79 protein-coding genes and 1 pseudogene (1 of these 80 only partly in view) are annotated in these 94,636 nt (G+C 73.2%); 41 read left to right on the plus strand and 39 right to left on the minus strand.

Annotated elements, in window-relative coordinates:
* The 6 genes and pseudogenes from FH715_RS13040 to FH715_RS28900 form a co-directional block, all read left to right on the plus strand.
* A protein-coding gene (locus tag FH715_RS13040) for an FAD-dependent monooxygenase (RefSeq protein WP_139644674.1) crosses the window boundary here: on the plus strand, positions 1-318 show its final stretch. It extends 927 nt beyond the left edge of the window; only the last 318 of its 1,245 coding nucleotides appear in the window; the start codon falls outside the window, past its left edge; its stop codon occupies positions 316-318.
* Between the two features lie 11 nt (positions 319-329).
* Complete coding sequence (locus FH715_RS13045) at positions 330-782, plus strand: VOC family protein (protein ID WP_139644676.1); 453 nt, start codon at positions 330-332, stop codon at positions 780-782.
* A gap of 21 nt (positions 783-803) precedes the next feature.
* Positions 804-1,862 carry a hypothetical protein gene (locus FH715_RS13050; protein WP_211367600.1) on the plus strand — a complete coding sequence of 353 codons (1,059 nt, stop codon included), beginning with the start codon at positions 804-806 and terminating at the stop codon, positions 1,860-1,862.
* A gap of 237 nt (positions 1,863-2,099) precedes the next feature.
* Positions 2,100-2,936 (plus strand): AraC family transcriptional regulator, encoded by an 837-nt coding sequence (locus FH715_RS13055; protein WP_139644677.1) that lies wholly within the window; start codon positions 2,100-2,102, stop codon positions 2,934-2,936.
* Between the two features lie 84 nt (positions 2,937-3,020).
* Positions 3,021-3,488, plus strand: a complete 468-nt coding sequence (locus tag FH715_RS13060; RefSeq protein ID WP_139644679.1) for a cupin domain-containing protein — start codon at positions 3,021-3,023, stop codon at positions 3,486-3,488.
* Between the two features lie 96 nt (positions 3,489-3,584).
* Positions 3,585-3,806 (plus strand): annotated as a pseudogene (locus FH715_RS28900) (SGNH/GDSL hydrolase family protein); the annotation flags it as partial.
* 75 nt (positions 3,807-3,881) lie between these two features.
* Here FH715_RS28900 and FH715_RS13070 read toward each other — a convergent pair.
* Positions 3,882-4,646 carry an SDR family NAD(P)-dependent oxidoreductase gene (locus FH715_RS13070; RefSeq protein WP_139644829.1) on the minus strand — a complete coding sequence of 255 codons (765 nt, stop codon included), beginning with the start codon at positions 4,644-4,646 and terminating at the stop codon, positions 3,882-3,884.
* A 51-nt stretch (positions 4,647-4,697) separates the two neighbouring features.
* Between FH715_RS13070 and FH715_RS13075 the strand changes: the two genes are divergently transcribed.
* The gene (locus tag FH715_RS13075) at positions 4,698-5,324 is read left to right on the plus strand and encodes a TetR family transcriptional regulator (RefSeq protein WP_139644681.1); all 627 of its coding nucleotides are present in this window, start codon (positions 4,698-4,700) and stop codon (positions 5,322-5,324) included.
* A 197-nt stretch (positions 5,325-5,521) separates the two neighbouring features.
* On the opposite strand, the gene FH715_RS13080 is transcribed toward FH715_RS13075, so the two are convergent.
* The 5 genes from FH715_RS13080 to FH715_RS13100 all read right to left on the minus strand — a co-directional run bounded on the left by FH715_RS13080 (position 5,522) and on the right by FH715_RS13100 (position 12,206).
* A complete protein-coding gene (locus tag FH715_RS13080; RefSeq protein WP_139644683.1) occupies positions 5,522-6,058 on the minus strand; it encodes a flavoprotein in 537 nt (178 codons plus the stop codon).
* A 178-nt stretch (positions 6,059-6,236) separates the two neighbouring features.
* Complete coding sequence (locus FH715_RS13085; protein ID WP_139644685.1) at positions 6,237-6,446, minus strand: DUF397 domain-containing protein; 210 nt, start codon at positions 6,444-6,446, stop codon at positions 6,237-6,239.
* Positions 6,433-6,759: a Scr1 family TA system antitoxin-like transcriptional regulator gene (locus FH715_RS13090; RefSeq protein WP_139644687.1), complete on the minus strand. Its 327-nt coding sequence runs from the start codon at positions 6,757-6,759 to the stop codon at positions 6,433-6,435. Before FH715_RS13090 ends, FH715_RS13085 begins: the two co-directional genes overlap by 14 nt.
* A 279-nt stretch (positions 6,760-7,038) precedes the next feature.
* The gene (locus FH715_RS13095; protein WP_170184718.1) at positions 7,039-7,557 is read right to left on the minus strand and encodes an SMI1/KNR4 family protein; all 519 of its coding nucleotides are present in this window, start codon (positions 7,555-7,557) and stop codon (positions 7,039-7,041) included.
* On the minus strand, positions 7,554-12,206 hold the full coding sequence (locus FH715_RS13100) for an RHS repeat-associated core domain-containing protein (RefSeq protein ID WP_139644691.1): 4,653 nt from the start codon (positions 12,204-12,206) through the stop codon (positions 7,554-7,556). The genes FH715_RS13095 and FH715_RS13100 overlap by 4 nt, the downstream gene beginning before the upstream one ends.
* Positions 12,207-12,397: 191 nt before the next feature.
* Here FH715_RS13100 and FH715_RS28905 point away from each other — a divergent pair, with 191 nt between their 5' ends.
* The 5 genes from FH715_RS28905 (at position 12,398) to FH715_RS13125 (ending at position 16,552) form a co-directional block, all read left to right on the plus strand.
* Positions 12,398-13,066, plus strand: a complete 669-nt coding sequence (locus FH715_RS28905; RefSeq protein WP_246108720.1) for a hypothetical protein — start codon at positions 12,398-12,400, stop codon at positions 13,064-13,066.
* A gap of 84 nt (positions 13,067-13,150) precedes the next feature.
* The gene (locus FH715_RS13110) at positions 13,151-14,176 is read left to right on the plus strand and encodes a thymidylate synthase (protein ID WP_139644693.1); all 1,026 of its coding nucleotides are present in this window, start codon (positions 13,151-13,153) and stop codon (positions 14,174-14,176) included.
* Entirely contained in the window at positions 14,173-14,754 is a 582-nt protein-coding gene (locus FH715_RS13115) for a nucleoside-diphosphate kinase (RefSeq protein WP_246108721.1), read from the plus strand. The genes FH715_RS13110 and FH715_RS13115 overlap by 4 nt, the downstream gene beginning before the upstream one ends.
* Positions 14,751-15,947 (plus strand): radical SAM protein, encoded by a 1,197-nt coding sequence (locus FH715_RS13120; RefSeq protein ID WP_139644697.1) that lies wholly within the window; start codon positions 14,751-14,753, stop codon positions 15,945-15,947. The genes FH715_RS13115 and FH715_RS13120 overlap by 4 nt, the downstream gene beginning before the upstream one ends.
* On the plus strand, positions 15,944-16,552 hold the full coding sequence (locus FH715_RS13125) for a 3'-5' exonuclease (protein WP_139644699.1): 609 nt from the start codon (positions 15,944-15,946) through the stop codon (positions 16,550-16,552). The genes FH715_RS13120 and FH715_RS13125 overlap by 4 nt, the downstream gene beginning before the upstream one ends.
* Positions 16,553-16,799: 247 nt before the next feature.
* On the opposite strand, the gene FH715_RS13130 is transcribed toward FH715_RS13125, so the two are convergent.
* Positions 16,800-17,777: a pirin family protein gene (locus FH715_RS13130; protein ID WP_139644701.1), complete on the minus strand. Its 978-nt coding sequence runs from the start codon at positions 17,775-17,777 to the stop codon at positions 16,800-16,802.
* A gap of 108 nt (positions 17,778-17,885) precedes the next feature.
* A complete protein-coding gene (locus FH715_RS13135) occupies positions 17,886-18,440 on the minus strand; it encodes an SseB family protein (protein ID WP_139644703.1) in 555 nt (184 codons plus the stop codon).
* A gap of 115 nt (positions 18,441-18,555) precedes the next feature.
* Between FH715_RS13135 and FH715_RS13140 the strand changes: the two genes are divergently transcribed.
* The 3 genes from FH715_RS13140 to FH715_RS13150 all read left to right on the plus strand — a co-directional run bounded on the left by FH715_RS13140 (position 18,556) and on the right by FH715_RS13150 (position 22,868).
* Positions 18,556-20,382, plus strand: a complete 1,827-nt coding sequence (locus FH715_RS13140; protein WP_139644704.1) for an acyl-CoA dehydrogenase — start codon at positions 18,556-18,558, stop codon at positions 20,380-20,382.
* A 132-nt stretch (positions 20,383-20,514) separates the two neighbouring features.
* Positions 20,515-21,822 carry a M18 family aminopeptidase gene (locus FH715_RS13145; protein ID WP_139644707.1) on the plus strand — a complete coding sequence of 436 codons (1,308 nt, stop codon included), beginning with the start codon at positions 20,515-20,517 and terminating at the stop codon, positions 21,820-21,822.
* Positions 21,823-22,049: 227 nt separating this feature from the next.
* Positions 22,050-22,868: a maleylpyruvate isomerase family mycothiol-dependent enzyme gene (locus FH715_RS13150; protein ID WP_139644709.1), complete on the plus strand. Its 819-nt coding sequence runs from the start codon at positions 22,050-22,052 to the stop codon at positions 22,866-22,868.
* 110 nt (positions 22,869-22,978) lie between these two features.
* Here the strand turns inward: FH715_RS13150 and FH715_RS13155 are convergent, their stop codons facing one another.
* Complete coding sequence (locus FH715_RS13155; RefSeq protein WP_139644711.1) at positions 22,979-24,643, minus strand: protein kinase domain-containing protein; 1,665 nt, start codon at positions 24,641-24,643, stop codon at positions 22,979-22,981.
* A 232-nt stretch (positions 24,644-24,875) separates the two neighbouring features.
* Between FH715_RS13155 and FH715_RS13160 the strand changes: the two genes are divergently transcribed.
* The 3 genes from FH715_RS13160 to FH715_RS13170 all read left to right on the plus strand — a co-directional run bounded on the left by FH715_RS13160 (position 24,876) and on the right by FH715_RS13170 (position 28,138).
* Complete coding sequence (locus FH715_RS13160) at positions 24,876-26,519, plus strand: protein kinase domain-containing protein (protein WP_139644712.1); 1,644 nt, start codon at positions 24,876-24,878, stop codon at positions 26,517-26,519.
* Position 26,520: 1 nt separating this feature from the next.
* Positions 26,521-27,570 (plus strand): phosphotransferase, encoded by a 1,050-nt coding sequence (locus FH715_RS13165; RefSeq protein ID WP_170184719.1) that lies wholly within the window; start codon positions 26,521-26,523, stop codon positions 27,568-27,570.
* A 103-nt stretch (positions 27,571-27,673) separates the two neighbouring features.
* Positions 27,674-28,138 carry a pyridoxamine 5'-phosphate oxidase family protein gene (locus FH715_RS13170; protein ID WP_139644714.1) on the plus strand — a complete coding sequence of 155 codons (465 nt, stop codon included), beginning with the start codon at positions 27,674-27,676 and terminating at the stop codon, positions 28,136-28,138.
* 27 nt (positions 28,139-28,165) lie between these two features.
* Here the strand turns inward: FH715_RS13170 and FH715_RS13175 are convergent, their stop codons facing one another.
* The gene (locus tag FH715_RS13175; RefSeq protein WP_097231726.1) at positions 28,166-28,834 is read right to left on the minus strand and encodes a response regulator; all 669 of its coding nucleotides are present in this window, start codon (positions 28,832-28,834) and stop codon (positions 28,166-28,168) included.
* 416 nt (positions 28,835-29,250) lie between these two features.
* On the opposite strand from FH715_RS13175, the gene pdhA reads away from it, so the two are divergent.
* Genes pdhA through FH715_RS13190 form a run of 3 tightly spaced genes read left to right on the plus strand, consistent with a single transcriptional unit; the run spans position 29,251 to position 33,063 of the window.
* Positions 29,251-30,612, plus strand: a complete 1,362-nt coding sequence (gene pdhA, locus FH715_RS13180; RefSeq protein ID WP_139644833.1) for a pyruvate dehydrogenase (acetyl-transferring) E1 component subunit alpha — start codon at positions 29,251-29,253, stop codon at positions 30,610-30,612.
* A 1-nt stretch (position 30,613) separates the two neighbouring features.
* A complete protein-coding gene (locus FH715_RS13185; RefSeq protein ID WP_139644718.1) occupies positions 30,614-31,594 on the plus strand; it encodes an alpha-ketoacid dehydrogenase subunit beta in 981 nt (326 codons plus the stop codon).
* Positions 31,595-31,620: 26 nt separating this feature from the next.
* Positions 31,621-33,063, plus strand: a complete 1,443-nt coding sequence (locus FH715_RS13190) for a dihydrolipoamide acetyltransferase family protein (RefSeq protein WP_139644720.1) — start codon at positions 31,621-31,623, stop codon at positions 33,061-33,063.
* A 473-nt stretch (positions 33,064-33,536) separates the two neighbouring features.
* On the opposite strand, the gene FH715_RS13195 is transcribed toward FH715_RS13190, so the two are convergent.
* The 10 genes from FH715_RS13195 to FH715_RS28225 form a co-directional block, all read right to left on the minus strand.
* Positions 33,537-34,097 carry a bacterial proteasome activator family protein gene (locus FH715_RS13195; protein ID WP_139644722.1) on the minus strand — a complete coding sequence of 187 codons (561 nt, stop codon included), beginning with the start codon at positions 34,095-34,097 and terminating at the stop codon, positions 33,537-33,539.
* A 21-nt stretch (positions 34,098-34,118) separates the two neighbouring features.
* Positions 34,119-36,968, minus strand: a complete 2,850-nt coding sequence (locus tag FH715_RS13200; RefSeq protein ID WP_139644724.1) for an FtsX-like permease family protein — start codon at positions 36,966-36,968, stop codon at positions 34,119-34,121.
* The gene (locus FH715_RS13205; protein WP_139644836.1) at positions 36,965-37,723 is read right to left on the minus strand and encodes an ABC transporter ATP-binding protein; all 759 of its coding nucleotides are present in this window, start codon (positions 37,721-37,723) and stop codon (positions 36,965-36,967) included. Before FH715_RS13205 ends, FH715_RS13200 begins: the two co-directional genes overlap by 4 nt.
* 23 nt (positions 37,724-37,746) lie before the next feature.
* A complete protein-coding gene (locus tag FH715_RS13210) occupies positions 37,747-38,376 on the minus strand; it encodes a PadR family transcriptional regulator (protein ID WP_139644725.1) in 630 nt (209 codons plus the stop codon).
* A gap of 155 nt (positions 38,377-38,531) precedes the next feature.
* Positions 38,532-38,939, minus strand: a complete 408-nt coding sequence (locus FH715_RS13215; protein ID WP_139644727.1) for a hypothetical protein — start codon at positions 38,937-38,939, stop codon at positions 38,532-38,534.
* A 337-nt stretch (positions 38,940-39,276) separates the two neighbouring features.
* The gene (locus tag FH715_RS13220) at positions 39,277-40,284 is read right to left on the minus strand and encodes an NAD(P)H-quinone oxidoreductase (protein ID WP_139644730.1); all 1,008 of its coding nucleotides are present in this window, start codon (positions 40,282-40,284) and stop codon (positions 39,277-39,279) included.
* Between the two features lie 10 nt (positions 40,285-40,294).
* Entirely contained in the window at positions 40,295-40,666 is a 372-nt protein-coding gene (locus FH715_RS13225; protein WP_139644732.1) for a hypothetical protein, read from the minus strand.
* A 293-nt stretch (positions 40,667-40,959) separates the two neighbouring features.
* Positions 40,960-41,277: a TFIIB-type zinc ribbon-containing protein gene (locus tag FH715_RS13230; RefSeq protein ID WP_139644838.1), complete on the minus strand. Its 318-nt coding sequence runs from the start codon at positions 41,275-41,277 to the stop codon at positions 40,960-40,962.
* A gap of 36 nt (positions 41,278-41,313) precedes the next feature.
* Positions 41,314-42,084 carry a phosphotransferase family protein gene (locus FH715_RS28220; RefSeq protein WP_170184720.1) on the minus strand — a complete coding sequence of 257 codons (771 nt, stop codon included), beginning with the start codon at positions 42,082-42,084 and terminating at the stop codon, positions 41,314-41,316.
* A gap of 19 nt (positions 42,085-42,103) precedes the next feature.
* Positions 42,104-45,706 (minus strand): hypothetical protein, encoded by a 3,603-nt coding sequence (locus FH715_RS28225; protein ID WP_170184721.1) that lies wholly within the window; start codon positions 45,704-45,706, stop codon positions 42,104-42,106.
* 173 nt (positions 45,707-45,879) lie between these two features.
* Here FH715_RS28225 and FH715_RS28230 point away from each other — a divergent pair, with 173 nt between their 5' ends.
* The 8 genes from FH715_RS28230 to FH715_RS13270 all read left to right on the plus strand — a co-directional run bounded on the left by FH715_RS28230 (position 45,880) and on the right by FH715_RS13270 (position 52,687).
* Complete coding sequence (locus tag FH715_RS28230; RefSeq protein WP_170184722.1) at positions 45,880-46,056, plus strand: hypothetical protein; 177 nt, start codon at positions 45,880-45,882, stop codon at positions 46,054-46,056.
* A gap of 190 nt (positions 46,057-46,246) precedes the next feature.
* Entirely contained in the window at positions 46,247-47,776 is a 1,530-nt protein-coding gene (locus FH715_RS13240) for a type I-E CRISPR-associated protein Cse1/CasA (protein ID WP_139644736.1), read from the plus strand.
* A complete protein-coding gene (casB, locus tag FH715_RS13245) occupies positions 47,766-48,311 on the plus strand; it encodes a type I-E CRISPR-associated protein Cse2/CasB (RefSeq protein WP_139644738.1) in 546 nt (181 codons plus the stop codon). Before FH715_RS13240 ends, casB begins: the two co-directional genes overlap by 11 nt.
* Positions 48,308-49,681, plus strand: coding sequence for a type I-E CRISPR-associated protein Cas7/Cse4/CasC (locus FH715_RS13250; RefSeq protein WP_139644740.1), 1,374 nt, complete (start codon positions 48,308-48,310; stop codon positions 49,679-49,681). The genes casB and FH715_RS13250 overlap by 4 nt, the downstream gene beginning before the upstream one ends.
* A complete protein-coding gene (gene cas5e, locus FH715_RS13255) occupies positions 49,678-50,550 on the plus strand; it encodes a type I-E CRISPR-associated protein Cas5/CasD (RefSeq protein ID WP_139644742.1) in 873 nt (290 codons plus the stop codon). Before FH715_RS13250 ends, cas5e begins: the two co-directional genes overlap by 4 nt.
* Positions 50,547-51,269, plus strand: coding sequence for a type I-E CRISPR-associated protein Cas6/Cse3/CasE (gene cas6e, locus FH715_RS13260; RefSeq protein WP_246108723.1), 723 nt, complete (start codon positions 50,547-50,549; stop codon positions 51,267-51,269). Before cas5e ends, cas6e begins: the two co-directional genes overlap by 4 nt.
* A gap of 14 nt (positions 51,270-51,283) precedes the next feature.
* Positions 51,284-52,024: a Crp/Fnr family transcriptional regulator gene (locus FH715_RS13265; RefSeq protein WP_139644747.1), complete on the plus strand. Its 741-nt coding sequence runs from the start codon at positions 51,284-51,286 to the stop codon at positions 52,022-52,024.
* Between the two features lie 153 nt (positions 52,025-52,177).
* On the plus strand, positions 52,178-52,687 hold the full coding sequence (locus FH715_RS13270; protein ID WP_139644749.1) for a Pycsar system effector family protein: 510 nt from the start codon (positions 52,178-52,180) through the stop codon (positions 52,685-52,687).
* 55 nt (positions 52,688-52,742) lie between these two features.
* On the opposite strand, the gene FH715_RS13275 is transcribed toward FH715_RS13270, so the two are convergent.
* The 9 genes from FH715_RS13275 to FH715_RS13315 all read right to left on the minus strand — a co-directional run bounded on the left by FH715_RS13275 (position 52,743) and on the right by FH715_RS13315 (position 70,352).
* Positions 52,743-54,485 carry a hypothetical protein gene (locus FH715_RS13275; RefSeq protein WP_139644751.1) on the minus strand — a complete coding sequence of 581 codons (1,743 nt, stop codon included), beginning with the start codon at positions 54,483-54,485 and terminating at the stop codon, positions 52,743-52,745.
* Complete coding sequence (locus FH715_RS13280) at positions 54,482-56,479, minus strand: protein kinase family protein (protein ID WP_139644753.1); 1,998 nt, start codon at positions 56,477-56,479, stop codon at positions 54,482-54,484. Before FH715_RS13280 ends, FH715_RS13275 begins: the two co-directional genes overlap by 4 nt.
* Entirely contained in the window at positions 56,476-58,998 is a 2,523-nt protein-coding gene (locus FH715_RS13285) for a hypothetical protein (RefSeq protein ID WP_139644755.1), read from the minus strand. Before FH715_RS13285 ends, FH715_RS13280 begins: the two co-directional genes overlap by 4 nt.
* The gene (locus tag FH715_RS13290; protein ID WP_139644757.1) at positions 58,995-62,558 is read right to left on the minus strand and encodes a tubulin-like doman-containing protein; all 3,564 of its coding nucleotides are present in this window, start codon (positions 62,556-62,558) and stop codon (positions 58,995-58,997) included. The genes FH715_RS13285 and FH715_RS13290 overlap by 4 nt, the downstream gene beginning before the upstream one ends.
* A gap of 15 nt (positions 62,559-62,573) precedes the next feature.
* Positions 62,574-64,895, minus strand: coding sequence for a vWA domain-containing protein (locus FH715_RS13295; protein WP_139644759.1), 2,322 nt, complete (start codon positions 64,893-64,895; stop codon positions 62,574-62,576).
* Positions 64,892-66,142: a hypothetical protein gene (locus FH715_RS13300; RefSeq protein ID WP_139644761.1), complete on the minus strand. Its 1,251-nt coding sequence runs from the start codon at positions 66,140-66,142 to the stop codon at positions 64,892-64,894. The genes FH715_RS13295 and FH715_RS13300 overlap by 4 nt, the downstream gene beginning before the upstream one ends.
* On the minus strand, positions 66,139-68,574 hold the full coding sequence (locus FH715_RS13305; protein ID WP_139644764.1) for a hypothetical protein: 2,436 nt from the start codon (positions 68,572-68,574) through the stop codon (positions 66,139-66,141). Before FH715_RS13305 ends, FH715_RS13300 begins: the two co-directional genes overlap by 4 nt.
* Positions 68,567-69,280, minus strand: a complete 714-nt coding sequence (locus FH715_RS13310) for a hypothetical protein (RefSeq protein WP_139644766.1) — start codon at positions 69,278-69,280, stop codon at positions 68,567-68,569. The genes FH715_RS13305 and FH715_RS13310 overlap by 8 nt, the downstream gene beginning before the upstream one ends.
* 382 nt (positions 69,281-69,662) lie before the next feature.
* Positions 69,663-70,352, minus strand: coding sequence for a Crp/Fnr family transcriptional regulator (locus FH715_RS13315; RefSeq protein ID WP_139644768.1), 690 nt, complete (start codon positions 70,350-70,352; stop codon positions 69,663-69,665).
* Positions 70,353-70,741: 389 nt separating this feature from the next.
* Between FH715_RS13315 and FH715_RS13320 the strand changes: the two genes are divergently transcribed.
* Positions 70,742-71,563, plus strand: a complete 822-nt coding sequence (locus tag FH715_RS13320) for a GntR family transcriptional regulator (RefSeq protein ID WP_139644770.1) — start codon at positions 70,742-70,744, stop codon at positions 71,561-71,563.
* Between the two features lie 227 nt (positions 71,564-71,790).
* On the opposite strand, the gene FH715_RS13325 is transcribed toward FH715_RS13320, so the two are convergent.
* The 3 genes from FH715_RS13325 to FH715_RS13335 form a co-directional block, all read right to left on the minus strand.
* Positions 71,791-72,936, minus strand: a complete 1,146-nt coding sequence (locus FH715_RS13325) for a DUF4185 domain-containing protein (RefSeq protein WP_139644772.1) — start codon at positions 72,934-72,936, stop codon at positions 71,791-71,793.
* A gap of 393 nt (positions 72,937-73,329) precedes the next feature.
* Positions 73,330-74,931: a hypothetical protein gene (locus FH715_RS13330; RefSeq protein ID WP_139644774.1), complete on the minus strand. Its 1,602-nt coding sequence runs from the start codon at positions 74,929-74,931 to the stop codon at positions 73,330-73,332.
* 130 nt (positions 74,932-75,061) lie between these two features.
* A complete protein-coding gene (locus FH715_RS13335) occupies positions 75,062-75,700 on the minus strand; it encodes an FMN-dependent NADH-azoreductase (protein WP_139644775.1) in 639 nt (212 codons plus the stop codon).
* Between the two features lie 114 nt (positions 75,701-75,814).
* Here FH715_RS13335 and FH715_RS13340 point away from each other — a divergent pair, with 114 nt between their 5' ends.
* The 3 genes from FH715_RS13340 (at position 75,815) to FH715_RS13350 (ending at position 77,620) form a co-directional block, all read left to right on the plus strand.
* Positions 75,815-76,207: a winged helix-turn-helix transcriptional regulator gene (locus FH715_RS13340; RefSeq protein ID WP_139644776.1), complete on the plus strand. Its 393-nt coding sequence runs from the start codon at positions 75,815-75,817 to the stop codon at positions 76,205-76,207.
* An 80-nt stretch (positions 76,208-76,287) separates the two neighbouring features.
* Positions 76,288-77,250, plus strand: a complete 963-nt coding sequence (locus FH715_RS13345) for a J domain-containing protein (RefSeq protein ID WP_139644777.1) — start codon at positions 76,288-76,290, stop codon at positions 77,248-77,250.
* Between the two features lie 31 nt (positions 77,251-77,281).
* On the plus strand, positions 77,282-77,620 hold the full coding sequence (locus FH715_RS13350; protein ID WP_139644779.1) for a rhodanese-like domain-containing protein: 339 nt from the start codon (positions 77,282-77,284) through the stop codon (positions 77,618-77,620).
* Positions 77,621-77,756: 136 nt separating this feature from the next.
* Here FH715_RS13350 and FH715_RS13355 read toward each other — a convergent pair whose 3' ends face one another.
* A complete protein-coding gene (locus FH715_RS13355; protein ID WP_139644781.1) occupies positions 77,757-78,908 on the minus strand; it encodes an aminotransferase class I/II-fold pyridoxal phosphate-dependent enzyme in 1,152 nt (383 codons plus the stop codon).
* Between the two features lie 168 nt (positions 78,909-79,076).
* On the opposite strand from FH715_RS13355, the gene FH715_RS28575 reads away from it, so the two are divergent.
* From FH715_RS28575 to FH715_RS13370, 3 genes are read left to right on the plus strand one after another with little or no spacing between them, the layout of a single operon-like run.
* Positions 79,077-80,012: a DUF5819 family protein gene (locus tag FH715_RS28575; protein WP_211367602.1), complete on the plus strand. Its 936-nt coding sequence runs from the start codon at positions 79,077-79,079 to the stop codon at positions 80,010-80,012.
* Positions 80,009-81,355: an HTTM domain-containing protein gene (locus FH715_RS13365; RefSeq protein WP_211367604.1), complete on the plus strand. Its 1,347-nt coding sequence runs from the start codon at positions 80,009-80,011 to the stop codon at positions 81,353-81,355. The genes FH715_RS28575 and FH715_RS13365 overlap by 4 nt, the downstream gene beginning before the upstream one ends.
* Positions 81,352-82,095: a TrmH family RNA methyltransferase gene (locus FH715_RS13370; RefSeq protein WP_139644783.1), complete on the plus strand. Its 744-nt coding sequence runs from the start codon at positions 81,352-81,354 to the stop codon at positions 82,093-82,095. The genes FH715_RS13365 and FH715_RS13370 overlap by 4 nt, the downstream gene beginning before the upstream one ends.
* A 121-nt stretch (positions 82,096-82,216) precedes the next feature.
* Here FH715_RS13370 and FH715_RS13375 read toward each other — a convergent pair whose 3' ends face one another.
* Positions 82,217-82,990, minus strand: coding sequence for a DUF4232 domain-containing protein (locus FH715_RS13375; RefSeq protein WP_139644786.1), 774 nt, complete (start codon positions 82,988-82,990; stop codon positions 82,217-82,219).
* 199 nt (positions 82,991-83,189) lie between these two features.
* On the opposite strand from FH715_RS13375, the gene FH715_RS29310 reads away from it, so the two are divergent.
* Positions 83,190-84,329: a helix-turn-helix domain-containing protein gene (locus FH715_RS29310; RefSeq protein WP_281290740.1), complete on the plus strand. Its 1,140-nt coding sequence runs from the start codon at positions 83,190-83,192 to the stop codon at positions 84,327-84,329.
* 500 nt (positions 84,330-84,829) lie between these two features.
* On the opposite strand, the gene FH715_RS13385 is transcribed toward FH715_RS29310, so the two are convergent.
* Entirely contained in the window at positions 84,830-85,516 is a 687-nt protein-coding gene (locus FH715_RS13385; protein WP_139644790.1) for an HAD family hydrolase, read from the minus strand.
* 406 nt (positions 85,517-85,922) lie between these two features.
* Between FH715_RS13385 and FH715_RS13390 the strand changes: the two genes are divergently transcribed.
* On the plus strand, positions 85,923-86,135 hold the full coding sequence (locus tag FH715_RS13390; RefSeq protein ID WP_097231696.1) for a hypothetical protein: 213 nt from the start codon (positions 85,923-85,925) through the stop codon (positions 86,133-86,135).
* 85 nt (positions 86,136-86,220) lie between these two features.
* Here the strand turns inward: FH715_RS13390 and paaN are convergent, their stop codons facing one another.
* The 4 genes from paaN to FH715_RS13410 all read right to left on the minus strand — a co-directional run bounded on the left by paaN (position 86,221) and on the right by FH715_RS13410 (position 90,435).
* Positions 86,221-87,894 carry a phenylacetic acid degradation protein PaaN gene (gene paaN, locus FH715_RS13395; protein ID WP_139644792.1) on the minus strand — a complete coding sequence of 558 codons (1,674 nt, stop codon included), beginning with the start codon at positions 87,892-87,894 and terminating at the stop codon, positions 86,221-86,223.
* A gap of 394 nt (positions 87,895-88,288) precedes the next feature.
* Entirely contained in the window at positions 88,289-88,903 is a 615-nt protein-coding gene (locus FH715_RS13400) for a dihydrofolate reductase family protein (RefSeq protein WP_139644794.1), read from the minus strand.
* Between the two features lie 167 nt (positions 88,904-89,070).
* Positions 89,071-89,928: an ATP-grasp domain-containing protein gene (locus tag FH715_RS13405; RefSeq protein WP_139644796.1), complete on the minus strand. Its 858-nt coding sequence runs from the start codon at positions 89,926-89,928 to the stop codon at positions 89,071-89,073.
* Between the two features lie 30 nt (positions 89,929-89,958).
* Positions 89,959-90,435: an Lrp/AsnC family transcriptional regulator gene (locus tag FH715_RS13410; RefSeq protein WP_097231691.1), complete on the minus strand. Its 477-nt coding sequence runs from the start codon at positions 90,433-90,435 to the stop codon at positions 89,959-89,961.
* 388 nt (positions 90,436-90,823) lie between these two features.
* Between FH715_RS13410 and FH715_RS28925 the strand changes: the two genes are divergently transcribed.
* From FH715_RS28925 to FH715_RS13425, 3 genes are read left to right on the plus strand one after another with little or no spacing between them, the layout of a single operon-like run.
* Positions 90,824-91,723 (plus strand): NTP transferase domain-containing protein, encoded by a 900-nt coding sequence (locus FH715_RS28925; RefSeq protein WP_139644798.1) that lies wholly within the window; start codon positions 90,824-90,826, stop codon positions 91,721-91,723.
* Positions 91,720-93,147 carry a molybdopterin molybdotransferase MoeA gene (locus FH715_RS13420; protein WP_246108725.1) on the plus strand — a complete coding sequence of 476 codons (1,428 nt, stop codon included), beginning with the start codon at positions 91,720-91,722 and terminating at the stop codon, positions 93,145-93,147. Before FH715_RS28925 ends, FH715_RS13420 begins: the two co-directional genes overlap by 4 nt.
* Positions 93,144-94,262: a potassium channel family protein gene (locus FH715_RS13425; protein ID WP_139644799.1), complete on the plus strand. Its 1,119-nt coding sequence runs from the start codon at positions 93,144-93,146 to the stop codon at positions 94,260-94,262. The genes FH715_RS13420 and FH715_RS13425 overlap by 4 nt, the downstream gene beginning before the upstream one ends.
* The last annotated feature ends 374 nt before the right edge of the window (positions 94,263-94,636 follow it).

Raw genomic sequence — 94,636 nt, forward strand, 5'->3', positions numbered from 1 at the left:
ACCTCCCTCGCCCTGGTCGGCGCCTACGTGCTGGCCGGCCAACTCGCCCGCGCCGGCGGCGACCACCACGCGGGCGCCGCCGGATACGAGGCGGGGATGCGCGAGTTCGTCGACCGGGCGCAGGAGTTCGCCCAGACCTCGGGCGACGGCGGCCTGATGCCCGACTCGCCCGGCCGCATGTGGCTGCGGAACCAGTCGGTGCGGATGGTGCGGCACCTGCCCCGGCGACTCGTCGCCCGCGGCCTGGAGAAGGTCGCCGACACCGTCACGCTCGACGACCACACCGGCCCCCACACCCCATCCACCACCCACAAGTAAGGAAAAACACCATGCAGCTCAGCAGCTTCCTGTGGTTCGACGGCCAGGCCGAGGCCGTCGCGACCTACTACACCTCGCTCTTCGCCGACTCCGACATCCGGGACGTCCAGCGGGACCCGGAAGGCCGCGTCACCACGGTCGACTTCACCGTGGACGGCCAGCGCCTGATCGCGCACAACGGCCAGCCGCGCTACCCCCACAGCCGCGCCTTCTCCCTCTACGTCGAGGTCGAGACCCAGGAGGAGCTGGACGCGCTCTGGGCGAAGCTCGTCGACGGCGGCGAGGAGGGGCCCGGCGGTTCGCTCGTCGACCGGTTCGGGGTGACCTGGCAGGTCATGCCCACCTGCCTGCGGGAACTCCTCCGCGACGCCGACGCGGAGGTCGCCGACCGCGTTCTCAACACCCTGCACGCCATGACCAGGATCGACATCAAGTCCCTGGTCGACGCCCACGCCCAGCGATGACTGTCTGAGGGAAGTACCACCATGCACACCCGTCCCCCCACCGCCCCGCACGCCCGACCACCCACCACCCGGCCGGAACGCCGGCGCACGCACGCCGCGTTGACCCTGGCCTGTCTGACGACGCTGTGCGCGGAACTGACGTTCACGGCGGTCGCCGTCCCGGCGACCTGGCTGCTGCTGCCGCTGCTGGTGGTGATGTACGGGGCGGGCGTGCTGGTGATCCGCGAGGCGGTGGTCAGGGTCGGCGCCGGCTGGCCGGGGCTCGTGCTGCTCGGCCTGGCGTACCAGGTGACCGAGGACGGTCTCGGCCTCCAGGCGCTCACCAGCCCCGACATGTACGACGTCACCGACTGGAGCGTGCGCTCCCTCGGCGCCAACTGGTCCTACTGGGAGTCCCAGATCGGCGTGCACGTCGCGCTCAGCGTGCTGCTGCCGGTGATGCTCGCGAACCTGCTCTTCCCCGAGCTGCGCGAGCGCGCCTATCTCGACGGACGCGGCCTCGCCGTCGCCGGCACGCTGGCGGTCGTCGGAGTGCTGGGCCTGCGCGGCCTCGTCTCGGCGACGGAGGACCCCGGCTACCGCACCCCCTGGGGATGGACCCTGACGTATCTCCTGCTCATCGCGGTGCTGTCCTGGCTGGCCCTGCGAGTCGTGCCGCGGTACCGGGGACCGGAGAAGGCCCACGACCGTCGGCGGGCGCCGAAGCCCGTGGTGGTCGGCCTGGTCTCGGGCTATCTGACGATGGCCTTCCTGACCACGCTGATGCCGCTCGGCCTCGGCGAGGACATGCTGATGGGCGACCTGATGTCGACGGAGTCCCGGCTGTTCATCGGGGCCATGACCGCGGTCCCGTTCGCCTGGGTGGTCGCGCGCTGGCGGGGATCGGCCAACTGGTCCGACGCCCACCGCCTGTGGCTGGCCGGCGGCATCCTCGTCTCGCACACCGCGTTCATGATGCCGGCGTCGCTCGCCAGCGTCTTCCTGGGGCTGGGCACCCTCGTCCTGGAGGTCGTGTTCCTGGCGGCGCTCGCCCGGCGGGTGCGGCGGCGCTCAGCCGTGCCGGAGCCCCGGCACGCGTGAGACGTGGTCGGCCACGGTCCCCCGCACTCGGGACCGCGGCCGACCACCCCCACCCGGCCGGAGCCCCACCCGGGGCCCCGGCCGGGCCGCGGTCGTCCCGCGGCCCGGCGCCGCCGAGGCGCCGGGGGTAACCGCCCCGGGGGCGAACGCCGTTGGAGCGCCGTCCGCGATCGGCGCGGCGGCTGCCGAAGGCGGCTCCCGAAGGCGGTTCGTGAGGCGGTTCGTACACTGACGAGAATGGGGGACCACGCGGTCACCGGGATCGGCGCACGTCCGGCGCCCGTCCTGCGGGAGTACATCGACTCGTATGTCGGCTTCGACCTCCGAGGCTTCCCGGCGGGGGTGCACCGCGGCCCGCCGGGCCGCGCGCTCACCGCGGTGATCAGCCTTGCGGAGCCCCTGGAAGTGGCGGCAGGCGTCGACGACTTGGCACCGGTCACCCGGTTCGGCGGCGTGGCCGGCGGCCTGATGTGCCGGTCCGTCGCGATCCACCACGACGGACGCCAGCGGGGCGTGCAGGTGTCGCTGACACCGCTCGGGGCCCGGGCCGTCTACGGCGTGCCCGCCGCCGCGCTGGCCCATCAACTCGTCCCACTCGACGAGCTTCTCGGAGCGCTCGGCGTCGAGCTGGCCGACCGGCTCCGGTCGGCGACGACGTGGGCGGCGCGGTTCGCCGCGCTGGACGACGCGTTCCTCCGCGCTGTCGGCCGCGGCACCGGCGGTGACCAGGTGCGCTGGGCCCGCCCCGAGGTGGCCGAGGCCTGGCGTCGCCTCGTCGCCGCGCGGGGCCGCGTCCAGATCGGGGCGGTCGCCGCGGAACTGGGCTGGAGCCGCCGGTATCTGACCGCACGCTTCCGCGGCGAGGTGGGCCTGTCGCCGAAGACCTTCGCCCGGGTTCTCCGCTTCGAGCACGCGCACGAGCTGGCGACGGCGCGCGACCCGCTCCCGTGGGCCGAGGTGGCGACCGTCTCCGGCTATGCCGACCAGGCCCATCTCGTCCGGGACTGGGGCGAGCTCACCGGCCGATCGCCGACGGCCTGGCGTCGCGGCGAAGTCCTCCTCGGGACCGGGTAGTTCGCCGACCAGCCGCCCGTCGCCTCGGTCTCCGTTCCCTTTTCTTCAAGACCACCCGAACGTCGGCCCGCGACGATCGTCGGCATGAGACTCCTCAACCACGCACGTGACGCCGTCAACCTCAGGACCACCCCCGTGCACCTCGGGCTGGGGTCGAGGGCGAAACCCGTCGAGGGCTTCGCCTGGGACCCGGAGGTGCTCCAGGCCTACAGCGCCGCGGTCGCGGCGGACGGCGCCGAGGGCCGGCTGGTGACGATCTTCGACGGCGAGGGCACCGACGAGAACTGGGAGCGCCACCCCGCCGGCGACGAACTGGTCGTCTGCCTCAGCGGATCGGTGACGGTCACCCGCGACGTGGACGGGGCGCCCGAACGCGTGGTGCTCGGTCCCGGCGAGGCCACCGTCAACCCGGCCGGGGCATGGCACGCGGTCGACATGGCGGGCCCGTCGTCCATCCTGACCGTCACCGCCGGCCTCGGCACGGAACACCGCCCCCGGACCGGCACCCGCCCGACCGAACACACCGGCACGCCCGGTTCGCCAGCGCCGTGACGACACACGTCGCGTGCCTCGGCGACAGCCTCACCCGCGCACAACTGAGCGCCGACTACCTGGACCTTCTCGCACGACGCCGCCCTTCCGGCGAGGGAACCGCGCCACGCGGCCCCGCCGCCGGTCCCCTACCGGGAGCCGACGCCCGCGGCGGGCCTCGGCGTCCTCGTCCGGCGCGCCGTGCTGCGTCGGAGCCTCGACACGCTCTCGCGGCGGCGAGGTCTCCTGCTCACGACTGACCACATCCACCAGAACAGCCGCGGCGCCGCACTCATCGCCGAGGTCATCGACACCGGTCTGCTGACCCGGAGTACGTAGCCGGTCATGCCGGCGCCAGAGGCGCGGGCGGGTCGTGGGACGAAGCCCGCCCGGCCGTCGCTTCGCCCTCGCCCGTCAGACGCGTGGGCCGAGGAACAGGCCGCCGCTCGCGTCGATGACCTGGCCGGTGACCCAGCGGGCGGCGTCGGAGGCGAGGAAGGCGACCACGTCGGCCACGTCGTCGGGCCCGCCCAGCCGTTCGAGCGCCGTCATGCCGGCGATCTGTTCGGCGAGGCCCGGCACGTCGAAGACGGCCCCGTTGGTCGCCGTCCTGGTGGCTCCGGGGGCGACCGCGTTCACCGTGATCCCCCGGGGGCCGAGTTGGGCGGCGAGGGTCCTGCTCATCGTCTCGACCGCTCCCTTCGTCATGGCGAAGGACGTCTGGGCCGGGTTGGCCATCCGGGTCGCCACCGACGAGAGCGTGATGATCCGGCCGCCCTCGCGCAGCAGGGGCAACGCGTTCTCGATGAGGAAGTACGGCGCCCGCACGTTCACCGCGAACAGGTGGTCGAACTCCGCCCGGGTCGTCACGCCGAGCGGACCGGCCGGTGGCGCCGCCGCGTTGTTGACCAGGATGTCGAGCGGCCTGCCGGCCAGGCCGGCCTCGACTCCGGCCAGCAGGGTCTCGACGTCGCCGTCCACGCCCAGTTCGGCCTGGACGGCGAGCGCGGTCCCGCCGGCGCGTTCTATCGCGTCCACTGTCGCCGCCGCCCCGCGCTCGTCCGTGCCGAAGTGCACGATGACCATGGCCCCTTCGGCCGCGAGTCGGGCGGCGACCGTCTGCCCGATTCCGCGCGAGGCACCCGTCACCAGAGCCGTTCTGCCGATCAGTTCGCGCACGTCGCCACCCATCAAAGTGTTAGTCACTAACATTGCGGTAGGGTCTCACACATGAATGAGCGGCAGCCAACGCTGCGGGAGCGACGGCGATCCGAAACGCGCCGCATGATCCAGGCGCACGCGGTACGCATGTTCACCGACCGCGGCTACGACGCGGTGGCCGTGGCAGACGTCGCCGAGGCCGCCGGCGTCTCGGCGATGACCGTGTACCGGTACTTCCCCACCAAGGAGGACCTGGTGCTCGTCGACCAGCCCGCCCGGCTCATCGCCGAGCGGGTCGCCGCGTCGTCCGCGGCACTTCCGCTGGTCCACCGCGTCGGCGGCGCGCTCGTCGACGCGGCCACGGCCCTGACCGGCGGCGACGGCGACGAAGCGGCGGCGAGCGAGCGGTTCCTGCTGGACTGCCTCCGGCTCATGGTCTCGACGCCCGCGCTGCGGGCCCGGCACCTGGACAGCCAGTACGCGCTGCAACAGACCATCGTCGACGCCCTCGGAGACCACCCGACCGATCCCGACGCGGCGTTTCGCGCCCAGGCGGCGACCAGCGCCTGCCTGGCCGCGATGCACACGGCGCTGACGCGCTGGACCGAGGACGACGGGCGGACCAGGCTGCCCGACCTGATCGCGCGGGCGCTCGCCGCGTCCTTCGGCGACGACGCCGTCGCCACCCGCGACTGAGCGCGGCACACCGCGCCGTCGCTGATACACAACTGAGCGGTCGCCGTGCGGCGTTCGATAGGCGTGACGCGCCGATGTCTTCCAGGCCCCGCTGGAGGGCCTGATCGCCGAAGCCGCGAAGCGGGGTGAGGCGGGGTGAGGCGGGCCTGTCCCTGGTCAGCACCAACGCCCCGCCGCCGTTGAAGCCAGTCAGCCCCTCAGCCCCACTCCTCTGCGGCGTCCAGCGCCAACTCCCAGGGGAACGCCTCCGGATCGCCGCCACCCGGTTCGTTCGGCACGAACCCGCCCGGTCCGTACAGCACCCGCGTCCCCGCCTCGCGCAGCACCTCCAGCGACCGGGCGAACTGCGGATGCGCGCCGTAGCCGGTGTTGACGCACGGCATCACCACCAGCGGCAGCCGCTTCCCCACAGCCTCGACGGCGACGCCCGCCGCCCACGTCAGGGTCAGCCCGAGGGCCACGGCGTTCACGGTGTTCAACGTGCCGGGGGCCAGCACGATCACGGACGCCGGCGGCCAGTCCGAACGTTTCCACGGGACCGAGTGAACGGTCCGCACCTCCCGGCCGGTCAACGCGGCCAACTCCGGCAGCCGCCCCTCCACCCAGGTGGCCGCGGTCGGCGTCAGCCCGAGGCACACCTCCCACCCCCGCCGCCGCGCCTCCCGCACCGGCCGGTCGATGTACCGCACGGGCGGCGCGGCACAGCCGATCAGGTAAAGCACACGCCTCGTCATATGGCGAGTCCATCACGGGTTCGCCCCGAAGGGCTCGGCGGTTGGGAGGCCGCGCCTCGCGGTAGCTTCCGGATGGCCGCACAGAGACGGGGAACGGCAGGGCCGAGCACGGCTGAGCGCGACGTGCCCCCGTTCCGCTGGCTCGTCGCCGGGGAACGGGGGCAGGTTGGCGCTCTGGTTACGGTCGGTGGGCGAACAGCTCGTCCGTGGCGGCGATGAACGAACGCCACTGAGCGGCTCCCACGGTCACGACCCCGGACTCACGGTCCTTGGTGTCGCGCAGCCCGACCGTTCCGTGGAGGTCGGCGACCTCCACGCAGTCCTGCGTGCCGTTGCTGTAGCTCGACTTGAACCACGACACATCGTTCTTGAGATCAGCCCTGCTCATACTCTCCTGCCACCTCAGCGATAAGGCGCTGCGACGCCTGCTCATCGTGCGCTGCCTGCCAGATTCCCCGAAACGCCGTCTCGTACCGTTCGAGTTCCTTCGGCTTGTCCAGATACAGGTTGCCGGTGTATCCGTCCGCGTAGACCGTGGGCGGCTCGGTCTCCTTCCCGTCACCGGTGAGCGGGAAGCGCAGGATGCTGAACGGCCCCGTCACGATCCCAGCGTGAGCGCCGGCGGCGAGCGGGACCACACGGATACTGATGTTCGCCAGCTCGGCGACGTTGACGAGCCGGGCGAGCTGGTACTCAATCACTTCGTGCCCACCGACGCGTCGGCGCAAGATCGTCTCAGCCTTCGCGCGAGGAAGGGGTACTGAGCTGCTGTTTTGTGATGTTGGGCAGGAGCAGCGGACGGTAGGGGAACAGCTGGGGAAAAACAGCCAAGATGCGGGTGGGGCTCAATTGCTTCGGCCCCCGCCGCGACCCCAGGGCGTTCGCCGGGCCCGTGCCGCCTTCACCGCCGCGAGGCGCTGGCACCCCATCTCGGGAGCTCTTTCCCGCACACCGCCTCCCCCTCGCAGTCTCCGCCGAGGTCATCCAGGAAGGGGGACGAACACGGGACTCTCCGTAGGAAAGCCGTTGGGAAAGATCTCCATCCTGTGGGCACCGGAAAGAGTCGCCGCCAGGAACGCCACAATCCCACCGTCGAAGACCGGCCACTTCCTGTTCCGCGCCGCGTTTCCCGTGAGGGTCCAGGAGTCTGGATCGTCCTCGGGGCGGGTGACCCAGTAGACGGTGTCGCCGTTGTCCGTCTTGGCGACCGGCAGCAGTTCCTCCGTGGCGAAGGGAATGTCCTCCTTCTCCCTCAGTTGGTCGAGAATCTCCGCCGCCCGGTCCGCGGAGGACATCAGGCGAATCGGAGGAAAGGGCGACGTCGGCTGGAGAACGTGAAGGAAGTTGTCGAAGGACCCAGGACCGTAGCGTTCCACCAGCCACTTGTAGTCGCTCGGCAACGGGCTCCCCAACTCCTCCTCCAGGGCTGGCCAGTCAACGCCCAAGCTGACACCCTCCGGCGGCGGCACCAGCCGCACGAGTTCTTCCCTGACGCTCACAGTTGCCCCGTCTCTCCGAAGCCGAACATGCCGGCCGGATTCTCCAGATAGCGGTCCAGGCGGAATCCGCCATCACCGACCGCGTGGAAACTCAGCCCCGACGGGGGGATGTCACCCGGTCCCGGGTAGTGGGCGCGCACTTCGTAGCGAACCGTCTGCCCGGCGTCGACGGCGTCGTAGACGAGTGCCTCGATCTCGTCGCGCATGATCGGCGTATTCGTGGGGTCCTGGGTCAGTGTCACCAGGTTCTCCTCCAGATCGCCGTTTCCGCCGAGTCGGTCGGCCAAGAGATGACCGCGACCCTCGTTGTACAGGGTGCCATGTCCGCTCCAGCCCGACGGGTGGATGGCGGGGTTGGCCGGGGAGCCCGTGTCCAACATGCCGCGCGTGAGCACGGCGTCGACGCCCGTCGCGCGACCGTAGTCATCGAGGGGTAAGTAGTGGACGTTGCCGCCGTGTTCCAGGAGACCGTGGCAGGGGCCGAGCCCCAGAGGGTCGACCCAGACCCAGGGGTTGGAGACATAGGCGACGGGGTTGGGAGCCGGGCCGAGGCCGAGGGGGTCGCGGGATATGTAGCGGGCGGTCTCGGGATCGTAGTAGCGGTGGTGGTTATGGTGCAGCCCAGTTTCCTGGTCGTGGTACTGCCCGGGGAAACGCAACGGGGTGTGGGCTGTGCTGTCCCTGCTCCAGGAAGTGACGCCCCACAGGGTGGCGCGGGCCTGCCAGGCCACGTCGCCGGCCTCGTCAACGAGTTCGGTGGGAGCGCCGGCGAGGTCGGTGGCGATGGCGAAGAAGCGGCTGTCGATCTCCTCCTGGCTGTCCGTGTCGGCCAGTCGCTCGGTCTGGGCCACCGGGCGCACGCCGTGGTGGTCCCAGGTGATGACGAGGTCCGGCGAGTTGGGCGCGGAGGTGTGCTGCTCGGTGAGGGTGGAGCCGTCCCAGGTGAAGCCCGTCCGCTCCAGGACGGTTTCGCCGTCCGCGGCCATACGAAGCTTGGCTGTTCGGCGACCGAGCGGATCGTAGGTGTAACGCCAGAGGGTTCCGTCGGGAGTGGTGACGGAGGTTAGGTGATCCTCGGCGTCCCAGGTGTAGCGCCAGATGTCCGGCTTGCGGGAGAGGCGGGTCCTGCGTCGTAGGACCACGCGGCCGGCGGCGTCATACTCGTAGTGGACTCCTCCGGCCCGCACCAACCTGGTGCCGATGTACCGGCGCTCGCCCCGGGCGGTTCCCTCCGCCCGGTGGCTCGGCCAGTTGGCAACCGTCTGATTGCCGGCCTCGTCGTAGGCGTAGGTTTCACGCCAGCCCTGTGCACTGACCTCGACGACACGACCGACGGAGTCGAGTTCGAGATCCACGCGACCGCTGCTCTGGTCGTCGATACCGGTTGGCACACCGTCCGGGCGGTAGGTGTAGGAACGTTCCGCCACTCTCCCCTGCGGGCCTTGGACCGCCTGCCACGCCAGGCGGCCTGTGGTCGGCTCCCAGCCCTGGGTGAGACTGACGGAGTCGCCGAAAAGCCGGGACAGCTCGTGTCCGGCGGCATCGTGGGCGAAATCCAGGGTGTGCCCGGAGGCATTGAGGGTGACGGGACGCCCTGCCGCGTCGTAGTGGTGCAGCGTGGTGGAGCCGCCGGGGGTGGCCCGCTCCGTGCACCGGCCGCCCGCGTCGTACCCGTAGGAAAGCGTGCGGCCGTCGACGGTCTCGGCCACGATTCTGCCGACCTCGTCCCGGGACCAGCGAATCTCCGACTTGGGCGTGGCGGCACGCACCATCATGCCGGCGGCGTCGTACTCATAGGTGGTGCGTACCCCGACGACGTCCTTGCTCAGAACGCGCCCCACCTCGTCGTGCTCGAAGGCGATGTCCTCTCCCAGGGGCGTCGTACGCCCGACAAGTCGGCCGGCCGCATCGCGTCGATAGGCAACCCGGCGGTCGTCGAAGTCGCTCTCCGAGGCGAGGCGTCCGTCGAGGTCGTAAACGTAGTCCCAGACCAGCCCCTGCGGATTGGTCACCCGCGTCAGCAGCAGGGTGGCGGGATCGTGGGCGAACTCGTATCGTGCCCCGTTCGGTTCGACGCGTGTCCTGAGCAGGTCGAACCGACCGTACTCGTACCGGGTCACGCCGCCGCTGGCGTCCACGTGGCGCAGGCAGTTGCCCTCGGCGTCGTAACTCCACGTCTCCTCAGCACCGTTCGGTCGCTGAAGACGAGAGATCCGGCCCTCGACGGTCCACCACATCCTGGTCACCGCGTCGAGCGGGTCGACCACCTCGCTCACTCTGCCGAAGGCGTCGTACCGGCGCACAACACGCCCCCCGAGCGGATCGGTGATGCGCACGGGGAGCCCGGCAGGATTGTGTTCGATGGTGGTTCGCTGGCCGTGCACGTCCTGGACTGCGACAAGTCTCCCCGCGTCGTCGTACTCGTAGTGAGTGGCGACACCGGCGGCGTCGATCACGGCCGTCCGGTTTCCCCGGTCGTCGTACTTCCGTCGCCACAGGCTGCCGTCGTGCCGACGGATCTCGGTGAGTTGGCCGAAGGAGTTGTAGCCGTAGCGCGTGCTTCGTCCGTCCGGGTAGTGAACGGCCACGGGGAGTCCCCGAGCGTCGTTCTCGAAGCGCGTCACGTTCCCCAACGAATCGATGTGGCGGAGCAGATGGTGATCGATGTCGTACTCGGTGCGCGTCGCGCCACCCCTTGGGCTGATCTCCGCCACGATCTGGAAGTTCTCGTTGACCACGTGGCGCGTGCGCGCACCCCGTCCGTCAGTCAACGTGGTGACCATGTGGTCAGGCCACTCCTCCAGCGTCTCCTCGTAGTCGAAGGTCAACGAGAAGTCGCCCGCGTCGCCACCCTCGGCCACGCAGCGCCCGCGCTCGTCGTAGCTGTAGCCGTAGCGTAGGTCGTTCGTGTCGGTCCAGGAGGTGACGCGCTGCCGGTCGTCGTAGGTGAACCGGAGCGGAAGACCGCTGGAGCCGACGACCTCGGTCAGGTTGCCCACGTCGTCGTAGTTGTAGCGTTTGACCGTGACATCGGTGCCCGGTGCCCCGGCGCCAACCAGGCGTAGTTCGGTGATGCGCCCGGCGTCGGTGACGACGCCGAGATGGTAGCCGCCCGAGTGCCGGATTGCGGTGGGTGTCCCGTCGGGAGCGTGATCGAACTCGACGCTGTTTCCATGGCGATCCGTCACCCGAGCGAGCGGCGCAACGCCCCGGTCATCGGGAACGGCGAAGTAGCGGATGACACCGCCGGTCGCCTGGGCCAGACGGAAGCCGCCTCCTTCTCTCCTGACCAACTCCCACCTCGGACCACGCAGCGGCAAGGCCGGCTCGCCTGTTTCCCCAGGGTGGGGGTAAGCGAGGATCATGCCGTCCGCAGAGAGGTAAACCACACCCTCGTCGTCCACCTCAAGGCGTTCGTCGCAGGTGGACGACCAGGACGGCCCGAACCAGCGGCCCGCCCGGTAGCCGGACTCCACTCTCCGGACGAATCGCAACGGGAGTACACCGGGAAGCGTCACATCGGTCTGCGGCAGGAACATCTTCCCTGTCGCCAGGTCCACCGGGTCAGTTCCACCGCTGCGGATCAGCGAGCGCATTCGCGCGTAGGCCGACTGGAACCCGTCGGCAAGCATGTCCCGGCCGCGGACCGCCGCGTTGCGCACGTTGCGCGCTGTTCCGCGCAGACCTGCCCGCGCCACTCCACGCAGGCCGGCGGCCAGGCCGCCAAGAGTCGTAAGGCCCTTCATGCCGGGAATGCAGTCAAGTGCCGCGAACGCGACATCGAGCAGGCCCGCCTCGCCCCGTGCGAACTTGATGAGCGTGTCAGCGAGGACCACGACCGCAGCGGCCAAGACCACCCAGGCGAGAGGGCCACCGATGATCAGAACGACGATGCCGAGGACCGCGACGACCAGCTTGCACGCCTCGACGAGAGTATCCCAGTTGTCCGTGACCCAGTCGATGGCCTTCTCCCACCAACGACGGTTCTGGATACCGGCGTCCGACGCTTCCTCAACCTCCTGGGCGCAGACCCGAGCGGCCTCCTCACGCATCTCGCGTGCGTCCTGGGCGAGTTGTCGGGCGGCGGACAGCCGCTCCTCCGCGTCGTTCACCCGCCCCTGAGCGGCGGTGGCCGCGGCGTCGGCTGCCTGCTGGTCCCTTGCAGCGGCCCGAACATCGTTCTCGTCCGGCGGCTCGACACTCTCCCGCTCCCCCTCCCGCTGGAGCCGCTCCGCCTCCTCGCCGGCACGACTCACCCAGTCCGTCGCGTCACCGAGAGCGGACTGAGCCGACGCGAGATCGAGCTGCGCGGAGATCGCACGGTCCAGGGCGCGATCAGCCATCCCCTGCGCCGTCTGCAACTTCGGCCAGTAGGCGTTCAGCGCCTGGGCACAAAGCGAGTAACTATCTTCTAGTTTGGTCAGGTTGTCCGGGACGCCCTCGAACTCCCGGCGGAATGCGTCCGCCGACAGCCCCGCCCAGTCCAATACCGCGCGCTCCGAGGCCAGACCACGAATCTTCCCCAGCGCCTCGCCGACGTCGTCGGCGAACTCCTGTAACTCCTCGGCGAGTTCCCGCACCTCATCGGGATCACCCGGCGTCGGGTCCCGATCCATATCCACCGGAGACCAGTCAGACGGTCTCGACATGACGCCTCCCCCAGAACCGAACCGACGATCGAAATTACAGCACGCAGACCTGTTGAATCAACGTGTAATCAAGGCGGCTGGTGGGCCATCAACTATGACGCCTCCCCGGAGGGCTTAGACGTCACCTCATTTGGTGAGTCTGTGCCGATTCGTCGGTCAGCCGGGAAGCCAGAATCGGGAGACGAAGGTCGATGGAGTACGTCAATCTCAATGCGCAGGTCGGCGACCTGTCAGGGGTCTTGGGCCTGGCTCGCTACCTGCGCCACCTGCCCGCGATATCCGGTGATCTGCCGCCGGGCGGCCGGGATTTCGCTACGGACACGGACCGCTACGACTTCCGCGGTCGGCGCCGTGTGAAGGACCTGACGCTTCGGGTCGTCCGGGGTGCCGGCGCCGAGGAGACGGAGGTGGAGTTCCAGCACAACTTCGGCGCCGTTCACCCGGTGCGCCAACGCCGGGCGCAGGCCGAGCGGTTGTGTCAGGTCTGCGGCAAGACGGCCAGCCACACCCGCGACGGCTGGCTGTTCCTGATGAACCACGACGGCTCCAACGACTACGAGGGCGTCAAGTCCACCAAGCCCCCGGTCTGCCTACGCTGCGCGGCCCTGGCCACCCGCCACTGCCCCCACCTGTCCCGCCCGGTCGCCGTCCGCTCCCGCCGCCCCAGGATCTGGGGCGTCTTTGGCACCCTCTACACCCCCACCCCAGGCACCTCCCGCCTCACCGCCCACGTCGACGAGTACCTCCCCTACGGCCACCGCGCCAGCAACTGGTTCCTCGCCTCCCAACTCGTCGTCGCCCTCAAACGCTGCACCCTCGTCGACCTCGACGCGGAGTTCGCAGTGCTGAACGGTGAGTAGTGTCAAGCTCTCGGCTTGCCGAGTCTCGTCGCTCGGCTGGCCCGCGTCATGAACGACCCCGATCACTCAACTCTCGGAGGTCTCATGCACCAACCGCCCGCGTATGCCACCTTCGAGGACGCCTATCTTGATGTCCTCGCTCACATCGACGGCGCGTTCGAGTACCGCAATGCGCCCCGGGGGAACAGCAGCCACGAGTGTCTTGGCCTGTCGTTCCGCCTCACCGACCCACGCCAACGCCTGCCCTATCTCTCGGCGCGGCGCGTCAACCCGGTCTTCCACTTCGCCGAGGCGCTCTGGTACCTGGCCGGTCGGGACGACCTGGCGATGATGGCGCACTACTCGCCCCGGATGCGGGACTTCTCCCGCGACGGAGTCACCATCGGTTCGGCTTACGGGGCGCGCCTGTTCAACCCGGTGCCCGGCTCCGGGCAGTCCCAGTTCGACCGGGTTCTGGACCTGCTGCGGACGGAGGCCGACAGCAAGCGCGCGGTGCTGTCGGTCTTCCGGCCGGAGGAGTTGGCGGTCGCGGACAACCCGGACGTGTCGTGCGTCGTCGCCCTGCACCTCCTGGTGCGTGAGGGGCGGTTGCACATGGTCTGCTACATGCGGGCCAACGACGCCAACCGGGGCCTGGTCGCCGACATCTTCTCCTTCACCCTCATCCAGGAGTTCGCCGCCAACCTGCTCGGCCTCGAACTGGGCAGCTACACCCACCACGTCGGCTCGCTCCACCTCGGCGACCGCGACCTACCCCAGGCGGAACGGGTCCTCGGCGAGGCGCGCACCCGCGACACGTCTCCCGTTCTCGCGTTCCCCTTCCCGGAGTTACCGCGCGAGACCACCTTCCAGACCATCGCCTCCGTGTTGGAGCACGAGCACCTGCTGCGCATCAACCAGGCCGCGTACGGGCCGGACGACATCGCCGCGTTGGGCCTGCCGCGCTACTGGCAGCAGGTGCTCCTGCTCTTCGAGGCCCACCGCCAGATCACCCACCACCCTGGCGAGACGGTCACCGAGCCGGTTCTCGCCGCGCTGGACCCGGGGTTCCGGTGGCTGATGGCCCAGCGCTGGCCGCGCCGTATCGCCCCTGCCGGAGGCGGGCGGTGATCCCCGCCGCCCGGCCGCCGGAGTTCCGGGGCGGGGTACTCGGCGGGATCGACTGGGAGCGGTGGAGCGTGGTGCTCCTCAAGCCCGACTGTGTGCGCCTCGGCCTGGCGGACGCCGTGTTGGACCGGCTCGCCACGGTGGCCGACGTCTCCGCCAGGACGACGCTCACGGTTGCCGACTGGCAGGTCTTCGTCCACTACTGGGATCTGCTGGTGGACGCGGACTGGTTCGACGTGGACGTGCCCGGCGCGCTGCGCGCCATGTACGTCGGCCAGCGGGTCACGGTCGCGCTCGCCCACGGACCGGTCGGGATCGCCGGGACGCTACGTGGGCTGCTGGGGCACTTCGACCCGTCCCAGGCCGCCGCCGGCACCATCCGCGGTGATCTCGGGACCGACAGCCTGGCCGCCGCCCGCGCCGAGGGTCGGCTGGTGCACAACCTCGTGCACACCAGCGACGACCCCGCCGCCGCGCGCCGCGACTTCGGCACCTGGTACGGCGCCCACCAACACCAACTCCTCCACCCCACCCTCCCCGACCTGCCGCACGCCCGCGACGCCAGGAGGCCCCAGCCATGAACCCGAACCACCCCGCCGCCAGCCACCGCCGAACCCTGCCCTTACTCGACCAGCGCCAGATCGCCGCGCTCAAGCCCGAGTTGGCCGAGGTGATCGAGTACCGCAAGTCCGGCCTCTCCCTCAACCACGTCATCGGCTGCCCGCTGGACTGCGGCTACTGCGTCCGCCACCTCTTCGACAACTACGCCATGAAGACTCCTCGGGCACTGATGAGCGATGAGGAGGCCGTGGCCCAACTCGTCGGCCACCGCTACTTCCAGCCCCACCGCACCCCGGTCCAGATCTTCAACCGCGCCACCGACCCGATGCTCCCGCCGGTAAAGCCGCACACCTTCCACGTGCTGCGCCTCCTCGACCAACAGGGCCTGACCAACCATGTCCTGGTCATCACCCGCTGGCGCGTCGAGCCCGAGGACTGCGCGGTGCTCAACTCCTTCCGCAACATCACGTTGACCGTCCTGGTCACCCACTCGGGTATCGACGACCCCAGGATCGAGCCGGCAGACTCCCGCATCGCCGCCGCCAGCCTGCGCACCCTCCACGCCCACGCGCGCCGCTACCGCACCGTCCTGTACTGGCGCCCCATCGTCCCCGGCCTCAACGACACCCCCACCCACCTCGCCCGCGCCCGCGAACTCGCCGAACACGCCCACGCCACCGTCTTCACCAGCCTGTTCTACCGCGACGAGATCGCCGCCTACTACCAGGCCAACGGCCTGCCCAGCCCGTATGAGGACACCGCCCGCCGCAAGATCCTTCCCGAGGACAGCGAGGCGCGCGTCCTGGCCGCCTTCCACCGCGCCGACGACCCGGACGCCCGCTTCGGGGCGCTCTTCCGCAAGACCTCCTGCGCTGTCACCTATGCCCACGGTCGAGCCGACTACAACGGTCACTACGGCATCCGCGAACTGTGCGACATCTGCCCCCGCGCCCAACTCAACCTTTGCGCCGACGCCTGGCGCGCACCCGACGCGGCCGAGGTCGCCGAGCAGGCCCGCACACTCGGCGCCACCGGCGAAGTCGAGGTCACCGAGCGGGCGATCGTCGTGGAAGGCTTGGACGAACCACCGCGCTACTACCTCCAGCACACCCACGGCTACCAGTGCCACGACCGCGCCAAGCCACACCACCACCGACGCCACGGCCGCGCCGACATCGGCTGGCCGGCCCCTGCCCGGGACGGGACACCATGAACGACTTCACCACCTGGCCACCGCTGTTCGTCGTGGACGTCGAGGGCAACGGCGCCAACCCACCCGACCTCGTCGAAGTCGCCGCCCTCCCCATCCGCCACGGCCAACCCGACACCACCACCGCCGGCCACTGGCTCATCCAACCCCCCAACCCCGTCACCCCGTTCGCCGCCCGCGTCCACGGCCTCACCAACCAGCAGCTCGCCGACCACCCCAGGTGGGAAACGGTCGCGCCGCAGGTGCACGGGCTGCTCGGCGCGGCATGGATCTGCGCCCACCACGCGCACGTCGACTACCAGGTGCTCTCCCGACACCTCCCCGACTGGCGCCCAGCCGGCGTCATCGACACCCTCCGCCTCGCCCGCGCCACCTACCCCGACGCCCCCCGCCACACCCTCGACGCCCTCCTCACCCACACCGGCACCGACCTCACCCACGCACCCGCCCAACGCCACCGCGCCACCTACGACGCCTACGCCACCGCCCACCTCCTCCTCACCATGGCCACCCACTACGACAACTGGGACGCACTCCGCGACACCGCCGTGCCCCCCGGCCTCCCGGAGGATCGACAGCCAACCGAAGAGGCCCCCGGGCTCTGGTGAACGCAGATCGCGTCCAGTGAGACGATCTTCTGACCGCACGCCCACGGCAGCACTGCGGGGGCGGGGACTGGCTCCTGGGCGTCGATCGCGGTGCCCTGGAGGTGGGGAGGCGGGCGGCGTCCAGGTCGTGGATGGTCACTTCGTAGGGCTGGGCGGTCTGGTCGGTGGTGCCGCGGTCCGACCAGTCGATGACGGCGCCGGGCCGTTCGGAGCCGGCCCGGCCGGGGCCCGCCTGAGGCGTTCCCGACTAGCTCTGGGGCCCGTCGGCGTCCATGCCGTGGACGGTGGGGATGGTGCCGAGGCGGCCCTTCTGGAAGTCGTCGAAGGCCTGCTGTAGTTCGGCGCGGGTGTTCATGACGAACGGGCCGTAGTGGGCCATCGGTTCGCGGATGGGCTGGCCGCCCAGCAGCACGACGTCGAGGTCGGGGGTGTTGCTGTCCTGCTGTTCGTCGGCGCGGACGGTGAGGGAGGTGCCCTTGCCGTAGACGGCGGTCTGGCCGGTGTGGACGGGGCGGCGGTCGGTGCCGACGGTGCCGCGTCCGGCGAGGACGTAGGCGAGGCCGTTGAAGTCCTCGCGCCAGGGGAGGGTCAGCTCGGCGCCGGGGGCGAGGGTGGCGTGGATCATGGTGATGGGGGTGTGCGTGGCGCCGGGGCCGGCGTGGCCGTCCAGGTCGCCGGCGATGACGCGCAGCAGCGCGCCGCCGTCGGGGGTGGTGAGCAGGGCGACGCTGTCGCTGCGCAGGTCCTGGTACTTGGGGGCCATCATCTTGTCCCTGGCCGGCAGGTTGACCCAGAGCTGGAGGCCGTGGAAGAGGCCGCCGGACATGACCAGCTGCTCCGGCGGCGCCTCTATGTGCAGCAGCCCGGCGCCGGCGGTCATCCACTGGGTGTCGCCGTTGGTGATGGTCCCGCCGCCGCCGTGGCTGTCCTGGTGGTCCATGATCCCGTCGATGATGTAGGTGACGGTCTCGAAGCCCCGGTGCGGGTGCCAGGGGGTTCCCTTGGGCTCGCCCGGCGCGTACTCCACCTCGCCCATCTGGTCCATCATGATGAACGGGTCGAGGTGGCGGTAGTTGATCCCGGCGAAGGCGCGGCGGACGGGGAAGCCCTCGCCCTCGTAGCCGGTGGGCGCGGTCGTCACCGTCAGCACGGGACGCGCCACGGCGTCCGCGGGCGCGGTCACGCGCGGCAGGGTGAGCGGGTTCTCGACGGTGATCGCTGGCATGGTGACCTCCTCGGCGGCGTGCGACCAGGATAGTTGAAGAGTCAACTTTCGTCGAGGGGTGCCTAGCCACCCCGCCGCCGGGGCGGCGCGGGCCGGGTCGGCCGTGGGTCAGCCGTAGAGGCGGCGCATCGTGTACTCGACCATCTCCTCGACGGACTTGGCGTCCAGCACCAGCCGGTGCTCGCCCTCCATGTCCAGTGCGAAGCCGTACCCCGTCGGCAGCAGGTCCAGCACCTCGCCGCCGGTCACCGTGAAGTAGCGCGACTCCTTGCCGGCGTAGCGGCGCAGCTCCTTGAGTGAGGTGAAGAGCGGGATCACCGGCTGCTGGGTGTTGTGCAGCGCGAGGAAGCCCGGGTTCTCGCCGCGGGGGCAGTAGACCTTGCCGGCCAGGAAGGTGTCGTGGAACTCCTCGCTGGACATCGCCCCCGAGGTGTAGGCGCGCAGCGCGTCGGTCAGCGTGGGCGGGGCCTGCGGCGCCGCCGCCGGGGCGGCGGGGGGCTGCTGTTGTTGCTGCTCGGGGTAGTACTGCTGACCGCCGTAGCCCTCGGTGGCCTCGGGGCCGCCGGGGTAGGCACCGCCGTAGCCGTCCGTGGGCGGCGGCTGCGGGGGTTGGGTGCCATAGGGCTGCTGTCCGGGGTAGCCGGACTGGTCGTAGCCATACATGCGAGAAAGAGTACTGACTCACAGTTGACCGGTTTCCGCTTGCTTCTTATTACCAGCGGGTAGCATCATGGTTGCTACTGCCCGGTATCCACTCGTCAGCTACGGAGCCGTCGTCATGGGCCACTACAAGTCCAATCTCCGCGACATCGAGTTCAATCTCTTCGAGGTCCTGGGTCGGGACGCCGTCTATGGCAGCGGCCCCTTCGCAGAGATCGACACCGACACCGCTCGGAACATCCTGTCCGAGATCACCCGGCTCGCCGAGAACGAGCTGGCCGCCTCGTACGCCGAGGCCGACCGCACCCCGCCGGTCTTCGACCCGGAGACGCACACCGCGCCCGTTCCGGCCACTTTCCGCAAGAGCTACCGGGCGTACATGGACGCCGAGTGGTGGCGGATGTCCATCGGCGAGGAGCTGGGCGGCATGACCGCCCCGCGTTCCCTGATCTGGGCCGCCGGGGAGAACGTCCTGGGGGCCAACCCGGCGATCTGGATGTACGCCTCCGGCCCGAGCTTCGGCCGCGTCGTCTTCGACGAGGGCACCGAGGAGCAGGGCAAGATCGCCCAGCTGATGATCGACCGCGAGTGGTCGGCCACGATGGTCCTCACCGAGCCGGACGCCGGCTCCGACGTGGGCGCCGGCCGCACCAAGGCCGTCCGCCAGGAGGACGGCACCTGGCACATCGAGGGCGTCAAGCGCTTCATCACCTCCGGTGAGCACGACCTCACGGAGAACATCATCCACCTGGTGCTGGCCCGCCCCGAGGGCCACGGCCCCGGCACCAAGGGCCTCTCCCTCTTCGTCGTCCCCAAGTACGACTTCGACTGGGAGACCGGCGAGCTGGGCGAGCGGAACGGCGTCCACGCGACCAACGTCGAGCACAAGATGGGCCTGAAGGTCTCCAACACCTGCGAGATGACCTTCGGCGGCAACCAGCCGGCCAAGGGCTGGCTGCTCGGCGAGAAGCACGACGGCATCCGCCAGATGTTCAAGATCATCGAGATGGCGCGGATGATGGTCGGCACCAAGGCCATCGCCACCCTCTCCACCGGCTATCTCAACGCGCTGGAGTACGCGCGGGAGCGGGTGCAGGGCGCGGACCTCACCCAGTTCACCGACAAGAGCGCACCCCGGGTCACCATCACCCACCACCCGGACGTGCGGCGCTCGTTGATGACGCAGAAGGCGTACGCCGAGGGGATGCGTTCGCTGGTGCTGTACACGGCCAGCGTCCAGGACGACATCCTGGCCAAGGAGGCCGCGGGCGAGGACGCCTCCGCCGAGATCGCGCTCAACGACCTGCTGCTCCCGATCGTCAAGGGCTACGGCTCCGAGCGCTCCTACCAGCAGCTGGCCGAGTCCCTCCAGACCTACGGCGGCTCCGGCTATCTCCAGGAGTACCCGGTCGAGCAGTACATCAGGGACGCCAAGATCGACACCCTCTACGAGGGCACCACGGCGATCCAGGGCCAGGACTTCTTCTTCCGGAAGATCGTCCGCAACCAGGGCGTCGCGCTCAGCGGGCTCGCCGAGGAGATCAAGAAGTTCCTGGCCGAGGCGCCCGGCGGCGAGGAGCTGGCCGCGGCCAGGGAGCAGCTGACCCGCGCCGCGGGCGAGCTGGAGGCCCTGGTCGGCGTGCTGCTGACCGACCTGGCCGCCACGGAGAAGGACGTCCGCTCGCTCTACAAGGTCGGGCTCAACAGCACCCAGCTGCTGCTCTCCTCCGGTGACGTGGTCGTGGGCTATCTGCTGCTGCGCGGGGCCGCCGTGGCCGCCGCCAAGCTGCCGGAGGCCCCGGCCAAGGACCGCGCCTTCTACCAGGGCAAGATCGCCGCCGCGCGGCACTTCGCCGGCTCCGTGCTGCCGACGGTCGCCGTCGCCCGCTCCGCCGCCGAGGCCACCGACCTCTCCCTGATGGACCTGGACGAGGCCGCCTTCTGAGCGGTCCTTCCCGGTCCTGTTCCCCCACCGACACCGCCGTCCCGCTCCTCCCCTCGGAGTGGGGCGGCGGTCGTCGTTCCGGGCCCGGCCGCTGCCCGGGCCGGTCGGTGACGGCATTCGTATGCTGAGGGCATGAACGCTCCTTTTGACCGCGACCACACGGACGATCTGCTCGGCTTTCTCGCGGGTTCGCCCTCGCCCTACCACGCCGTGGCCAACGCGGCCTCCCGGCTGGAGAAGGCCGGCTTCCGCCAGGTCGAGGAGTCCGCCGCGTTCGACGGCGAGGCCGGTGGGCGCTATCTGGTGCGCGGAGGAGCGCTCGTCGCCTGGTACGTGCCGGAGGGCGCCGGGGCCGCCACCCCGTTCCGGGTCGTCGGCGCGCACACCGACTCGCCGAACCTCCGCCTCAAGCCGGTCCCCGACACCGGCGCCCACGGCTGGAAGCAGCTCGCCGTGGAGATCTACGGCGGCACCCTGCTCAACACCTGGCTCGACCGCGATCTCGGCCTCTCCGGACGGCTCGCGCTGCGCGACGGGCGGCAGATTCTGGTCAATGTGGACCGCCCGCTGCTGCGCGTTCCCCAGCTGGCGATCCATCTGGACCGCGGCGTCAACGACGGGCTGAAGCTGGACCGGCAGCGCCACATGACGCCGCTGTGGGGCATCGGGCAGCCGCGCGAGGGAGAGCTGGTCGAGTTCCTGGCGGCCGAGGCCGGCGTTCCGGCGGGCGAGGTGCTGGGCTTCGACCTGATGGCGCACAGCGTGGAGCCGCCGGCCTATCTGGGCCGGGACCGGGAGCTGGTGGCGGCCCCCCGGCTGGACAACCTGCTGTCGGTGCACGCGGCCGTCGCCGCCCTCGTCTCGGCCGCCGGCCGGGACCTCGACCACATCCCGGTGGTGGCCGCGTTCGACCACGAGGAGAACGGCAGCCAGTCCGACACCGGCGCCGAATCCCCGCTGCTGGGCCGGGTGCTGGCGCGCTCGGTGCACGCCAGGGGCGGTGACCTGGAGGACAGGGCGCGGGCGCTGGCCGGCTCGTTCTGCCTCTCCTCCGACACCGGGCACGCCGTCCACCCCAACTACGCGGAGCGCCACGACCCGGACCACCACCCGGTGGTCGGCGCCGGCCCGATCCTCAAGGTCAACGTGAACCAGCGCTACGCCACCGACGGCCGGGGCCGCGCGGTCTTCGCCGCCGCGTGCGAACGGGCCGGGGTGCCCTGGCAGTCGTTCGTCTCGAACAACGCCATGCCCTGCGGCACCACCATCGGCCCGATCACCGCCGCCCGGCACGGCATCGCGACGGTGGACGTGGGCGCGGCCATCCTCTCGATGCACTCGGCGCGCGAACTCTGCGCGGCCAACGACCCGTTCCTGTTGGCCAACGCCATGACCGCGTTTCTCGACGAGCGCGGCGGCGCCCCCGTCGGCCGTCCGTAGCGGGGCTGACGACGGGCTGTGGCCGTTCGGTGAAGAGCCGGGGGCAGGGTGGTTCCCGCGGGGGCGGGCGGCGGCGCACTGCACGGCGTCGTCGCCCAGGCCCTCTCGGTGGCTCAGGGCACCTCACTCGCCCTAGGATTCGTTGCTGATAAGCATTCACCGGCAATGCCGGCGCAGCGTACCGTGTGAACACACCCAACCGCGACGAAACCGCCACGAGGGGTCCCGTGACCGTGCATCCGAGCCTGCAACCGTCTGTCGATGCCTGGACCCAGTCCATCGAATCGATATCCGAGCTGGTGTCGTCGCTGGTCGAGGGGGAGTGGAACCGCCCTACGGAACGGGTGGGTTGGTCGGTCAGGGACGCGGTCTCCCACGTGATCGGCGGCGAGTGCGAGGCCCTGGGCGACCCCCGGCCGATCCACAGCCTGCCCCGCGACCTCTACCACGTCACCGACGAGACCAGCAGGTACCACGAGGTGCAGGTGGACGTCCGGCGCCACCACACCGGCCCCGAGATGACCAGCGAGCTGGAGTACACCATCATCCGGCGCTCCCGCCATCTGCGGAACGAACGCCGCAACGCCTCCGACGTGATCTCCCACCCGCTCTACGGCAAGCTCCCCCTCGGCCAGTACCTGCAACTGCGTGTCGCCGACGTCTGGGTGCACGAGCAGGACGTGCGCAGGGCGTTGAAGCAGCCGGTCACCCTCGACACCCCGGCCGCCCTCGTCGCCAGGGACGTGCTGTTGCAGCGGCTGCCCGGTGTGGTCGCCGAGGAGGTCCCGGTCAAGTCCGCCGTGGTCTTCGACGTCAGCGGCCCGGTCGAGTTCCTGCGCACGGTGCGCGTCGACGAGCAGGGCAACGGCTCGGTGGACAGCAGCCCTTCGCTGGGCCCGGTCGCCACCTTCACGTTGGACTGGGAGACCTTCACCCGGGTGGTCACCGGTCGGCTGCGGGGCCGGAGGGCCGCCGAGAAGGTCAAGGTCGAGGGCGAACGCGCCCCGGCCGACCGCATCCTGGCCGCGCTGGCCTCCCCATGGTGAGCGGGCCCTCCGTCGCACGACAGAGCGGACGGGGCGGGCGTTTCACGTGAAACGCCCGCCCCGTCCGCTCTGTCGTGGTCCGCGTCGGCGGAACGCCGGCCGGGGCCGGGTCAGTTGAGGGGTTCGAGCCCGGTGGAGACGACCAACTCGATGTAGAAGTCGTCGTCCTCGGGGTTGTAGGCGTCGTGCGCCTCCGGGTTCTGGCCGACCACCATGCCCTCGCCCTTGAGGACCTCGTCCTTGTAGGTGAGGTTCTCCTCGTAGGACCAGCCGGCGGCGCGGATGCACTCCTTGACCGAGTCGATGTGGACGTCGTAGAAGTCCGGCATCACGACGGCGCCCTCGTTCTCCTCCTGGTCCCAGTACTCGCTGGCGTGGGTGCACTTGGTGGCGTCGATGGTCTTCTCCGGGTCGCCCTCCTTGTAGCGGCGCTCGGGCTCCTCCTCGGACTCCCCGTCGTTGCCGCCGGGGGCCGCGACATCGGTGCTGTTCTCGCCGCTGGGGCCCGCCTCGGGCTCCTTGTCGTCGTCCCCGCTGTTGGTGACGACGACGATCGCCACCGTGGCGATCAGCGCGATGGCGGCCACCGCGGCGACCACCACCATCCACGTGTTGCTCTTGCCGGAGCCGCCACCGCTCGAAGGCCCGCCCGGCGAGGCGGCGTTCGGGTAGTGCGGCGAGTGCGGCGGGCCGCCGTGGCCGGTCACGCCGGCGGTGCCGGGCGACTGGTGCGGGTAGCCGTAGCCCGCCGTGCTGGGCGCGTACGGCGAGGCGGGGGTGGCCGGCGGTGGCGTCGGTGCGCCGAACTGGGGGAAGACGGCCTGGGAGACCGCGGCGCCGCTGTCGGAGGGGGCCTGCGCGTTCGGATTGATCTGCGGGGTGGACTGCGTCAGCGAACTGGCCACCGTCAGGCAGGCGTTCCGGAAGTTCTCCGCCGACGGGAACCGTTCGTTGGGGTTCTTCCGCAGCGCCTGCGCGACGATGGCGTCCAGCGCGGGCGGCACCGAGGCGTTGATGGAGGACGGCGCCGGCGGCTCCTCCTGGACGTGCGCGTAGGCGATCGCCAGCGGCGAGTCCGCGTCGAACGGCAGCCGGCCGGTGAGCAGCTCGAAGAGCATCACGCCTACCGAGTAGAGGTCGGAGCGCGCGTCGACGCCCCGGCCGAGCGCCTGCTCGGGGGAGAGGTACTGCGGGGTGCCGACGACCATGCCGGTCTGGGTCATCGCGGTGACCCCGGACTGCATCGCCCGCGCGATGCCGAAGTCCATGACCTTGACCACCCCGCGCCGGGTGATCATCACGTTCCCCGGCTTGATGTCGCGGTGGACCAGCGCCATCTCGTGGCTGATGTCCAGGGCGGCCAGCACGTCGGCGGTGATCCGGAGCGCCTTGTCGGCGGGCATCGCGCCGTAGCGCGCGATGTCCTCCTCCAGGGCGTCGCGCAGCGGCAGGCCCTCGATGTACTCCATGACGATGTACGGCACCTGGGCGCCGTCGACGAGGTCCTCGCCGGTGTCGAAGACGGAGACGATGTTGGTGTGCGCGAGCTTGGCGACGGACTGCGCCTCGCGCTTGAAGCGCTCCCGGAACGCCTCCTCGCGGCCCAGCTCGCTGTGCATGGTCTTGATCGCGACCTGTCGGTCGAGCACCGTGTCGTGCGCCAGGTGCACGGAGGCCATGCCGCCCGTGCCGATCTGGCTCCGAAGCTGGTATCGCCCACCGCCGACCGAGCGGCCACCCGGGAAGTCGGCAGGCCGCTGCGCGTGGTCACTCATCCGACTGATCCCCCTAGGGCGGTGTCGTTGTGGGACTGCACCACCCCGTCGCTGGGCGTGCCACACCGCGCATCATACGAACTACCTGTTCTACGTCCCCAGTCTGCCCCAGGGCCAGGGGACGTCAAGCACGTTGTCCGTTCCGTGACCGGCGGCGATGGACTCAACTTGTCAGCGCGACCCCGGAACGGGTTTGATGGCCGAGCGATCCAGCTAACTACGGCGAGGACTGATGGCACAGGTGCGAGGCGCTGCGGGCCCCGGCGACGAGGAGCCCGACCAGCCCGGCGACGAGGTGCCCGACGCGCCGGAGCTGTGGGGTAACAACGGCCTCGTCGGTGAGGGACGGTACCGGCTGACCAGGCGTCTTGGCCAGGGGGGCATGGCCGAGGTCTTCGCCGCCGAGGATGTGCGGCTCGGCCGCACCGTCGCGGTCAAGCTGCTCCGCACCGACCTCGCGCAGGACCCGGTCTCCAAGGCCCGGTTCACCCGCGAGGCACAGTCGGTCGCCGGGCTCAACCACCACGCGGTGGTCGCGGTCTTCGACTCCGGCGAGGAGCAGGTCGGCCGCAACGTCGTCCCCTACATCGTGATGGAACTGGTCAACGGCCACACCATCCGTGAGCTGCTGGTCGGCTCGGACACCCCGCCGCCGCCCGAGCAGGCGCTGGCGATCGTCTCCGGGGTGCTGGAGGCGCTGGCCTACAGCCACCACCACGGCATCGTCCACCGGGACATCAAGCCGGCGAACGTGATCATCACCGACACCGGCAGCGTCAAGGTGATGGACTTCGGCATCGCCCGCGCCCTGCACGGCGCCAACCAGACCATGACCCAGACCGGCATGGTCATGGGCACCCCCCAGTACCTCTCGCCCGAGCAGGCGCTGGGCAAGGCCGTCGACACCCGCTCCGACCTGTACGCGGTCGGCTGCATGCTCTACGAACTCCTCGCCCAGCGCCCGCCGTTCGTCGGCGAGACCCCGCTGGCCGTCGTCTACCAGCACGTTCAGGACCAGCCCAGGCTGCCGTCCGAGGTCTCCTCGGCGCCGCCGGAGCTGGACGGCCTGGTGATGCGCTCGCTGGCCAAGGAGCCCGACGACCGTTTCCAGACCGCCGAGGAGATGCGCGGCCTGGTGCAGTACGCGGCCAGGACGCTCGACGAGCACGGCAGCCACACCGGTGGCCTGTGGAACACCGGCGCGATCACCTCCGTCACCACCCCGCCGATGGGCACCCAGTCCCTCGCGGGGGCCAGGGCCGGCGGCAACACCCCGCCCACCGGACAGCTCACCGCCCCGCTGCTGCTGGGCGACCCGCGCGGCGGCGACGACGAGCCGCCCCGGCGCGGGGGTGGCCGCGGCAAGACGCTGCTCTTCGCGCTGCTCGCGGTCGTCGCCATCGGCACCGGCGTGCTGGTCGCGGCCCAGCGGGACAACGGCGACGGCGACAAGCCCGACCCCAAGCAGACCTCCGAGACCACCGAGGAGCAGACGGAGGAGCCGGAGGACGACGACGAGGAGGAGCCGGACGACCCGGTGCACACCGAGGACCCGACCGGCGACAGCGGCTGGGACAACGGGGAGGAGTGGGGCGACAACGGCTCCGGCAACGGCGGCTGGGAAGACGGCGACGACGACCTGCCGACCGACACCGACGAGCCCACCACCCCCGACGAGCCCACCGAGTCGGAGACCGACCCGGAGACCCCGCCGGAGGAGACCAGCCAGGGCAACGGCACCGAGGGCGACGGCGGCGACGACGGCGGTGACGACGCCGGAGCCGGCGGCGGCGAGTCGGGGAACCCGGCGGGCGGCACCGATCCGGGTGGCCCCGGGGGCGCCGCGGAGGGCAGCGAGGGCGACGCCACCCCCTGACGTGAAGCCCACCAGTCCGTTAAGGCCCACCCTTCCCCGCGCCACCCTCAGCGAGCTGCTGGGCCAGTACCGCGCCGGTGAGCCGCTCAGCTGCGAGCCGCTCACCGAGGGGCTGCTCAACCATGGCTACCGGCTGGCCACCACCCGGGGCCGCTACTTCCTCAAGCACCACCTGGACGGTGATCCCGGGGCGATAGGCCCGCTGGTCCGGCAGCACCGGGCGACCGCGGCCCTGGCCGAACTCGGCCTGCCCGTCGCCCCGCCGCTGGCGGACCGGATGGGGCGGACCGTGGCCGTGCACGCGGGCCGCTGCTACGCGCTGCATCCCTGGGTCGAGGGCCAGCACCGGGACGGGGCGCAGCTCAGCACGGACGAGAGCCACCGGCTCGGCGCGCTGCTCGGCCGGGTGCACCGGGCGCTGGAACAGGTGATAGGGCGTTCCCCCACCCCGGGCCCCGAGGCGCGCGCCGCCGCCACCCCCGTCGAGACCCACGCCGTGATCGACCAGCTGCTCGCCCACATCGGGGCCCGACCGCGCCGCACCGGCTTCGACGAGCTGGCCGAGCACCGGCTGCTGGAACGCAGGGCCCTGCTGCGCACGCACGCCCATCTGCGCCCGGGGCCGGCCGAGGTGCCGACGGAGGGATGGGTGCACGGGGACTTCCACCCGTTGAACCTGCTGTACCGGATAGAGGGGCCCGTGGAGCCCGTCGCCATCGTGGACTGGGACCGGCTGGGGGTGCAGCCGCGCGCGGAGGAGGCGGTACGCGCCGCGTGCATCTTCTACCTTCGCCCGGACGGCGGCCTGGCCCTGGGGAAGATCCGGGCCTACGCCGCCGCCTACCGCGCGGCGTCGGGCGCCTCCCCCGACGAGCTGGCCGCCGCCGTGCACCGGGTGTGGTGGGAGCGGCTCAACGACTTCTGGATGCTGCGCTGGCACTACGAACGCGGGGACCGGCGCGCCGACCCGCAGTTTCCGGCGGCGTCGGCGCTGGTCGTGTGGTGGACACGGCACGCCGCCGCGGTGCGCGGCGCGTTCAGCGGGGGCTGAGGGCCGCGCCGCCGGGGGGCGTCGGCGAAATGGGACAAAGGTCTCGTCACGTGGGGACCTCCCGCCCGTGTGGCGGGTGGGCCGGGCGGGCAGGGTGGAAGCCATGTTCCCCACGCCGGACCAGGACACCCCACGTCAGGAGCTGACCAGGGCGCTGCGGCTGCTGCCCCGCGTGCCGCACGGCCGGGCCGCCGCGTCGCGGCGGGCGATGCCGGTGGTGCTGCCGGCCAGCCATCTGGTGACGGGCGAGACATTGCTGCTGCGGGTGACCCACACGGGTGGTGACGTTCCGCCGTGGGACGGCACCGTGCTGGCCTACGAGGCGAACGACGACGGTCAGCGGCCGGGCGCGCCGGCCGCGTGGCAGGCGCAGGTGGTGGGCGTCGCCACCGTCGCCCACCCCGACCAGCGCGTGCGCGAGGCGTTCCCGCCCCCGCCGCGCTACGCGCGCCATCCGGAGGCCACCTATCTGCGGCTCGCGCCGCGCTACGCCTCGGTGCACGAGCCGGAGGCGTCCGCCCCCGCGCGCCCCTGGCTGCCACGGCCACGCGCCGGCGGCTTCGAGTAGCCGCCGGGCAGTAGCCGCCGGGCGCCCTCAGCGCCGCTTCTGCTCCTGGAGCCTGGCCACATAGGCCGCCGCCTGGGAGCGGCGCTCCATCCCCAGCTTGGAGAGCAGCGCCGAGACGTAGTTCTTGATGGTCTTCTCCGCCAGATGCAGCTCCTGGCCGATCGCCCGGTTGGTCAGGCCGTCGCCGATCAGGGACAGAATCCGTCGTTCCTGGTCGGTCAGTTGTGCCAACCGGTCGTCGTCGCTCTTCTCGTCGCCGCGCAGCCGTTGCAGTACCCGCTGGGTGGCGTCCGGGTCGAGCAGGGACTTGCCGGCCGCGACGTCCCGCACGGCCGAGAGCAGCTCGCTGCCCCGGATCGCCTTCAGCACATAGCCGGAGGCGCCGGCCATGATCGCGTCGAAGAGGGCCTCGTCGTCCGCGTAGGAGGTGAGCATCAGGCAGCGCACCGACTCGTCGCGGGAACGGATGTCCCGGCAGACCTCGACGCCGCTGCCGTCGGGCAGCCGCACGTCGAGCAGCGCCACCCGGGGGCGCGCGGCCGGGATGCGGTCCAGGGCCTCCGCCGCCGTCCCGGCCTCGCCGACGACCTCGATGTCGGGCTCCATCGCCAGCAGCTCGTGGACCCCGCGTCGCACGACCTCGTGGTCGTCCACCAGAAACACGGTGATCGCACCGTTTTCTCCGTTTTCAGGCACCTTGTCAGTTTTCCACAGGAGCCCCGCCCACGCCTTCCCGGGAAGCCGAGGCGCGGGTTAACGTGCGAGTTACCCGCTGCCCCGCAGGGCTTGGACCAGCGCATTCGACCCGGACGAGTCCGTTACTTGGAAATCCAGGTAAATGCGCAGGTCAGGGCTGCTATCGCGGGTTGTGGACCGGCTGGATACCGTGCTCTCATGAGGCGGACGACCGGGTGGGGCAGGGGGAACAAGGGAATCGCTCGGTTTCCGTCCGCCGCACCCACCCCGTGCGCCGTACGGACCGGGCGAACCGCACTGGTCGCCCGGCGGACCCCGGGGGCCGGACCGACGGAGGAACACGAGTGACCGTGGAGAGCACATCGCGCGACACCGCGCGCAGCACCACCACACAGGAGTCCACCGCCCGCCAACCCGTGGGGCGGACCCAGGCCCGCACGGCTGCGGGGAAGTCCACGGCCGGTAAAACCACGGCCGGCAAGTCCACGTCGGGCAAGGCGAAACCGACGGCGAGGAAGAGCGCGGCGGGGAACGCGACCGCGAACGGCGCCGCGAACGGGAAGCCACCGGCGAAGAAGGCCACCACCAGGAAGCCCGCGGCGAGCGGGACCGCCGCGAAGCCGGCGGCGAGGAAACCGGCGGCGAAGAAGCCCGCGGCCGGGAAGTCCCCGGCGCGGGGGACCGCCGCCCGGACGAAGCCGGCCGACGGCCCCGAGATGGTGCAGCTGCTCACCCCCGAGGGGGAACGGGTCGAGCACCCCGACTACCCGCTGACCGTCAGCCACGAGGAACTCCGCGGCCTCTACCGCGACATGGTGCTCAGCCGCCGCTTCGACGCCGAGGCGACCGCGCTCCAGCGCCAGGGCGAACTCGGCCTGTGGCCCTCCATGCTGGGCCAGGAGGCCGCCCAGATCGGCTCCGGCCGCGCGCTGCGCGCCGACGACTACGTCTTCCCCACCTACCGCGAGCACGGCGTCGCCTGGTGCCGGGGCGTCGACCCGACGCAGCTGCTCGGCATGTTCCGCGGCGTCAACCACGGCGGCTGGGACCCGAACAGCAACAACTTCCACCTCTACACCATCGTCATCGGCTCGCAGACCCTGCACGCCGCCGGCTACGCCATGGGCGTCGCCAAGGACGGCGGCGACGCGGCCGTGATGGCGTACTTCGGCGACGGCGCCTCCAGCCAGGGCGACGTGGCGGAGGCGTTCACCTTCGCCGCCGTCTACCAGGCACCCGTCGTCTTCTTCTGCCAGAACAACCAGTGGGCCATCTCCGAACCCACCGAACGCCAGACCAGGGTGCCGCTCTACCAGCGCGCCCAGGGCTACGGCTTCCCCGGGCTGCGGGTCGACGGCAACGACGTGCTGGCCGTGCTCGCCACCACCAGGGCCGCCGCCGAGCAGACGCGCAGCGGCCAGGGACCCGTGCTGATCGAGGCGTTCACCTACCGGATGGGCGCGCACACCACCTCGGACGACCCGACCCGCTACCGCCGCCAGGAGGAGCTGGAGTCCTGGGAGGCCAGGGACCCGATCCTGCGGCTGCGCCGCCACCTGGACCGGGAGGGCGCCGCCGACGAGGCGTTCCACTCCGAACTGGAGGCCGAGAGCGAGACGTTGGCCCGCCGGGTGCGGGAGGCCATCCGCACCATGCCCGACCCGGACCCGATCGCGATGTTCGACCACATCTACGCCGACGGGCACACCCTGGTGGACGAGGAGCGGGCCGAGTTCGCCGGCTACCTCGCCTCCTTCGCCGACCACGAGGGGAACTGACATGACCGTCGAGAAGATGGCGTTCTCCAAGGCGATCAACTCCGCGCTGCGCGCCTCCCTGGAGTCCGACCCCAAGACGCTGGTGATGGGCGAGGACGTCGGCAAGCTCGGCGGGGTCTTCCGGATCACCGACGGGCTCCAGAAGGACTTCGGCGAGGAGCGGGTCATCGACACCCCGCTCGCCGAGTCCGGCATCGTCGGCTCGGCCATCGGCCTGGCCCTGCGCGGCTACCGCCCGGTCGTCGAGATCCAGTTCGACGGCTTCGTCTTCCCCGCCTACGACCAGATCGTGACCCAGCTGGCCAAGATGCACGCGAGGGCGCTCGGCAAGGTCAAGCTGCCCGTCGTCATCCGCATCCCCTACGGCGGCGGCATCGGCGCCGTCGAGCACCACAGCGAGTCGCCCGAGGCGCTCTTCACCCATGTCGCCGGCCTCAAGGTCGTCACGCCCTCCACCCCGTCCGACGGGTACTGGATGCTGCGCCAGGCCATCGAGTGCGACGACCCGGTGATCTTCCTCGAACCCAAGGGCCGCTACTGGGAGAAGGGCGAGGTCGACGCGGAGGGCATCCCTGACGGGCTGCACACCGCCCGCGTCGCCCGCGCCGGCACCGACCTGACCGTCGCCGCCTACGGCCCGACGGTCCGCACCGCGCTCCAGGCGGCCAAGGCCGCCGAGGAGGAGGGCAGGTCGCTGGAGGTGGTCGACCTCAGGTCGCTCTCCCCGATCGACTTCGACACCGTCCAGCGTTCCGTCGAACGCACCGGACGGCTGGTGGTCACGCACGAGGCCCCGGTCTTCCAGGGCGTCGGCGCCGAGGTGGCCGCGCGGATCACCGAGCGCTGCTTCTACCATCTGGAGGCCCCGGTGCTGCGGGTCGGCGGGTTCCACGCGCCGTACCCGCCCGCGCGGCTGGAGGACGAGTACCTCCCGGGGCTCGACCGGCTGCTGGACGGCGTCGACCGCGCCCTGGCGTACTGAGGGAGAGGCTGAGGAGAGTCGTGACGATGGCTGCGGCACAACAACAGCGCTACCGCGAGTTCCGAATGCCGGACGTGGGCGAGGGGCTCACGGAGGCCGAGATCCTGAAGTGGCTGGTCCAGCCGGGGGACGCGGTGACGGACGGCCAGGTCGTGGTGGAGGTGGAGACCGCCAAGGCGGCGGTCGAGCTGCCGATCCCCTACGACGGGCTGGTCGGCGAGATCCTCTTCCCCGAGGGCAGCACGGTGGAGGTCGGCACGCCGATCATCACCGTGGACACCGGCGCCTCCGGAGGCGGTGCGGCGGAGCCCCCGCCCGCGCCCGCGCCCGCTTCCACTGCCGAGGAGCCGGAGGAGGACGCGAAGGAGCCGGCGCGCGAGCCGGTGCTCGTCGGCTACGGCGTCTCGTCGGCCAGCAGCCGGCGGCGCCCCCGCAAGGCGGCTCCGGCCCCGGCCGCCGCGCCCGCGGCGCCTGCGGTGGAGCCGGCAGCTCCCGAACCGGCGAACAACGGCGCTTCGCTGCCCGGGCGTTCGGGCGTGCTCGCCAAGCCCCCGGTGCGCAAGCTGGCCAAGGACCTCGGCGTCGACCTCGCCGCCGTGCTCCCCACCGGGCCGGGCAACGTGGTGACCAGGGACGACGTGCGCGCAGCCGCGAAGCCGGCGGCCCCGGCCGCACCGGCGGTGCCGGCGACGCCCGCGTTCGAGCCGTTCCCCGCCGCCGAGGGCGAACGGGAGAGCCCGGCCGTGGAACCGCAGTCGCTGGCCGCGATCCGCGAACGGCGGGTCCCGGTGCGCGGGGTGCGGAAGGCCACCGCGCAGGCGATGGTGGACAGCGCGTTCACCGCGCCGCACGTGACGGAGTTCGTCACCGTCGACATCACCAGGACCATCCGGCTGGTGGAACGGCTGAAGAGCGACCCCGACATGGCCGGGCTGCGGGTCAATCCGCTGCTGCTGGTGGCCAGGGCGCTCCTCGTCGGCCTGCGCCGGAACCCGGAGGCGAGCGCGGCCTGGGACGAGGAACGCCAGGAGATCGTCTACAAGGACTACGTCAACCTGGGCATCGCCGCCGCCACCCCGCGGGGGCTGCTCGTGCCCAACATCAAGGACGCCCACGCCAAGACGCTCCCCGAGCTGTCGCGGGCCCTCGGCGACCTGATCAGCACGGCGAGGGAGGGCAAGAGCAGCCCCGCCGACATGCGCGGCGGGACCGTCACCATCACCAACATCGGGGTCTTCGGCATCGACACCGGAACGCCGATCCTCAACCCCGGGGAGTCCGCGATTCTCGCCTTCGGCGCGATCAGGGACCAGCCGTGGGTGCACAAGGGCAAGATCAAGCCGCGCAAGGTGACGACGTTGGCGCTCTCCTTCGACCACCGGCTGATCGACGGGGAGCTGGGCTCCCGCCTCCTCGGCGACGTGGCGGCGGTGCTGGAGCACCCGAAGAAGCTGATCACGTGGACGTGACCGGGTAGGACGCATTGCGCCATGGGTGGCGGGGTGCGCTCGACTACGGTCCTTGCCGGTCTGGGTGGGTTGTCGTCCTCGCCCTGGTGTGGGGTTGCTCGCGCAGTTCCCCGCGCCCCTGGTTGTGGTGGGCGTGTTCGGCCAGGTGCGGGTTCACGCTCGGCCGGTGACGGCTGTTTGGGGGCGCGGGGAACTGCGCGGTGCATTCGTGGCGGGGTGCGCTCGACTACGGTCCTTGCCGGTCTGGGTGGGTGGTCGTCCTCGCCCTGGTGTGTGGTTGCTCGCGCAGTTCCCCGCGCCCCTTCGGGGCCGGTGGGCGGCTTGGGGGCGCGGGGAACTGCGCGGTGCATTCGTGGCGGGGTGCGCTCGACTACGGTCCTGGGTGGTTCGGGTGGGTTGTCGTCCTCGCCCCGGTGTGGGGTTGCTCGCGCAGTTCCCCGCGCCCCTTCGGGGGCGCGGGGAACTGGTGGCGGCTACAGGTACGGGCCGGAGCGGGCGCCGCCCTGGTGGGGGTCGTCGGGGGACGCGTCCTCCGGACCCAGCGCGCCGGGCGGGAGCGCCCGGCGCATCTGTTCCAGCTGCGCCCGCGCCGCCATCTGCTGCGCGAACAGCGCCGTCTGGATGCCGTGGAAGAGCCCTTCCAACCAGCCGACCAGCTGCGCCTGGGCGACGCGCAGTTCGGCCTCCGTCGGCACCCCGTCGTCGGTGAACGGCAGCGACAGCCGTTCCAGCTCCGCGACCAGCTCCGGGGCGAGGCCCTCCTCCAGCTCCTTGACCGAACTGGTGTGGATGTCCTTGAGTCGGGCCCGGCTGGCCTCGTCCAGCGGGGCCGCCTTCACCTCCTCCAGCAGCTGCTTGATCATGCTGCCGATGCGCATGACCTTCGCCGGCTGCTCCACCATCTCCGTGACCGGTGTCTCGGAGTGGCCCTCCTCACCGTCCCGGCCGACCGGGCCGCTCAGCGCCATCCCGTCCGGGCCGACGACCAGGACCTGGGCGTTCTCCTGCGGCGATTCGTTCCTCGGCTGAGTCATACCTCCATCATGCAACGACCCTCACCCGACCCGCCGAGCCAGGGGCACACGCGAGCGGGTCAGCAGCGCGGCCAGCAGCCACGCGACCAGCGGGACCACGACGATCAGCTGGAGGAAGGTCATCCACGGCAGCTCGATGAACATCTCGGGGCGCGGCATCGCCGTCTCGCCCGCGTCCCACAGCGGCTGCCACGAGTCGAGGTTGGCGCGGTGCTCCACCAGCCGCAGTCCGAGCGCGGGGACGAGCCCCGAGACCGCTCCCAGCAGCACGCCCATCGCGGCGATCAGCCCGCACTGGAGTCCGGACAGCGCCCGGCGCAGCCGTGGCGTGGCGCCCACGGCGGAGAGCGTGGAGAGGTCGGCGGCGGCGTCGGCCTGTGCCAGGCCGGTGGCGATGCCGGCCGCGCCGATGGTGATGATGGTGGCGAAGAGCGCCAGCACCAGCAGCGCCAGCGAGTTCTTCTCCTTGGGCCCGTCCTCCACCTCGAACACCACGCTGCCGCCGAGCAACTCGATGTCGGCGTCGACCGCCTGCTGGGCGCTCTCGCCCGGCGTCTCGTCCAGGCCGTAGACGGTGCCCCTGTCCAGCGTGGCGAAGCCGGACGCGGTCGCCGTCTCCGGGGTGATGATCACCAGCGGGGCGTTGCCGCCGTCCTCCAGCACGTGGGCGGGGAGCGAGACCTCCTTCTGGGGGGTCTCGACCGGCAGGGCCAGGTCGTTGGAGTCCTCGTATGACTCCTCGGTCCAGACGCCCAGGCTCACGTTGTCCGGCCCGTCGAGGAGGTCCTCGTGGGCGACCAGCGCCTTGCCCTCGGCCAGCGCCTCGGTGGCGCCCGGCTCGTCGAGGCCGAGCAGGGCCAGGGCCTCCGGTTCCAGGACCATGACGGGCTCGGAGATGCCGCCGGCAACTCCGCCGCCGCCGTCGCAGAGCGGGCTGGACAGCGAGGAGCGGCGCTCCTCCGCGGTCATCGCGTCGGCGCCCTCGGCGTAGGCCGGGCACTCGGCGCCGCCAGCCGGCAGCGGCCCGACCTCGCCGCAGTAGGTCCAGCTGCTCCACCCGTCGTCGATGGTCTCGCAGTGCAGCGGTCCCGGCACGGCCTTCGCCATGTCCTGCCGCTCGTTGACGCGCAGCTCGCGTTCGGCGGCGGTCCTGGCCTGGTCGAGGGAGGAGGTGTCGTCGTACGACATGATCGCCGCGTTGCCGTCCGGCAGCTGCGCCTCGTACTCGCTGCGCATCTCCGCCTCGTCGCTGACCGTCACGGTGGCGACGGCGACGGTGCCGGCGACGGCCGCCAGCACGGCGGCGACGGCGGGCGCGGTGCGCCCGCGGTTGCGGGCCGCGTCGCGCAGTGCCAGCCTCGGCGTCAGCGGCAGCCAGCGGGCCAGCCGGCCGAACGCGCCCACCAGCATGGGGGTGCAGGCCACCAGGCCCAGTTCCGCGATGACGGCGCCCGCGGCGACCGGGATGGTCTCGCCCAGCAGCAGACCGCCGAGCAGCGCGAGCGAGGTGCCGAAGAGCATCATGCAGCCGCCGACCAGCGGCAGCACACGGCTGCTGTGCCGCACCCCGCGCCGGCCGGTCAGCGAGGAGAGCACCGGCGTGCGGGCCGCGTTGTACGCCGGGATCACGGCGGCCATCAGCCCGATCAGCACGGCGAAGGCCGCGATGCCGCCCAACTCCAGCCAGCGGAAGTCCCAGTCGCCGAACCGGGCGCCCATCTGACCTTCCAGCAGCGGTTTGGTCAGCATCACCAGCGCGATTCCGCCGACGAGGCCGATGACGGCCGCCATGGCGCCGAGCACCAGCCCGCTGGCCAGCATGATGGCGCGCATCTGGTGCCGTTCGCCGCCGTTGGCCCCGACCAGTCCGAGCTGGCGGCGCGAGCGCCTGGCACCCACCGCGAACGCGGGGCCCGCCAGCAGGCAGACCTCCAGGATCACCAGCGAGACCGCCACCACGGCGACCGCGACCCCGGAGCTGTCCACGCCGGAACCGGAGTTCAGAGAGAGGGCCTCGGGGGCCAGCACGCTCTCCGGCGGCGGGTTCAGGTGGAGCTCGCGGGAGAAGACGGCGAAGCCGGCCTCGTTGGCCTGCTCCGTCAGCTCCCAGTCGACGCCGGTGTCGCCCGGCACGTCGACGAGCAGCTTCCCGACGGCCCAGCCGTTGGCGGTGTCGTTCATGGCGCCCGGCTGGACGATCAGCTCGCTGACGTGGAGCTTGGACGGCGCCTCGTACTCGCCGACGAGGGTGAAGACGGTGCCCTCGTCCAGCGGTTCGCCCCAGGCGTTGACCGTCACCTCGTCGCCGAGTGAGAGTCCGCTGCCGGAGAGGAACTCGCTGCTGGCCACGACCTCGTCGTCGGTCTCCGGCCACTCGCCGTCGAGCAGGGTCCGCTTGCCCTCGGCCAACGGATGGTTGGGGTCGGTCTCCACCACCTCGGCGTCGTCGACGCCGTGCGCGGTGGTGGCACGCTGCCAGTCCTGGCGTTCGAAGAGGGCGCTGCTCCCCTCCGGCAGCACCTCCTCCGCCAGCGCGAGCAGCTCCTCCGGGGTCTCCCAGAGCACCTCGGGCGCCTCGGCGCTGATCGATTCGGGGTCGTCGCCGGTGTCGAGGGTCGTCCACCTGCCCTCGAAGTCCTGCACGATCGGGTCCGAGCCGGTCAGCTCGTAGCTGGCGTCGGCCTGCCCGATGGAGCGCTCCACCTTGTCCGCCACGCTCAGGTTGCCGCTGCGCACCGCCAGGTCGGCGCCGACGGCGCCGACGATCGGCAGCGCGATCATCGCGACCACCAGGGCGCTGCGGCCCTTGGCGCGCATCGCGTCACGGCGGGCGACGCGCAGCGCCAGCCGCCAGGTGCTGCCGGCCTTCACCGGGCTCCCCCTCCGGTGAGCAGGGTCTCGGCCGCGCTGGACGCCGACTCGTCGACGATGACGCCGTCGCGCAGGAAGATCACCCGGTCCGCCCAGGCGGCGAAGCGCGTCTCGTGGGTCACCAGCACCACGGCGGCGCCCTGGTCGGACCTCCGGCGCAGCAGCGCCAGCACGGCGTCGCTGGTCTCGGTGTCCAACGCGCCGGTCGGCTCGTCGGCGAGCAGCAGCCGCCGGTCGCCGACCAGCGCGCGGGCGATGGCGACGCGCTGCTGCTGGCCGCCGGAGATCTCGTCGGGGAAGCGGTCGGCGACCTCGGCCAGCCCCATCTCCTCCAGCGCGGCCAGCGCCTCCTTGCGGGCGGTGCGGTGGCGCACGCCGTGCAGCTCGCGGGGGAGCGCGATGTTCTCGACGGCGGTGAGCGCCGGGATCAGGTTGTAGTCCTGGAAGACATAGCCGACGGAGGTGCGCCGCAGCTTGGCCAGGGCGGCCCGGCTGAGCGCGCCGAGGTCCTGCCCCTCGACGAGGACCTGGCCGCCGGTCGCGGTGTCGAGGCCGCCGGCGAGGGTCAGCAGGGTCGACTTGCCGGAGCCCGAGGGGCCCATCACGGCCACGAACTCGCCGGCGCGCACGGTCACGTCGATCTCGCGCAGCGCGTGCACCGCGGCGGGGCCGTCGCCGTGGGTGCGGCTGAGGCTCCGCAACTCCAGGACGGCGGAGGGGCGTTCCTCACCCGTGCCGGGCTGGCCCGGCGGCATGTGGGGGGTACGGGTGTCAGGGCTCATCGGGAGGTCCCCTTCGGCTGGATGGTGATGTGGGACGGGTCGGGCTCGGGGTCGGTCACGTGGGGAGGTGGGGGTTGGGGTCGGGTGGCGCGGGTGGCGGCGAGGCGCACCAGCCGTGACTCGCAGTGGTCGAGCCAGCGGACCTCGGCCTCGGCGTAGAAGATCAGCTGCTCCAGGACGAGCAGCCACGCGATGTCGTCGGGCGTCGAGCCGTCGGCGTTCATCGCGTCGGCCTTGAGCCGGGTGTAGTCGCGCATCGCGGAGAGGGTGTGGCGCCGCTGCCCCTGGATCACCGCGCGCATGTCGACGCCGGGGGTGCCGACGGCCATCGCCAGCTTGATGGCCAACTCGTCGCGGGAGGGGTGGGTGCGGTCGACCGGCTTGTTGAACCAGTCGGTGAGGGACCGCCGCCCCTCCTCGGTGATGGCGTAGAGCTGCTGCTTGGCGTCCCCGCCGCCCTCCGGTTGGATCAGCCCGTCCCGCTCAAGGCGCCCGAGGGTCGTGTAGACCTGCCCGATGTTCAGCGGCCAGGTGGTACCGGTGCGGGACTCGAACTCGACACGGAGTTGGGAGCCGTAGCGAGGCCCCCGGTCCAGAAGGGCCAGTAGCCCGAAGCGGATCGACATACCGCGTATGTATACCGGGTATGTGGGCGTCGCCGCAAGCCTGCTTACCGAGTATGTTACGCGGTAGGTTCCTTGGGGGAGCTGGGTTGTGGGCCTTCGGGGCCGGTCGGGGCGCGGTGGGGTGTGCGGCGGGGCGCGCGGGGCGCGCGAGGGGGTCAGGCGCGGCGGAGGCGGTAGCCGAAGAGGCCGATTCCCAGGCCGACGCAGGTAAGGCCGGCGCCGAGCGGCAGCACGGGAACGACCTCGCCGCCCGTTCCGGTGCGGGCCAGCCTCTCGCTGCCCCGGCCCTCCCAGCGGGTGGTCGGCTGATCCACGATGCGCCAGCGGGCGACGCGCTGCTCTTCGGCGTCGTCGCCGGATTCCGCTTCCGCCTCGTTCCCCCGCGCGGACTCGCCCTCGCGAGGGGGCGTCGAGGGTGTCGGGGTCGGCCCGGCCGTTCGCTCGCCGCCTCGGCCGCCGTCAGGCTCGCCGCCCCGCTCGTCGGCGGACGCCGAAGCGGCGAAGGAGGTGGCGAGGGTCAGCAGTACCACCCCGGTCAACGCGATTCCCACCCACAGCCTCACGAGTCCCGACCCTTCGCGGTGATCCCATCAACGATGTGACCAGCGTGACATAGCACTATCGGCAGGGCATTTCGGGCGCGCGGGCACTTCGGTCGACCGGGTGCGCGGTCGACCGGATGCGCGGTTTCGAGTTCCCCGGGGGGCGAGGTGCCGAGGTGCCGAGGTTCGGGAGTCCCCGGGGCCGGGGGGTTGGTCGACTACGGAGCTTCGTGGCTTGGGCGGGTTGTCGTCTGTGCCCCGGTGGTGGGTTGCTCGCGCCGTTCCCCGCGCCCCTTCACTGCCGGTGGCGGTCTTGGGGGCACGGATCCGGCGGCGGGCGGCGGGGGCGGGGTCGGGGTCAGGCGGGGCGAGGCGCGGTGAGGTCGCCCTCCTCGCCCGTCGCGGTCAGCAGGATCTTGCCCACGTGCCCGCCGGCCTCCAGCACCTCGTGCGCCAGCGACGCCTCCGGCAGCGGAAGCAGCCGGTCGATGACCGGGCGCAGCCGCCCCTCGGCCACCAGCGGCCACACCCGGTCGGCCACCTCGCCGACGATCGCCGCCTTCTCCTCCGGCGGCCGGGCGCGCAACGAGGTCGCGCTCACCGAGCCGCGCCGCGCCAGCAGCCTGCCCAGCGGCAACTCCCCGCGCGCGCCGCCCTGGAGGCCGATCACGGCCAGCCGGCCGCCGGTCGCCAGCGCCTCGACGTTCCGCGCCAGATAGCGCGCCCCCACGATGTCCAGGATCACGTCGGCGCCGCCGACCCGCCGCAGCTCCTCGACGAAGTCGTCGTCCCGGTAGTTGATCAGCAGGTCGGCGCCCAACTCCCGGCACCGTTCCAGCTTCTCCGCGCTGCCCGCGGTGACCGCGACCCGCGCGCCGAACGCCTTCGCGAGCTGGATCGCGAACGTCCCGATCCCGCTCGCCCCGCCGTGCACCAGCAGCGTCTCGCCCGGACGCAGCCCGGCCACGCCGAAGACGTTGGACCACACCGTGCACGCCACCTCGGGCAGCCCGCCGGCCGCGAGCAGCCCCACCCCCTCGGGGACGGGCAGCAGTTGACCGGCCGGAACGTTGACCAGCTCCGCGTAGCCGCCGCCGGAGAGCAGCGCGCACGCCTCGTCGCCGATCCGCCAGCCGCTCACCCCCGGGCCGAGCGCGGCCACCCGGCCCGCGCACTCCAGCCCCGGATAGGGCGAGGCGCCGGGCGGCGGGTCGTAGAAGCCCTGACGTTGGAGGACGTCGGCCCGGTTCACGCCGCTGGAGGCGACCTCCAGCAGCACCTCGCCGGGGCCCGGCGTCGGATCGGGCACCTCCGCCCAGACCAACGCCTCGGGACCGCCCGGCTCGGGAATGGTGACAGCACGCATGGGCGGGAAACTACCCGTTCGCGTTCCCCCACTCACCCGGGCGCGGCACTTCGGTGCGACCGGCCGCCGCGCGGGGTACCTGGCCGTAGGCCGACTGGCCCGGCTGCGGCCCCTGGCCGTGCCGCATGGGCATGTCCACCCGGTGCTGCTGCTCGTAGACCATGTGCACCAGCTCCGCGATGCACTGCCCGCAGGCGTAGAGGTCGCCGTCCGCGCGGGGGGCGCGGATCGGGCCGATCCACAGGACGCTGATGTTCTCCCGGCGGCAGTAGAGCCAACACCGCCCGTTGACCCACTCGTTGCCGCCGGTGCCCCGGTGGGGCACCGGCCAGCCGCTGACCCCGGAGAAGCTGATGCCGCCGAGGGAGACCCGCGCCCTCACGCCGCCACCAGCCCACCCCGTGGGCGGCGCGACCCCGCGCCCTGACCGCTCCCTGCCATCCTCACTCCCAGTCGGTGCGACTACTGACCTTCCGTACTCACACCATCACCTACCGGAAGCCCTGCTTGTGCCGAGTCGCGAATTTTCACCGGTTCGGAGCCGGTACCTCCGCACGGGTGTGCGGAGGTACCGGGCGACGCCGCGCTCGTGCCGGGCAAGGCGCCGGGCGCGGCGTCGGGACTACTCGGGACGGCTCGGGACTGCTCAGGGTGACTCGGAGAACTCGGGGCGGCTCAGGAGGAGAAGAAGAGGCCCGAGAAGCCGCCCTTGCGGCGGTGGCCGTAGTGGCCGCCGTGGTGCCCACCGTGATGGCCGCCGTGCTGCGGCGCGCCCCAGCCGGGGCCGGGCGGCGGCGGGGCCTGCTGGTAGTGCGGCTGCTGCGGGGGCGGCGGAGCGGGGGCGCCCGGCGGGGCCCACTGGCTCTCCAACTGGCCGATGTGCTCCAACTCGCCGTAATCCAGGAAGATTCCACGGCATCCGTCACACTGCTCGATCTGAACGCCGCTTCGGTTGAACGTGCGCATCGGTGCGCCGCACTTGGGACACTGCATCATCGGCTCCATGGTCGATCTGCTGTCGCGGCCACCCTACGGCAGCACCGCGATCCGACCGCAGGAATCGACCAACGCCACGCCGTCATCGGCGAGTTCGGCGTTCTCCCCCTGCGCGAGCAATAGCGCGCGGGCGGCCCCCTGCACGGTGTACGCGCGCGCCGCGCCGTCCACCCGGGCCCAGGGGGCGACCGCCGTCGTCAACCCGTAGCCGTCCAGCAGGAGTTGCCAGTCGGGCGGCGGCAGCAGACCGGCCGCGTACCAGGCGGCCGGCCGCCCCAGGTCCCACATCGGATCGCCCCACCCGAGGTCGTCCACGTCGATCAGCCGCCACCCCGCGCCCTCGAAACGCACCAACTGGCCGAGGTGGAAGTCCCCGTGACAGAGCGTCGACTCCTGTGACACCGGGATGCGTTCCCCGCACTCGTGCGCGCGCAACACCTGCCGCACCGCCGCCGCGTAGCGCGGTCCCGTCACCTCCGCCCGCAGCCTGGCCACCGCCCGCGCCACCCGCGCGGGACCACCGGCCGGCGGCAGCGGCGTCGCCGGCTCCACCGCGTGCAGCCGCGCCAACAGGGCGCCGGCCTCGGCCCACGGGTAACGCTCCGGCGCGTCCGGATCGACCGGCTCCCCGCGCGGCCACCGCGTCACCAGCAGGCCGTCCCGCACCTCCACCCCGCCCAACGGCCCCACCACCAGGCCGTCCAGCTCGGCCGCCACCCGCAACCGGGCGCGCAGCGCGTCCGGTTCGACCTCGGCGGCATGCGTCTTCACCGCCATCGAGTCCCGCAACTCCACCCGCCCCATGCCCGCATCGTACGAGCGCTCACCCCGCCCCGCGCAGCTGCGGGGCGACCAGGCCGCCCAACCAGTGCGCCCGTTCGGGAACCAGCACGGGCAGCAACGGCACCGCGTGCCCCCACCCCTCGCCCGCCAGCAGCTCCCCGACCAGCACGCGCGCTCCCGCCGGGTCGGGCCGGTCCTCGCCGGCGAACCCGTGCGCCAGCGCGAGGAAACGTCGCGTCGACGACGACGCCAACGACTCCTCGACCGGCAACACCGCCGGCACCCCGAGCCACCAGCGCGCCGCCGCGGCCAACGCCTCGGCCCGCGCCTCGCCGGTCGTGGCGCGTGCCGCGTCGCTGGTCGGGGCGTGTGCCGCCTCGCGCACCCCCTCGACGTCCCCGCGCATCGCCGCCAGCACGGCCCTCTCGACCCGCATCGAACTCGGCAGGGTCGGCGCCACGACATGCCCGGGGCACACCCCCGTCGCGTCGAGCAGCACATGCACCGCCGCCGACTCGGGCTCCTGCTGACGATCCGCGGCGCTGGTCAGGGCCTCGCGCAACGCGGCGCCCGGGGCGTGTGCGTCGGGGACGGCCAGCAGCAACTCGGCGACCCTGGGCAGCGCCGGGGGACCGGCATGAAGGCGCAGGGCCCGCGTGACCGACGCCAGTTCGTCGGCGACGATCCGCTCCGCGAACTCCGGGGCGCGGGACACGGACCCGGCGGCCACCCCGAGCCGGGCCCGTGCCACCAGCCACCGCGGTGCCCGCGCCGACTCCATGCGCTCGGTCAGTTCCACGGCCCGTTCCGTCTCGCCGGCGTGGGCGAGCGCCTGCGCCGCCAGCGCGGTCTCCACCGGCTCCGCCGACTCGCCCGCCAGGGCCGCCGCCCGCTCCGCGTGCCCGACGGCCTCCGCCGAACGCCCGGCGCCCGCGCACTCCCACGCCAACGTCGCCCGCACCGCCACCGGAATGCTCCTCTCGCCACCCGGCCAGTTCCCCAACACCGCGTGCAGCGCGTCGAGATGACCGCCCCGGGCCAGCGCCGCCGTCAGCCCCGGCAGCCAGGGCAACGCCGCGCGCCGCCGGGCCGGCTCCCCGGCGGGCGGCGCCGGCACGTTCCCGGTGCTCTCCGTCTTCTCGGTGTCCTCGGCGTCCTCCGTGCCCTCTGCGCCCTCCGTGCCCTCCGCGCCCAGCACGGCGAAGGCGGCGGCGCGGATGTCCCGGCCGTGGACGTCGGTCCGCAGTGGGACCGGCACCCGTTCCAGCAGGGCGCGCGCGGTGTCCCCGCGCTCGCCGGTGTCCCGCATCGCCCTGGCGAACCCGCTCAGCACGCCGGAGAACTCCAGCCGCAACCTCGCCCGGTCGTCCGGCGGCAACGCCTCCGGATCGTCCAGCACCTCGCCCAGCAACGCGGCGGCACGATCCGCCAGTTCCGCCCGCGCCTGGCGTTTGCGGTGGGGCGCCAGCGAGGACGCCGCCTGCGACAGGGCCTCGATGGAGGTCAGCGGCGACTCCTCCGCCAGGTCCTCGCACAGGGCGCGGACGGCGTCCCGGTACCTCCGCTGGTCGTCGCGCGCGGCGGCGTCCGTGACAGCCGAGCCCGTGACGGCCGCGTCGGCGAGCGCCGACCAGACCTCCACCGCCTGGGCCATGTCCCTGACCGAACCCCTGGCCAGCGCCCACGCGCGCTCCTTGAGCGCCCTGCGTCGCCCCTCGCCCTCGGCGCCGAGCGCCGTCGCCGCCCGCGCGCACGTGTCCCACCCCGCCCAGCGGCTCGCGTACGCCGCCCTCAGCAGCGTCCGGCGGGCCGCGGCCGTGGTCCGCTCGTCGGGGATGGCCAGCCCGGCGTCGCACAACGCGCCGACGTGCGCGCCGCGTTCGGCCGGGTCCTCCGGCCCGGGGACGTCCGTCTCCGCGCGGGCGACCCACTCCGCCGCCTCCTCGGCGAGCCGCGCCGCCTCCGACGGCGCGGCCCCGGCCGCCGCCCGCGCCACCCGGGCCAGCCCGGCGGCGCGGGGCAGCGCGCCGGGCGCCGCCAACGCCAACTGCCGCGCCGCCGCCAGCTCGCCGCGTTTCAGCGCCGCGTCCAACGCCCCCGGCATCGCGGCGCGTTGACGCAGCCGCAGCAACGCGCGGGAGACCGCCAGCCCGGCCTCGGTCGCGTGATCCCCCGACGCGGGGCGCGCCAGGGCAAGTTGGGCCAACGCCTCGTCCACGTCGAGCCGCTCGGCCACCCGCACCTGTCGGCGCCCGTCGAGCACCAGGGCCGCCGCCCGCTCACGGTCCCGGACGCGGTACGGGTAGTGCCGCAGCAGGTGGTACGGCGCGTCGCGCGGCCAGCCGCGCTCCCGCCACCCGTCGGCCCACGCGTCCAGCCGTCCGGCGAGACGCGACAACTCCGCCTCGCTGAACGCGCGTTCGGCCGCCGCCCGCAGCGCGTCGCCGGCGAGCGCGACCGTGTCGCTCCCCGGATCGCCCGGCACCAGAGACCGCCCCCGCACCCCGGCCAACAGCCGGCGCACCGCCTCCGGCTCCACCCCGCCCAACGCCGCCAGATCCCCCACGGCCAGCCCCTCCCCGGCCACCACCAACCACCCCAGGACATCCCGCTCCCACCCCTCGCCCGCCCACCCCGCGATCTCCGTCTCGGCCAACGCGGCGACGTCCGAGGCGTGTTCGCCCTCCACCGGCGCGAGGTGCCGCACGGCACGGGGATCGCGAAGCGGATGCCCCGGCGAGACATCCCCCGGCAGCCACAGCGGCGGCCGGCTCGCGACGACCACGCGCATCCCGCCTGCGGGACTGCGTGGCAACAGCCCGACGATCGACTTCTCGCCGCCCGTCCCGTTCCACGCCGGATCCTCGTCGAGGCCGTCCACCACCAGCACGAGCCGGCACCCGTGCTCCCCGCACGCGTCACCGGCCTTGGCGAACAGCTGGCTCAGCGGCGCGCTCCGGGGGTCGGGACCCGCCGCGCCGACGACCGGAATGGTCGACAGCTGGCGTCTCATCTCGGCCTCGAACGACGCCCGGTCGTCGGTCCCGTGCGTTGCCGAGACGAAGTAGGTCAGGAGATCGACCTTGGCCGGACGGTTGGCCACGAAGTGGGCCAGAAGCGCCGACTTGCCCGCGTGCCTCGGGCCCTGCCACCACAGATACGAGCTGTTTCCCGGCTGGGGGGTGTACCGCTTGGTCGTGAAGTCCCTCAGCACCGCCATCTCGTTCCTCCGGCCCGCCAGCTTCGGTACGTCGAGGGCGGGTGCGAGATGGCGTCGCGCCTCGTGCCGGTGAGCCGTCGAAACGCCCCGGTGGGCCCTCGACTCCGCGCGGGCCGCTTCGTACAGCTCCCGCCACTCCTCGTCGGTGGTCTCGGGGCTCTCGAAGCGCTGCTGAAGGAAGCGGAGGAACGACCAGAACAGCTTGGGTTCGGGGGGCGCCGTCTCCCCGCACCAGCCGGTGACCTGGGCAAGCGTGACCGTCCGGCCCGTCCTGTGCGGGCCGGAGAGCCAGTCGGGGGAGTTCATCCCCGCGACGATGCCCCGAAAGGTGAGTTTCGGCTCGGCCTCCCTCAGCGCGGTCAGCTTCCGGCCGAGCGCGGCACGCGCCGCTCTCCGGCCCTCCGGTCGGTCCTTCGGCGCCACGGTGACACCCACCTCGCAGACGGGGCTCGAACTTTTTTCAAATGGCATCTGACCTGCGGAAATCCAGGAGATCGGGGTCAGTGTGGAGATCGCAGGACAGCGTGCGGGCGTGACACAACGGTTCCCAGCCGCCCGGCCAGCGACGCGCCGGCGGGAATCGGAAGGAAGTTCCCATGTCCCTGCTCTCCGAACTCCTCACCCCCACCGGCGCCCTGGCCGCCGTCGGCGGACTCCTCTACGTCAGCGTCCTCGGCGGCGTCGCCGTCACGTCCGTCCTCGCCCCCACCCCGCAACACCGCCGCGACGCCCGCGCCACGCTCGCCATCCTGATGCGGCGTCGCGCCAGGTGAGAGCCCTCGCGGGCTCGATTGGGTGAATCCACGGACACGCCGCGTGAGGGACTGCTAGCGTCCCACGCGTGGGCGGGCGCACCGTGGCTCCCGTGAGCAACTCGCAGAAGTGGTAGGAAAGTTGCCCGAAGCACTCATCCCGGGTCCCGCGGAGCGTCCGCTTCGCTGGGACCCCCGGCGTGAGCCCTGCGTGCCGGCGGTCCCGAGGGACGGGACGGCGACGGGTGAGCTGTCCCTGGTCGAAGTGTTCGCTCGCGCCGACGAGTTGAGCACCGTCGAGGCGGACACCCCGGGGGAGACCGTCGCCCTCGTCGAGTATCTGCTCGCGCTCTGCTTCGCCGCCGGCGCCCACCCCGAGTCCGACGACGACTGGCGCGCCTGGATCATCGAGGGGCGCAAACTCGCGCCGGTCGCCGCGTGGTTGGGTGAGCAGCCGGACGAGGACTGGGACCTGTTCCACCCGGAACGGCCGCTCGGACAGAACTCGCTGCTCCGGAAGGACCTGGCGCGACGCGGCGCCGGCCCCGCGCAGTTGATCCTGGAGCAGGCGGGGGACTACAGCCTGCACTTCGACCACCACCACCTGGAGCGCCCGGAGCCCATCCCGGCGGCGCGGGCGTTCCGGGCCATGCTCACCCAGCACGTCTACGGGCTCTACGGTCGAGCCAGGCTCTCCGGCGACGAACTGGGGCCCAGGGTCACCAATCTCGCCACGGCGCGGCTCCAGGACCGCATCCGGGTCGTCGCGCTCGGCGAAACCCTCGGTGAGACGCTGCGGTTGAACCTCTACCCGCCCGAAGGGCCGGTCGGCTCGTTCAACCGGTCGTGGACGGGCGCCGAGATCGAGCGGCGCGGCTTCCAGAGCAAGCCGCCGCCCCGCGAGGTCACCGGGCCGGCCGACCTGCACAGCTACCTGGGGCGTTCGATCCTGATGCGCCCCGTTCCCGGCGCGGACGGCGGGCCCGTCGCCGTCGACCGGGTGCTGATCGGCGCCGGCGAGCTGCTCGCGCTCGATCCGGGGAAGCACCTCCAGGACGCGGTCTTCGCCGAGCAGTCGAACGGCCAGACCCGCCCGCTGTGGCCGTCGGTCACCCGTTCCCTCTGGCACGAGGCGCACGCGCTGTACAGCGCGGTGCGGGACGCCGAGGCCGGACTCTACGGCCGGCTGCGGCTGCTGACCGAGCGGACCAGGCGTGAGGGGCGCGCGCCGTACCGCCTCCGGGCCATCGGGCTTGTCTCCGACAAGACGCTGGCCGTCGCCTGGACCGACGGCTCCTACCCCTACGCGCCGGGGCTTGAGGACGAGCTGTGCGAGGCGTCCCGGGGCGGCTCGGACATCGCGGAGTATCTGGCGAGCGGGCTGAAGAACGCCTCGCACGTGGCCAGGGACGTCACCTATCCGAATCAGAAGCCGTCCGACAAGGCGGCCCAGTTGGCGCGGTTCGACGCCAGGACCGAGTTCTGGCCGGCGGCCCGCGACCCGTTCTATGTGCTGCTCGACGACGTGATCATCGGTGCGCTGGTCGAGGAGGCGTTGCCGACCTACGCCTCCGTTCTGCTGGTCCTGGCGCGCGAGTATCTGCGGCGGCGTCTGGACTCGTTGCCGCGCAACAGCCGGGGCAACCGGGCGCGTGCCCTGGCCGAGCAGTCCTTCGAGAAGCATCTGACCAGGGCCAAGGCCCCCGCCGAGCTGAGGAGGGTGAGCGCGGATGCGCCATGAGAGCGGCGTCGAGGCCGCCGTGGAGAAGGAGGGCGGCGAGTTGCTGACCGCGTGGCTGACCGGCCTGGTCCGCAGCCGCGACTACGGCCAGCTCGCCCAGTTGCGCCGTACCGGCACGGAGACCAGCGCCCACATCAGGGCGGGTTGGTGCGGCCCCCGGGAGCAGCGCGAGGTGTTCGAACGGGTGGCGTTCCTCTTCGCGGTCTACCACCAGGGGCGGTCGGTTCCGTCCTACGGCCACGGCAGCCTGGGCGCCGCCGCGCGGCGGATCGGGGACGGCGCCGGTCGTGGGCCGGAGAACCCGGGCGCGCAGCGGCTGTTCGACCGGGTGGTGGCGAGCCGGCGCGTTCCCTGGCGGCATCTCCAGCACACCGTGGCCCGGCTGCGCGCCTGTGACCAGCACCCGCCCTCCTGGGCGCGGCTGGCCGAGGACCTGGTGCGTTGGCACGACCGCAAGGCCCGGATCGCCTACGGGTGGTCCGTCGACTTCCACGCCCCCGAGAAGCAGACGAAGCGGAAGGACCCGACGACGTGACCGAGGCCCCCCGAAGCCAGTTCCTCTCCCTGCATCTGCTGGAGACCCTGGTCGCGGTGCTTCCCGTACGGGATGAGAACGGATCTCCGAAAAGTCTGGTCTATGGCGGTGTGGAGCGCCACATGATCACCAGCCAGGCCCGCCGCCGCGCCGAGCGCGTGCACGCGCGCGACCGCGCCAACGCGGGCCGGGGGGCGCTCGCGGGGCGCGGGATGGGGGTGCGCACCAGGGAGTGGGCGCTGTTCACCGCCAGGGCGCTCCAGGAGAGGCACGGTTGGGAACGGGACGAGGCGGTCACCACGGCGCGCGCGGTGATCGAGGCGACCGGGCTGAAGTTCGGCGACCCGGCGAAGAAGACCGTGGCCAACCTGACCAAGGTGCTGCTCTTCGCCCCCGCCGACGCCGGCACCCGCATCGCCGACCACATCGAGGCGCGGGAGGCGGAGCTGCGCCCCTGGCGTGACGCGTATCTGGCCGCCCAGGAGGAGGCGGCGAAGAGGACGAGGAAGGGACGCGGCAGGACAGCGCCGGAGCCCCCGGCGGACGGCGCGGAGGGCACCGCCGCCACGTTGCCCCCGTTGCCCAAGGTCACCCGGGACGCCGTGCTGCTGGCGCTGGCCCCGCGTGACGCGGTGGACATCGCGCTCTACGGGCGGTTCGTCGCCGAGATCCCGGACTCGCCCAACGTGGACGGCGCGGTGCAGAGTTCGCACGCGTTCTCCGTGCAGGAGGCCGAGCAGGTCGACGACTTCTACGCGGCGGCCGACGACGCCAAGCTGGACCGGAAGCGCGACGCGCTGTCCTTCCTGGACTCCGCCGACGACGCGGGCGCCGGGATGACCGGCTACCAGTCGTTGATCTCCGGCACGTTCTACCGGCACGCCGTGCTGGACCGCACTCAGCTTCGTACCAATCTGCGGGCGGCGGGGATGACCGAGGCGGAGGCGGAGGAGGCGGGCGTCGCCGCCGAGCGGGAGTTCGTCAACGCGTTCGTCGAGGCGTTCCCCGAGGCCAAGAAGAACTCGACGGCGTCCACCGGCTCCCTGCCCGCGCTGGTGCTCGCGTTCGAGGGGGAGCGCCCCTACAACTACGCGGCGGCGTTCCAGGACCCGATCGACGAGAACCCGAGGCGCGCGGACGGGGAGCCGGGGGGTGGCGAGGGGCCGGCGGGGATGGCCGCCGCGCGGCGGCTGCTGCGGCACCACGCGTTCGTCGGCGCGCGCCGCCCCGACCTGACCCGGGCGCGGGCGCTCACCTACGACCCCCAGGTGCAGGCGGTGGTCGAGGAGTTGGCGGTGACCGGGGTGGTCTCGGTGACCTCGGTCGACGGGCTCTCGGAGCCGGCCGGGACGCCGGAACCCGCGGCATGAACCACGTCCTTCTCGTGCGGCTCGCGGGTCCGCTCCAGTCCTGGGGGGTGGCCAGCCGGTTCGCGCGCCGCGACACCCTGAACAGGCCGACGAAGTCCGGGGTGGTGGGGCTCTGCGCCGCCGCCCTCGGCCTGCCGAGGGACGCCCCGCTCGACGACCTCGCCGGGTTGCTGTTCGGGGTGCGGGCCGACCACCCGGGGACGCCGCTGCGCGACTACCACACGGTGGGCGGCGGACGGTTCCCGCTCCGGCCGCGCGACCTGGTGACCGACCACCGGCGCGCGGCGGCGGTCGCCAAGGAGCTGCCCGAGGAGGCGGAGTCCCCGCCCGGGGCGGTCGGGGAGCCCTTCGGGCGGCGGGAGATCCCGCACTGGTACGGGGCGCCGAAGAGCGTCGCCGCCGACCCGGTATCCGGCGCGCTGGTCTCCGGCAAGGTGGCGAGGAACGCGCTGATCACCGAACGCTGGTATCTCGCCGACGCCGCCTTTCTGGTCGGGTTGCAACACCCGGACGCCGCCTTTCTCGACGCGATCGGTCACGCGTTGGAGCATCCGCGCCGTCTGCTCTGGCTGGGGCGCAAGTCCTGCCCGCCGTCGGGGCAGTTGAGCCTCGGGGTGTGGGAGGGCGAGCTGGTGGAGGTGTTCGAGTCCGTGGCGCTGCTGCCGAGCGCGGACGGCACGCCGGAGCCGCTGACCGGGCGACGGCCCTGGGCGTGGGTGGAGAGCCGGCGGCCGGTGCCCGGCGCGGGGCAACTCCAGGACCAGCCCGTGTCGTTCGCCGCCGACGGTCCCGTGCACGCGGCGCGGTGGGAGCGGCGGGAACGCGTCACCATCGATCCACAGGCGAGGGAATGGGACATCATCCGGTGACCGCACCGAGCACGAAGGCCGCGCGGTTCGTGGCCAGCCAGGCGCTGCTGACGCTTGACGCGCGGTATCCGCTCGTCGCCAGGTCGCTGATCGACGCGCAGGACATGCACCGCACCGTGATGAGCGGTTTCCGGGGCTGGGTGGACGACGGCAGCCGCGACGCCCGCGCGCAGATGAACGTGCTCTCGACCTGGTCGTTGGAGCTGCGGGAGGCCAGGCTGTCGCTGGTGGTGCAGTCCACCGTGCCCGGCGACTGGGGTGGGCTGCCCCGGGCGGCGCTCGCGGAGGAGCCTCGGACACTCACCCTGGACCGCACCTTCAGGTCCGGTGAGACCGTCGACTTCCGCGCCGTGGTCAACCCGGTGCGCAGCAAGGCGCCGCCGCCGGGAGGGGAGGGGCGCACACGGGGCCGGCGGGTGGCGCACACGCGTCCCGAGCACGTGCGGAAGTGGTTCGCCAGGAGGCTTCAGGCGCCGGGCGAGCCCTCGGTGGCGCCCGACGGGTTGACCAGGATCGGCGCCGTCACCGACCCCGAAGGGGTGGGCGTGCGGATGCTGCCGTTCGCGTCGAGCGCCGGGCCGCACAGGGGGCTGCGCATCGGCCGCGCGGAGATCAGGGGGAGCCTCACGGTCACCGATCCCGCCGTGTTCGTCGAGGCGTTGACGCGGGGGATCGGCCACGCGCGGGCCTACTGCTGCGGCCTGATCCTGGTCCGCTGAGGTCGTGGCCTGACATGGGCGGGAGCACGTCGTCGGGAGGCACACGGCCGGGGGAGACGGCGCGGGTTCCGTTCTTCCAGGACCGCGTGCCGTTTCTGGCGCGGCTGGCGGAGCCGGAGCGGGCGGAGCTGTTGGGGCTGGGGCCGCGGGTGGCGTACCGGGCGCGGACCGAGGTGCTCCACGAGCATGTGCCCTCGACCCATGTGCAACTGGTGCTCAGCGGACGGCTGATGGTGACCGCCGGCTCGCCGAACGGGTATGTCGCGCTGCTGGCGTTGCGCCGCCCCGGGGACGTGGTCGGGGAGTCGGCGGCGCTGACCGGGCAGGCGCGGTCGGCGACGGTCACCACGCTGGAGGCCGCGGAGTGCGTGCTGGTCGGCCGGGAGGCGTTCCTCGACTTTCTGGCACGCCACCCCGATGCTCACCGGAAGCTGAGCGCGCTGCTGGTGGAACGGGTGCGGGCGGGCGACCGCAGGGCGTTGGAGCTGGCGTCCTCGGGCGTCAGGGAGCGGCTGGCCCTGCTGCTGCTGGACCTGGCGCGCGCGCACAGCGAACCGACGGACAACGGGCTGTTGTTGACGGTCCCGCTGAGCCAGCAGGAGCTGGCCGGCTCGGTCGGGGCCTCGCGTGAGGCGATCGTGCGGCTGCTGGCGGAGCTGCGAAGGAACGGGGTGGTGCGGACGGCGCGGCGCAGGGTGTGGCTGCTGCGTCCCGAGGTGCTGAGCCGGATCGCGGCGGACGGGCACCGGAGCTGACTCCCCGTCACCACATGGCGGGCGTGCGGCGGTTGTGGGTCATCGGTCACATTCGGTGTGCGTCCGCCGCCCTGGAGCCGGCGCCCGCCCCTGCCGCACGCTGGTCCTCGGGGCCGCGAGCGACGCGCGCCTCGTTCCCGGAGGGGGGTCGCGATGACCACGACGACAGCCGACGGCTTCTCCGTCCCGCTGGCGGAGCAACTGCTCAACGAGGTCAGGGTGGAGATCGCCAGGGCCGACAGCAAGGCGGCGCTGCTGGTCGCCGCGCTCGGCCTCGGCACCGGGCTGTTCGGCGGCATGGTGGCCAACGGCGGCTGGTCGCCCGGGGCGTTGACCGCGGGTGGCCAGCTGCTGTGGTGGCTGGGGCTGGCCGCGCTGTTCCTGGCGCTGGCCGCGTTTCTGCTGGCCGTGGCGCCGCGGCTGCCCGGTGGTTGGGTCGCGGGCGAGCCGCTGACCTACTTCGGCGACATCGACCGGGCCGCGCGCGGCGGGGTGTTGCGGGAGGCGCTGGCCGCGACGGGCGGCACCCCGCGCGACCGGCTGGCCAGGGCGTTGGAGGTCAACAGCCGCATCGCCACGAGCAAGCTGCGCTGGGTCCGCTTCGGCCTGGTCACGTCGGGTCTGGGCATCGTGCTGCTCCCGGTGGCCCTGCTCGCCGGCTGAACGGTGCCGCCCCCGGGGCCTTCCCCCCGGGGGCGGCGGCTCAGCCGGTCATCTGTCACACGAGCAGGGTCACGAGCACGATGAGCACCACGACGGTGAACACGAAGAGGCACGCCACGACGATCAGCCGGTCCCGTTCCGTCCAGCCGCGTCCCGAGGGGCCGGCGGACGGCTCCGGCCCCGCGCCCGAATCCCACAGCGGTGCCTGGGGGTTGGCGCGCGGGGGCTCCGCGACGGGGGGTGGGGAGGAGGACGGCGCGGGGTAGCCGGGGGCGGGGGGGATGTCTTTGAGGGGGGCCCAGGTCTCGGGAGCGGGTCCGGGCGCGGGTCCGGGCGCGGGCTCGTGCGCGGGCGGCGCCGGCCGGTGGGCCGCCGCCTGGTCCCTGGTGGCGCGCCACAGGGCGATCCAGACCTGCTCCGCGAACCCGGGGCCTCCCTCGACGATCCGTGTCAGGGCCTCGCGCGCCCGGGGGTTGTCGCGGGAGGAGGACCACGTCGTGGAGACGATGGTCTTCAGCCGGTTGACCACCTCGCTCTTGTGGCTGAACGGGCGCACCCACCGCTCGTAGGCGTCCACCACCCTCTCCTCCGTGCCGTCCGGTGGGGCGCCGAGGAACAGGTCGCGTTCGAGGAGCACCAGGCAGAGCTTGAACTGCCTCCCCTCGTCCCAGTGCTCCCCACGCTCGTCGATCCTGGCGAGCAACTCCCCCAGCCTCGGGCCCCTTACGTCGACGTCGCGGAGTTCGTCCAGTAGCTCGTCGGCCTCAGCGAAGGGGGCGCGCGGGGCCGGATCCCACGGCTGGGGCGCGGACGGTTGGGGGGTGGGCGGCTCCTGGTCGCCCGTCCGGGTGGGCAGCCTGGGCGGCGAGGAGAGGCGGTCCAGGGCCTGACTCGTCGCACGCGGCAGCCAGCCGGGCCGGTGCGGCGTCTCGCGGTTGGCGTGCCGTTGGAGAACGTCCTGGAGGTGCGCGGGGTCGACGCCCTCCAGCAGGCGTTCCACCAGCTCCTTGGCGAGCCCGGCGGCGGTGTCCTTCCGCCCCCGCCGCGGGTCGACCCGCGCGCGTGGCTCACTCGAAGGATGAGGCGGCCACTCCCGGAGGAAGACGAACCGCAGCGGCTTGCTGTCGTCCGTGTCGTGGGTGGCGAACGACCATCCGCGCTGCTGGTCGGCCAACACGGGGCCGAACATGTCGTTCAGGCCCGCCAGCACCGCGTGCGGCGCCCGCCCGAGCGACGGGTCGAGGACGGAGAAGCGGCGGTCGGGGTCGCGCAGCACCTCGGCGGTGAGCGCGGTGAGCGTCGCCGCCACGTCCGGATGGGCCAGCTCGGCGCGGAGCGCGGCCAGGCCGCCCGACTCGGCCTTTGCCAGCGACTCCGCTGCCACCGACAGGAGGTCGCCGCGCACGGTGGTCACGGTCAGCGGTTCCGGCTCCCACGTCCACGCGTGCAGCGCCAGGCAGCGGCGCACCGACAGCTGCCGTACCGTGCCGACCAGCACATGGCAGACCGTGCCCGACCTGCCGCCCGCGTCCCTGCCCGGGGTGCGGTGCGCGAGGAGCACGCTGTCCCTGTTCCTGAGCCGCACCAGCCCCGGGACCGCGTTCTCGCCCGCGACCTCCAGCGTCGGCCCCACCGAGCGCGCGATCGCCTCCGCATCCCGCCACCTGCCGGAGGCGGCGACGACGCCGAAGCCCGTTCCGCCGGACGGGTGGTCGGCGTCCCAGCGCAGCACGAACTGCCGCACGGGGTCCTCGGGTTCACCGCGCCCGTGACGTCCGTCCGATGCCCACGCGGTCACAGTCCCACCTCCCAGGGGTCGGTCTTCTCCAGCAGCCCGGCCATCGCGAGGATCGACAGCAGCGGCGCCAGGGCCCTGCGCGGCGTCACGCCGTGCGGGAAGGTGCCGCCGCGCTCGCCGCGGCCGGTCGCGGAGACGAAGTGCAGGGTGCAGCGCGCGCTGTCGGTGAACGGCCGCAGCCAGGCGCGGCTGCCGTGCTGCCGCAGAAACGCGTAGACGTCCTCGCTCTCCTCGCGCAGCGCCTCCGGCAGCCCGGTGGTCGGCGGCGGGGACATCAGCCAGGAGGCGACGGTCGGTTGGAAGCGGACCAGGTCGCTCTTGTTGAGGACGACGGCCGACGGCGTCATCACCAGGCCCGCCGTGCGCGGCACCCGGGACAGCACGGCGGCGAACGCCTCGTCGCCCAGGTCGCGTTCCCTGATGCCGACGCGCTCACGGTGTTCTTCCAGCTCCGGCAGCCGCAGCGCGCGCAGCGGGTCGACGACGAAGAGGAAGGCGCCGACGCCGGCGAGGAAACGCATCGCCTCGTCGTGGCTCTCCAGGTCCTCCCCCGCGAGGTCGAAGAACATCACAGGCCGGGTCCGGCCGCGCGCCGTCAGCAGCAGCCCGTCGGCGAACCGTGCGAAACGGGTGGAGGCCGTTCTCGGCAACACCTTGCCGTCGCGCAGCGGTTGCAGCCGCTCCCGCACGAAGCGCTGGTGCCACTCGGGGTTGAGCGGCTCGGCCGTGATGCCGTAGGGCTCCAGGCCGTTCTCCTCGATCTCGCCGATCATCGAGGTCAGCAGGTGGGTCTTCCCGGTGAGCGAGCCGCCGACGGTGACGATGGTCAGCGGCCTGCCGTTGGTCAGATAGGGGACGGGCAGATGGTGCTCGTCGAGGCCGCTGAGGTTGGGGCAGCGCTGGAACGCCCGCCGCAGCATGTCGGCGCGGCGCAGCTCCACCGGCTCCGACGCCGGGTCGAACGCCACGTACTCGCCCTGCTCCTCGGGGAGGAAGAGCGCGCCGGGGTCGTAGGCCACGGGCCCCAGGCAGTAGGGGCAGACCATCTCGAACGCCTCGTCGCCCGGGGGCTCGTCGACGCGCGCGCCCGGCTCCGGGCCCAGCCCGAGGCGACCGCGCTTCCCCGCGACGTGCCGGGCGTACTCGCCGCGCGCCGGGCCCGGGCGCTCGGTGGAACGCGCCGGGTCGGGCTCGTTCAACAGCTCAAGCAGCTCGGCGACGGGCCGCCGTTCCGCCGCCAGCGGCGCGAAGGCGCGGCCGTCGCGGAACGCGGAGAGCTGCGGGTAGGCGCCGAGGTCGGGCGGCGGCTCGGCGTGCGGGCCCGGCTGCCCGGCGAGCGCCGCGTACAGCAGCCGGGCCACGCTCCACAGGTCGTCGCGCGGGTCGCAGTGGCCGGCGCCGGCGAGCTGCTCGGGCGGGGCCCAGGGCGCCTCGCCGCACGCCTCCCTGGGGTGGCCGACGGGGACCGCGCCGTGCGGCTCGCCGAGCAGCACGCCGTTCTCGTGCCACCGGACACTGCCGGGCGCCAACGTCCGAAGCACCTGCCCCGTCTGCTCCAACAGCCGGACGGCGAGCACCAGTTGACGCGCCGCCTGGTCGAAGCGCCGGCCGCTGAGCCGGGCGTCGGTCAGCCGGACCGCGCCCCGGGGCGGCGGCGCGTAGAGGACGAACGGCTCCTCGGCGTCGAGGCCGTGGCCGACCACGCGCGGAAAGAGACCGGCGTGCGGGCCGCGGCCGTGGGCGCGTTCGATGGCGACGGCCGCGTTGACCTCGTGCTCCAGCGCCTCGCGCGCCCGCCGGTCGCCACGGGAACGGGCCGGCAGCCGGTACTGGCGCACCACCCAGCCGTGCCCCAGCCGCACCAACCGGCCCACCACGGGGCCGCGGTCGGGCAGCGGGCGGTCGGGCTTGAACTCGGCCTGGTACACCACCGGTTCGCCCCCCGGTGTCTCGAACCTCAGCTCGTGCGCCTCGGGTTGACTTCCCTGACTCACTGGCCGACCTCCTCCCCGTCCCGGTCGACGTCCTCGCCGTCCGTGCGCGGGGTGCCCACGAAGCCGCGGCGGAGCGGCAGCAGCCGCGCCACCCCGGAGAACCGGCCGCCGCCCGTCCACACCACGTCCTCGCCCGCCGTGTCCCAGTCGCCCGACGATCCGCGATCCCCGTCGCGCACCGAATCCGGCGCGAAGCAGACGCGGCGCGCCGCCGAGGGGTCCCTGGTCAGCGCGTTGCGCTGGGCCCGCCCGCACAGCGGCTGGCCCGGTGTCTCGGCGCGCCGGGCGACCAGCGCGCGCGCCGACTCGCCGCCCAGGCCGAACAGCGCGGCCGGGCCCGGCCGCGGCTCCAGCTGCTCGCCCTCGGGGACGAACGGGGGCGGCGCCGCCGGGTCCTCGTCCAGCCGCCGCGCCTCCTCGTCCAGCAGCCTGGTCATCCGGTCGGTGACGGTTCCGGTGGCCGGATTGTCCGGCGCGGCCTCGATCGTTCCCCAGAGGCCGTCCAGCACGTGGAGCGCGCCGGCGGTCAGGTCGCCGGCGACGGTCTCCACCAGCCGTTCGCCGCCCTCGCCGGTCTCCCGCCGCAGCCACGGCGGGGGAACCGACTCCGCGTCGACCTCGGGGGCCGCCTCGGCGTCGGGGCGCCCGCCCGCGGTCGGGCCCCGGGCGGCGCGCGGCTCGTCCCAGTCATCCCAGCCGCTCCAGTCGGCGCTCGCCCACTCCTCGTCCCGCCCGCCCCCGGACCCCGCCCCCCAGTCGTCGCCCGCGCCCCAGTCGTCGCTTCCGTCCCGGCCGTTGCCCGCGCCCCAGTCGTCGCCCGCGCCCCAGTCGTCCGGTTCGGCCCAGTCCGACGTCGGCGGCGGGCGTTCGGCGCGGCCGGGCGTCGCGTGCCGTTCCGCCGCGTCCGCCATCACGTGCAACGTGCCGGCCACCGTGGCGGCGACGGCCGAGCAGTGCTCCCGCGCGTCGCGGAAGAACCAGTCCCGGGCCGCAGCCGTCACCAGCACCCCGCCGATCCCCACGTGCCACCCCCGCGACTCCTCCGCGCCGGTCGCCTCCCACCAGCCGTCGACCCCGGCGACCCACCAGCGCTGCCCGAGGAAGAGCACCCCCAGCACGGCGAGCGCCAGCGTCACGCCGGCCAACCAGACGGGCAGGCCCAGGAGTTGACCGATCAACGCGCCGAGCAGCCCGCCCGCGAGCCCGCCGGCCAGCCGCCCCTCGGTGCCCACCACCCCGCCGTCGAGCCGCCCGTCGAGATCCCGGTTGGGCCGCTGCCGGGTGAGGAACGCCGTCACCCCGACGCAGGCCAGGCCGACGGCCGGCCCCCACACCCAGCCCGCGACCGGCCAGAGCCCGGCGAGCAGCGCGACGCCGCCGCTCTCCGCCGCGTTCACCCGGGGCGAGGGCGAGCCGAGCGGGAACGGGTGCGGGGCGCGCAGCCGCGCCCGGCCCTCCGCCGGGCACACCTCGTCGAGCCGGGGAACCCGCGCCGCGCTGCTGACCGGGTGCGCGCGCTGGGCGAGCGCGGCCAGCCGGGCGGCCGTCGAGCGCAGCGAGACGCCGCCGCGCAGCCGCGACTCCGTGTAGGAGCGCAGCGCGGGACCGACCGGCTCGCGCGAACCCTCCGCCGTCTCCGGCAGGTTGACGCCCAGCCGGTAGAGCCGGCCGCGCTGGTCGGAGCGGTCGTCCCTCAGGTCGCCCTCCCGCAGCGTCTCGGCCGCCGTCTCCCGGTAGGCGTCCAACGCGTCCGCCAACTCCTCCACCCGCACCGGGAGTTCGACGCGTCTACCGGCCCCGGTCAGCGGCGCCAGCGGGTGCCTGGCCACGTCGAACGCCTCCCGCGCCGCGTCCAGCGCCGTCGCGCACGCGTCCTGCCGCTCGCGCGGCCGGCCGCGCAGCCACTCGTGGCCGGCGAGGCCGCGCGGCATCTCCTCGTCGACCAGCGGCACGAGCGGGGCGGGAACGTCGTCGAGGCCCGCGCCCACGAACGCCGCGACCGGCGGCTCGTGCCCGACCAGCCGCTCGATCGACTCCCGCCACACCCGGCCCCTGGCGGCGGGCGTGAGGCACTGCTCAAGCACGTCGAGCGCCGGCACCGCCACCCCCTCCGTGACCCGGGACAGCGCGAGCAACACGGCGTCGAACACGGCCGGTTCGGTGAGCAGCTCGACCAGCGGCCGGAGCGCCTCCTCCGCCTCGGGCCGGCCGCCGCCGCAGGTCGCGTCGGGCACCCACACCACGCCGGCGTTCGGCGGGCGCAGCGGCAGCGGGCGGCGCAGCACCGCACGTCCGGCGGCGATGTCCTCCGGGTCGGCGGGGGCGCCGACCGCCACGCAGAGGGTGGGCACCGCGTCGTGTGCCAACAGCCTTTCGTAGAGCAGCTGATGGCCGGGGAGCGCGTCGAAGGTGTCCAGCACCAGGAAGCGTTCCGCCTCGCGCCGCCGCGCCTCGCCGACGGCCGCCGCCGCCCGTGCGGGCTCCTCCCGCAGGTCGAGGCGGTGGATGGGAACGGTCACCAGCCCTCCTCCGTCGTCTCGTCGCCGCCGTCCTGCTCGCCCCAGTCGTCGAACTGATCGGAGGGGGAGTCGGAGGGGGAGGCGTCCGGCGAACGCCCGCCGCTTCCCCGTCCGTTCGCGCCGCCGTCCGGCGCGGGGTCCCCGTCCCGCTCCCAGCCCTCGTCCTCCGCCGGCGGCTCCCCCGCGCCGCCGCGCCCGCCACCGCCACCGTCGCCTTCGGCCTCGCCCCCGTGGCGGCGGTCGCTGTGCCAGTCGTCCGTTCGGTCCGACCGGTCGGAACGGCCCCATCGGTCCGAACGGTCGTCGCGCTTCCGCTCCTCCTCCCGCTTCCGTTCCTCGGCCCGCTCCTGCTCCCGCTTCCGCTTCCGTTCCTCCTGCTTGGCGGCGAGGCGGGCCTGGAGGCGGTCGTCCTCCGGCTCCCGCTTCCCGCGTTCCGCGTTGTGCAGCAGCTCCCGCAGCGAGAGGTAGGCCGAGCCCTGGTGCGTGCCGGGGAACGGCAGGTCCAGCGCGCCCTCGAAGGTCACCTGCCAGAAGTTCCGCATCGGCGCGAGCCAGGAGTTCGCGCGCCCGCCGCGTTCCTCCTTCAGGACCTCGATCAGGTCCCGCTGGTCGGGCGCCACCTCGTGCACCAGCCGGCGGAAGAGCCGGGACGGCGGCACGGGGGAGGTGGTGAGCCCGTCGGGTTGGGCCTGCATCAGCCGGTCGCAGACGTCGTCGACGATCTGGCCGTCCTTCAGCAGCGCGAACCGTTCGTACGCCCGCAGCAGCCCCGTCCAGCTGGAGAGGCCGTCACCCCAGGCGTCCAGCTTGAGCGTCATCGCCGCGTTGCCGTCGTCCCTGAGCCGGAAACGGACGGCGGTCGGCGACGCCGGGTCGCCGCGCAGCAGTACCCGGTCGTTCCACACCATGCACAGCAGCCGGTGCAGGATGCGCTGCCGGTCCTCCTCCGTGCTGGCCAGCCAGTCGTCCCGGTAGCCGAGCCGCTGCCGCCAGTCCAGCGCGTCGTCCCGCCGCGCCTGGTCCTTGGCGTCGGCCCACAGCCGCAGCACATGGCCGACCTCCGAGATGTCGGTGAGGCTCATGCCGCTGCGCAGCAGCACCACGGTGATCGAGTCGGTGGAGACCGGCCGGAACTCGATGGTCTGCGCGGTGTCGCGCGGCAGGTTGAGCGCCGACCGCAGGTACTGCTCGATCCGCGTGACGGCCTCGGTCTGCGGGTGCACGATGAGGATCTTCAACGGGCCGTTGCCGTCCGGCACGAACCCGACCGGCAGCAGCTTGGCCAGCTGCGAACGCAGCTCCACCAGCCAGCTCTCGGCGACCGTCGTGCCGGCCTCCGCGTCGCCCGCCGCCGCCCGCAGCAGCTCCTCAAGGGAGGGCAGCAACGGCCGGCCGTCCACCACGCCCTGCGTGGTGAACAGCTCCTTCACCTTCGGCTCGACGACCTGCTTGATCTCGGCGACCGCCTGGCCCTTGGAGAGGCGCGCCAGGCCCAACGCGCGCTGCCACACGTCCCGTTCGACCATCCGTTCCAGCAGCCTGGCCGCGTCCTGCCCCTCGGCCAGCCCGTACTGCTGCATCAGCCGCTCGAAGGCCGCGTCGTAGAAGGAACGCAGGTTGTTCCGCGGCGGCAGCAGATAGGAGACGCCCTTGCGGTCGTCGCGGAAGAGATGCTTGCGGCGCTCGGCGAACGCCCGGCTCTCGTCCTCCTGGTGGGTCCGCAGCGCCCGCACCAGCTCGCCGACCTCCCGCACGCTCCTGGTCAACGCCGGGCGCCAGCGGCTCTCGTAGTCCTTCCACGCCGCGTGCCACAGCAGGTTGGCCTGGTACTGGTACCAGGCGTTCTGCGCGGTGACGCACCCCTGCACCTCGGCGTCGCCCCAGCGGGCCGGCGCCAGGCCGGCGAGCGGCCGGCGGACGGGCGGGATCGGCGGCGCCGTGAGCTGCACGTGCTCCGGCCGCTCCGGCGGGTTCCGCCGGTTGTCGAGCATCCCCACCAGGCCGACCCGCGCGACCCGGTCGGGGTGCTCGGACTGCCCGAGCAGCACCTGCTCCAGCTGGAACGGGCCCCACTCGCCGAGCTTCTCCCGGAAGGCCGCCATCGGCCGGAAGTCCTCGACCATCTTCTGCATGTCGCGGTCCAGGTCGAGCCGCAGCCGGCGCAACCCGTCCTCCATGTCGTCCTGCCGGTCGCGCAGCGCCTGCGCGATGTTCCGGCTGCCCCTGGGCAGCGGGTCCGGGTCGGCGACCGGCTTCGGCGCGCGGTCCCACAGGTCGCCGACCCCGGCGGCTCGGAAGAGTTCCGTGACCCGCTGCCTCCCCTCCGACGTGGTGCGCAGGGCCGCGTCCGCCATGCCCCTGACCCCGGCGGCGAGCAGCCGCCCGGCGACGATCTCGGCGAGGTCGTCGACCGGCATGGTCAACGAGGCCGCCAGGCTGGTCGACATGCCCCGGTAGCCGATGCCGGAACGGGACGGCGAGGACCGTTCGACGGCCTTGTTGACGAACTGGGCGGCGAACGTCTGGTAGTCGCCCCCCGCCAGCCCCGCGGCGTTCTCGTCGCCCAACTCCGTGCCGATCAGCGACATCACGGTCGCGGTGACCGAACGGCGCAGGTCCTCCGGCTGGAGGCCGACGGGCTTGCTGAAGAGGATGGCGGTCTGCACGGTGGAGGGGCGCAGCGTGACGCGCCCTCCCTTCGGGTAGTGCACCCCCGGCGTGTCCTCGGCCGCGTCGCCGAACTCCCCCCGCGCCTCCGGGGCGTTCTGGCTGTCGACCAGCCGCGCGATGTCGACCAGCGCGCGGCCCGCGTTCAGCTCCGCCTCCCGGCCGCCGCCCGCCTCGGGCGGGAACGCGGAGGGCATCACCACCAGCGGATAGATCTTGACGCCCTCCAGCGCCCCGCCGAACGCGTTTCCGAACTCGTGGCCGATCAGATGCAGCATGTCGTAGTAGATGCCGGCGCCGGTGCCGCCGGAGACGGAGAACGCCACGAACACGTCGCAGCCCTCGATGTGCCCCCCGCCCAGCTCCCGCAGGTCACCGCCGGAGCCGGCGATGGCGCCGATCGCCTCGCGCAGCGGCGCGGCGACGGGTTCGAGCCCGTTGCGCAGGGTGGCGAGCAGCGCCGCCCGCCCCACGGACGGCAGTTGGCCGGCGCCGGCGCTCAGCGGCGCGACCCGGGGCTCGCCGACGGTCGGCGGAAGCCATTCCAGCAGTTTCTCCGGCGTGGTGACCCGCAGCCTTTGCGTGACCTCCGTCGAGCTGCCCAGGCCCGCGGGCAGCAGGTCGTGGATGGCGCGCGCCGTCTTGCGGTAGGCCGCCGCCTCCGGCCCCTTGGCGCTCAGGTGCGGCAGCTGGTGCAGCTCCGACTCGCTGAAGTCGGCGTAGACGAACTGGGTGCACTGCGGCAGTTCGAACCGCTCGCGCTGGTTTCCGTTGACCAGCGCCATGCCGTCGGGGCCGCACAGCTCGCGGCGGAGCGTGCGCTCCAGCTCGGCACCGATCCGGTTGCCGCTGCCGCCCAGGCCGACGAAGAGCATGGGTTGGTAGATCTTCATGTGTCGTCCCTCGGGTCAGAAGTCCGTGCCGTTGTCGGGTCCCGGGCCTGTCGCCCCTGGGCCGTCGGCCGGTCGTGGCCGGTTCGTGGGGCGTGCGGCGCGGAACGGGCGCCTTCGCGGCGCCTCCTTCCTCGGGTCGGGGGAGCGCACGGCGACCTCGATGTCGTCGTCGATCGGCAGTCCCGTCCCCGCGGCGAGGTCGCGTTCCTGGCCCCTGGGCGGCTTCAGGCGCAGCGCGCCGTTGGCCCTGCGCCGCAGCTCGTAGACCGAGGCACCGGCCGAGCGCGCCGCGACCAGCGACGGCCGGCCGCCGGTGCCGCGCTCGACCCGGAAGTAGAAGACCCGGGGCTTGCCCCTGATCCGCTGCTCGTCGATCCGGTGGCCGGACTGCCGCAACTCGACGCTGTGGCCGCCGAGTTGCCGGCGCCGCCGGGTCGCGGCCCGGCGGCCGGCGACCCAGGTGGCCAGCGCCGCGGCGACCAGCGCACCGGCGATCACCGCCCACCGGAACCGGTCCCACCAGGTGGGCGGCGCGGTGACCGTGACGTCGAGGAACGCCTCGTGCACGACCCGCTCCCCTTCGCTGGCGTCGACGACGGCCAGCACCCCGCCGGTGTTCCCCAGCGGCGTGTCGTCGCCGAACGTCACGGTGAACGGGACGGACTCCTCGCTCCCCGGCTCGACCCGCACCTCGGCCGGCGCGACCCGCACCCCGCCCTCGCCGGTGTCCCTCGACTCCAGCCGCAGGTCGTGCGGTTGGCCGTCGGTGTTGCCCACCAGCAGCTCGCCCTCGACGGTCCCGCCGGGGTGCACCTCGTCCTCGTCGAACGTCACCAGCGCGTCCACCGCCGGCGGCCCCTGGGTGGCGCGGGTGTAGAACGGGCGCTCGTCGGCGACCACGCCGGGCGCCGCCATCTCGCTGGTGAAGACCAGCTGGCCCGTCGCCTCGTCCGGCACGGTGAACTCGCCGCTGAAGACCAGGTCCCCCGCGTCGCGGTCCCCGCCCGTTCCCCCGTCGCCGAGCGGCACCGGGACCGGCGCGAAGCCGTCGCCGGTGAGCAGCGCCGACGCCCGGATGCCGGCGACCAGCTCCGGGTCGTCGACGGTGACGTTCTCCCTGGTCTGGAGGCGCGCCTCGACCAGCACCCGCTCCCCGGGGCTGGGCGAGGGCGGTTGGACCGTCACCGAGGAGAGCAGCCGGCCCTGCCATATCGCGCTGACGACGGCCTCCCGCGGCGGCCCCTCGTCCTGCGGCGTCAGCCGCACCCGCCAGGTGCCGGGCTTCGGGTCGCTGACGCGCAGCGCCTCGACCGCCGTGTTCCGGCCGCTGACCTCGAACGTCGAACCGTCGAACTCGCCCTGGACCGGCACCTCCCGGTCGTCCGGGTCGTAGTAGGTGACGTCGACGCCCGGCACGCCCTTGGCGACGGTGATCGACCCCTCGGTCGCGATCGGCGGGATCGTCACCTCCAGATCCACCGGGGGCACCCCGCTCTCGCCGATCTCGACGGCCGCGCAGCGCGCGGCGGCGAAGGTGCGCTGCAACGCCTCCAGCAGATCGCCCGAGGCGCCCACGACCGTCATCTCCGGCACGGCGCCGGGGAGTTCGGCGCAGCCCTCGACATAGCCGCCCGCCGCCATCCCGGCCAGCGCCTCCTCGTCGATGTCGTCGCCGAAGCCCAACGGCCAGATCTGGACGCGGTTCTCCCTGGCCCGGGCGAGGGTCTCGCCGAGCGCCTCCCGCGCGTTGCGCTGCCGAGCCTCGGGGCTGCCGCCGTAGTTGAGGCTGTCGCTCACGTCCAACCGGCCGTCGGTGAGCAGGAAGACGACCCTGGGGGTCTCCTCGTCGCCCCGCGCCAGCCGGTCGACGGCCTGCGCGAGCGCCGCCGGGTGGTCGGTGCCGGGGCCGATCAACTCGCGGTCGGGGGAGGCGAGTTCCTCCACGCACTCGCTGATCCGCTGCCGGCCCGCGGCGTCCAGCTCGGTGCCCTGGCACGCCTCGACCGCCGCGACCTGGCCCTCCTCCTCCGCGCTGCCGAAGCCGATCACGGTGGCGCGGGAACGTTCGGACAGCTCGGCCTGCGCGATGGTGGTGGCGGCGTCGACCTCCCGCCGCAGGTCCTCTTCGGAGAGGCTCTCCGACTGGTCGACGACGATGGTGAAGTCGATCGGGGCGACCCCCGGGTCGCCGCTCTCGCCTCCGCCCTCGCCTCCGCCCTCGCCGTCGTCCTGCGCGGCGACCGGCGGGGCGAGCGCGGCGCCGAGCGCCAGCAGCAGCCCGGCGACGAGCGGCGCCGCCGCCCGGCGCCCACGCCGGGTCGTGCGCCGGGCGCTCACGGCGCGTCCCAGTCGTCGAAGGTGTCGCTCGCGCGCCCACCGCGGTCGTCCCCGCGGTCGTCCCCGCGGTCACGCCCGGCGGAACGGGAGATCCGGTCGGGCGCCCGGCCCGGACCGCCGCCCGGCTCGTCGTTCCACGGCTCCCAGTCGCCCTCCCGCACGCCCCCCGCGCGCGGGCCCGGCGCGTCCGCCCGGCCGCCCTCCGGCTCCTCTTCCTCCCAGAACGGCCGCCGCCCGGGCTCCCTCTCGCGCTCGCCCAGTTCACGCCGGTCGCCGCGGCGCGGCAGCACCTGGTCCATGGTGCTGCCCACGACGCCGTCCGCCCTGTTCCGCAGATAGCGGATGACCTCGTACATGTGCTCGCCGATGTCGTGCCGCTCCAGGTGGCCGCTGTCGAGCATCCGGCTGAACAGCTCGATCGAGACCTGCTGTTCGTCCCGCCACTCCTGACGGATCAGGTTGCGGATCTCCAGCTCCTGACCCGGGTTCCTGGCCATGAACTCGGCGATCTGCGCGATGTTGCCGCGCCTGAGCATCTCCTCGAACGCCCGGGCGCGCTTCGCGACCCGCTGCGACTGCCAGTCCTCCCGAGCCTCGGTGATCTCCAACTCGTGGCGCAGATCGGAGTGTTCGCGCTGCTGGCCGGCGGCACGGCGGCTCAGGTCGATGAAGACGTGCACCGTGGTGTGCAGCCCCAGCTCGGCGCCGAAGGCGAACCGCCCGGAGAGCAGCTCGTCCCGCACGGCCTGGTCCACCCGTTCCGCCTCGGTCAGCCGGAACCGCCGCGAGATGCCCCGCAGATGGAAGCGCAGCTCGTCGCCGAGCAGCTCGGCGATGTCCCACACCAGCCGCTCCACCACCAGGTACGGGTCCCGCACCTCCCAGTGCACCCGCGCCCGGGCCGCGAACGACTCGGAGTCGCCGGCGGCCGGCAGGGCGATGTCGAACTGGCGCACATGGCGCCCCATCGCGACCTCGAAGACCGTGTAGGGCCCCCGGAACAGCGGCTTGTCGTGGTCCTCCCGCCGGTCGGGCCACCACACCGAGTGGCCGCCGTTCGGGTAGCGCAGCACGGCGATCACCTGACCGCTGGTCTGCCGGTAGGGGACCTCGCACTCCCGCAGCAACGGCCCGGCCGGCGCCTCGCGCCGGCCCGCACGCTCCCCGGCGCGCTTTCGGCCCTTCCCCCGTTGGTCCCCGTCCTCACGACCCGGCCCGCCGAACGCGCCGGGTTCCCTGTCACTCACCGGTCGGTACTCCCTCCTCGCGCCGCACGCCACAGGCGGCGCGCGACCTCCGTCTCCAACGGGCGGTCCAGATCGCGGACCTGACGGTCCAACAGATGACGCAGCCGGTCCCGGTCCCTGGCGTCCAGCAGCAGCAGCGGCAGAAAGCCCGCGAGCGACGCCAGCTGCTCCTCGTCCCCCGCCGCCCGCCGCACCCAGCTGCCCAGCGCGTCGAGCGCCGGCGCGGAGGACCGCGCGGTGGTGAGCGCGTAACGCGTCAGGTCCGCGAGCCGCCCCGCCAGCTCCGGGTGCGCCACGACCAGCGCGCCGCCCAGCGGCCAGTCCGAACGCCGCTCCCACTCCTCGTTGTCCCGCAGCCCCCACAGAAAGGTCGTCGGGGTGCGGATCGCGCGCAGCACCGTGAGCAGCACCAGGTCCGCGTAGGGGCGACGGCCGTCCCGCAGCCACCGGCCCAGCCGTTCGACCACGGCCGCCGGCTCGGGGCCCGCCAGCAGCCGGGCCACGCTCAGCGAGACCGCGGCCAGCAGCGCGCCGTCCTCGTCGCGGCGGACCGCCTTGCCCAACTCGTCGAGCGAGGCCCCCACCGAGCCGGCCGCCAGCCCGTAGCCGTGGGCGACGACCGCGGCCTTCCGCAGCCCCGGGTCGGGGCCCTTCGCCCACTGCTTCAGCAGGCTCATCACCGCGGGCCGCACGCCCGGCTCGTGGGCCGCCCGCGACAGCACGGTCGCGACGGCCAGCCGGGGACCCTCCTGGTCGCCGAGCGCCATCGGCCGCACGAGGTCGCCGAGCCCGTGCATCCAGTCCCAGGAGCACAGCACCCCGGCGGCCACCGCGGCGCGCACCCACACGGCGGGGCGCGGATCGTCGCACAACTCCCGCAGCCAGCGGCAGATCGGACCGCGCGCCGAGTGGTGCCCCTCCCACACCTCGCGCAGCACGGCGGTGGCCAGCCCGTTCCCCCGGAACGCGACGACACGCGCCGGCACCTGCGCCAGCCCCAGGTCCACCATGCCGTCGCCGAGCCGGGCGCGGGCCAGCGCGGGACGCAGCTCGGCGTGGGTGCCGAAGAGCCGGCGCCCCGGCGGCTCCTCGGGGGCCAGGGTGATCCCGAACTCCCAGGCCAGCCGGTCGGCGGCCTCGGTGGCCAGCCCGTAGGGCGAACCGTTGAAGACCGCGACGGAGATCCGGAACGCCGCCGTCCGCAGCGCGGGCAGCGCCTCGGGCAGCCGGCCGGGCCGGTCGGCGCCGGCGAACCACACCCGCGCCTGCCGCGTCACGAACCCGGCGCAGGCCGCCCGCAGTTCCTCGTCCGTCGTCTCGCCCAGCTCGCGGCGCGCCAGATGGTCGGCGAGCCGGGCGGCCTCCGCCGGCAGCAGCTCGTCCAGGCCCAGCGCGCGCCGCACCTCCTCGTCGCGGAACCGCGCCAGCGCCGCCTCCAGCGCCCCCTCGGGCGCCTCGCGCAGCCGCCGCCGCAGCTGGCGCCGCAGCACCTCGTCCGCCGGCGGCGGGACGAACCCCACCGCGTGCCGGCCGCGCAGCAGCCGGTCGGCCGCGTCGCCGCCCACCACCAGCACGCCGAAAGCGCCGGCCTTCGCCAACCGCGCGCCCAGCCGGTCCAGATGCATCTCGGCCAACGGCCCGACGGCGCCCGCCCCCGCGCCGCCGTCGGCGCCCGCGGGCGCCTCGGGCGCCGGGGCGTCGGCGGCGTCCTCGTCGGGCAGCCGCAGCAGATAGCCGGCGCCGGCGCGGAACAGCTCCTCCCGCAGCGTGCGCGGATCGGTCGCCGGGTCCAGCCGGTTGACGCCATCGGTCGCCACCTCGGCGAGTAGCGCCAGCGCGGTGGTGCCGCGCCCGGTGCCCGGCTCGCCGCAGACGACCAGCAGGTTTCTGGCGCGCAGCAGTCGCTTCATCCGCGCGTAGCCGGGCGCCTGGAGATAGACGGCGCGCAGCTGCCGCAGCTCCTCCTCGGGAACCGGCCCGTCGACCAGCGCGGTGCCGGCGGTCCAGGCCGGGTCGAGCTGGTTGACGAAGAAGTAGTTGCCCTCGAAGTACTGGTTGTCCCGGCCGACGGTGAGGGTGCGGGAGGGCGCGAGGTTCGCGCGCGCCGCGCGCGCGGTGGCCGCGCCGCCGCCCTCCTCGCCGTCGCCCAGTCCGCCGACGGCGGAACGGAACGGGTCGGGCTGCTCGGGCTGCTCCGGCTGCTCGTCGCCGCGTTCCCCGCGTTCCCCGCGTTGGTCGCGTTGGTCGCGTTGGTCGCGTTGGTCGCGTTGGTCGCGGGCGTCGCGTCCGTCACGTGCGTCGCGGGCGTCGCGTCCGTCCCGTCCGTCCCGTGCGTCGCGGTCGCGTTCGTCGGCGGAGCCGGCCCCCTCCGCCGGCTCCGCCGCGTGCCCCGCGTCGGGCGGGGCGTCCTCGGGCTCGTCCCGGTCAGCCATGGAACCGTCCCCCCTCGTCGGAGCCGTCGGAGCCGTGGGAGTCCGTGGGCCTGTGGATGCCGGTGAACGGGCCGTGGAACACGTTGTCCTGGATCACCTGGTTGTCGCCGCGCACGTGGAACACCGGGCGCGGGCGCGGGGCGTTCGCCGCGCGCGCCGGCGCATCGTCACCGGTGTCCACCGGGTCGGGTCCCGGCCGAGGCGGCGGGCGCCCGGGCAGCAGAAACCACGCGTACTCGTCGGTCTCCTTGTTGCCGACGCGGAGGCGCGCGTACCGCTCGGGCTCGATGTAGCGGCCCCCCTCGCGCACCACCGTGCGGTAGAGCGTGTCGGAGACCACCAGCAGCAGGTCGGCCCGCGCCCCGTCGATCGCCCTCCTGGCCGCCTCGCTGTCGCAGAGCCGGCAGGCCAGGTCGACCGCCCGCCCCACCAGGCCCCGCGCGTCGAACGTCACGGGGCCCGCGTGCATCGCCACCCGTAAGCGCAGCGGCACCCCGCCGGCCCGGTTGTGCGCGCGCACGCCCTGGTGGAGGGTGTCCACCCAGACGCCGACCATGTCGGCGGCGGGGAACGTCGGTTCCACGGTGGCGAGGACGCCGTCGCCCCGGTCCTCGTGGCGGGACTCGCCGGGGAGGACCCCGACCACCTCGAACGCCTCGTCGAACGCCCGGTACAGCGCCTTTCGCTGCGCGATCTTCGCGTCCATTCCGAGACGGCCGGAACCGCAGGCGTCGACGGAGATCACCAGCCGGCTGAGTGCCCTTTCGGGCTCCCCCCGTTCGGCCTTCCGCCGGTCACCCCGTCCGCCCGCGCGTAAGTGGTTTCGGTCGGACGTTCCGTCCGCCGCCCGTTCACGCGCGCTTTCGGGAACTCCCCGGCCCCCTCCGCCGGTCCCCTCCCCGGCACCGAATGCCGTTCCCATGTCCTCCCCCACGTCCTCCCCCTTCGCGGGCCGCCGTTTCCCAGACGAGTGTGGACACCCACTCGTCGGCGCGATGTAGCCGTTTACACACCCGGCACAACTTTCTCGAACGGCACCCCGCCCTCCGCTTTTCCGTCCTCGGGGCCGTGGTGTCGGTTTCGCGCTCTCAGGCCAGTTCCCCGCGTTCCGCCAGCAGTCGCAGCAGGTGCGGATTGGTGACGATCAGGCGTTTCGGGCCGGTGCGGACGACGTCCTGGTCCCGCAGGAGCCGCAGCGACTTGGCCACCGCCTCCCGTCCGGTGCCGATCGCCGCCGCCAGGTCGTGCTGGGGGAGTGGCAGGTCCACGACCGTTCCCTCCTCCACCTCGCGTCCCGTCCTCTCCACCAGTTCCAGCAGCCTTATGGCCAGGCGCCGCAGCACCGTTCCCGAGGCGAGTTCCCTGCGTTCCTGGTCCGAGCTGCGCAGCCGCGAACTCAGCTGGCGCATCACCAGCCCCGCGGCGACCGGGCGTTGGAAGAGGAAGCCGCGGAAGCGGTCCCCGGTGAGCACCGTGGCGTTCAGCTCCCCGAGCGCCGTCACGGTGGCGCTGCGCGGGCGGTGGTCGACGGCGGCCAGCTCCCCCACCAGGTCGCCGGCCCCGCGCAGGGCGAGGATCAGCCGGGCGCCCCGGTCGGTGTTCACCTCGGCGACCGACCAGCCGTCGAGAATCACCAGGACGAAGGTGCTGTTCTCGCCCTCCCGGATCATGACCTCGCCCTGGGCGAAGGTGCGGGGGCTGCCGAGATTGATCAGATCCCCACGGTCCTGCGACGAGAGGGCGTCAAGGAAGGCGTGCCCCTGCCCGAACAGGCTCATGAGAATTCCCGAGGTGAACGACCTGCGGGGACCTGCGCTTTGACATGGTGATCGTCACTGGATTCCCCCGTTGCGATCTTCCGTGCGTGTGCGAGGAGATGAGAGTAGAGCCGGAAACCACGGTGCCGCAAGGCGGTTCACCCCATCCGTATCTATGTGCGTTTCGCGCATCAGAGGCTTCGAGGAACCCAATATTCCAGTGGGATATTCAGCCGTGTCTCACTCTATGGGTGTGCCTCGCGCGGATGTTCCCTCAGCGCCCTTGACCACACCTGTTTCCCTGTTCGGCGGTGACGGAGGAAACGGAGGAACAGTGGATAGGTTGTGGCACATGCCGCGGAACGGGGCGGTGGGACGGCGGAACGGTGGGACGGCGGGACGGTGGAGCGATGACATTCGGTGGGGAGAGGCGGCGCGCGAGGGCGAGGACCGATCGGGAGATCGCCGACGAGCTGCGGCGACGGCTCGGCTCCGGGGACTGGGCGGCGGGGCGGCGGCTGCCCTCCGTCGAGGAGCTGGCGCGTGAGTACGACGGCACGGACGCCGATGTGGCCTCAGCGCTGGCCGCGTTGACGGCGGAGGGGCTGGTCGCCCCCGACGGGCGCGGGGGCGCGCTGGCCCGCGCGCCGCGCCGGGCGGTGGTCCGCTCCAACGAGCGCCACCAGTGGGAGAAGGACCGCGCCCGGCGCGGTCATCGGGTCCGCGCGGACACCGGAGTGACCGAGCGAGACACCGGACTGCCCACGGACGAGCTGGTCTTCACCGCGACCTACTACGAGGCCGTCGCCGAGGGGGAGTTGGCGACCGCCTTCGGCGTCCGGGCCGGCACGCCGCTGGTGGAACGCGTCTACCGCACCCGTCACGCGGGGGAGTCGGCGCCGTTCAACCTGACCAGTTCCTACCTTGTCCGCGCACTGGTCGCGGACAACCCTGCGTTGCTCGACGAGACCCGCGAGCCGTGGCCCGGTGGCACCCAGCACCAACTCGGCACCATCGGCATCGAGTTGAGCTATATCGAGGAGGAGGTCACCGGCGTCGGCCCGGCGTTCCGCGCCGAGGCCGAGGAGTTGGACCTGTCCCCGGGCGCGCCCGTGATCCGGCTGCGCGCCCGCTCCGTCGCCACCGACGACCGCACGGTCGAACTCTCCCGCATCGTCCTTCCCGCCGACCGCACCCGGCTCCGCTTCGTGACCCGCCTGAGCGCGTGGTAGGGCGCCCGCGCCCGGTATGACCGGTCCGCGCCGTGTCACCCCGTCGGGGGAGTGGTCCGGGTGTTATCCCCAGGCTGTGGACAACGCCCGGATGTCTCGACGGGGTTGGGGCCGTTCCGCCGTCGAGTCGGCGCGCCCCGCCGTCGGTTGACGGTATGTCAGCGCGAAGAAGGAGACGCCCGCCGGCGCGAAGGCCGACGGGCGTGGGGAGAGGGGGAGTTGAGTGGTCAGGTGACCAATCCGTGGATGCGGTACTGCATCACGCGGTAGTTCTGCGGGTCGTACCACTGGCTGACGGCGATGTGCAGGTCGTCGAAGGTCGACCCGGGGAAGACCCAACCGCCGTACGGGTGCGCCACCACGTTGTCGTGCTCCTGGCCCGGCTCGGTCGGCAGGATCATCGGCTGTTCCGGGGTGGCGGTCAGGTCGGAGGTGGGCAGGTCGAAGATCTGGGCGCGGATGTCGAGCGGCTCCATGTTGAGCCAGGTCAGGATGTAACGGCCCTCCATCGCGCGGAAGCCGATCTCGCCCCAGCGGCGCACGCCGTTGACGGTGGTCGGCTCGTTCCCCCACGCCCAGGCGCCGTTGGCGTACCCCCAGGGCTCGTAGGCCGCCGGGTCGCCCACCGACTCGTGGCGCACCCGGTGCAGCAACAGCCCCGAGGGGATGTCGCGGTTGAAGACGGAGGAGAGGACATAGCAGTAGCCGTCGTCGGCGACCGCGTAGGTCTTCTGCTGGAACTGGCCGCCGTACTGGTCGCCCGGCCACTGGCAGAGATACTCCCAGGTCTCGCCGTTGTCCGTGGAGCGCCAGAAGTCCGAGTGGTGGGTCTGGAAGATCACCCCGCGCATCAGGTGCATGTAGAGCGTGTCGCCGATGGCGAAGACGTCGGAGGGGATCGCGGTCGTCCCGCCCTCGTGTCCCTCGGGGACCAGCCCGACGGCCTGCGCCCCGCCGACGGCGCCGTCGACGACCAGGGCGCTCAGGTCCGGGTCGGAGGCGCGAAGCCCGACGGGTGAACGCCAGTTGCGCTCGTCGCCCACGCCCTCGCCGTCGAAGGTGTCGCCGCACACCATCAGGATCGAGCCGTCGGGGCAGCGCACCGGGATGCCGAGGTCGGTCCAGGGCGCGGCGAACTGACCGGTCTCGTCGGGTCCCGTGAGATCCCTGACCTTGGAGCCGCCGACGGCCCTCGGTGAGGGACCGCTGCCCGGGCTGGCGCCGCTGGCGTTGGCACTCGCCGCGATGCCCGAGGCGAGCGCGATCCCGCCGGTGCCGAGCGCCAGCCCGAGACCGAGGCCGGAACGGAGCACGTTCCTACGGGCCGGGGAGGGACCGGGGGCGCCGTTCGGGTCCGCGTCTTCAGTGGTCAAGGGGGCCTCCTGTCGGAGCCGTTGGCGGTCGGCACGGCCGAAAGGTGGTGGGTCGCAGCCGACGTGGCCGAAGGTGATACGGGCTGCGGACGAGCGTAGGTTCGCGCCTTCCCGCACGCCAGGGCCGTGGAGTGAGGTGATCGTGGGGTGTTCGTGTGGCTTTCCGGCAGTTGGCCGGAATCAGCCGTTCCGTCTCCGCGCCGCCCGCTGGCCGGGGGACGCCAGGCAGGACGGGCAAGGGCAGCGCGGGGCAGGGCGGGCGACGGCGATCCGTCGAATGGTCGTGGTCCGTGGCCGTGGTGCGTGGTTGTGGTGGGTGGTCGTGGTCGCCGGGACGGGTGGCCGTGGTGGGCGGTCGTGGTGGCCGTGTGGGTGGTCTTTCCGCGGACGGGGTCAGGGCTCGATCAGCGAGCGGTAGGCCGCGCGGCGGTCGGAGTCCGAGGGCTCGACATAGACCTCGGACGGCGGGACGCCGATGCCGCTGTAGGTCTCGTAGGTCAGCACCGCCGGGCAGCTCGCGCCGCCGATGGCCAGGGCGCTGTCGGAGACCAGGTCGCCGGTACGCAGCTCGTAGGCCCGCACCGGCACCCGCAGCTCGCGGAAGGTGACGTCCACGGCGCCGTTGATGCCCAGATCGGACTCGTAGGGGCAGGTCTCGACCGCGTCGCCCATCTCCGCCGTGCCGAGGCAGACCACCAGCACCGCGTCCTCCGCGCCCTCGGCGCGCCAGGAGGAGGGGAGACCGGCGCCCGTGCCCTCCTCGTCGTTGAAGAGCAGCGCCGGATGCGGACCGCCGCCGTCGTAGGCGTCGGCGCCCCGGTAGGGCGCGGGGTCGTCGCAGTATCCGCCGCCGTCGAGCAGGCTCCGCACGGCTGCCAACTCGATGGCGGTCTCCGCCCGTTCGATGCCGTCCTCCGCCTCCCCGACCAACTCGTGGTCCGGGTAGCGGTCGACGAGGTCCCGGTACTGGTTACGCGCCAACTCCCACTGCTCGTGCGAGAGCATCTCCTCGCCGCAGCCGGCCAGTGCCGCCGGCTGGATCTCGGGGACGACGCCCACCGCCCGGTCCAGCGCGGCACCCGTGCCCGCGCCCTCCTCCGCGCCGCCCGTGTCGTCGAGCCAGCCGGCGATGTCGCGGGTCACGCAGGCGTCGTCCGTCGGCAACGCGCCGAGGAAGTCGTCCAACACCTCGTCCGCCTCAGCCCCGCGCTCGGGGAACCGCGCCCACAGCGCGTCGAGTTGGTCGAACGCCGTCTCCAACGACTCGGGGGCGCCCCGCTCCAGGGCCGACTCCAGGCCGGCCCGCGCCTCCGCGAGATACAGGTCGGAGCCCCGGTCGCGCGCGCCGTCCCAGAGGGCGCCCGAGTGGCCGTCGTAGTCGGCGAAGACGTCGGCGGCATCGATCCGCTCGCCGGCGGCGACCAGCCGCTCGGCCTCGACGAGTAGCTCGCACGCCTCCGCCTCGTCGTCCACCCGGGAGGTGAGGGGCGCGTCGTAGAGGCGGTGGTAGAAGCCCAGCTCGTCCGAGCTGGCCAGGGCGCGCTCGCAGTCGCCCTCCCGGTGGGCGGCGGAGGCGTCGCCCTCGATCGCGTGGGCGTCGAAGCGCGCTATCGCCACCGAGAGCAGCAGCGGCACGGTGGCGGTGAGGGCGAGCAGCCGCTGACGGCGTATCCCCTTGCGCCAACCCCCCTTGCCGCCCTCGCCCGCGTCCGCCCGCCACGCCCCGCGCGCCGGCCGCCCGCCCGCGAGATACCAGCCGTGCACGACGACGGCCACCCACCACACCAGCAGCAGCGCCTCACGCCAGCGGGAGGGCGAGGCCGCGAGAAAGCCGATCAGTGCCAGGGAGACCAGCACGGCGCCGAGCGCGAGCCAGGGGCGCCGCAGCAGCGCGTAACCGCCGCCGAGCAGCGAGGCGTTGGCGACGCCGACGGCCAACGGGTCGGCGCCGCTCGCGGGCTGAGAAGGTGGGGAAGCCCCGGGGGTCGCGTCCACTGCGTTCCCTTTCTCCGGCGAACCGTCACGGGAACTTCATTGTGGCTCCCCATGGCCGTGAGGGGGCACCGAATACAGGAACATGCGAAGGCCGTTACCCTCGGTGTCCGCCGGGTGGGGTACGGGGACGTCAGGCGACCGCCAGCGTGCCCGCGTAGGAGCGCGCCTCCTCGTGCGCCTTCGCGCGGGAGGCGTCGGCCAGGTCGACCAGGTCCGCCATCGCCGGCACGATCCGGGCCAGGGTCAGCTCCGGCACGATCAGCCGCAGGTCGACGCCGAAGGAGTCGGCCAGGATGTGCTTCAGATAGGGCGCGTTGAAGTCCTGCCCGGCGCGCGGGGTGCCCTCGGCGTAGGAGCCGCCCCGGCTGGTGACCACGGTGACCGGCTTGCCGGCGACCGACGAGTTCGCGTCCAGGGTGCGGCCCACCACGATGATCTGGTTCAGATAGGCCTGGAGCGTGCTGGGCACGGCGTAGTTGTAGAGCGGCGCGCCGATCACGACGGCGTCGGCGGCCTCGAACTCGCTGGTCAGCTCCTCGCGCAGCTCCAGGGCCGCCCGCTGCGACGGGGTGCGCTCCTCGGCGGGGATGCTGGCCGCGACATGCCCGTCCGCCGACAGATGGGGAACGGGCTCGGCGTCGAGGTCCCGGTAACGCACCGTGCCTCCGGGGTGTGCCTCCTCCCAGGCCTCACGGAAGGTCCTGGTCACCTCGCGGGAGACCGAGGCGTCGCCGTTGAGGGAGGAGTCGATGTGCAGGAGGGTGGCCATGACGTACTCTCCAAAGAGTAAGGGGATGCATTTAAGGAGGCAGCGAGTGATTGGCAAGCTGCTTACTTTTCTACAGTACACCCCTTCCGGAGGGCCACAAGTAGGGTTGAGCGCATGAGCGCTACCAGGGGTGAGGAGCGATCCGGGGGTGGTGAGGCCGTGCCGTCCGCCTGTCGCGAGCCTGCGCACGCGGTCAACGAGGTCTTCGGCGTGCTGGGCAAGCGATGGAACGGTCTGCTGATCGCGGCGCTGATGACCGGCCCAGGACACTTCGCCGAGCTGCGCCGCGCGGTCCCCGGCATCAGCGAACGGATGCTCTCTGACCGCCTCAGCGAGCTGGCCGAGGCCGGGCTGGTCGCCAGGGAAGTGCACAACGGACCGCCGCTGCGCGTCAGTTACCGCCTCACCGAGGCCGGCCAGGGGCTGCGCCCCGCGCTGACGGAGCTGACCCGCTGGGCCGAGGCCCACCTGGTGGACGGCGACCAGTGCCCCCGCATGGACCTCTGACGCGGCGGACGAGCGCCGCGTCGCGTGCCCGCGTCGGGGACGGTGGGCGGGCGGCCGTTCCGACGGCTTAGGCTGATTCGGTGAGCGACGAGGCGAGGGACGACGCGGCCAGGAACGAAGCGGCGGGCGAGGAGAAGGAGCCCGACGGGTCGACCTCCGACGGGACGGCCCCCGACGGGACGACGTCCGAGGGGACGCCCTTCGACGGGACGGCGTCGGACGCGTCGGCGCCGGGCGCGCCGGGCGACGGCGGCGGACCCGAGGCGGAGGCCGGCACGCGGAGGCTCGCCCAGGCGGTGCGGGCCGCCGAGAACGCGCTGATCGAGTTCGAGATCGCGGTGGAGACCTACCGCATCGAGGTGGAGAACTTCTCCCGGCTGCACGAGCAGCGCCTCGGTCCGCTCTACGCCAAGATCGAGGAGCTGGACGCCAAGATCGCCGAGGCGATCGCCGCCCGCACCGGCGACCCCGAGGACCAGCGCCGTGCCCGCGAGGCCAGGGCCGCCGTGACGCCGATGCCGCTGGTCTCGGAGCTGTTCTCCGGGTGGCTCGACGGCGAGGGGTTCACCCCCGAGGGGTACGCGATGATGACGGACCAGTCCGTCCAGCCGCCGCCCCGCGTCCGCCCCAGCGAGGAGGCCCGCAAGCTCTACCGCGAGCTGGCCCGCCGCTGCCATCCCGACCTCTCCACCGACCCCACCGAACGTGGCCGCAGGGACGCGTTCCTCTCCCGCGTCAACCAGGCCTACGCGCGCGGCGACGCCGACGAGCTGCGGGCGCTCACGGAGGAGTGGGAGAACGGCGGCAAGCCGGACGACGAGCCGCTCGCGCCCGGCGCGAGTGAGCTGTACGCGCGCCTGGAGTGGCTGGCCAGCCGCAAGGAGCTGCTGGCGGACGCGGCGACCGCGCTGGAGGACAGCGCCGTCGGCTCCATGCTGCGGATGGCCGAGGACGACCCGGACGCGCTGCTGGACGAGGTGGCGGAGGGCCTGCGCCGCCAGATCGCCACCAAGGAGGCCGAACTGGCCAGGCTCACCGCGTGACGCGCCGTGGTCCTGTGGCAGGGTTGACGCCATGAGCTTTGGGGTTCCCGCCGTTGGCGCGGGCGAAGTGCCGGACGAAGGCCTGCTGTTGGACGTGCGCGAACCGGCCGAATGGGTCGCGGGACACGTCGAGCGCGCCGTTCACATCCCGCTCGGGCAGGTCGTCGAGCGGCTCCCGGAGATCACGGAACTGGCCGGCGACGAGCCGGTCCACGTGATCTGCAAGGCGGGGGGCCGCTCCGCGCAGGTCACGGCGTTCCTGCTGCAGCAGGGCGTGCAGGCGATCAACGTGGACGGCGGGATGCACGCGTGGCAGTCCGCGGGACGTCCGATGGTCAGCGACGAGGGCGACGTCCCCACGGTGCGCTGACGCCGCGCGGGCGACCGACGGTGCCGTGCCGGTCGGGTGGGTTGTCGGCGTGAGCCCGGTCGGTGGGTTGCTCGCGCAGTTCCTCGCGCCCCTTCTCCGGGCTTGGCGCCGCGGTCAGGGCGGCCCGCCCTCAGGGCTACGCGGGGGCGAACGCCGCCGTCACGCGGGTGACCGCTTCGCGCAGGGCGTCGTGGCGGCGGCAGAAGGAGAAGCGGACCAGCCACGGCATCGTGTCCACGCCCTGCTGGAACGCGCTGGTCGGGATCGCCACCACCCCCGCCAGCTCCGGCAGCCGCCGGCACAGCGCGAGTCCCTCCGTGTAGCCCCAGGGCCTGACGTCGGCCTGGAGGAAGTAACCGGCGTCCGCGCGCAACGGCGTGAGGCCCGCCTCGGTGAGGCCGGCGGCCAGCAGGTCGCGCCCCTCCGTGAGCGTCGTGCGCAGTTGGGCCGCCCAGGTGTCGACCGTTCCGAGCGCGCCGGCGATCGCCTCCTGGTAGGGGGTGCCGGACGCGTACGTCAGCCACTGCTTGACGGAGGCGACGGCGGCCACCAGCTCGGCCGGGCCGCTGATCCAGCCGACCTTCCAGCCGGTCACGCTGAACGTCTTGCCGGCCGAGGAGACGGTCAGGGTGCGTTCGGCCATTCCCGGCAGGGTCGCGATCGGCACGTGGCGGGCGCCGTCGTAGACCAGGTGCTCGTACACCTCGTCGGTGAGCACGGTCAGTTCCCGTTCCACGCACAGCTCGGCGATCACGGCCAGTTCGTCGCGGGTGAAGAGCTTGCCCGTCGGGTTGTGCGGGGTGTTCAGGATCAGCAGCCGGGTGCGCGGGCCGAGGGCCGCGCGCAGCGCGTCCGCGTCGAGCGCGAAGCCGTCGCCCTCGACCGCGAGCGGCACCGGCACGAGGGTGGCACCGCTCAGCCGGGCGTCCGCCGGGTAGGCGTCGTAGCAGGGGTCGAACGCGACGATCTCGTCGCCGGGGGAAGTCAGCGCGAGCACGGCGGAGGCCAGCGCCTCGGTGGCTCCCGTGGTGACCAGCACCTGGGTCGACGGGTCCAGTTCGATGCCCCAGTGCCGGCGCTGGTGGTCGGCGACGGCGGCCCGCAGTGTCGGGTGGCCGGCGGCCGGAGGGTACTGGTTCCGGCCGGCGAGCACGGCCTCGGCGACTCCCGCGAGCAGCTCGGGCGGCGAGTCCAGGTCGGGAACGCCCTGGCCCAGGTTGACCGCCCCGGTGCGGTGGGCGAGTTCGGTCATCTCGGTGAAGATCGAGGTCTCGTTGGCGCGGCGCATGGGCCCACGATAGGTCGCGGCAACGCTCCCGCGGCCCGGCCCCGGGTCGGGAGGCTCCGGTGTCACGAGCGGTACCGGACGGGATACGGTGCTGGGGTCATCACGTGGAGAGCGTGGAAAGCGTGGAGTGGTGCCGCCGCGAGGGCGGCGATGGGGGAGCGGACCGAGATGATGTCATCCGACTCCGCAGCCGGGGCGAGGGGCGAGCCCGGCGAGGAGCGCGCGAGCACCGTGACGCCGCCCGACGACGACGACGGCGCGCGCGACGACGGCGCGCGCGGTGACGGCCCGCTCGCGGACCGCGTGGGCGACGACTCGCTGGAGTCCGTGCGGCTGGGGTCGCTGTCCCTGCCGGCGCGCGCGGTCGTCGCGGTGGCCATCGGCGCCCTCGCGGTCTACGCGTGCTGGCACCTGGCGATGGTCTTCCTCTTCGTCGCGCCGTCCAACACGGTGCGCGAGGAGCACTGGGGCACGGTGCGCGGCTACATGTATCCGGAGTTCGAGCAGAACTGGAAGCTCTTCGCGCCCAACCCGCTCCAGCGGAACACCGCGGTCCACGCCCGCGCGGAGATACGCGAGGGCGCGGGGCGGTCGCCGAGCACCACCGAGTGGATCGACCTCACCGCCTGGGAGATCGAGCAGATCCGGCACCACCCGCTGCCCAGCCACTCCAACCAGAACATGCTCCGTCGCGGCTGGGACTTCTACGACAAGTCGCACAACGACGACGGCGAGCCGATCGGGATGCGCGGCGAGGTCTCGGCGAGCTATCTGCACCGGATCGCGCTGGAACGGCTCGGTGACCGGCTCGACCTGAACACGGTGGAACGCATCCAGCTTCGGGTGGTCAACACCCGTGTCCCCGCGCCGAACTGGCGCAGCGAGGACTTCGACACCGAGCCCACCACCCAGGAGCTGGGCTGGTGGACGGTGACCACCGAGGACCTGCCGGCCGACGTCGACACGGGCGGCACCGACAACGCCCGCCGCGACGCCGACGCCGACCCCGGCGACGCGGACAACGCGGACGAAACGGGCGAAACTCAGGACGCCGAGGGCGCCGAGGACAGCGACGACACCGGCGGGAACGAGGCGCGGTCATGACAGTCCCCCCGCCCCGTTCCGCCCCGGACGCGGCCGAAGCCGCGAACTCCGCCGAAGGCGCGAACACCGCCAATGCCCCGAACACCGCCGGCTCCCCGCCGCCGCCCTCGCCGTTCGCCGACCTCGGCCGGAAGTTCGACGGCGCGCTGCTGCGCGGCATCGGCAACATCACCCGCCGCGCGCTCGGCCCGTACCAGACGGCCATCGTGCGGATCGGCTTCGCCTTCACGATGCTGCTGTACCTGCTGCGCGAGTGGCCGAACCGCGGCCTGCTCTACGGCCCGGACAGCCCCTGGGGCTACGACCTGGCCAGCCGGTTCGTCGACGACACCGGGGCGTTCACCCCGCTGCTGTGGTCGGACTCGGCGCTGTGGTTCGAGTTCGTCTACCACCTGGCGATCCTCGCCTGTGTGGCGCTGCTGCTCGGCTGGCGCACCAGGGCCAGCTCGATGCTCTTCATGGTCGGTGTGCTCGCCGTGCAGAACCGCAGCGTCTTCATGGGCGACGGCGGTGACAACGTCATCCATCTGATGGCGATGTACCTGGTGCTCACCCGCTGCGGCCAGGTCTGGTCGCTGGACGCCAGGCGCCGCGCACGCCGCGCGGCGGCCGGGGTGCCGGCGACGCACGACCCGGTGGGCGTGGCGATCTGGGCGGTGCTCGGCGTCGCGCTGCTGCTCTCGGTCGTGACCGGAAGCATGGACAGCCTGGTGTGGACGCTGTTCTTCGCCGGGATGTGGCTGGTGCACGCCTTCTGGTGGCTGGTCACCAGGTACGCGCCGGGCGAGCCCCGGATCGTCTCCCAGATGATCGGCAACCTGGTCCACAACGCCGCCCTGTTGGTGATCATGTTCGAGGTCTGCGTCATCTACGCGACCGCCGGCTGGTACAAGATCCAGGGTTCGCGCTGGCAGGACGGCACGGCCGTCTTCTACCCGCTGAAACTGGACTACTTCAACGCCTGGCCCGAGCTGAGCGACCTGATCACCGGCAGCGGGCTGCTGGTGCTCGCGCTGACGTACGGAACGGTCATCGTGCAGGTCGCGTTCCCGTTCGCGCTGCTCAACCGCCGCGCCAAGAACGTGCTGCTGTTCCTGATGATGGGCGAGCACCTGGGCATCGCCGTGATGCTGGGGCTGCCGTTCTTCTCGCTGGCGATGATCGCGATGGACGCCGTCTTCCTGCCCACCGTCTTCCTGCTGTGGGCCGGCGACCGGACCGGGCGGGTCGCCCGCCGTGTCACGGCGCCGGTGGCGCGGCTGGTGGGGCGCGGCGAGCGGCCCGAACTCCCGGTCGAGGCGCCCGCTCCCGCGGCGGCGCCGGCCGCGGCCGAGCGCGCGTGACGCCGGCCGAGGCGGGCGCGCGCTGGCGGGCGCTGTCCGCGCGGCATGTGCTGCTGGACGGCTTCCACGCGCTCAAGCACGCGCTGCGCTTCGGCGCCCGGGTGGAGCTGGCGCTCACCGCCGACCCGGCGGCGACGCGGGAGTTGACCGAACGACTCGCCCCCGACCTGGGCGAACGGCTCGCCGCCACGCTGGTCGACGTCCCGCCCGAGACGCTGCGCGAGCTGGTCGGCAGGCCGCACCCGACGGGCGTCGCCGCGCTGGCCGCGCCGACGCCGGCCGACCCCGCGCTGCTGCCACCGCCGGCCGAACGGGCAGCGCCGCTCGTGGTGTTGGACCAACCGCGCCACCTGGGCAACGTGGGCGCCGTGGTGCGCCTGGCGGCCGGCGTCGGCGCGGCGGGCGTGCTGACCACGGGAACGGTCGACCCCTGGCATCCGACGGTGCTGCGTTCCTCGGCCGGGCTGCACTACGCGGTGCCGGTGGGCAGGACCGAGGTGGAGGCGCTGCCGGCCGGGCCGCTGCTCGCCCTCGACCCGGAGGGCGAGGACCTGCGCGGACTGACCGTTCCCGAGGGCGCGTTGCTCGCCTTCGGCTCCGAACGCGCCGGGCTCACGCCCGAGGTGCGCGCCCGCGCCGACGCGCTGGTCGCGCTGCCGATGCGCCCCGGGGTCTCCAGCTACAACCTGGCGACCAGCGTGGCCATGACGCTCTACCACTGGTGCGCCACCGCCCGTTGAACGCCCGTACCCCCGTACGCCCGTGTGTGTGCGACTGCCTGAACCGCCGGCGGCACGCGCGAGGCGGCGCCCGACGCGGCCCTGGCCGCCTCGGACGCCGTTGCCTCTCCCCCCTCGGGCCTCAGTAGAGCGCGTTGTCCAGCGACGACTGCCAGTAGGTGACCTGCGCCGCGCTGTCGACGTACAGCTCGCCGTCGGGCAGCGGAGCGTCGATCAGGCCGCCCAGGGGCTGGTCCTCACGGTCGGCGAGGGTCACGCCGAGGCTGTCGATCGTGTGCCCCTCGCCGGAGTCCCCCGAGGCGTCGGAGGTCATGAGCCCGGCGTAGGCCACCTGGCCCGGGTCCAGCACGACGACGCTCTGCGGCTTGGTGTCCTCGATGCGCGGCGTGACCGCCTGGGCGTCCTCGCCCAGCTTCAGATGCGGGGCGTAGTAGGCGGCGCAGGTCTCGTCGCCGGTGTTGGTCATGGTCAGCAGCATGTAGTTGATGGGCCGTTCGACCGGGGTGATCCTGACCTCGGTGCCGTCCTCCGCGCAGGGCGGGATCTCGGCCGCCTCCTCGGCGGACACCTCGCGGGACTCCTCGCCGGCCTCGGGCCCGGTGACCTCGGGCTCGCCGCCCGGCTCCTCGCCGTCCGAGGCGTTCGGCTCCTCGGAGGCGCTCTCCTCGCCCCCGGTGTCCTCCCCCGCACCGCCGTCCGTGCCGTCGTCCTCACCCTCCTCGTCGGCGCCCTCGGAGTCACCCGTGTCGGAGGAGGACTGCGAGGACGAGGCGTTGTCGCTGTCCTTGTCGTCGTCCTGGCAGGCGGTGAGGGACGCCATCGTCAGTGCCACGCCGAGCGCGGCGACGGCGGCGGTTCGAACGCGGGAACGGCGGTGCGGGGCGCGGATCTTCATGGTCGTGATGTCCTTCCGTAATGCGGTCGTTGGCGACGGGAAGCAGCATGTGCCGCTTCCCGTCCCACCAGCCAGCGGACACGGCGGGTTCGGAGGGGTGGGACGGTCCCACCCGGGGTGAGCTGGAAGTATGGTGAGTGGATCGAATGCTGGGACGGGATGTCGAAGAGGGGCTGGGACGTTGGCGCCGGGTGCGGAGGTGGCGGATCTCGCCGCGCTGCTCATGGAGTGGAAGAACCGTTCCAAGCTGAGCTACGGGGTGCTGGCACAGAGACTCCACCTCAGCGCCTCCACGCTCCACCGCTACTGCCGGGGGGAGGCGCTGCCGCCGGAGTTCGCGATCGTGGAACGTTTCGCCAGGGCCTGCCGGGCCACGCCCGAGGAGCGCGCCGAGGCGCACCGGCGCTGGATCGCCGCGGACCTCGCGCGTGAGCGGGACCGCAAGGGCCCCCGGCCGGCCGAGCCGGAGGCACCCCCTGCCGCCGCGACGGCGGCGCCCGAACCGGAGCCCGCGCCCGCCGCCGCCGCGCCAGCGGCTCCCGCCGCACCCGCGCCCGCCGCGCCCGCCGCTTCCGAACCCCCGACCCGGCGCCGGAGTCGGCCGCCGCTGCCGTGGATCGCGGGCGGCGTCCTCGCCGCCGGCCTCGCGGCGGTCCTGCTGGCGGTTCTCCTGCCCGACGAGAAGGGCGGCGCGGAGAAGGACTACGTCAAGAACCCGGTCACGGAGACCGCGCCCCTCGACGTGACCACCCGCCCCTTCGCGTTCGAGAACTGCGACGGCGCGCTCTACCTCGTCGACCGACCGCCGGCCGAGGTGCCACCCCCGCCGGACGAGGGCAAGGCCCACGGCTGGGTCAGGGCGTTGGGCGGGGTGGTGGCGGACCGCCAGCTGATGGAGTTCACCATCCAGGGCAGGGGGGACTCGACCGTCGTCCTCAACGACCTGCGGGCCAACGTCACGGAGACCGGCGACCCGCTGCCGTGGGAACTCTACGGCGGCTACGCCGGCTGCGGCGGCGGCCCCGTCCGGACCACCGCCTTCGCCCTCGACCTGGACGCGCAGGCACCCGAGTTGGTGGCCGCCCCCGAACAGGACGACCTGCCGCTGTCCGTCGACGAGACCGACCCGGTGGTCTTCTACCTCGACGCGCGCACGGAGAGCCAGGACGTGACCTGGCACCTCGAACTCGACTGGTCGAGCGGCGAAGAGTCGGGAACGCTCCGCATCGACGACGAGGGCAGTTCGTTCCGCACGAGCGCCTCCAGCGGACAGACGGAGTGGGGGTACATGATCGGCGGCACGGAGTGGTTCGACGTCGACAACCCCGCCGGCGAATAGGGCGCTGGGCGCTGGGCGTTGGCCGTTGGGCGACAGCGGAGCTTCGTGGTTGCCGTGGGTGGTCGTCCTCACCCCGGTGCCGGGTTGCTCGCGCAGTTCCCCGCGCCCCTTCCCGGCCGCGGGGAACCGCGCGGTCCATGTGTGGCGGGGGGAGGTCGACGAGCCGCCGTGCCACGACGGTCCGTTGTCGCCCGGGGGCTCGACCGTCTGCCGGCCCGTAGGGGCGCGGGGAACTGCGCGGTGCGTGTGTGGCGGGGGGAGGTCAACGACCCGCCGTGCCACGGCGCTCCGTTGTCGCCCGGAGGCTCGACCGTCTGCCGGCCCGTAGGGGCGCGGGGAACTGCGCGGTGCGTGTGTGGCGGGGGGAGGTCGACGACCCGCCGTGCCACGGCGCTCCGTTGTCGCCCGGAGGGCACGCGGGGCGCGGGCGACGACCCGTCGTGCCAGGACCCGCCGTCGTCGCCCGAAAGCCCCAGCGGCCAGCGGTTAGCGGCCAGCGGTTAGGCGATGCCGCGGGTCGTCTCCGACAGGATCGCCTCGTTGAACGCGGCGACGCGTTCGGGGACCTCCCGCAGCCCGTCGACCCGCATCGTCGGCAGGCGTTCCGCGTCCGGGTGGTCGCGTTGGATGGTCGCCCAGGGCCCGCGCCTGATCAGCGCGGTGCGCAGGCCGACCGAGGTCGCCGGCGCGATGTCGTGGTCCAGGCGGTCGCCGACGTAGAGGATCTCCTCCGGCTCCACCTCCAACTCCTCGACCAGCAGCTCGAAGAAGCGCGGGTCGGGCTTGGCGACGCCCAGGTCGCTCGACGTGAGGACCAGCCCGGCGTAGCCGGAGAAGAGTGTCCGCAGCACCTGTGTCGTCGCGGGGCTCTGGTTGGCGGCGATCCCGAGCCACATCCCGGCCTGGCGCATGACTCTGATGGTGATGCGCACGTCGGGGTAGAGGTCGTTCTCACCGAACCACTCCGGCTCCCCGGCCGCCGTGCGCTTCTCGCGCTCCAGCGCCATGTCGAAGCCGGGACGGAACACCTCGAACGCCTCTCTCGGGTCGAGACCCCGGGCGAGCGCCGCCCCGAACCCCGCCGAGAACGTGTGCCGTGGCACCCCGAGCCAGGCGGCCCAACCGGCCCACTCCCGGCTCTCGTCCACCAGGCACTCACCCACGTCGAACACCACCGCTCGAATCATGGCCGGGAGCGTATAGAGCGGATCGCCCAACCGGAACGGTGCCGTCCCCCGCGCGGGCGGCATCCCGCGGAAACGGGTACGGGGCGCCGGAGGATGAGGCATCCTACGCCCAGCATCTCGCGCGTTCCGGGCCCCTCGCGCCCCGCGCGCGCCCCGCACGCCCCGCGCCGGCCAGCGCCCCACCCCCGCGGGCGCCGGAACCGGCGCCGACGCGGGTTTTCGAACGGCGCGGCAAGGTCACCCGCGCGCCATCCCCCGAAGGGGTAGTCCGTTGCGCAATGCGGTGGAACCTCGCACCGAGCACCCCTGAACACCCCGCACAGTGGGTACCGGAGGAGTCCGGTGCGCTCGGCGACGAGCCGACTACGCACCGGGGACGGCTGTGTCAGAGCGAGGGAGCGTTTCGATGGCCTGGACCGACGGCGCCTGCGTGGTGGACACCAGGAGCGGCAGGGTCGGGCGGGTGGCGGGGCGGATCGGCCCGCGGTTGCGGCTGCGGCCGTTGACCAGGGGCCGCCCCTGGCACTGTCCCGCCGACGCGGTCCGCGCCGCGTCCGAGTGGGAGCAGCGCAACGCCGACGTGCTGGACGAGAACTGGCGCTTCTGGCGCCCCGCCTGAGCCCCTCCCGCCTCCGAGCTGAAACGATCCGGCCAGCGAATCGGCAGGTGGGAGGCGGGAGCGGGCGGGCGGGGATCTCGACGGTTCAGGCCGGGCGGCGCACCTGCGCCCAGTGGAAGCGGGTCGCGACGAACGCCCCGTCCACCAGCGCCGCGTTCCCCGCGGGGTTGCCCCCGCTGCCGTGGTAGTCGGCGAACGCGGCGGTCTGGTTGACGTACACGCCGCCGGTCAGGTTCAGCGAGAGCTGCGCCCGTTCGTCCAGGCAGACCGCGACCAGCTCGTTCTCCACCTCTTCCGAGGTCGTGTGGCCGAGCACGGTCAACGCCCCGCGTTCCCGCAGCGTGCGGCGGAGCAGCGCCAGCGCCTCGGCCGTCGAGTCCACGGCCACGGCGAACGAGACAGGGCCGAACCACTCGGCGAGCAGCGTCCGTTCCACCCCGGGCTGCCGCGCGTCCAGCCGCACCAGCAGCGGGGTGCGCACCCGCCCCTCGGGGAACTCGGGGTGCGCGAACTCGCGGGATGTCAGCGCCACTTCGCCGGTCTCCTCGGCCGCCGCGATCCGGGAGAGCACCCCCGGGTCGGCGACCGCGCCCAACAGCCCGGCCGCGCGCCGGTCGTCGCCCAGCAGCCCGTCGACGGCGCCCGCCAGGTCGGAGACCACCTCGTCGAAGCCCTTGGGGCCCTCGTCGGTCTCGATCCCGTCGCGCGGGATCAGCAGGTTCTGCGGGGTGGTGCACATCTGGCCGCTGTAGAGGGAGAGCGAGAACGCCAGGTTGGCCAGCAGACCGCGGTAGTCGCCCGTGGAGTCCAACAGCACCGTGTTGACGCCGGACTTCTCGGTGTAGACCCGCGCCTGTCCGGCGTTCTCCTCCAGCCAGTCGCCGAACGCGGCCGAGCCGGTGAAGTCGATGATCCGGACGTCCTCCCGGAGCGCCAGCGTGCGGGCGCTGTGCTCACCGTCCCCCTCGGCGGCCAACGCCACCAGCTGCGGGTCGAACCCGGCCTCCGCCAGCGCCTCGCGCGCGGTCGCCACGGTCAGCGCCAACGGCAGCACCGCGCGCGGGTGCGGCTTGACCAGCACCGGGTTCCCGGTGGCCAGCGAGGCGAAGAGCCCCGGGTAGCCGTTCCACGTCGGGAAGGTGCGGCAGCCGACCAGCAGCGCGACACCGCGCGGCGCCGGGGTCAACGTGGAGGTGACGCGCAGCGGTTCGTGGCGGCCCCTGGGCCTGGTCCACTCGGTCGCCGCCGGGTGCCTGGTCTGCTCGACCAGCGCGCTGGCGACGGCCTCCAGCCCGCGGTCCAGCGCGTTGGGCCCGCCGGCCTGGAGCGCCATGGCGTAGCCCTGGCCCGTGGTGTGCATGACGGCGTGCGCCAACTCGGCGGTGCGCGCGGCGAGTCGGGTGAGGATCTCGACGCAGACCAGCGCCCTGACCTCGGGCCCGGCGTCCCGCCAGGCGGGCAGCGCGGCGCGCATCGCCGGCAGCAGCACCTCGGGGTCGGGGCGCGGGTAGCTGATGCCCAACGTCGGTCCGTAGGGGGAGACCTCGGCGCCGACCCAGTCGCCGGTGCCCGGCTGGTCCAGCTCGAACCGGCGGCCGGTGAGCGAGTCGAACGCGGCGGCGCCCTCCTCGCGGGCGTAGTCGCGCGGGTTGTCGGAGTACGCCGACCAGTGTCCGCGTTCCCGCAGCGCGCTGGTGGCGCGCTCAAGGGTGGGGCGGTGGCGTTCGGTCAGCAGGGAGCGGGTGAGCGAAGGGGTCATCGACGGCCAACTCCTCGCGATGCGGGTGAGCACGATTGTGCAACCCGCCGCTCGGCCGGGGCTAGGCCGCGTCGTTTGGATCTTCGTGGATCAGGGCGCGGCTCCCCCAGCCTGGCGGCTGGGAGGTGCCCCCATGATGCGGTGCTCCCCCGGGCCCTCGGGGGCCCGGGAGGTACCCCCACCAGGCGCCGGATCGCAGCTCGTACGTTGGGGGCACCCCCGGACGAAGTCCGGGCGAGTACTTGCGCGATCGGGTAACGCAGCGAGGTTCCCCCAGGCCCCTCGGGGCCTGGGGGAGTCGCGAGCCCGCGAAGATTCGAAAGAGAGGCCCTTGGCCGCGTCGGTCCGGATCTCCGCAGGACCCGTTGCGGGCCGGCGGTCGCCGTACGGCGGGTCAGCTCAGCTCGAAGGAGCCGGTGGCCAGTTCGCCCGCCGGTTCGTAGACCTGGACCACCACGCCGGTCGGGGTGCTCTCCGCGTGGGTCAGTCGCAGCGCGGCCGGCGGGGTGCCCTCGGGGAGGAGCCGCCGGCCGCCGCCGAGTACCACGGGGAACGTCAGCAGCCGCACCTCGTCGACCAGCCCCTCGGCGAGCAGCGTCCGCGCCAGCGGGCCGCTGCCGTGCACCTGGAGCTCGCGGCCGGGACGTTCCCGCAGCTCGGCGACCTCGGCGACGGTGTCGGGGCCGAGCACTTCGGTGCCCTGCCAGGAGGGGGTGCGCAGCCGGCTTGAGACGACGTACTTGGGCAGGCCGTTGAGCTTCACGGCGACGATGTCGTCCGGGTCGCTGATCAGCGGCCAGTGCGCGGCGAAGATCTCGTAGGTCCGCCGGCCCAGCAGAAACGCGTCGGCCTCCGCGAACCAGCCGCTGACCAGCCGCCCCATCGCCTCGTCCGCGTAGGGGACCACCCAGCCGCCGCGGGTGAAGCCGTCCGTGGTGTCCTCGTGAGGCCCGCCGGGGCCCTGCACCACGCCGTCGAGCGAGACGAACTGGGTCAGGGTGAGTCTCATCCTTGGCGCTCCTTCACTGCGCGTGGCCTGCCCCCGGAACCACCGTCACCTGGCGACGGGCGCGGCGCGAGCCGGGCGGCGCCCCACGGGTGGTGGCGCGGCCGGGGCGGCGCGGAGCCGTTCGCGCGCGTCGTCCACGCGTTCCCCCGTTCCCGGCCCCGGCCCGGCTACCGCGTCAGGGCCGCGACGAGCCGGTCCACGGCGTCGGCGCCGCCCTGCGGCAGGAAGAGCGACGGCTCGTTCAGCTCCACCTCCAGCACCCGGAACCCGCCCGCGTCGTCCCTGACCAGGTCGACCCTGGCGTAGGTCGGGACCCCGAGCCGCTCGGCGACCAGGTCCGCCACGGAGCGGGCGACGGCGAGCTGGGCCTCGGTGGCGACGTGCCGGGTGTTGGTCTCCTCGGCGAAGAGGCCGTCGACCGACCCGGCGACGGGGAGGGACACCCGCTTGTTCGCGGCATGGCTGAAGACCCCGTCGAAGAAGACCAGCGGCCACTCGCCCTCGGTGGCGACCGAGGTGAGGAACGGCTGCACCAGCACCACCGTGCCGGCCGCGTGGAGCCTTTCGACGTGGGCCCGCGCCGGCTCGTGCTGGTCGGGGCCGTAGGCCGCGGCGTCCCGACTGCCGGCCCCCACGGCCGGTTTGACGACGAAGCGGCCCGCGGGGAAAGCCGCCGGCGCTCCCGGTGGCACGAAGGAGGTCGGAGTCGTCGGTATCCCGGCGCTCTCCAGCTCCGCCAGGTACCGCTTGTCCAGGCTCCACCGCACGGTCTCCGGCGGGTTCACGAGGTCGCTGACCGCGCCCACCTCGTCGATCCACCGCAGAAACGCGGGAAGGCGCTCCGGATAGTCCCAGGTCGAGCGCACCACCACCCGGTCGAAACGGGACCACGGCACGTCCGGGTCGTCCCAGTCGACCACCTCGACCCGCACCCCGGCCCGCTCCAGCGCGGCCAGCGCCAGCGGCTCGTCCTCGTCCCGCCCCCGGGCGGCGCGGGTGGTCACCCAGGCCAGACGTTCGATCACCGGTCCACCGTAACGGGGACGCGCCGCGCCCTACGGCTCGGGCAGCAGGTCGGTCTCCTCGAAGACCAGCAGTGTGCGGGTGGAGAGCACCTCGGGGATGGCCTGGATGCGGGTGAGCACCAGCTCCCGCAGCTGCTGGTTGTCGGCGGTGTGCACCAGCAGCAGCACGTCGAAGTCCCCGCTGACCAGCGCGATGTGCGCGGCTCCCGGCAGCCGGGCCAGCTGCTCACGGACGGTGCGCCAGCTGTTCTGAACGATCTTCAACGTCACATAGGCGCAGGTCGCCTGCCCCGCCCGCTCCTGGTCGATCCTGGCGGTGAACCCCCTGATCACCTGGCCCTCGACCAGCCGGTTGATCCGCGCGTAGGCGTTGGCCCGCGAGATGTGCACCCGTTCGGCGACCGAACGGACCGAGGCGCGGCCGTCGTTCCGCAGCAGTCGCAGTATCGACTCGTCTATCGCGTCGAGCGGCCGTTCGCCCCCGTTGGGCAACTGGTCCTCCGGCATCCCGTTGAGCCTCCCCTCCCTGGACGTCCTGGCCCCATATCACGGCATTTGCGGCCGACTGTCCACAGGGCGTCACCGCTGCTGGCCATTTCGCCGGCCGGTTCGAACAATCTGTGGGGAGAGCGTCGCGTCTTGTCGCGGGTCGCTCGGCACGAACCCGGTCGGCGTGCGGCGGCCCAGGGCCTCGTCCGCCGGCCTTCCTCCACAGCGTGGCCGACCCCACCCGTCCGCCCAGGCACCAGGCGGCGGCGGCCCCTGTGGTGACCCCGTCCCGGGCGCCGGGCGCCGGCCGGGCGCCCGGGCGGGGCTCGGGGCGCGACGGGTCGGGACGGGGCGGGGCGCGACGGGACATGGGACGCGAGGGGGCATCGGCGCTACGGTGACGGCCATGACGGCGGCGGCGAGCGACCATCGGGACCGGGAGGTGGACCGGGACGTGGACCGGGGCGCGAACGCGGTGCCCGAGGCGGTGGTGCTGGCCGGGGGAGCGGCGCGCCGGCTCGGCGGGGTCGACAAGCCGGCGGTGCGCGTCGGCGGAAGGACGCTGCTGGACCGGGTCTTGGCCGGCTGCCCGGCCGACGGCCCCGACCCTGTCGTGGTCGGGCCCCGGCGCCGGACCGCGCGGCCGGTCCGGTGGACCCGCGAGGAGCCGCCGGGCGGCGGACCGCTGCCGGCGCTGGCGGCGGGACTGGCGCTCACCGAACGGCCGCTGGTCGCCGTCCTCGCCGCCGACCTGCCGTTTCTCGACGCCGCTACGGTGCCCCTGCTGGTCGCCGCACTGCCGCCGGACGCCGACGGCGTGCTGCTGGTCGACGCCGAGGGGCGGGACCAGCCGCTGACCGCCGTCTACCGGGCCGCCGCGCTGCGCGCCGCGCTCGCCGCGCTCGGCGAGGCGCCCGCGGCGCTGGCCGGCAGGCCGCTGCGCGCCGCTCTCGGCGGCCTGCGGCTGCGCCGGCTGCCGGGACCCGCCGCGCTGGACTGCGACACCTGGCCTGACATCGCCGTCGCCCGCGCCGCCATCGGCGACGATGGGGTGGTGCTTGAGGAATGGATCGCGGCGGTCAAGGCCGAACTCGGCGTGGAACTCGACGTGGACACCAAGGCGCTGCTGGACGCGGCACGCGACGCCGCGCACGGCGTCACCCGCCCGGCAGCCCCGTTGACCACCTTTCTGATCGGCTACGCGGCCGGCCGCACCGGGCTCCCCCCGGCCGAGGCCGCCGCCCGCGTCGCCGCCCTCGCCGAGGACTGGGCGCGGGAGCGGGCCGAGCCGGAGGCGCGGTCGTGATCGACGACTTCGACGACGCGCTGGCCCTGGCCAACGGCCCGGCCACGCGCGACGGCGCACGACAACGTGGGGCGCGCGCCGCCTCCGAGCCGGGGCGCGCGGAGTCGCCGGGCGCGCGAACGGAGGGGCGCGCCCCCGAAGGCGCCCACGGCGACGCACCCGACCAGACCCCCGACCGCGCTCCCCGCCACGCTCCCGGCAACACCTCCGGGCACGGCGTCGGCAACGACCCCGAGGACGGGGAACAGGCCGGCGCGCACCACCCGGCGTGGGGGCGCGCGCGGGAGCTGGCGCACCGCGCGTTCCGCCCCCTGGCGCCCCGCAGGCTGTCGCTGGAGCAGGCGCGCGGCCACACGTTGGCCTCCCCGCTGCACGCACTCACCGACCTGCCCGCGTTCGACACCTCGGCCATGGACGGCTGGGCCGTCGCGGGCCCCGGGCCGTGGCGGCTGGTCGAGGGGCCGCCCGCGCTGGCCGGCGGCCCGCTCGCCACCCCCCTGACCGACGGCCTCGCCCTCCCCATCGCCACCGGCGCGCGCCTCCCCGAGGGCGCCACCGCGGTGCTCCGCGCCGAGGCGGGCGCCGTCCGGCGCGGCCTGCTCACCGGCCACACCCCCGAACCCGGCGCCGACATCCGCCCCCGCGGCCAGGAGTGCCGCAGCGGTGCCGTGCTGCTGCCGACGGCCGCGCCCCTCACCCCCGCGGCCCTCGGCCTTGCCGCCGCCGCCGGCTACGACCAGCTCGCCGTCCGGCCGCGCCCCCGCGCCGAGGTGCTGGTCCTCGGCGACGAACTCCTCCACCGCGGGCTGCCGCACGACGGCCGGGTGCGCGACGCCCTCGGCCCCATGGTCGGCCCCTGGCTGGCCGCGCTCGGCGCCGAGGTGCTGGTCACCCGCCGCCTCGGCGACGACGCCGAGGCGCTCGCCGAAGCCGTCGCCACCACCCGCGCCGACCTCGTCGTCACCACGGGCTCCACCGCCGCCGGGCCCGTCGACCTGCTCCGCCGCGTGCTGCGGGAACGCGGCGCCCGACCGCTGGTCACCGGCGTCGCCGTCCGCCCCGGGCACCCCATGCTGTTGGCCGAACTCCCGGGCCAGATTCCGCTGATCGGCCTCCCTGGCAACCCGCTGGCCGCCGTCTCCGGGCTGCTCACGCTCGCCGGACCGCTGCTGCGCGGGCTCACCGACCGGCCGCTCGCCGAGGACCGCACGGCGACGCTCGCCGAACCGGTCAGGGGCCACCCCCGCGACTCCCGGCTGGTCCCCGTCGTTCACCGCGCTGGCCCCGCCACCGTCAGACCCCTGAGCTACGCTGGCCCGGCCATGCTGCGCGGCATCGCCGCCGCCACAGCCCTGGCGGTGATCCCGCCCGGAGGCGCCGAGGCCCACGCCGAGGTGCGCCTCCTCGACCTCCCAGAGGCATGAGACTCCCCAGCACCCCCACGGACGACCGGCCCACCTACCAGGACCGTTCCCCCGGCGTCTCGCTCCCGCGCTACGCCGCTGGCCCCCTGGTCCAGGTGGCCCGCCGGCTGCTGCTCGCGACCGGCGTGATGGCGCTGGCCGTGGTGCTGGTCTGGCTCGACCGTCGCGGCTACCACGACAACCACGACTCCGAGGTCAGCTTCACCGACGTCCTCTACTACGTCACGGTCTCGCTCTCCACCACCGGCTACGGGGACATCGTCCCCGCCAGCGACGGGGCGCGGCTGATGACCACCTTCTGCATCACCCCGCTGCGGGTCGCGTTCCTGATCATCCTGGTCGGCACCACCCTTGAGGTGCTCACCGAGCGCACCCGCGACCAGTGGCGGCTCTCCTACTGGAGGAAGCACTTGCGCGACCACACCGTCATCGTGGGCTTCGGCACCAAGGGCCGCTCGGCGGCGGAGACGCTGATCAGCGGGGGGCTCAACCAGGACCAGCTGGTCGTCGTCGACCCCGACCCGGCGGTCGTCGAGTCGGCCAACGCCCTCGGCTACGCGGGCGTCGTGGGCGACGCCACCCGCAGCGACGTCCTGGTGCGCGCCAGGGCCGACCGCGCCCGCCAGGTCGTCATCGCCACCCAACGCGACGACACCGCCGTGCTGGTGGCCCTCACCGCCCGCCAACTCAGCAAGCGCGTACGCATCGTCGTCTCCGTCCGCGAACAGGAGAACGTTCCGCTGCTGCGGCAGTCCGGCGCGGACTCCGTGATCACCAGCGCCAGCGCCGTCGGCCGACTGCTCGGGCTCTCCATGATCAGCCCCAGCTCGGGCGCGGTGATGGAGGACCTGATCCAGCACGGCAAGGGCCTCTCCCTCAAGGAGCGGCCCGTCACCAGCGAGGAGGCGGGCCGCTCGCCGCGCGAGTGCGCGGACCTGGTCGTCTCGGTGATACGCGGCCACCGGCTGCTGCCCTTCGACGACCCGGACGTCGCCACCCTGGAACTGACCGACCGGCTCGTCGTCATCCACCGCGTCCGGCCCGAGGAGGAACACCACCTCCCGCGCCGCCCCCAGGAGAAGGGCCCCGGCTCCTGGCGCATCCCCCGCCGCTGACCGCCTTGCCGGCGGGACGAGGACGACGACGGCGCCGCACCGGTGTGGCGGGTGGTCGTCCTCCCCCCCGGCGCGGGGTTACTCGCGCAGTTCCTCGCGCCCCTGGTCGTGGTGGGCGTTCGGCAGTCAGGCGCGGTTTCGCGTTGGGCCGGTGGCGGCCTGGGGGGCGCGGGGAACTGCGCGGTGCATCCGTGTGGGCGGTCAGACGACGACGGCGCCGTACCGACAAGGCGGGTGGTCGTGCTCGCCCCGGCGCGGGGTTACTCGCGCAGTTCCTCGCGCCCCTGGTCGTGGTGGGCGTTCGGCAGTCAGGCGCGGTTTCGCGTTGGGCCGGTGGCGGCCTGGGGGGCGCGGGGAACTGCGCGGTGCATCCG

The organism is Streptomyces sedi (assembly GCF_006335015.1).
Lineage (GTDB): Bacteria > Actinomycetota > Actinomycetes > Streptomycetales > Streptomycetaceae > Streptomyces > Streptomyces sedi.

Coding starts and splice junctions, on each gene's coding strand:
- FH715_RS13045 (WP_139644676.1), top strand. CDS start 330: ATGCAGCTCAGCAGCTTCCTGTGGTTCGACGGCCAGGCCGAGGCCGTC.
- FH715_RS13050 (WP_211367600.1), top strand. CDS start 804: ATGCACACCCGTCCCCCCACCGCCCCGCACGCCCGACCACCCACCACC.
- FH715_RS13055 (WP_139644677.1), top strand. CDS start 2,100: ATGGGGGACCACGCGGTCACCGGGATCGGCGCACGTCCGGCGCCCGTC.
- FH715_RS13060 (WP_139644679.1), top strand. CDS start 3,021: ATGAGACTCCTCAACCACGCACGTGACGCCGTCAACCTCAGGACCACC.
- FH715_RS13075 (WP_139644681.1), top strand. CDS start 4,698: ATGAATGAGCGGCAGCCAACGCTGCGGGAGCGACGGCGATCCGAAACG.
- FH715_RS13080 (WP_139644683.1), bottom strand. CDS start 6,058: ATGACGAGGCGTGTGCTTTACCTGATCGGCTGTGCCGCGCCGCCCGTG.
- FH715_RS13085 (WP_139644685.1), bottom strand. CDS start 6,446: ATGAGCAGGGCTGATCTCAAGAACGATGTGTCGTGGTTCAAGTCGAGC.
- FH715_RS13100 (WP_139644691.1), bottom strand. CDS start 12,206: ATGTCGAGACCGTCTGACTGGTCTCCGGTGGATATGGATCGGGACCCG.
- FH715_RS28905 (WP_246108720.1), top strand. CDS start 12,398: ATGGAGTACGTCAATCTCAATGCGCAGGTCGGCGACCTGTCAGGGGTC.
- FH715_RS13110 (WP_139644693.1), top strand. CDS start 13,151: ATGCACCAACCGCCCGCGTATGCCACCTTCGAGGACGCCTATCTTGAT.
- FH715_RS13120 (WP_139644697.1), top strand. CDS start 14,751: ATGAACCCGAACCACCCCGCCGCCAGCCACCGCCGAACCCTGCCCTTA.
- FH715_RS13125 (WP_139644699.1), top strand. CDS start 15,944: ATGAACGACTTCACCACCTGGCCACCGCTGTTCGTCGTGGACGTCGAG.
- FH715_RS13130 (WP_139644701.1), bottom strand. CDS start 17,777: ATGCCAGCGATCACCGTCGAGAACCCGCTCACCCTGCCGCGCGTGACC.
- FH715_RS13135 (WP_139644703.1), bottom strand. CDS start 18,440: ATGTATGGCTACGACCAGTCCGGCTACCCCGGACAGCAGCCCTATGGC.
- FH715_RS13140 (WP_139644704.1), top strand. CDS start 18,556: ATGGGCCACTACAAGTCCAATCTCCGCGACATCGAGTTCAATCTCTTC.
- FH715_RS13145 (WP_139644707.1), top strand. CDS start 20,515: ATGAACGCTCCTTTTGACCGCGACCACACGGACGATCTGCTCGGCTTT.
- FH715_RS13155 (WP_139644711.1), bottom strand. CDS start 24,643: ATGAGTGACCACGCGCAGCGGCCTGCCGACTTCCCGGGTGGCCGCTCG.
- FH715_RS13160 (WP_139644712.1), top strand. CDS start 24,876: ATGGCACAGGTGCGAGGCGCTGCGGGCCCCGGCGACGAGGAGCCCGAC.
- FH715_RS13170 (WP_139644714.1), top strand. CDS start 27,674: ATGTTCCCCACGCCGGACCAGGACACCCCACGTCAGGAGCTGACCAGG.
- FH715_RS13185 (WP_139644718.1), top strand. CDS start 30,614: ATGACCGTCGAGAAGATGGCGTTCTCCAAGGCGATCAACTCCGCGCTG.
- FH715_RS13190 (WP_139644720.1), top strand. CDS start 31,621: ATGGCTGCGGCACAACAACAGCGCTACCGCGAGTTCCGAATGCCGGAC.
- FH715_RS13195 (WP_139644722.1), bottom strand. CDS start 34,097: ATGACTCAGCCGAGGAACGAATCGCCGCAGGAGAACGCCCAGGTCCTG.
- FH715_RS13205 (WP_139644836.1), bottom strand. CDS start 37,723: ATGCCGCCGGGCCAGCCCGGCACGGGTGAGGAACGCCCCTCCGCCGTC.
- FH715_RS13210 (WP_139644725.1), bottom strand. CDS start 38,376: ATGTCGATCCGCTTCGGGCTACTGGCCCTTCTGGACCGGGGGCCTCGC.
- FH715_RS13220 (WP_139644730.1), bottom strand. CDS start 40,284: ATGCGTGCTGTCACCATTCCCGAGCCGGGCGGTCCCGAGGCGTTGGTC.
- FH715_RS13230 (WP_139644838.1), bottom strand. CDS start 41,277: ATGCAGTGTCCCAAGTGCGGCGCACCGATGCGCACGTTCAACCGAAGC.
- FH715_RS28220 (WP_170184720.1), bottom strand. CDS start 42,084: ATGGGGCGGGTGGAGTTGCGGGACTCGATGGCGGTGAAGACGCATGCC.
- FH715_RS28230 (WP_170184722.1), top strand. CDS start 45,880: ATGTCCCTGCTCTCCGAACTCCTCACCCCCACCGGCGCCCTGGCCGCC.
- casB (WP_139644738.1), top strand. CDS start 47,766: ATGCGCCATGAGAGCGGCGTCGAGGCCGCCGTGGAGAAGGAGGGCGGC.
- cas5e (WP_139644742.1), top strand. CDS start 49,678: ATGAACCACGTCCTTCTCGTGCGGCTCGCGGGTCCGCTCCAGTCCTGG.
- FH715_RS13265 (WP_139644747.1), top strand. CDS start 51,284: ATGGGCGGGAGCACGTCGTCGGGAGGCACACGGCCGGGGGAGACGGCG.
- FH715_RS13270 (WP_139644749.1), top strand. CDS start 52,178: ATGACCACGACGACAGCCGACGGCTTCTCCGTCCCGCTGGCGGAGCAA.
- FH715_RS13290 (WP_139644757.1), bottom strand. CDS start 62,558: ATGAAGATCTACCAACCCATGCTCTTCGTCGGCCTGGGCGGCAGCGGC.
- FH715_RS13305 (WP_139644764.1), bottom strand. CDS start 68,574: ATGGCTGACCGGGACGAGCCCGAGGACGCCCCGCCCGACGCGGGGCAC.
- FH715_RS13310 (WP_139644766.1), bottom strand. CDS start 69,280: ATGGACGCGAAGATCGCGCAGCGAAAGGCGCTGTACCGGGCGTTCGAC.
- FH715_RS13315 (WP_139644768.1), bottom strand. CDS start 70,352: ATGAGCCTGTTCGGGCAGGGGCACGCCTTCCTTGACGCCCTCTCGTCG.
- FH715_RS13320 (WP_139644770.1), top strand. CDS start 70,742: ATGACATTCGGTGGGGAGAGGCGGCGCGCGAGGGCGAGGACCGATCGG.
- FH715_RS13335 (WP_139644775.1), bottom strand. CDS start 75,700: ATGGCCACCCTCCTGCACATCGACTCCTCCCTCAACGGCGACGCCTCG.
- FH715_RS13340 (WP_139644776.1), top strand. CDS start 75,815: ATGAGCGCTACCAGGGGTGAGGAGCGATCCGGGGGTGGTGAGGCCGTG.
- FH715_RS13350 (WP_139644779.1), top strand. CDS start 77,282: ATGAGCTTTGGGGTTCCCGCCGTTGGCGCGGGCGAAGTGCCGGACGAA.
- FH715_RS13355 (WP_139644781.1), bottom strand. CDS start 78,908: ATGCGCCGCGCCAACGAGACCTCGATCTTCACCGAGATGACCGAACTC.
- FH715_RS28575 (WP_211367602.1), top strand. CDS start 79,077: ATGATGTCATCCGACTCCGCAGCCGGGGCGAGGGGCGAGCCCGGCGAG.
- FH715_RS13365 (WP_211367604.1), top strand. CDS start 80,009: ATGACAGTCCCCCCGCCCCGTTCCGCCCCGGACGCGGCCGAAGCCGCG.
- FH715_RS13375 (WP_139644786.1), bottom strand. CDS start 82,990: ATGAAGATCCGCGCCCCGCACCGCCGTTCCCGCGTTCGAACCGCCGCC.
- FH715_RS13385 (WP_139644790.1), bottom strand. CDS start 85,516: ATGATTCGAGCGGTGGTGTTCGACGTGGGTGAGTGCCTGGTGGACGAG.
- FH715_RS13390 (WP_097231696.1), top strand. CDS start 85,923: ATGGCCTGGACCGACGGCGCCTGCGTGGTGGACACCAGGAGCGGCAGG.
- paaN (WP_139644792.1), bottom strand. CDS start 87,894: ATGACCCCTTCGCTCACCCGCTCCCTGCTGACCGAACGCCACCGCCCC.
- FH715_RS13400 (WP_139644794.1), bottom strand. CDS start 88,903: ATGAGACTCACCCTGACCCAGTTCGTCTCGCTCGACGGCGTGGTGCAG.
- FH715_RS13410 (WP_097231691.1), bottom strand. CDS start 90,435: ATGCCGGAGGACCAGTTGCCCAACGGGGGCGAACGGCCGCTCGACGCG.
- FH715_RS28925 (WP_139644798.1), top strand. CDS start 90,824: ATGACGGCGGCGGCGAGCGACCATCGGGACCGGGAGGTGGACCGGGAC.
- FH715_RS13425 (WP_139644799.1), top strand. CDS start 93,144: ATGAGACTCCCCAGCACCCCCACGGACGACCGGCCCACCTACCAGGAC.